Below are 111378 nucleotides of genomic sequence, written 5' to 3' on the forward strand. Positions count from 1 at the left end.
GCAGCACCGCGAGCAGGACGAACCGCGCCAACCGTGGTGACTCGATCCGCGCCGGGGGCTCGGCGATCGTGGTGGCGCGGTAGGCGCCGGCGGTCTCCCGCACCTCCGCCAAGGTCCGCCGGGCGAGGCCGATGCCCTCGCGGATGTCCTGCCGGGCCTCCACCGGCTCTTCCCGGCCCGCTTTCCGCATCCGGAACGCGATCGCCCGCAGCTTCCCGCCCAGGATGTTCCGCAGCTCGCCGTCCAGCCGCAGGCGTTCCCTGACCAGCGCCAGCCGGGCCAGTTCGCCCCGGGTGTCGTGCAGCCGCCGCGCCGTCCCGACGAGCGCGGCCAGGCTGAACACGATGAGACCGTCGTCCGCCGTGACGATCATGAACCAGACCGTGTCGTAGACCCCATACCCGAGCAGGGCGGCGGTCGCGCCGGTGGCGGTCAGGACAAGGGCGAACAGCGGCCAGGCCAGCCGCGCCGGGAGCACGCACAGCACACCGGCCGCCACCGTCCACGGCATCCAATCCCACCCCGCCCCGACCACGAGGAAGGGCAGCAGGTAGAGCAGCACCAACGCCGACAGAAGCCCATACCGGACGGCCGGCCGCCAGCCTCGCGCCACGATCGCGATCAGCGGCGGATAGGACGCCATCGTCAGCAGAAACGCGAGCGGGGCGGCGTCGCGCCCCACCCCGCTCATCGTGCGGATGTAGAACAGGATGCCGAACGACGCCCACAGCATGCCGCCGGCGAGCCGCAGCGGGAGGTCGTCAGCGGTCCGCGCCACTCAGCTCTCCCGATGAACCGTGCAAAATGCATGCCCGCCTGGTTACAGGGACACTATCGGCGCTTTCCCGGCCACTGCCACCCTTTACCTGGGAAATCACCCACGTGATCGTCACGACCTCCGTTCACCGGTGTCGTGGCCGTACAAGAGTAGGAAATCCGAGCTGATGGAACCCACCGAGATTCTGCCGATCATCGCGATCGTGTCGCTGGTCACGGTCGAGTTCGGCGGGCACGCGCTGCTGCGCTTCGTCACCACCGATCACCAGAAGCTGGGCGAGTTTCGCGAGCGGTTCTTCCGAGCCGGCCACGCGCACGCCGGGGTGTTGCTGCTGCTGTCCCTGGTCTACCTGCTCTACCTGCCCCGTGCCGGCTTCTCCGCCGGCCTGGAATGGCTGGCCGGCGGGGCGCTGCTGGCGGGGGTGCTGGCGCAATCGGGTGGGTTCTTCCTGCACCTGGCCGTCGGCGAGCAGGGTGCCCGCTCGTCCGGCACGATGCTCACGCGAGTCGGGGGCCTGCTCCTCGCCGTCGCGCTGATCACCCTGGCCGTCGGCCTCATCGGTGCCGCATAAACCTCGCAAGTTGATGACCTTGATGGGAGACATGATGATCTTAGTGACGGGCGCCACCGGAAATATCGGCTCGCAACTGGTGACCGCTCTGACCCAGGCCGGGCAGCAGGTGCGCGCGCTGGTACGCGACCCGAAGGCGGTCACAATGCCCCCGGGCGTCCAGCTCGTCACCGGCGATCTGAACCAGCCCGACAGCCTGGCCGATGCCCTGGTCGGCGTGCGGGGCGTGTTCCTGCTGCCGGGATATGCGGACATGCCCGGATTACTGGCCCGCATACGCCAAGCCGGGGTGCAACGGGTCGTGCTGCTGACGAGCGGCTCGGCCGCGCAAGCGGACATGAACAATGCGGTCTCCCGCTTCATGGCGCTCTCCGAGCGCGCCGCGCGGGAGGCGGATGTGCCCTGGACGTTCCTGCGGCCCAGGGCGTTCATGTCCAACGCGCTGCGCTGGCTGCCACAGCTTCGGACCGGCGACCTGGTGCGCGTACCGTTCGCCGGGGTGGCGGCCGCCGCCATCGACCCCGCCGACATCGCGGCCGTCGCGGCCCTGGCGCTGACGAGTGATGGATATGAGGGCCGGATCTACGAGCTGACCGGCCCGGACTCGCTGCTGCCCGCCGACCAGATCGCCGTGCTGGCCAAGGTACTGGGCAGGGACCTGCGCTGCGAGGGGCTCCCGAACGAGGAGGCTCGGGCTCAGATGGAGGCGAGCATGCCGGTCGAGTACGTCGACGCCTTCTTCAGCTTCTACGTCGACGGCACGCTCGACGAGTCGCAGGTCCTGCCGACCGTGCAAGAGGTGACCGGACACCCGCCCCGCACCTTCGAACAGTGGGCGGAGACACACGCCGACGCCTTCCGCTGACCTCGGCCGGGACTCGAAAGGAGCGGTCATGGAGCCGGACAGCCGTGACGCGGGACCGTCGGCACCGCTCATGTCGGCGATCGTGACGGAGCATTTCGTGCTGCAATCGGCGGCCAGCACGACGGTCAGCGAGGCGCTCGGGCGTTCGTCGCTGTACCTGTCGGCGTTGTCCAGCAGTCTGATCGCGTTGGGGTTCGCCTCGCAGACGCCCGGCCTGTTGCTGCCGTTCGCCGCCGCCGCGTTGCCGACGGTCTTTGTGCTGGGCGTGTTCACCACGGCACGGCTCGTCGACACAGGGGTGCAGAACGTGGCGTACCTGAGCAGCATCGCGCGCATCCGCGGCTACTACCGCCAGCTCGACCCTGAGGCGGCGCGCTACTTCGCCAGTTGGGGCGCGGGTGAAGGGGAGACCGACGATGCGCTCGGGTCGCTGGCGGTCAAAGCGGGCCCGATGGCCGGGCTCTTCACCGCCGCCAGCATGATCGCCATCATCAACGGCGTCCTGGCCGGCGTCTGCCTCGCCCTGCTGACCTACTACCTAATGACAGACCATCACCTGCCGGCCGCCCTGGCCGTCGGGCTCCTCACCGCCGCCGCCGGCCTGACCGTGTTCTTCCGGTATCAGCACCAGCGCTACCTGAGGGTTCAGCACTGAGCGACGCGCCGGTGGTCAGTCCCGTTCGGGCACGGCCATCTCGCCGAGGAGGGACCAGTCGTCCTGCGGCACGGTCGCGTTCACGATGCGCGGCGTCTCGGCGAGATACGGCGGCAGGGTCTGCTGGGCCTTCCTGAAGTGCTCCGACTGGACGTGCGCCGCCCCGGCCTCGCCGTCGCGGAACGCCTCGACCAGCACGTACTCGGTCGGATCCGCCAGACTGCGCGACCAGTCGAACCACAGGCAGCCAGGCTCGTCGCGGGTCGCCTGGGTGAATTCGCCCGCGATCTCAGGGAACCGGTCGGCGTGGTCGGGCAGAACGCGGAACTTCGCGGTGATGAAGATCATAAGGCCATTCTCTCGTGCGGTCGGCTGACGTCAAAGCAGGCATTGACGTCAGCCGGCGGCACGAGCTCTAGCTAAACGTCACTTCACCAGGCGAACCGTCAGGGGATAGCGGAACGGGTTCTCCGACAGCGCCGAAATGCCACCGGCGATGGACAGAACGACCGCCGCCACCCAGATGACCGGGATGAGCACCACCCCGATCACGGTGAACGGCAACAGGAACGTCGCCCCCACCACGGTGAGCTGGAAGTTCAGCGCCTCCAACGCGTGCCGTCGGATGTACGGCGAGGTCTTGCCGCCCGTCAGCAGCAGGATCAACGGCCCGACGATCGGGAACCCGACCAGCGTCAGCAGATGAGCCGCCGAAGCCCCGAGCCGTTCATTACTCTCCGTCGGCGCCTCACGCCGAACCGGCGCGGGCATCGGCCGGATCCTGGGGACGGCGCTCGCGCCGTACAGCTCCGCCATGATGGGCATCAGATCACCGTGCGTACGCGCGGTCATCGCCCGATCCAACCGGTCATCGAACTCGATCTTGTCGAATCGGCCCTCCGCGTAAGCGGCCTGAACGTGCTCGACCACGTGCTCACGGTCCTGGTTGGTGACGCGCAGATGAGCGGGCGGCACCTGTCCCGGGCCCGGGGGTGTGGGTACCCCAGCCATAACAGCCATGCCTCTCCTTAGAATCGGGCAGTCACCATCCATACTGACCGCCGCACGTCATCGTGGCCATCCGGAGAATCCCCGAGGTGTCCCCTAGATCACCCCGACGCGCGCGGCCGTTTGACGGTATAAAAAGGACTCATGAGATGGCGAGACCGCTACGGCATTCGGCGGCTGCGCGGTTCCAAAATCGCGAAGTTCGACCGGGAAGCCACTGACGCCGATATCGAAGCTCTCATCGCCTTCGCCAAATCACGGCGAGGCGTCGAGTTCTTCGTCGAACCCGAAACCTTCGCGACGGACACCACGGCCGTCGCCGTGGCCGACGACGGCGAGTGGACCCGCCGCCGGGTCGGCTCCCCCGCCGTGATCCACAAGGTCGCCCGAGACCTCGCCCTGCCGGTGTACGACGTCCAGATCATGGGCTATCCACCACGGATGCGCGCGTACAACGAACGGCGGCGACGCGAGGAGAATCTGTAGCCGTCGGTGCTACGCCGACCATCGCGGCGCGCGGCTCCGTCATCGCGTCTCCACCCGGTTGGCGCCGGCCAGCACGTCCCGCACCGAGGACCATCCGGCGAGCGTGTTCCGTACGTCCGCCCGGGTCTCCTCCCCTAGCGCCTGCGCGTGGGCCCGCTCGAGCACGTCGTCCAGGCGCTCGGGCCGGCCGCTCGTCGCCGACCGCACCGCCGCCTCCACCATCGCCAGGCTCATCACGTTCTCGTGCACCTCGCCGGACGGCGGCTCCCCGGTCCGGAGCGCCCGCACGAACACCTGCAGAGCGCCGGCGATCCCGGAGTACGGCGAGCCGGCCGGTTCACCGGCCGCCACCTCGGCGTCGAGGACCGGCTCGTGGTCGCCGTCCCAGAGCGCGGTGCCCTTCTCGCCGCTGACCCGCCAGCTCCCGTTCCACGACGTGATGTCGCCGGGACTGCACCAGCTTCCGTTGTAGACGTAGCGGGTGCCGCCCTCCATCTCGAACACCACGGCCGCGTTGGCGTCCCCGGCGAACCAACTCCACGGCGGGTTGTACGACTGGCAGTACGCCGTCACCGGCTCGGCCCGGAGCAGGAAACGCGCCGAGTCGAAGGCGTGGATCGCCATGTCGACGAGCAGCGGGTAGGCCATCAGATCGCGAAACCCGCCGAACCGCTCGGACCGGAAGAACTCCGTGCTCACCGTCCCGATCGCGCCGAGCCGCGCGATCATCCCCCGCAGCACGGCGAGCTGCGGGTTCCAGCGGCGGGACTGGCTGACCATGAACAGTTCGCCGGTGACCTCCGCCGCGGCGGCCATGGACAGCGCCCGGCTGACGTTCTCCGCGACCGGTTTCTCACCGAGCACCGGCAGGCCGGCGAACAACGCTGCGGTGGTCACCGGGTGGTGCGCCTCGGGGACGGTCACGTTGATCAGCGCCTGGGCGCCGGTCTGCCGGGCGAGCGCGACGGCGTCCGTGCCGACCGGAAGGTCCGGCAGGCCGGCGCCGTCGGCCGACGCGCGGGCCAGCGCCACGTCCAGGTCGGCGATGCCGGTGAGCGTCACCTCGGGCGAGTCGGCAACAGTGGCCAGCCAGGCCCGGCCCATGCTGCCGGCGCCGACGATGACCACCCGGAGCGGATCCGCCGGGCTGGAGGGGATCGTCCGGAAGCTCACTGGAGCGGTCCGGTGTAGTCCTGGCCCTGGAAGAACTCCCCGGTCGCGTACCGCAGGAGCACGGGATGGCTCCGTTCCGGCCGATCGGTGCGGGCCCAGGCGACGCCGTTCGCGATGACCCGGCGTACGTCCTTGTGGTGGTAGGTGGGGTACGCCTGGTCCCCCGGCCGGAAGTAGAAGATCTTGCCGTGGCCGCGGCGGAACGTGCAGCCGCTGCGGAACACCTCCCCGCCGCTGAACGAGCTGACGAACACGAGCTCGTCCGGTGCCGGGATGTCGAAGAACTCCCCGTACATCTCGTCCTCTTCGATGATCAGCGGGTGCGGCACGCCCTTGGCGATGGGATGCGTGGGGTCGACCGTCCAGATGAGCTCACGGTCGTGCTCGTCGCGCCAGCGCAGTGTGCAACTCGTCCCCATCAGCTTGGTGAAGATCTTCGACCAGTGCCCGGAGTGCAGCACGACGAGTCCCATCCCGGACAGCACATGCCGGTGGACGCGCTCGACGACCTCGTCGCTGACCTCGTCGTGCGCCGCGTGCCCCCACCAGGTGAGCACGTCGGTGCCGGCCAGCACCTCCTCGGTCAGGCCGTGCTCCGGGTCGTCGAGGGTCGCCGTGCGGACGACGCAGCCGTCGCCGAGGTTCTCCTCGATGCCCTCCGCGATCGTCGTGTGCATGCCCTTCGGATAGATCTTCGCCACGTGCTCCTCGATCTGCTCGTGGCGGTTCTCGCCCCACACCGTCACACGCAGCGGGCCGGCCGTTCCGTTTGTCATGTCGAACCTTTTCTGCTGGGGGTTGCTGGATTCACTTGACGGCGCCGGCCGTCGTTCCCGCGGCGACGTAGCGCTGGGCGACGACGAGCAGGACGATGGCCGGGATGGAGGCGAGCACGGCGGTGGCCATGACCGAGCTCCAGTCGTTTACATATGTCCCGATGTAGGTGTAGAGCCCGAGCGTCACCGGGCGCACGTCCTCGGTCGTGGTGAGGGTGAGGGCGAACAGGAAGTCCGCCCAGGAGAAGAGGAAGGTGAACAGGGCCGCGGTGATGAGCGCGTTGCGGCTCATCGGCAGCACGATGGAGATGAACGTCCGGACGTGGCCGGCCCCGTCGACCCGGCCGGCCTCCAGGACCGCCCGCGGGATGTTGGTCATGAACGCGCGGACGATCAGGATCGCGAACGGGATGCCCGCGGTCGAGTCGGCGAGGATCAGGCCCGGGATCGAGTTGAGCAGTCCCAGGTCGTTGTAGGCGGTGTAGAGCGCGTTCGCGATGACGATCCCCGGGATCATCTGCGAGATCAGGATCCCGAAGAGGAACGCGCCCACGAAGCGGACCTTGAACTGCGCCAGCGCGTACGCCGCCGGCATCGCGATCAGCAGGCTGAACACGACCGAGCCGAGGGCGACGACCAGGCTCGTGACCAGGTTGCGGCCCTGCTGGCCGAGCGCGGTGGCGTAGCCGTTGAAGCTGAGGTCGAACGGCAGCCACGGGGTGCCGACCGCCGAGCCGCTCGGCTGCAGCGAGACGTTGACCATCCAATAGATCGGGAACAGCAGAACGGCGAGGATGACGATCCCGGCGACGGTGCTGCCCCAACCGGCCCGAGTGTGCCTTGTGATGGTGGTCATGACGGCCTCACTCGTCCACGGCACGCCGGTTGGCGCGCAGGTAGAAGATGGCGAACACCAGGGAGATCGCGATCAGGATGTTGCCGAGCGCGGCGCCCTGACCGAAGTCGAACTGCTGGAACGACAGGTGGTACGACTGCGTCGCGATGGTCTGGCTGGCGTTGGCCGGGCCGCCGCCGGTCAGCGCCAGGATCACGTCCAGCACCTTGATCGTGTAGACCACCCCGAGCACCAGCACGACGCTCACCACCGGGCGCAGCAACGGCCAGGTCACATACCGGAACCGGTGCCAGCTGCTCGCCCCGTCCAGCGCGGCCGCCTCGTACAGGTCCTCCGGGATGTCCTGGAGCCCTCCGTAGAGGATGGTCAGGTTGAACGGGATGCCGATCCAGATGTTCACCAGGATCACCGCCACCAGGGCCAGTGAGGTGCTGGTCAGCCAGCCGGGGTGGTCGGTCGCCACCCCGATGGCGGCCAGGAACCGGTTGAGCGCGCCGTTGTCCTTGTCGAGGATCCACCGCCAGACCGCGCCGGAGACGATCAGCGGGATCAGCCACGGCAGCAGCATCAACGACCGGAGCACACCGTTGAGCGGAAAGCGGCGCCGGAAGAACATCGCCAGGGCCAGACCGATGACGAACTGCGCGGCGATCGAGCCCGCGGTGAACAGGACGGTGTTCAGCATGGCCTTGCCGAACACCGGGGAGGACACCACCGCGGAGTAGTTGGCGAACCCGACCCACGGCGCCTCGCCGGTGTAGAAGGTGCTCGTCGAGTACTCCTGGAAGGCCATCACGAAGTTCTTGACGATCGGGTAGCCGAAGAAGGCCACCATGTAGATCACGGCCGGGGCCAGGAACAGCACCTGCGCGGCGCGGTTCTGGAAGTGGTGCGACTGCCAGAAGCGGGGTCCGGCAACGGTCCCGTCGCCCGCCACGGTCGCCGGCGGTGGTGGATCTGTCTGACGTTCCCTTGTGGACTGTTGTGGGTGCTCAACCATTCTGGGCCGTTTCCAGGGCCTTGGCCGGTGTGGCCTGGCCGGTCAGCGCGGACTGGAACGCGGTGTAGATCTTCGTGGCCGCCTTCGGCCAGTCCGCGCCGAGTTCACCGGTGCGGGCCCGTGCGGTCGGGATCTGGTCGACGAAACCGGCCATGTTCGGGTTGCTCGAGCTGAACTTCGCCAGCAGCGCCGTCTTGGTGGGGATGGTCTGGGTGTCCTTGGCGAGGCTGAGCTGGTTGTCGTCCGAGTTGAGACAGGCGATGACCTTGGCGGCCTTGGCCTGCTTGTCCTTGTTCCCGGTCTGCGGCACGGCCCACGTCTCACCGCCGAGCGGCGCGACGACCGGTTTGCCCGCGACCGGTGCCGGGATCTGCGCCACCTCGTACTTGACGCTCTTGTCCTCGTCCAACGCGGGGAACTGCCACGGCCCGTTGATCGCCATCGCGGCCTTACCCGCCCGGAACTGGTCGTTGACGTCCGCCTGGGTCCAGTTGAGAGCGGACTTCGACACCGAGCCGTCGTTCATCAGGTCGACCCACAACTGCACTGCCTGCGCGGTCTGCGGCGTCGCGATGTTCTTCTCGTCGCCACCGTTGGACCACATGAACGGCAGGAACTGCCAGGTGCCCTCGTAGTTCGCCGGTGCCGAGAACGCCAGCCCGTACGTGCCGCCCGAGGTCAGCTTCTTGGCCGCCGTCTTCAGCTCCGCCCAGGTCGTCGGCGGGGTCACGCCCGCCTTGGCGAGCAAATCCTTGTTGTAGAACAGCCCGATGGTGTTGGTGATCGGCTGCAGGCCGTAGAGCTTGCCCTTGTACGTCGAGGCGTTGACCACGCCTTCCACGTACCCGTCGGCCTTGAGCCCGAGGTCGTTCAGCGGGGTGAGGGCGCCGCTCTGGGCGATCTGCTGCAGATCGGGGTTGTCCAGCATCAGGACGTCCGGGAGGGTCCGCGAGGACGCCTGCTGGAGCACCTTCTGGATCAGGGTCGCGCCGGGCACCGCCTCGCGCTGGATGGTGACACCGGCCTGCTTGCCGCAGGCATCGATGGCCTTCTGCCAGACCGTCTTGCTCGGCTCGTTGTTGTAGTAGTCGAGCACCCGCAGAGTCGAGGAGTCGCCGCCGCTGTTCGAGCCGCCACCGTTCGAGCCGCCACCGCAGGCGGTGAGTGCGAGGGGCAGGGTGAGCATCGAGGCGAGCGCGGCCTGGGCTCGGCGGGATCGGGGGGAGCGGATCATGTCGTGTCCTTTCGGATACGGAAGGTTGTCCGGGGTGGATCGGGTCATCGTCGATACGTATCGACTGCGGTCATGTGCGAGTTCGTCGATACGCATCGACGACGCGCATCGTGGGCCGGTGGCCGAGGCCACCGGCGATCAGTTGGAGGGAGTGGGCATCACGGTCGTACGACGGGTGAGTCGTGGCGCGACCAGGTCGATCGCGGGACGTTCCACCCCGGAAGTTGGATCGAGTAACCAGAACAGCGTCTCCATCGCGCGCCGCGAGACGTCGCGCGGTTCGCCGGAGACATTCGTGTACGGCGGATCGGACTGCTCGGCCTCACGGTCGGTACTGAGTCCGATGAGGGAGATGTCACGGCCAGGCACGACGTCCCGCTTCCGCAGCGCGTTCAGCAGCGGCACGATCGTGTCGCTGTGCGGCACCACCACTCCGAGACGCCCGCCGGTCCGCCGGGCGAGGAGCTGATCGGCCACCTTCGCGATGGCCTCTCGTCCACGCTCGACCGGTTCGATCACCGTCAGCGGAAGGCCGCGCACCTGCCCATGCTCCCGCACCGATCGCAGAACGCGGACGACGAAGTTCAGGCCACGTTCCATCGCCGCGGCCGTATAACCCACCACGACGATCTCGTCGTGCCCGGTGTCGGCCAGCTCGTCGACGGCCATCCGGGCCGCCGCCTCGAAGTCGAGGTCGACGCAGTGCAGCCCGGCCGGGTCGGCCGGCACACCGATGAGCACCACCGGAACGGACAGCGCGGCGGCCACCGGGACCCGTTCGTCCTGCTCCTCGATGTCCATCATGATGATCGCGTCGCACAGGGCCCGTCCGGCGAGGCGCCGCAGACCCGCGGAGCCCTCGTCCGCGGTCACGAGCAGAACGTCGTGATCGTGGGCGCGGGCCGAGCTGGCGATGGTCTCGATGAACGGCAGCAACCCGAAGGTCTCGCCCCCGACCCCGAAGCGCACGACCAGACCGACCACCTGGGTACGACGCCCCGCGAGAGCCCGGGCACCGGAGTGCGGCTCGTAGGTGAGCTGTGCCATCGCGTCAAGGACCCGCCGCCGCGTGGGCTCGGAGATGGGTCGCTTGCCGGTCATCACATAGGACACGGTGCTCTGCGAGACACCGGCGATACGCGCGACGTCCTTGCTGGTGAACGCCGCCATGACACCTCCCTGGAGGAAATCGTCGATACGTATCAATGGCAAGTGCCGACAGGCTACGACGGCGGTCGTCCGACCACAAGACATCTCCCGGAAACATTTCCGCGAGCCCGCCGCGTGATCATGATGATCGGGGAGTCGTGCGCCGGGAGGACCTGTGCCACCTTCGCCGCCTGACCGACGCCGGCCCCGGCGCCAGCCAGGCGGCGCCGTCGGCCCCGGCCCGGCGTCGGCGTCGGCCCCGGCCCGGCGTCGGCGTCGGCGTCGGCGTCGGCCGGGCGGCGCCTTCGCCCACCTGGCAGGCCCTGATCACCGAGCTGGCGCCTCGCCGGGAACTCGCCGCCGCGACCCGAGGCGCTGGAAGGCAACGGACATCAGAGCCATGCCGTGACACTCGCGGGTCTGACCAACGACGTCCGCGACGACCGGCCGGTCACCCTCGACACCCACATCGACCAGCTCGGGTATATCGGCCGTTGGCACAGGGCGCGACGGGAACGCACTTGCATCGGGCACCGCCCGCGTTTACCCATGAATGCAGGAGACCGATCACGCCTTCTATTTCAGTGAACGGGTGACCACTTTCACGGGACAGGCAATGTTACGCGCCATTCGCCCTGGTCGCGCGGCATGTGCGGCCATTTCAGCAATCGCCGGTTGATCTTCATGGCGAACCCGGCACATGCGGACGTAGGACGGCTCATATTATTCGCCGACACAGCTTTCTCCCAGACGACGACCAACATCAGAGGATCCCGACTGTGCCCAGCAGCGTCGCACAAGTACGCCGCCCCCGTGGCTTCGCGGACAGCAAGCGGAAACCATCCCAGGAGTCCTCGCCCCTCGAGACAGGCACGTGCTACACCCGGCCCAGATCCGCCAGATTCGAGTCCATCCCGCCGGACCCGCATCATCTGGCAGTGCAGACATACCCCGGCCTCGCCAAGGCTGCTCCCACCCTCGCTGGCACCACCCGGATGAAGCTGCCCTCAACTCCATTAACCTGCCGCGACCGGCCAGAGGGCAGAGGTCTTTCGCCCCCCTCGAACGCAACATCTCATGGCGCAACCGGTCAAGCTCGAAGGCCCTCCATGGCTCACCCTTCTATGCTTGATAGTGACAGCACAATATAGGTGCCCGACTTTACCGGATCGGCTTGGAACGCCTTTTCCATCCCTGGCTCCAGCTGTGCCCCGAGTGAATCTATATCGTCCACGCGGCTAAGTACTGCGGTCGTTCCACTCCAGCGACTCGACGTCATGATGACAGTGACATCAGTATAGCTACTCACGCTCCATCCCCGTTGCTGCAGACGGCCGCGCGCCACGCTAAGCGCTTTGGTGAAATCGGAAGCGCCAACGTCGAGCACCAAAATCTCTACGACTTGCACAGTTTGTGCATAGATTGGATCCGCAGTGGTCCGCATAACGATGCGGCCAAGACCTCGTACTTCATTGATCACGGCGGGATCTACTTTGATCACCGTCAGATCCCCGGAGAACCATGACGCCTCGCAGCCTGAAACTGCAACTAACATACATAGTATCGCTAATAGGCGCCTGGTCATCTAGATGACATCCCTCTCGCCGCGTGGCGACGGTCTTACCCGCCACCCCATATTTTCCAGTACTCCCTGGAAGCCTCGTAGGCCAATCCACCTTGATACTTAGAATTCACACCGCTTCAGCAACACATTCCCATCCGGGGAGGCTCGGGGAGATACACGGTGCACGAGGCTCCCTAGCCTTCTGAGGCAACAGCCCGATGCAGGGAAGGCTCGGCATCTTATCTGTGCCGAGCCTTCCGGTCTGCCGCACAGCAGAGGTCACATCAGCGACCAACACGGGAAGGCGTCACCCATTCACACCCGCACCACACGTTCAGGTGGAACTGCATGTATAAACTCCCACCGTCAGGACGATCTGGTGCAAGAACCCTTGATAGCAGCATAAGACGATCTAGACCTTTGATCCTGGCGCCTCGTATGGTCACCGTATGACGACTGTGCTCTGCGTACCACAATGGCAAGGCTCGGCATCCAGCAAGGCGCCGCAACTGATGACCGGTGCCCGCCGCGCCGCCGAACTCGTTCCGGCCGACGCGGTGGTGACCGTGCCGGTGCTTGAGACCAGCGGGGACAAGGCGGCCGGGATCCGCGCGTTCGACGCGCTCGTTGAGAACCAACGGCTGACGCACAAGGCATTGGCCGCCATCGACGACCGAGTGATCACCATCGGCGGCGACTGCGCGGTCGACATCCCACCGATCGCCGCTGCCCACGCCCGCTATGGCGACGCCTTGACGGTGCTGTGGATCGACGCGCACCCGGACGTCTACAGCCCGCAGACCCTGCCATCGGGCGCCTTCCACGGAATGGTGGTGCGGGCACTGCTCGGAGACGGGCCGGCCGCCCTCACACCGGAACACCCGCTGACACCACGGCAGGTGATCATCGCCGGAGAGCGGGCAGGCGACGTGTCCGAGCACGAATACCTCGCGAAAACCGGCCTGCGCAGATACGGCGTCGGGGACCTGGAGCGCGCGTTCGACGGCCTGCGCGGCCCCGTGTACGTACACATCGACCTGGACGTCCTGGAACCCACCACCTTCGGCGCAACCTGCTACCCAGAGCCGAACGGCATACAGCCACAGCGACTGATCGACCTCCTCTCCCAGTTGGACGACATCATCGGCGCAGCCATCACCGAACACGCGCCATCCAGCGGCGACGTCAACCCCGACGAGGCCGACGTGATCCGCCGGCTGGGCGCCGCGCTGACACACTGACGGTCGGCATGTCCTCGCCCAGCCGGTGCATACCGTCCAGATCTTGGGCAATCCGCCTCGGATGCGCGCGTACAACCAACGCCGCCTCGGATGCGCGCGTACAACCAACGGCGGCGACGCGAGGAGAACCAGCAGGCCAAGCCGTGCGGCTTAACGAGGAACGACTTGCGCCCTGACGCCGGGGAGGTCGTCGAATGCGGCTGACGAGTCCATCGTGATCACCGTTCTCGCGGTGGTCGCGGCCGTCGCAGCGATCAGCAGATCGTACGCTCCCCGCTTCTTTCCCTCTCGCCGAACATGCGCCATCAGGCGAGCATGAACCCTGGCGATGTCCATCGTGTATTCCTCAACCGGAATCAGCGCAAGAACCTCATCCACAAAAGCCTGTCGATTGGGGCGGCGTGCCGCATCGGCCATCTCCACACCGACGAGCAACCTAGCCACGGTGATGGCGGCGATCGCCACATCGTCGGCGTCTCCGATCACCCTGTCCACAGACGCCTTGCCTCGCTCCGCGGCGATGAGCACACCCGTGTCGAGGATCAGACGTCGGGCCACGTGTTCCTCATCTCGTCGTCGACCGTCTCCCGGGCGGCCGCCACATCGCCCTCGAAGTCGGCGTCCAGCGTCCCCGCACTTCTAGCCAAGAAGGCCTTGACCAACCGCCCTGGCGCAGCGGGCGCGGGACCGATCACCGCAATCCGCTTTCCACCGCGAGTAACCATGATTGTTTCACCTCTTTCTGCTTCGTCCAGAACCATCGCGAAGCTCCGAGACGCCTCGGTAGCAGTCATCACCTTCATGAAGTCAGATTATCTGATTTTCGGGCTGGGGTTGAGGTGGGTCAGGCGGCTGTTTCGTGGTCTTCGTCGAGGATGTTGATCAGGGGGATCAGCCAGCCCGCGTGGACGGGGCCCATTGCGGTGTCCAGTTCGGATGGGGTGGGGAGGCGGTCGAGCAGGGTGGCCGGGGACAGGAGTTGCTGGAGGGCGTGCATGAGGAGGTTGGCCATCGAGTAGCTGGGGTCGGTGGTCAGGGCGCGTTCGAGGGCGATGGTGGCCAGGACGCTGTCGCCGGTGCGCCAGGAGGCCATGGCCAGCAGGGATGCCACCGGTGGGATGAAGCGTGGTTCCAGGCGGCGGGTGAGGTCTTTCCAGAGGGTGGCGTGGGTGTCGCGGGCGAGGGTCCAGGCTTCGTCGCGGATTCTGATCACCGCCAGGTCCAGGCCGAGTCTGGCCGCTTCCGCGTCGTCCAGGCGGCCGCCCGCGGTGTGGGTGGCCAGGGCGGCGCGGACTCTGATGATGCCCCGGGCGACGAACTGCTGGGCGAACGCGTTCACGTCCGTGGCCTCCATCAGCCTGGTGCGTAGGTCGGCGACCGCCTCTGCTGTGGCGCGGCGCATCGCGACCCGGATGGGGCCGGTGATGGGGGCGATGGTGCGTTCCAGGCTCTGGCGGTTGGGGAGGGCTACCAGGCCGTGGACGGTCGCCTCGGCGGCGATCTGACTGGTCGAGGGGTCGTACGGGGTGCCCTCGGGTGGGCAGCAGCGCGGGGTGTCGCAGATGTAGGACCAGTAGCGGCCGTCTTCTGCTCGTAGTGCCTCGTCCACGCCGACGCCTGACCTGGCGGCCAGGTGGCGGGCCTCGTCCACGGCCGGGGTGACCCGGTCTCCGGGGCCGTAGCCGATCACGATGATGTGGGTGATGGCCTCCCGCTCGAACAGCGCGGCCAACGGGTCGAGCGTGCCCGGCGGGAAGGGCAGGGGCCAGCGGGTCGCTACCTTGGCCTGGCCTTGGGCGAGGCCGAGCACGATCAGGCTGTCAACCGGGTGGAAGCCCACGAGGTACGGCACGGCGGCCAGGACGTCGGTGGGGCTGGTCAGGGTCAGGCAGGGCTCGGAGGCGTTGGTCGTCATGAGGCATGAGGGTGCCTGGGCGGAGGGGGTCCGCGAAGCGCCGAACCGCGTTCTGGGGATGACGGGGTGAAGGTGGAGCCAGGTTGTGGACGACCGCGTCGCGTGGTCGTGGTCAAACAGCGGTGCAGGCCGGTGCGGACCGGCGGTCAGTGTCGAGGCTGTGAAGTCAGGGAGCGGTCGTTGGGACCAGGCGGTTGCGGACGAACAGGGCCGCCCCCGCCACCCCCGCCGGCATCGCGATGACCGCCACGAACGGCACCAGGAACAGCAAGAACACCACCACCCCGAACCCCAAAGCCCCCGCCTTGTTCCCCCGCAACAGCGCGAACCGCTCCTTACGCCCCATCCCCCGCCGCTCCAACGCCAGCGTGGTCAGCTCCACCGTCAGAAAGAACCCGGAGACCATAGCCCCCAACACCGGCGCCACCGTCTGCCCGACCACCGGCACGAACCCCAGAAAGAACAGCGGCACGGTGAAAAGCAGCACATACCCCAACGTCACCAGACTGTCCCGCAGAGACCGGGGCAAGGTCCGCCACCACGGCTGCTCCACCGCCCCCGGCAGCGGATCCACCGTGGCGGACAACTTCTCGTAGAACGGCTCCCCGATCGCCAGCGTGAGCGCCGTGAAGGTCAGCACCGCCAGCGCCAACCCGCCGAGGACCAGCGCGATCGCGATCATCGTCCGGAAGAGATCCCGCCACCCCCACGTGTCAGCGAATGGCGTAAGAAATTCCGCCATATCCGTTGCGTTCGTGCCGAGGAAGATCAGCGTCCCCACGTACACCGCGAAAGCGAGCAGAGCCGGGATCAGCCCGAACAGCCACCACCGGCCGTGCTTGGCGACCCAGCCCACACCTTGCAGGAAGAAGCCGACACCCGCCATGAAGTCGCGCACTGATCGCATGCCCGGCAGGCTAACGCCAGAAGGACGTCACCGTGTAGCCCAGTTCGCCGAACAGGTTGCGGAGCAGCGGCAGCGAGATGCCGAGCACGTTGCCGTGGTCGCCCTCGATGCCGTCGACGAACCAGCCGCCCCGACCCTCGATGCTGAACGCCCCGGCCAGGCCGAGCGGCTCGCCGGTGTCGGCGTAGGCGGCGATCTCCTCGTCGGACGGCATGCCGAAGTGGATCACGGTGGTGGACACCTCGGCCACCTGCCGACCGGCGGGTACGTCGATGACGCAGTGGCCGGTCACCAGGCGTCCGGTCCGGCCGCGCATGACCCGCCAGCGCTCGGCCACCTCCTCGGACGTCGCCGGCTTGCCGTACGGCCTGCCGTCGAGCTCGAGGATCGAGTCGCAGCCGATGACCAGTCCCTCCTCGAGCCCGCTCGCGACCGCGGACGCCTTGGCCTTGGCGAGCTCGAGGGCGAGCGCCGCGGGCGAGTAGGCGGAGTATGACTCCTCGTCGACACCGCTGACGATCACCTTGGGGTCGAGTCCGGCGCTGCGGAGCAGGGCCAGCCGGGCGGGGGACGCTGAGGCCAGGACGATCACCGCACCAGCTTACCGTTCACCGATCGAGGTTCGGCTGCCCGGGTGTGTCCATGGCGTCGTTGTCGAAGATGGTGGCAAGCAGGTATCTCAGCTCGTCGGGCAGCCCGGCGTCCTCCTGCTTCAGGGCTTCGGCGACGGCCTCGGTGCCCATTCTCCCGCGGGTCGCCCGTACGGCCAGCAACGACATGATCATGGGCGCGACCAGCGGCAGCAGCCTCATGATCGAGCTGGAGCCGACCCCTGCCAACCGGGACAGTCCCTCGGCCGCCTGCTCGGTGCCCTGCCCACCGAGCACGTGCCCTAGGATGCTCTGCCCGTCACGCGACAGCGACGCCACGTCGCCGTTGAACGGGTCCGCGTCCACATGGTCGTCCAGCGCGCCGCGCAGCGCCTCCGCGCCGTCCAGGTGCGCGGCGTTGCGCGCCAGGCCGCCCACGATCGTTCCGGACACCAACGTGAGCACGCTGTGGGCCGTGGCGATATCGGTACCGAGCAGCCCGGCGACCTCCTCCAGCCCGGCATCGCCGAGCTCTGAGAGAAGCTCGTCGTTGAGTGTCACATCGGAGACGTTCCCAGCGTGGCGTCTAGCTACGTTCCGGCCTTGTCCAAGGTCCCGGAAAGCCCGGCGGCGGCGTAGGCGCTGGCCTCGTCGAGCGTCTCGTGCTCCAGCAGGGCGGCGACGATGGCGTCGAGTTTGTCGCGGTTGTCGCCGAGGACGCGCAGGGCGCGTTCGTAGCACTCGTCGACGATCCGCCGCGCCTCCTCGTCCACGGTGGCGAGCATGGCGGGCGATGCCTGCGGGGGCTGGCCGTCGTTGGGCAGGATGGTCAGCGGTCCGACCTTCTCCGACATGCCCCAGCGCCCGACCATGCCGCGGGCGATCATCGTGACCTGCTCCAGGTCGTTCTCGGCGCCGGTGGTGATGACGCCGAACACGACCTGCTCGGCCGCCATGCCGCCGAGCGCGCCGGTGATGCGCCCGCGCAGATACTGCTCGTCGTACGCGTAACGGTCGGAGTCGGGCGTGGACAGCGTGACGCCGAGCGCCCGCCCGCGCGGGATGATCGAGATCTTCCTGACCGGGTCGGCGCCCGGCTGCAGCATGCCCAGCAGCGCGTGGCCGGCCTCGTGGAAGGCGGTCCTGGTGCGCTCCTCCTCCGGCATCACGATGCTGCGCGCCGCGCCGAGCTGCAGCTTCTCCAGCGCGTCGGCGAAGTCGGCGATGCCGACCTTCTCCTTGCCGCGCTTGGCGGCGAGCAGCGCGGCCTCGTTGACGAGGTTCGCCAGGTCGGCGCCGGTCATGCCGGGCGTGGTCTTGGCGATCTGGTCGAGGCTGACCTCGCCGTCGAGCGGCACGCTCCTGCTGTGTACGGCCAGGATCGCGGTACGGCCGGCGGCGTCGGGCAGCCCTACCTGGACCGTGCGGTCGAATCGGCCCGGCCGCAGCAGGGCCTGGTCGAGGATCTCGGGCCGGTTCGTGGCCCCGATGACGATGACGCCCTCGACTCCGGAGAAGCCGTCCATCTCGGTGAGGATCTGGTTGAGCGTCTGCTCACGCTCGTCGTGCCCGCCGATGCCACCGGCGCCGCCCCTGGACCGGCCGACGGCGTCGATCTCGTCGATGAACACGATCGAGGGGGCGACCTTGCGCGCCTCCTCGAACAGGTCGCGCACCCGTGACGCGCCCACGCCGACGATCATCTCGATGAACTCCGACGCGCTGGCCGAGAAGAACGGCACGTTCGCCTCACCGGCCACGGCGCGGGCCAGCAGCGTCTTGCCGGTGCCGGGAGGGCCAGCGAGGAGGACGCCCTTGGGCAGCTTGGCGCCGAGCCTGCGGTATTTGTCGGGGTCCTTCAGGTAGTCGACGATCTCGACGAGCTCGTTCTCGACCTCGTCGATGCCCGCCACATCCTCGAACGTGGCCCGCACCTGGCCCGCCTCGACCGGTTTGGCCGCCTTGGACTTGCCGAGGCCGCCCAGCCCGCCGCCGCCCATCATGCTGGCGCCGCGGCGCATGATCCAGATCCAGAGCCCGGCCAGCAGCAGCACGGGGAGCAGGGAGAGCAGCAGGTTGACGAAGAAACCGCGCCCGCCGTTGATCGGGTCGGCCTTGATGTTGACCCCGGAGCTCTCCAACTGCTGGTAGAGCTGGTCGTTGTTGGCGAAGGCGGGGATCTCGGTCTTGAACTTCGTGTACGACTTGTTGCCGCTGTCGGGGTCCTTGGCCGCGGCCCGCAGATCGCCCTCGACCGAGAGGCCGGTCGCGTAGATGTCCTTGACGTTCTTCGACGTCACCTGCTTGGTGAACTCGGTGTAGGACACGGTCTCGACAGAGCCGGTGTCGAAGAAGGACGAGACCAGGAAGAACGCCGCGTAGACGACGAGCAGCGTGATGACGAAGCGCCACCAGTTGATCTTCGGGCGACCGCCGTTCGAGCCGGGTAGCCCTTCCGCCCGCCAGGGCGGCTTGGGCTTCTCCCTGTCAGGCGCCTGCGGCTTACCCGAGCGCTTGTCAGGTGCCTGTGGCTGACCTGAACGTTCCACGGCGTCACTCCCCCATATCGCCGCACCATGATCTTCTAGCCTAGAACACGCACCCCGGAAACCACGCGCGTGATGTCACGCCACCTGTTCCGCTGTGAGTCCGGCACTGTCACGAACGCCAGCCCCGGCTTGGCCATTCCCCCGTCGAGCACGACCACGGCCGCCCGGGAGACGTGCTTGCCGTACCGCACCTGATAGACGAGCAGCCAGCCGCCGCCCTTGGCCCGCTGGGAGGCCAGCCAGCGGATCCGCGCGCCCTTGGGGTGGTGGTTGAGCGTCCAGCGGGCGGCGAGCAGCGCGGTGTCGCGCACCGACTTCTGCGCCTCGATCGGGAGCGGGCAGGTGACGAGCATGCCCCGCTGGTTCGAGCCACGCCGCAGCGGGAGCACCTGCTTGCTGGTGAACGGCGCCGCCCGGTGTGCCTTCCACGGCTTGGCGAGCCTGGGTACGGCCAGTCCGGTGCGCCGGTCCTGGAACACCCGCTTGCCGGGCTTGGCCATCGCCACCCGCCCGGGCTTCTTCGGCAGCTTGGGGAGCCTGGGGTCGGCGTACAGGGCCTCCATGGCCGTGTACCCGGGCGCCAGCGACGAGCCGGGAGAGGGCGTCGTCCGGGGAGCGGGCACCGCGGTCGCGGAATCAGCCGTCGAAGGCGACGCCGACGGCTCGGCCGAGGCGGAAGGGGCGGGTCCGGACGAGGCCGGCACGGTCGATGGCGCGGCAACCGGCCGTGCGGCGACCTCGTCCGGCCGCGGCGGGAGCAGCATGACCAGCGTGACAGCGACGACCGCCACCGCGGTCGCCACTGCGAGCCCCCGGTATACATCCCGCATCCGCATATCGCCGATGCGAGAGCGCCTGGGCGGAGAAACAGGGGTTCCCGGTCTGGCAGCAGTTCTCACACGGGAACCTTCGGTCCCATCATCCCCATCGAGCACGATCGGGAGCGTACGACAAATCCCAGCATTCCGCTTATGAAGCTACCGAAGTGTCATCATGGCTTCGTGGAACAGGTGGAGCTCCGATTTGACCCGGCCTCGCGGGCCTCCGAAACGCACACGAACCTCTCCGCATTACGGCACGACGGCACCGGCCTGTGGGTGGCCGGAGACGAGACCGCCACCATCGAACATCTGGCCTGGTCAGGGACGCGCTACGCGGGCCAGCGCACCTTCCGCCTGGCCGACTACGTACCGCTCCCCGCGGGCCCCGAGGACGAGGCGGACATCGAGGGCCTGGCCAGGGCCGACGGCCACCTGTGGGCCGTCGGCTCACACAGCCTCAAGCGCCGCCGCGTCAAGTCGAAGGACCCGGCCAAGGCCGCCAAACGGCTGGCGACCGTGATCCGCGAGGAGAACCGCTTCATCCTGGTACGCCTGCCGCTGGACCCCGCCACCAACGCCCCGCTGCCGGGAGCGATCCTGTCGGGCCGGCAGAACCTGGCCGCCCACCTGGAAGACGACCCGCATCTCGCGCCGTTCCTCGCGCTGCCGGGCAAGGACAACGGCCTCGACATCGAGGGCATCGCGGTGCTGGACGAGCGGGTCTACCTGGGCCTGCGCGGCCCGGTGCTGCGCGGCTGGGCGGTGGTCCTGGAGATCAGGCCGGTCGAGAGCGAGCCCGGCAGGCTGCGGCTGAGCGAGCCGTACCGCAAGCACTTCCTGGACCTGGGCGGGCTGGGCGTGCGGGACCTGTGCCCGTACGGCCGCGACGTGCTGCTGCTCGCCGGGCCGACCATGGACCTCGACGGGCCGGTACGCGTGGTGCGCTGGCGGGTCTACCGGGCCGGCGACGTGGTCCCGGCGGAGGAGCTGGAGACGGTCGCCGAGCTGCCGTACGGCATCGGCTGCGACCATCCCGAGGGGCTGGCCCTGCTGCCGGACGGCAGACTGATGATCGTCTACGACAGCCCGTCGCCCGCGCGGATCACCCCGGCGGGCGGCGTCCTGGCCGACGTGATCACGATCTAGCGACCCGCCCGTACAGCCACGGCGCGTCGGCGACGAACGTACACGAACCCGGCTCGATCTCGGTGAACCCGGCGTCGCGCACCACAGGCAGCCCCGCCGCCACCTTCGACGCGAAGTCGGCCGCCGCCGCGGTGCGCACGGCCACGCCCAGCCCGGCCGCCCGCCAGGCGGCACGCTCGGCCTGGTCGCTGGCCCACCAGGCGAGCTGGGCGGCGTGCCCGGCCTGGGCCATGGCCTTGCCCGCCGACATGGCGAGCCCGGGGTTGGCCCACAGGACCGGCGGCTCCGCGGGCGTGAGTTCGCCGCTGTCGGTCAGCTCGGTGCCCGAAACCTGCAGCCTGGCGAGGTCTCTCGGCCAGTCGTCGAGCGGCACGGGCGGGTGCACGCGCACCTCGGCCGTGCGGTGCTCGATGGTACGGCCGGGCAGCGCGAGCGCCCTGCGCCACTCGGCGCCCCTGGCCCTGCGCACGACCTTGCGGATCTTGCCGGTGGACTGCCAGGCATGCAGCTCCTCGCCCCACTCGCCGGGGTCGTCGAGCAGGCTCAGCACCGCCATCGCGGCCGCCTCCAGCGCGTCGGTACGCTCGGGCGGCGTCGCTCTCTCGATCCTGACCACCAGCGGCAGGACCATCAGTTCAGACTCGTTCATCGCCCTTTAGCATGCCCGATCGCCAGGGACATGCCGGCGGCCAGGAGGCAGAGCGCGCCCGAGGCGTACCAGGCCAGGTCGTAAGCGCCCAGGTGGTCGCGGGTGAGCCCGGCGCCCACGGCGGCGAACGCGGCGCCGATCTGGTGCGAGCCGAACACCCAGCCGAACACCACCGCCCCGTCCGCCCCGTAGATCCGGCGGCACAGCGCCACGGTCGGCGGCACGGTCGCCACCCAGTCCAGCCCGTAGAACACGATGAAGATCAGCATGCTGGGCTCGGCGGTCGCCGCGAACAGGCCAGGCAGCACCATCAGCGACAGGCCGCGCAGCCCGTAGTAGACACCGAGCAGGATCTTCGGGTTCACCTTGTCGCTGAGCCAGCCGGAGGCGATCGTGCCCGCGACGTCGAAGATCCCGATGACCGCGAGCAGTCCCGCCGCGACCGGCTCGGCCATGCCATGGTCGTGCGCGGCGGGGATGAAGTGGGTGCCGACCAGGCCGTTCGTGCTGGCTCCGCAGATGGCGAAGCCGCCCGCCAGGAACCAGAACGCCCGGGTCCGCGCCGCCGACCTGAGCACCGTGATCGCTCTCACGGCCGCGTTCACCCGGACGGGCGGAGTACGGACCGTGCCGGGCTCCGCCCCCAGCGCCGTGGTGCCCACGTCCTCCGGATGGTCGCGCAGCAGCCACCACACGAACGGCACCACGGCCAGCGCGGCCCCCGCCACGGTCAGCGAGGCCACCCGCCAGCCCGGCCCTTCGGCCAACTGGGCGAGCAGCGGCAGGAAGATCAGCTGCCCGGTGGCGCCCGCCGCGGTGAGCACGCCGGTGACGAGCCCGCGGTGCCTGACGAACCAGCGGTCGGTCACCGTCGCCACGAACACCAGCGCCATGGAACCCGTGCCGAGCCCGACGAACACGCCCCAGAACAGCAGCAACTGCCAGCTCGCCGTCATCAGCACCGTGAGCCCGCTGCCGGCGGCCACCAGCAGCAGCGCGAGGGCCACCACCCGGCGCATCCCGAACCGGTCCATCAGCGCGGCCGCGAAGGGCGCGGTCAGCCCGTAGAGCACCAGGTTCACCGACACCGCGAGCGAGATCGTGCCCTTGGTCCAGCCGAACTCCTCCTGGAGCGGGGTGATCAGCACGCCGGGGGTGGCGCGGAACCCGGCGGCGCCGAGGATGGCCACGAACGCGACGGCCGCGACGAACCAGGCCCGATGCAGCCGCCTGGTACGGGTGGTGGTGCTTATGGTCATCCACTAATCCTGATTTATCTGCTCTTGGTGCCGCGAGTGGCCGGAAAGCCAATATATGCAAGAATCCGGCCATGACCCAGCGCGTCGCGGTCCTCGTCCTGAACCACTTCGCCCCGCTCGACCTGGGCGTCCCCGGTCAGGTCTTCTGGTCGGCGGAGTCACCGGCGGGCGAGAAGCTCTACGAGGTCGTCACCTGCTCCCCCGGCCGCGAGCCGGTCCGCTGCTCGGCCGGATACAGCGTCCTGCCCGACCACGACCTGGACGTCCTGGACACGGCCGACACGGTTCTGGTCCCCGGCATCCACGCGGGACGCGCGATGAAGGACGGCACGATCCCGCCCCACCTGCGCGACGCGTTGCACGGCCACGAGCGGATCATGTCGATCTGCACGGGCGCGTTCGTCCTGGCCGCGGCGGGCCTGCTGGACGGCCGCCCCGCCACCACGCACTGGCGCGAGGCCGAGCACTTCGCCGAGCTGTTCCCCCGGGTCAAGCTGGACCCCTCGGTCCTGTTCATCGACGACGGCGACGTCCTCACCTCGGCGGGCGTGGCGGCCGGCCTGGACCTCTGCCTCCACGTGATCAGGCGCGACCACGGCACCGAGGTGGCCAACCGGGCCGCCCGCCGCTGCGTCATGCCTCCCTGGCGGGAGGGCGGCCAGGCCCAGTACATCGACCGCCCCTTCCCCGGCCCGACGGGCACCAGTACGGCGCCGACCCGCACGTGGATGCTCGCCCACCTGGACCAGCCGCTCGACCTGGACGCGCTGGCCGAGCACGCGAGGATGAGCGTCCGCACCTTCACCAGACGCTTCCGCGAGGAGACCGGCATGAGCCCGTCGCGATGGCTGACCAAACAACGCGTCGACCACGCCAGGCACCTCTTGGAGACCACGGACGCGGGCGTGGAGGAAGTGGCCCGCAGAGCCGGTTTCACCACCACGGTCTCGCTCCGGCAGCACCTCCACGCGGCGGTCGGGGTCGCCCCGCTGACCTATCGGCACACCTTCCGGCGCTAGGGAAGCCACGGCTCCGCGCTGGGGAAGCCATGGTCAAGTGGACGCACGTAACGGCGCCCGGCCACGTGCGGGTTCAGCGGCCGTTTTCCTGGAGGCCCTCAGCCACGTGCGGTGGGGGGCGGTGGGGGCGGCTGTGCCGTAATGGAGGCAAAAGGTGCTCTGAAGGAGGCCTCGGCCACGTGCGGCGAGTGGGGGCGGCCCGGATCACTCGAAGAGATCTGGCTGTTCGCGGGTGATCTGGTCGTGCAGGGGCTGGTAGTTGATCCAGCCGACCAGGTCGTTGCCGATCTGCTGGTGGGTGAGCGCCGCGTTGTCCGGCTCGATGAGCACCACCTGCCCCGCCGCCTGGGCGACGAGCTGCACCTGCGCCGAGCGTTCCATCGTGATGAACCACCACGCCGCCGCGTCCACGCTGTCGCCCACGGTCAGCAGCCCGTGGTTACGCAGGACGACGGCCTTGTTGCCACCCAGCGCGGCGGCGATGCGCTTACCCTCCTCCAGGTCCGTCACCACGCCCGTGTAGTCGTCGAAGAGCGCGACATCGCCATAGAAGGCACAGGCATCCTGCGTGATCGGCTCGATGATCCGCCCGAGCGCCGACAACGCGCGCCCGTACACGGAGTGACTGTGCGCGGCGGCCACGACACCGGGCCTGGCCTGATGCACCTGCGAGTGGATGGCGAAGGCCGCCTCGTTGACGTGGTAGCGGCCCTCGACGACCTTGCCCTCGTGGTTGACGAGGATCAGATCGCTCACCCGGACGTGCTTGAACGACATGCCGAACGGGTTCACCCAGAAGTGGTCGGTCAGCTCGGGGTCGCGGGCGGTGATGTGCCCCGCGACGCCCTCCTCGAAGCCGAGCTTGCCGAAGACCCGCAGGGCGGCGGCGAGGCGTTCCTTGCGATGCCGCCGCTCCTCCTCAACCGTCTCGAACGTCGGCGGCAGGCGAAAGATCAGGTTCTCTGGCATGGGCCCTCCTAGAGTCCGGATCAGGTTAACCGAACCAGGTTCTGACGGCCTCGTCCAGCGAGTCGTCCGGGGCGCCCGCCCAGGCCACGTACCCGTCCGGGCGGATCAGCAGCGCGTCGGCGGGCGGCGCCACGCACGTGGCCGTGACCACGTCGATCCGGTCGCCCCACTTGTCCGCCCGACCAGCCTTCTGAAGGCCGCCGGCGAGGTCGAGCAGAAGCGGCCGGCCCGTCCGCATGAGCGTGGCCAGAGACACCGGCTCCAGCTCCAGGTCCGGGACGAAATGGCCGGTCAGCGGGTGTGCGGGGGCGTCCGTGGGATAGGCGACATCCGCACCCGACATGAGCGCAGATATCCGACTACGGGCGCTCTCGTCCTGAAGGAGCTCGCCGAACACCACGCGCAACGCCGTCACCTCCGGCCCCGGCGACATGAGCGCGAGCTGGGCCTTGCTGTGCATGGTCACCCGTTCGGCGGCCAGGTGACGCTCCCGCTCGTAGCTGTCGAGCAGGCCGGGCGGCGCCGTGCCGCGTACCGTGGCCGCCAGCTTCCAGCCGAGATTGGCCGCGTCCTGGAGGCCCAGGTTCAGCCCCGGCGCACCGATCGCCGCGTGCACGTGGGCGGCGTCCCCGACCAGCAGCACCCTGCCCGCGCGGAAGCGGTCGGCCACCCGGGTGTTGCGCCCAGCCTGCCGGCGGAGCAGATGCGGCCCCGGGCCCGGCGGGGCGGCCATCGGGACGTCGGCCCCCACCACCCTGGCCAGGCTCTCGCGCAGCTCGCCGAGCGTCATCTCGACGTCCTCCCCGGGATCGTCGCCGCCCCACTCGACGGAACTGATCGTCAGAACCTCGGAGCTCATGGGCAGCAGGGCGTACGCGCCGCGCTCGGTGCGATGCCAGGCGTAGAGGCCGACCGTGCCCACGCCGGGCAGTTCGAGCTCGGCACGGTCCAGCCGGATCGTCGCATCCGGTAAGCCGACGTGGGCGGTGCGGGAGATGACAGAGACCGAGTTCACCCCGGGGAAGCCGATGCCCGCCTGCTTCCTGACCGTGCTGTGGGCGCCGTCGCAGCCGACCAGGTAGCGGGTGCGCAGCCGGTCGCCGCCGTCCAGTTCGAGCGTCACGCCCTCCTCGTCCTGGGTGAACGCGGTCAGCTCCCGCCCACGCCTGATCTCGACGCCCAGCTCGCGGGCCCGATCCTCGAACAGCTCCTCCAGGCGGGCCTGCTTGACGCCCATGGCGTACATCGTGTTGCCCTCGATCGCGGCCAGGTCGAGCGGCAGCGCGCCGAACAGGAACATCGGGATCGGCCGCGGCGGCTCGGTGACACCCAGGAAGCGCCGGTAGAGGCCGCGCTGATCAAGCAGCCTGACGACCTGCCCGACGATGCCGTTGGCCTTGGGCGCCTGACTCCGCTCCGGCAGGCGTTCCAGCACGATCGGCCGAACTCCGGCCAGGGCCAGCTCACAGGCCAGCATCAACCCGTTGGGGCCGCCACCGGCGATGACAACGTCCGTGGTCATTGGGGCTCTCCTTGCGTCGTTGGATCGGGCTGTGGACAGGGCAAGCTAGATGGACGGGTCGGGGAAGCCGGCGCCGAGCTGGCGCAGCGCCTCTTCGATCAGGGGTAGGAGCGGCACGGCGGGCTCGGCCTGCAGCCAGTGGCGGACGGCGGCCTGCGTGGCCACGATCACCGCCGTGGCGACAAGCTGCGGGTAGAAGTCGCGTTCGGAGTCGGTGCCGGTGCGCTCGGCGACGGCCGCGGCCAGCTCGCCGTCGGCGGAGAAGAGCACCCGCAGGGACTCCCCCTCCATGGCGGGCGCGCTGGTCAGCAACCGCAGGGCGGCCCGCGCCTCGGGGCCGGGAGGCAGCGTGGTCTGCTCCGCGCCCTCCCACGGCGCCAGCATGGCCCGCGTCACCGCCTCCCACAGCGGCTCACCCGGCGGCCTGTCGCGCAGCACCTGTGCCGAATGCCTGGTCCGGTCGGTGTGGCGGGCGGCGATCGCCTCGTACTTGCTGGAGAAGTAGTTGTTGAACGTCCGCGGCGACACCCCCGCCGCCTCGGCGATGTCCTCGACCCGCACGGTGTCGAGACCACGCTCCAGAGCGAGCTGGAGCGCCGCCGTCATCAGAGCGTCGCGGGTCGCCTGCTTCTTCCGTTCGCGTAGCCCGGTCATGCTTCCTAGGCTACAGAATTTTGCGGACTAGGCAAGTTTTCGCACCCAGCAATTTTTTCGGACCCTCAAGGAGCCAGGTAGCCGCGCGCCCTCAGCCCCCACGTCCGCCTCGCCCGTACGGCCGGCGGCTGAGACTAATAGCCAATCTTCGAGCACAAAGAAGCGGGAAAGGGCATTCCCAAACACCAACGTGAATAAAGATCACCCTCACCGCTCACGTCACACCTGGCACCCCTGAGGACATAACCACCCAGCCGACCCCCTCTCCCACAAACGCGAAGAGATTACGCGATACATATGCGATCATCGGCTAGGATCAAGCGTCACTTCATTAAACCGTGAAGAATGACGCTTTATAAGCACATGGGCGAACTATGCATACATTGCCTTGATGTCCATTTTGTTCACATATGCAGATGATCAACAGAATCCCATTCTGGGAGCTGGACACACACCTCACCAAGGGATGGATTTCCACAAACGGGACAGGCGCGCTAACCAACTCGGCCGCTTCGGAGTCTGCGCCTGGGGGGCCTGAACAGCCAGTCAGTACCACTACGAAGATCGAAAGGCAGCCTAGTGGCTATCACCTCCCGATACCTTGGCACACCAAGGAAAGAGCATCTCGGGCCGACAAAGATCTACCGCGAGCAACTGGAACAGCTCGCCAAGATATTCGAGCAGACCGGGGTCTATTCGAGCATCTGGACCGACTCCAACTACGTCGTGTACCAATCCACCTCTTCGGCGGACATCGCCGACCTCGGCGCGATGATGACCCCGAGGCTGAAAGTGGTGAGGATGATCCGGCGCGACCCCGTGACCGACAAGAAGATCATGGAGTTGACGCTCGCCCCGGGGACGGCTCTGCTGGTCTGCTATCGAGCGGAAGAGACGGCGAGTGACGCGGCCCGGATCAAGGAGATCTGCAAAGAGAGAAAGCGAACCTGGGCACAGGTCGCCCATATCCCCGGTCTGCTCGTCGGAACGATCGCGGCGATCATCGGCGCGGCGATCGCGAGCCGCTTCCTCGGCTCGTCCTCGAGCCCGGTCTGGCTGAGCCTGCTCCCGGTCACGATGGCTCTGCTGGCCCTCGGGCTGGGAATCAAGTACCTGTGGAAGCGACTCGGGGCCGGCCTCACACAGGCGGTCATCATCAACCTTCCGGAGGGCTCGCAGGGCGGCCTGCTGTCGCGCAAGCGCGATGACTTGATCGTCGCGGGGATCATGTTCGTGCCCAGCACGGCCACCAACGTGTTATTCACCCTGCTGCTACAGCGCAGGTAGGGTTCGCGGCGAAGGCCACGGGCTTTGCGCTGATCGCAGTTAGGCGGAACCCCCCGCCCAGGCCCGAGCCTGGGCGGCACCCTTTCGACGACTTCCCGAGAGGACTATTCACCTGCCGCTCAGGTGGCGGGGGAAATCGTGGCAGTGGAAACTATTAACCCGGCTCGGACCACCCCCACTGCGGAACCTCCCGAAGCGGGTGGAGCTGGTCATCGGTTTCGGCATGAGAGTTCTGCATCGCCACCTTCGACCCGAACTCCACATGCGACCGTAGCGCCTCCCGAAAAAGCGCGTCGTCGGGCATCCCCGCCTGATCAGCAGCCGCCATATACAGCTCGACGAACCTCTGACGCTGCGCCTCGGTGATCCCCAGACCCCGATGCGCGTCGATCAGCATGGAAAACCCACCCATTTCCCGAGAGAAAGTGTCGGGCCCTCCGAAGGTCTCGGCGGTGAAGGCCGTCAGATGTGCCACGTGTTGCGGAAGCCCCTCGCCGAACAAGGGCTGGAGCAGTGGGTCGGATAAGAGGCTTCCGTAGAAAATGTCGATGAACCTGTGGAGCCCTTCTTGGCCGCCTGCGTGCTCAAAGAGAGTTTCCATGATTACATCATTACACGATCTCTCACCCAAGCGCTAGATTGATCCCGGCCGCGCGGCAATGGCGCTTCCGCGCGAGGTCCGCGTACAGGGGCGAGGCGGCGAGCAGTTTCGCATGGGAGCAGGAGCCGGCGGGATGCGAGGTCGTACGGCAGGCTGGGTGCGCTGTCGTCGACGGGAGAGGCATCTGGTGGCGGGCCATGTGGTACCAGCCTTTGACACCATCGTTAGGTACCATAGAGTCATGGACCTTCGACTCCGACTGCCCGACGAGATTCACAGCAGGCTACGCATCGTCGCGGAAGAAGACGGCAAGAGTCTCAACGCGGAGATCGTGATCGCCATCGAGGAATACCTGCAGCGAAAGCAGACCAGCACGGTGCGAGCAATCGCCCGCAAAGTGGCCCAGCGTGACGCCGAGTTGCTCGACAGGCTGTCCAAGTGACGGTCTACCTCACGACGGCCGACGTGCTGGCCATCGCGGAGGAGATCCTCCCGACCGTCGGCCTACGAGACGGGGGGCAGCTACACGCTGCGGTGCTGCGTCCACAGACCAGCGTGTTCGGCGACGACGCCTATCCCGATCTCTGGACCAAGGCGGCGGCCTTGATGCAGAGCCTGATCATCGGCCATCCACTCATCGACGGCAACAAGCGACTCGGATGGACGGCGGCCGTGGTCTTCCTCGAATTGAACGGCGAGACGCTGGACGCCACCGACACGGACGCTGCCGAAGCTCTCGTGATCTCCGTGACAACCGGAGAATTGGACGAAATCCCGGAAATCGCCAAACGGCTCCACGACCTGACCTGACCTGACCCGAAGACCTTACCTACGCACGAATCGTGCGTCCCGCATAGCTGCGGATCACTGTCCCCGCCCGGAGAACGGTGAGTCGCTTTCCGGTCCAGCTCGGACAGTTCATCTGGCAAGGAGCCAGAACATCCCGGCTCTTGGCAAGAGCCGAGCGTGATCCATCTCGGATTATCAAACGGCCCTTCCACCGGCCATGCCAAACAGTCACGCCGCCGGGCAACAAGCAAGCCATTCGACAAGGGCCATACCAGTACGCGCAGGCAGAGCCTGCGCCCAGATGAGGGCGCCCGAGCGAAGCGAGGCCCTTTGGCCCGGCGCTGGAGCACTCGGGCACTGGGCTACTGGTCGGGGACCGATCCGCGCACCGACCGCACCCTGATCTCGCCGAGCGTGGCGTGGCTGGCTCGGATGTCGGAGATCAGTACGTACGCGACCAGCAATAGCCCAAGGCAGAGGGCGTCGGCCGCCCACCAGGGGATCTCGGCGAGCAGCAGATAACCGTCACTGTCACTCAGCGACCTGATCACCACCGTGACCGCGGCCACCACCACGGTGACCATCAGCCAGCTCCGCAGCCGCGGCAGATTCCCCTGGTTCCACAGCCGGATCCGCCAGCTCATGAACACGGTGAGCACACCGAGCAGAGCACAGAACCCGATCAGCCACCAAGGCAGGGCGAAGGCGGTCTGCTCGGCGATCTGTGCCTGCGTGGTGCGGAGCTCGGCCTCGGCCTTCTGCTTGGCCGCCACGGCAGCGTCGAGCTGCTTCTTCAGCTGAGTCACGCTCTTCTCCTGGCGCACGGGCGGCGAGGAGACGTCCGTCGGCAGCATCCGCGCCACGACGGTCAGCATGATCGCCACGAAGGACAGCGCCAGGACGATGGCCATGAACAGGTCGATGAAGCGCAGGTCGAGCGGCGGCGCGAACGACCTGACGGGTCGCTTCCTCACTGGTCCCTCACCAGGGTGTACTTCTGCGGCCGGCTCTCGGCGGCGCTCAGCCGCTCCACCGCGGTGCGCAGCGCGTCCAGGCCCTTGACCAGCTCTTCGGTCCTGCCTCTGGACTGGGCCAGCTCCTGGGTGAGCCCGTGCATGGCGGGCGCCGCCTGCTTCGCGGGCAGGCGCGCGATATAGATGAGGAACACCTCGTCGGCGGCCACCACGCTGGCCCGTTCCGCCCGCTCGGTCAGGGCCATCGCACCGAACGCGAGCACGCTCAGGAACAGCGCGATCAGCGTGACGCCGAACGCGGACGCCAGCTCGGGCAGTACGTGCTGCTTGAGCGCGGTGATCAGCACGCCGGGGTCGCCCTGGCTGTCCAGGGCGTTCGAGAACGCGCTGACCATCGCGGCCATCGTCAGCGCGGTGCCGATGAATCCGAACACCGGCAATGCCCAGATGAGCGCGTGGTCAAGGTGGTGCTTGTTGGCCATCTCGCTGTCGTCCAGCGCGGACCGGGCGCTCAGCACCGCTTCGCAGTCGTTCCCGGCCTCGGCCGCTTCCTTGAACAGCTTGAGCCGCCGCCCCACCAGCGTGTCCTCGGTCGGCTTCACCGCCTGGACGTTCGCCACGGCCCGCGCCGTCGCGGCGCTCTCCCGCCGGATGTCCGGTACGGCCCTGACGATCCTGAGCACGGTGGTCAGGAACACCGCGAAAATGAGCGTGACCACGAGCTCCGCGGCCGCCGGGGCCGTGGTCGCGCCCACGGACTCCAGCAGCGCTCCCACCACTCCGGCCACCAGCAGCAACGCGGAGAGCACCAAGCCCACCACAGGCGCGAACACCGTGTGACGCCAACCGTACCTTGACACCCTTTAACCCCACTCCGGCACACAAACTGTCAAAGGTCCACCTAAGCACACGTAGAGCAATTATTGGTTACGGTGAGGTCAGGTTGGCTTCCTGAGCTTCGACCGCAGTGACGGCACTTCTCCGGGTGTCGGCGGGCTGTCTGGCGTGCAGCGGCGAGTACGGATAAACGTCAGAGCCTTGCGTTGGTCGTGGACCGGCGGTTTGGGGCAACGGGTCGGCGTCTCGGAGGAGGCCACCCCTCGGGCAGGTCTTCGAGGTGGTCGTTGTGGATCATCCGGGGGCGGCGGCCGTGCCGCCAGCGGGGCTTGGGGTCGTGTGGGCTGGCTGGTAGCTGGTGCCAGTGAGCTGAGCACGCTGCACCACGCTTCGGTCCGCGGCGCGGGCACGCCCGGGGGTCAACCAGCGGGCAACCACTGGAAGTCGTCAGCGGGAGTCCGGGCCGGGGCGAGCCAGCGCAGGTAGGGGTCGGCCATGGCGATCAGGCTGTCATCGTGCCGGCCCGCGTCGCGCAGGCTGGCCCCAACCAGGTAGAGGCCATTGCGTCCGGCCAGCGGCCCCCGCAGGGCGGGCATGACCGGAGAGGCCGCTGCCGAGACTGTCTCCTGGCCCCCGATGCGGTAGTGGTGGCGGTCGAAGAGCAGGTTGAGCCCGGCGCTGGCACCGACCTCGGCCAGGGCGAGCGGTCCGGGCCGGTGCTGGTGGACGTGGCTGAGCCCGAGGCGGAGAGCCGCGCATCGGCGGATCTCGTTGGTCTGGGTGGACTTGGTGTGCAGCAGCCGGCTGAGTTCGTCGTCGTGCTCGGCGCAGAAAGCGGCGAACGCCGCCACGAGATGCTCGTCCACCGGCCGCCGGCCCCCGTGCACCGGGTAATAGGACGCGAGCGCCGCATCAGGATGCGCGGCCAGGATGAGGTTCGCCGCTGCGAACAGCAGGCTGGGCCGCCGCTGCTCGCTGGGCGTGCGCATGAGCATGTCGAGCAGGGCGTCATTGCCGGCTACGCCTTTGCTCAGCGTCTCGTAGACCAGGGAGCGGCCCCGGCACTGCGTGTCGGCGAAGAACTGAAACAGGCGGCGGAGCCGTCCGGCCTCATCAGTGCTCTGCACCTCGGGCAACGAGTTCACCAACCTTGCTCGTGAGGACTTCAGCCCACGGGGTCGTCTGCGGCATCAGCATCCGCTTCCGCCAGCGAATCGGCCTCCAGCACCACCACGACCCCGCACCGAGATGATCAAGACCACCTGGCAGAGTCCACGATCAACCCTACGACCGTCACGCTGATCGCCTCTGCACGGGCGAGCAGCGCTGACCAGCTATGGGTGACGACACTCGTCCGCGCACGGACGTGAGCGGTGCGACGATGTGCGGATGCGGGAGCTCAGTGAACTGAACGACGGGGACGATCCGGCGTGGCCGGGGTTGCAGGAGGAATTCGCAACCACATCCGTACCGCTGAAGGTGCTTCCCGGCGACCCTGAGCAAGGTCGTTCCTGCTTGTCGCAGCTCCAGGTCAGTGTGGAGTCGTATCTCGGTGCGCTGGCTCTGCACTCCGGTGGGCTGATCTTGGACGGAGGATGGCTGCGGGTGTTCGGCGGTTCGACGATGACTGGTGCTGATGCGCTGCCTAGCCTGGCCCAGGTGAATTGCTTTCCCGCCGCCTTTGACCCGGGATGGCGCCCCGCCGACGGACTGATCGTGGCACAGGACATCCTCGGCGGGGTCTTCGCGCTGAACGGGCACGATGCAGCGAAAGCCGGGCGGCCGGGTACTCCTGGGCAAGTGATCTACTTCGCTCCGGACTCCCTGGAGTGGCAGGCACTGGAGATGGGATATGGCACGTGGCTGACCTGGCTGTTGACTGGTCGCCTGGAGCAGTTCTATGGCGGCCTGCGCTGGCCTGGGTGGCGAGCCGAGGTTCGCGTGCTGTCCCCGGCTCAAGGGATCGCCTTCTACCCTTTCCTGTGGTCCGACGAGGCCCATGCCAACCTGGCAGCCACCACTAGAAGGCCGGTCCCAGTGATGGAACTGCTGCGCATGAACGCTGACTTCTGCCAGCAGCTTGGGGTTAATAGTCCGGGTTTTCTCGGCAGTGTCTAACCCCAATGGTTGAGCGGATTCGAAGCCGCGTCCAAGTGGGTCCCTGATGGAGATCACGAGTAGAAGACCAGTCAGGGGCCACTCCGTCCAAGCCATCGACCAGGCAATCTCTCAAAGAGTCAGATTATCCTGGCTTTTTGACAACACAAACTGAGCGTGATCAGCCTGTCACGCATGCCTCTGCCGAAGGAAGCCGCCGTCTTCGGCTCGTGGGCGGCACGCATGCGCGGAGAGCCCGGTCCCGCCCCGGTCGACATCGACCTCCTCATTATCGGCCGCCCCGATCGCGACGATCTCCATGAGGCCACCGCCCGCGCAAGGTCCGGACTCGCACGCGAGGTCAACACGGTGGTCGTCACTCGTGCCCGGTGGGAAGCCAACGAGGACGGATTCATCCGCGAGCTGCACAGCCGCCCGCGGGTGCCCGTACCGATCCCCTTGGGGACGACGCATGACGAGTTGGGCACGCGGGAGAGACGAGATCATCGGCATGCTCCAACGACGCGAACTCACCCAGGTCGTCGTGGATGCCGAACTCGCCAAGCGGATGCTCTCGACCGCCCGGCAGCCGATCCTCCGCCCGGTTGATCGCATCCGTACGACCCGGACATCACCCGTCCCCGTTCGTCCTGTGAAACCGTTCGCTGAGCTGTCAATGATCCTCGGTGGTTCATCCGTTGCCGGGCGAAGGAGCCCTTGCTGACCAAGAGGCCTTTCCACTGAGCACCGGGATCCTGGGCGGCGACGTGGTTACCCACGTTTGGAACCCCTTGCGGGCATCCGGATAAGTACAGTCGTGACATCCATTCCCCACGAGGAGCCGGCATTCCCGGGCCTGACCCTCAACATGACCGCATCAGCACAGCCGCGAATACGCGACCATACGCCTGACGCGGACGCGGCGGTCATCAAGGCGTCGCTGCGTGACCCGGAGCGGTTCGCCGAAGTTTTCGACCGGCACGCCGCCGTGCTGCACCGCTACGTCGTACGGCGCCTCGGCCCTGACCACGCGGAGGACGTGGTCGCCGAGGCGTTCACCAGGGCGTTCGAGAAGCGGCACAAGTACGCCTTCGACCGCACCGATGCCCTGCCCTGGCTGTACGGGATCGCCACCAACATCATCGGCAGCCACCGCAGGGCGGAGGTCCGTGGATACCGGGCGCTCGCCCGCACCGGGGAGGACCCCGTAGCTGCGGCCTTCGACGATCAGGTGGTTGCCCAGGTCACGGCATCGGCCACTCGCGAACGGCTGGCCGCCGCTCTCGCGAAGCTCGGCCGGGGCGAGCGCGACGTACTGCTGCTGATCGCCTGGGGCGATCTCACCTATGAGGAGACGGCACAGGCGCTGGACGTGCCCGTCGGCACCGTGCGCTCCCGGCTGTCCCGCAGCCGCCGCAAGATCGTCCAAGCCTTGGGCGGCAGCAACCCCACCGACGTGATCGAGGAGGCCCGATGAACGACCTGGACATCGTCCGCGACCTGCGCTCACAGGTACGGCAGACAGAAGAACGCGATCTGCGCGAAGCACGCCGCCGGCTTCTTGTCTCGATGACCCGCGTACCCCGTACCCGCAAGCTCCCCCGCACGGTGTTCCGCGTGGCAGCCACCGGCGCCCTCGCACTCGCGATCGCCGCCGGTGTCACCGTCGTCCAGAACCTCGGCACGGACGGCCCCGGGACAGGCCCCGCCAGTCCCCCGGCGTGGGTCCCGGTGGCGAACGCGGAGACCCTCGCGAAGCGAGCGACCGCGGCAGCGGCGGGTACGACCGATGTCTACCCCCGTGCCGACCAGTGGATCTACGTCAAGAGGGAATCCTTCAGCTCCCCTAAGGTGATGGACACCTCCGATGTGCCGTCGACCGGCGGAGGGAAGACCGAGTCCCGGCATGTCGAGGAAGTATGGATCCGGGGTGACGGCAAGGAACGAGCGCGACGGAAGGAAGGCAGCAAGACGGTCACGAGGATCCACGGAGGAGAGGACTCACGTCGTCGGTTCGACCCCGACTATCTGCGCTCGCTCCCGTTGGAACCGTCCGCCCTGCGGCAACGCTTGCAAAAGGATATGGAAGACGTCACTCCTCTGCGTGGCGAGCGGGCGGTGTTCTCGCAGGTCTCGTTCATCCTCCAGGAAGGCGCTCCGCCGGCTCGCCTGCGTGCCGCCCTCTATACCGTCATCTCGCAGCTGGACGGCGTGGGTGTGGAGCAGAAGGTGCGCGATGTGGTGGGCAGGGAAGGCGTGGGACTGTACATGGACGCCGACGTGGGGCGGCGTGAAGTCATCATCGACCCAAAAAGCTACGATTTGCTCGGCGGACGTCTCATCTACCTCGGTGGTGCGGAGAAGTCGTCCCCGTTCGCCCGCCTCACACCGGGCGAGGTTGTTTCCTCGATAGCCCAGGTGGCCTACGGAATCGTCGACCACGCGGGAGACATCTCATAACGACGCCGGCCGATGCCCCGCCGGCCGCAGCAGAGCATGACGAGGGCGAGGCAGCTTGCGCAGCGTCGCGGACTGCTCATCGGTGAGGAGTAGGCCCAGCAGCACGCTGAACGCGGTGGTCACGCGCACGGGGGCGAGCGGTCTGCTGGGCTAGGCCGGTTGCGGTGAGGTGATGCGCCGAGTCGTGAACGCGGCCGTCCCGAGGGCGTGGGTGAGTGTGCCGGTCGGGTCGGTGGGGGTGCTGCGGGCGCGCCAGGCGAGGTAGCCGTCCGGGCGGACGAGCGTGGCGCCGCCGTCGGTGAGGCCGAACACGTCCCGGAGCTGGTCCGCGTGGTCGGCCAGCGGGGCGGTGCCGATCAGACGGCACTCTACGGTGATGCCGGTGCGCTCGGCGGCCTCGCGGGCGGCCTCGGCCCAGCGGTGGCCGTCGGCGAGCAGCACCCAGCCGCGCCCGAACAGGTCCAGCGTGGAGAGCCGCTGGTCGCCGGTGGTCAGCCAGATGTGGGGGGCGCGGGTTCCCGGCTGACCGGCCCACTGCTCGGGCCGGAGCGCGGGCGGCAGGTCGTCGCCTGCGCCGAGCACGGCACCGGAGCGGTAGAGGTGGCCGAAGGCCATCGCCTGGTCGTCGATGATCGACGCGCTCTCCTCTGATGTACGGCGGTCCTGGCCGTCGTTGTGGGCGAAGATCTGGTCGTGGCACAGCCACGCTATGGGCCGTCGTTCGGCTTGGTAGGTCTCCAGCAGTGCCGGTGTCGACTCGCCTGCGAGCACGGCGGCGAGTTTCCAGGCCAGGTTGTGGGCATCCTCGATGCCGGTGTTCGCGCTGTAGCCACCCCGGTTCGGCGGCAGGGTGTGCGCGGCATCGCCGGCGAGGAACACCCGGCCCTCGGCGTATCGCTCGGCGATCGAGGCGCTGACCTCCCACCGCCCGGTGGTGATGATCTCGACATCGATATCCCGGCGGCCGATGGCGCGTAGCACCATCTCCCGCAGATTCTCCTCGTCGCGCTCGGTGTCGTCGCCGGTCAGGAACAGCGCCCAGCGGCCGTCGCCATAGGTGGTGAGCCCGCCGCGGAGTCCGGGTTGGTCGATCGCGAACTGGCCGAACCCCGATTCCCGGTACTGCTCAAGCGGTGCTCGGAACAGCACGCTGCGGCTGGTGTGCAGGTATCCGCGTCCCTCCTTGCCGATGCCCAAGGCCTCGCGTACCGGGCTGCGGTGCCCATCGGCGGCGAGGAGGTACTCCGCCCGCACCGCGTACGTCTCCCCGTCGGCGCTGCGTAGCATGGCGTGCACGCCGTCCCGGTCCTGGGTGAAGGAGAGTAGTTCGGTACTGAACCGGACATCAGCGCCTAGCTCGGTGGCTTTCTGGCGCAGGATCGGCTCTAACCGGTCCTGGGCCAGTCCGATGCCACCGCAGGGCGAGTACTCGATCACCGGCTCGCGCGGCTGGTCCGATCGGGGCTGCGGTGACCAGTGCAGCTCCTCGAACCACTCGCCGGCGAGGCTCTCGACGCGCACCCGGCGCACTCCCGCGCCAAGCCGCCCGGGGGTCGGCGGGAGCACCGGCTCCAGCCCGACGGCACGGTAGAGCTCCCTCGTCCGGGACGTGTACCCGAGCGCCCGGGGATGCGGCGAGCTGCCCGCGTGGCGCTCCACGAGCACTGTGGGAACCCCGCGCCAGGACAAGAACACGGCCGCGGACAGTCCGACCAGCCCGCCCCCGACCACCAGCACCGACGTCTGCTCCGTTCGCATGACCACTCCTTCTATACGGCGTATTGATCAATACACTGTATCATCGAGGGGCGGTGTATTGTCGTACTCGGTCGGAGGGCTTGACGCGACAAGGGGTGCGATGGCGGCACGACGAAACACCACCGAGGACGAACCAGCGCTCATCTGGGAACGACCGGAACCACCCCACCGGCCCGTACCGAGCCCGCTGAGCAGGGCCCGCATCGTCCGCGCCGCCATCGACCTCGCCGACACCGGCGGCCTCGATGAGGTCTCCCTACGCAAGGTCGCCGCCACGCTCGACGCCGGGCCCATGCGGCTCTACGGCTACGTCGCCACCAAGGACGAGCTCCTCGACCTCATGGTCGACGCGGTCTACGCGGAGATCACCCCGCCCGAGCCGACCGGCGAGGACTGGCGCACCGCCCTACGGTCGCTGGCGCACCGCACACGGCAGGCCGCCCTCCGGCACGAATGGTTGGCCGACCTCCTCGGAGGCAGACCCCACATCGGCCCCAACGCACTGGCCCACCTGGAAGCCACGATGTCCGCCCTGGACGCCGCACCAGGCTTCAACGACATCGACACCGTCATGCGGGCCGCCGGCACCGTGCACGCCTACACCCTCGGCGCGCTCCGAACCGAGATCACCGGACGACGCGCCGAACGCGCCAGCGGCATGACCGAACAACAATGGCAAACCGCATCGAGCCCCTACTTCGCCCGCATGCTCGCCACCGGCCGCTACCCCACCCTCGCCAAGATCATGCACGAGGCCGCCCACCCCGACACCGACACCACCTTCGACACCGGCCTCGACTGCGTCCTCGACGGCATCGCCACCCGACTCGGCAGCGAATGCCGATAACAGGTACCGCGACACGAACCATACGGACCTCGACGAATGTTGATCACGTCAAAGGTGGGCGGCGCGGTCGAGCACCTCGTGGATCAGGGTGGCCACTTCTTCGGGGGTGAAGTCCATGGCGTTGTCGCCGACGCTGATTTCGAAGCTGCTGCGGGCGGGGTCCGGGTTGGTGCGTACGCGGCCCCACAGTTGGAGGCCGTGTTCGGCCAGGATGTCCGCGCCGGCCTGCTCGACGGCTCGTCTCGGGGCCGGCAGGTGGACGTGGAACAGGGGCGTCTGCGGGGGATCGGGGTGGGCGCGGGCGGCGCCGTCGGCGTTGATCGCGGCGGCGATGGCGATGGCGTGCTCGCGATAGGCGGGCATGCGCTCGGCCAGGGTGTCGAGGCCGGTCAGGGCGGCCAGGGCGAGCGGCCAGGCGTCGCGGATGCCGCCGCCGAGCCGCTGGCGCCACACGCGGGCGGCGTCGATCGTGGCGGCGTCGGAGGCGAGCACCGCGCCACGCACACCCTGCAGGCTCTTGTAAAGGGAGACGTAGACGGTGTCGAAGAGGGCGGCGATCTCGTCGAGCGGCCGCTGGTAGTAGGTCTGGGCCTCCCAGATGCGGGCGCCGTCCAGGTGGGCAGCGGCGCCGGTCGTGCGTACCAGCGCGATCTGCTCGCGCAGGTCGTCCCATCCGGGCAGCAGGCCGCCGAGGTCGCGCTGCGGCAGTTCCCAGACGGCCGCGGCGAGCGGCTCGCCGATCGCCGCGAGGTCGCGGGCGGTGAGGAGTTCGTGTGGGTCCCCGGTACGGCGCAGCCACAGGCCGTGGACGGCGTTGTAGCCCTGCTCCTCCCACACCTCCAGATGCGATTGCGGGTGGGCGGCGAAGGCGCGGCGCCCGCGCCGGTCGGCGTGCAGGCGCAACGCCACCTGCTGGGCCATCGTGCCGCTGGGGAAGAACAGCGCGCTGTCCTTGCCGAGCAGCCCGGCCAGCCGGCGTTCCAGCACCGCCACCGGGCCGTCGGGGCCGTCCGGCGGGGTGTCGTCATCCACCAGCGCCAGCATCCGCTCCAGCATCAGGCGGGGTGTGCGCCGGATCGGCGCGTGCAGGAACAGCGACCGGCGCACGGGCGAGCTGATGCCACTCAATGAGGACCTCCTGGTAGTTGCGACTAATTCGCAATAATATTAAACACTACGGGGGTTGGGTATATGTGGAGGCTGCTGAACGGCAGGTTGTGGGTTTCGCGAAGATTCCGGCTGTCGGACGGGTGAGGGTGGGGTCAGCCGAACTCCTTGCCGAAGTCGAACGTGCGCCACCGTTGCGGCCGGATGTGGAGGGTGATCCACGATGACAACGCGTCCTTGATCGATGCGAAGAACCGCTCGTCGGCGATGGTCATAGTCGCTCCTTCACACCAGGCGGACCAGCATCTTGCCGGTATTGGCACCGCGCAGCACACCGAGGAAGGCGCCCGGCGCCTGGTCGAGGCCCTCCACCACGGTCTCCTCGGTACGCAGGCTGCCGTCGGTGAGCCAGGACGCGGCCTTGGCGAGGTACTCGGGCAAGACGTCCTGGTGGTCGGTCACCAGCACGCCCCTCAGGGTCAGCCGTTTGGTGACCACGTCGTACAGGTTGCTCGGGCCGGGAACCGGCTCCGTGGCGTTGTACTGGCTGATCATCCCGATCAGCGCGGCCTTGCCGTGGACCTTCAGCGCGCCGATGGCGGTCCGCAGGTGGTCGCCGCCGACGTTGTCGACGTACACGTCGATGCCCTCGGGGGCGAGCTCGGCGAGCCGCTCGGCCAGTGAGCCGGCGCGGTAGTCGATGGCGGCGTCGAATCCGAAACCCTCGACGATCCTCTTGGTCTTCTCGGGTCCTCCGGCCGAGCCGATCACCTTGGCCGCGCCCAGCTTGCGGGCGAGCTGCCCGGCGACGCTGCCGACCGCCCCAGCGGCGCCGGAGACGAAGACCACGTCGCCGGGCCCGACCGGCGCGATCCGGGTGACGGCGAGGTAGGCGGTCAGCCCGGTCGGGCCGAGCGCGCCCAGGTAGTCCTGGGGGCGGGCGACCCCTGTGTCGACGACGGCCGCGGCGTCGGCGTCCAGGACGGCGTACTCCCGCCATCCCAGGAAGTGCGAGACCGTCGCCCCGACCGGGATCCCCGCGGCCCGGGAGGCGACCACCTCACCGATCGCGCTGCCGTCCAGCGCGGCGCCGACCTCGAACGGCGCTATATAGGACGCGCGATCGTCCATCCGGCCGCGCATGTACGGGTCGACCGACATCCAGGTGTTGCGGACCAGGATCTGGCCCGTGCCGGGCTCCGGCACCGTCACCTCGGCCAGCTCGAAGTTCTCCGGTCCCGGCTCGCCGAAGGGGCGACGGGCAAGGCGGATCTCACGATGGACACTCATCGTCGGTCCTTTCATCGAGGTGATGTGCTTCAGCCTGCCCCGTGGCACTTTGGGTTTTCTGCGGGGTCGCTTTAGGTCCGTCCGAAGTCGTCTAGCCTGACGGTTGTGCGTTTCGGGGTGCTCGGCCCGCTGGCCGTCTGGACGGCCGACGGCACGCCGGTACGCGTCGGCGAGGCGAAGGTACGCGCGTTGCTGGCCGCTCTGCTCGCAGCCGAGGGCGATCCCGTCTCGGCCGACCGGTTGATCGACGACCTGTGGGGCGGGCGGCTGCCGCGCAACCCGACCGGCACTTTGCAGACTCGGGTATCCCAGCTACGCCGCGCCTTGGAGGACGCCGAACCGGGCGGACGCGGCCTCGTGGTGTCGCAGCCGCCGGGGTACCTGCTGCGGGCGGACCCCGGGCAGGTGGACGCGGACCGGTTCGCGTCTCTGGTCGCGCGAGCCCGCAGGACGAGTGACGTACGGGAGCGGGCGGGCCTGCTGGCCGGCGCGCTGGCGTTGTGGCGGGGACCCGCGTACGCCGACTTCGCCGACGAGCACTTCGCCAGGCCGGTCGCGGCGCGGCTGGAGGAGGAGCGCCTGGCCGCGCTGGAGGATCACGCGCAGGCGCGGCTGGAGCTCGGCGAGCATGCCGGGCTGGCGGGCGAACTGGGCGAGCTGGTGGGCCGTCACCCGCTGCGTGAACGGCTGCGCGTCCTGCACATGCGTGTTCTCTACCGGGCTGGGCGGCAGGGCGAGGCACTGGAGGGCTACGCCGGGCTGCGCGCGCGGCTGGCCGACGAACTCGGCCTTGACCCCGGCCCCGAACTCGTGGCCCTGCACCAGGCCATCCTGCGGCACGATCCAGCGCTGGACGGGCCGGCGCCGGACGAGGTCGCCGTCCCGGCACGTCCCCGCACCAATCTGCCCGCGGCCCTGACCGAGCTCATCGGCCGAGGGGAAGCGGTCGCCCAGGTGCGTACGCTGCTGCGGTCGGGCCGGCTGGTCACGCTCACGGGAGCGGGCGGGGTGGGCAAGACCCGGCTCGCGCTCACGGTCGCCCGCGAGTCGGCGGACGGTTTCGCCGACGGCGCCTGGCTGGTGGAGCTGGCCGGCCTGGACCGCACCTCCGGCGATTCCCCGACGTCGGTGGCCGGACTCGCCGCCACCGCCCTCGGGATCCGCGACGACGAGGCAACCCGCGGTGATCCGCCGGCGCGGCTGGCCGACGCGCTGCGCGGCAGGAGCCTGCTGCTCGTGCTGGACAACTGCGAGCACATCGTCGAGTCCGTCGCCGTACTGGCCGAGACGCTGCTGCGGGCGGCGCCCGGCCTGCGCATCCTCGCCACCAGCCAGGAACCCCTCGCCATCCCCGGCGAGGTGCTCTGGACCGTACCTCCCCTGGAACTGCCCGGACCCGCCGCCGAACCCGCCGGTCTGCGCCGTTTCGCCGCCATCGACCTCTTCGTGACCCGGGCCGCCGCCGCGGCGCCCGGCTTCACGCTCGACGCCGGCAACATGGCGGCGGTGGCAGCGATCTGCCGGCGCCTGGACGGGATCCCGCTCGCGCTGGAGCTGGCCGCCGCCCGCGTGCGCGCGCTCGGAGTGCACGAACTCGCCGCCCGCCTCGACGACCGGTTCAACGTGCTCGTCGCGGGCCGCCGCGGCGCCCCCGCCCGGCAGCGCACGCTCCGCGCGATGATCGACTGGAGCTGGGAACTGCTGTCCGAGCCCGAACGCGAGGCCCTGCGCAGGCTCAGCGTCCACCCCGACGGCTGCACGCTGGCCGCCGCCGAGGACGTCGCATCACTGAACGGGATAGACGTGCTGGCCCGCTTGGTGGACCGCTCGCTGGTGGTCATGACCGACAGCCCGGACGGCCCCCGCTACCAACTGCTGGAGTCCGTACGCGAATACGGCCTCCAGCGTCTGCGGGAAGCCGGTGAGCAGGACGAAATCGCCGGCCGCCATCTGCGCCATTACACCGAGCTGGCCGAACGCGCGGCGCCGCACCTGTACGGCCGCGACCAGCGGCCGTGGCTGGAACGCCTCGACCGCGAATGGGCCAACCTGCGCGCCGCCCTCGACACCGCGGTCCGCCTCGCCGACGGCGCGGCCGTCCGGCTCGTCAACGCGCTCACCTGGTACTGGCTCCTGCGAGGCCGCATGGCCGAGGCCCGCCGCGCGCTCGACCTGGCGCTGGACGTACGCGACGACGCCCAAGCCGCCGCCTGGCGGGCCGGTGTGGCACTCCTGATGAGCGGCGGCGCCGACCGCTCGGAGGTTCCCGCGTACGAGACGATCGCCGACCCCGGCGAACGGGCGCGGGCCCGATGGTTCCTCAGCTACGCCCACCGCGGCTTCACCGACCTGACCGTCACCTCCACCCTGCTCGAACAGGCCCTCGACGGGTTCCTCGAACTAGACGACCGGTGGGGCCTGGCCGCCGCGCTGAGCCTGCGCGCCACGATCGCCCGAGCGCGGGGCGACCTCGCCGCCGCCCGCCACGACGCCGCGGCGAGCAACGCCCTGTTCCGGGCGCTCGGCGATCGCTGGGGCCAGGTGAAAGCCACCAACACGCTCGCCGAACTGGCCGAGATCGCCGGCGACTATCCCGGGGCGGCCCGGCTGCATCGCGAGGGCCTGCGCATGGCCGAGGAACTGTCCCTGTGGAGCGAGGCGTCGTTCCGGCGCTCCGGGCTCGGCCGGATCGCCCTTCTGACCGGCGACTTCGCCGCCGCCGACACCCACCACGAGCAGGCGATGCGCCTGGCCGCGGAGCAGTCGAACAAGGTCGCCGAGCACTTCGCCGAGATGGGACTGGCACTGAGCGCGCGCCGCCGGGGCGAACCGGAACTGGCCGCGACGCACCTGACCAAGTGGGTCGATTGGCTGCGCGGAGTGGAAGGAGAGCCAGGCCTGGCCCTGGTCCTGGCCGAGCTGGGCTTCGCCGCCGAACAGCGCGGCGATCCCGAAACCGCTCTGAAGCTACACCTGGACAGCCTGGCCTCGGCCCGCGCGGTCGGCGACCCCAGGGCGGTGGCCCTCGCCTTCGAAGGACTGGCCGGGGCACTCACCCCCTCAGCCGCGCCACGCGCCGCCCGCCTGCTGGGCGCCGCCGCGACACTGCGCACCTCGGTCGACGCGCCCCTGCCACCCGCCGAACAAGGCGATGTCAACCGCATCACCGCGACCTTGCGCGACGCGCTGGAAGATACGGCGTTCACCGCCGAGTTCGAACAGGGCACGCGCCTGAGCACGGACGAGGTGATCCAGACCTTCGCCTGCCAACTCGCTCTCGTCCGCGAGAAGGTCGGCATGACCGAGGAAGACCGGGGTGAGGAACCCGAGCCCCCTACAACGAAGCCACCGCATGGTCACACCACACCCAAGACCTCACGGCTTGACACTTAACTAGCCAGTTACCGAGCCCTCAACGTCCCCACATGAGGTGGCGCAGTGCCATTCTGCTTGTCGCCGGGGACAAGATCCGTGAGCAGCCCGCTGCCCCCGACTGCTGGTCCGGCAAGCTGAAGAGCTGTCCCAGACCTACCTGATCGAACGCACCGAGGAGGAAACCCGATGACCAGCTTCAAGAAGTGGATCGATGTCCGCGAGGAGCATGTCGTGCGCGCCGGAGGAGAGGAGGAACTGGCCAAGACCCGGCGCATGATCGAGGCGTACGTGCATGCCTGGCATCTGGCCGAACGGCGCAGGAACGGCGGACTCACGCAGTCCGACGTGGCCGAGAAAATGGGCGTGACCAAGATGCGCGTGTCCCAGATAGAGAACGGCGATGTCACCTCGGTAGAGGGTGCTGGCCCGCTACATTGAGGCCATCGGCGGACGACTGGAACTGACCGCCACCTTCGAGGTCCATGGAAGTTGGAGACCCTTGGGTCGGTGCCGTCTTCGGGGAGAGGGAGAACGGAGACCCGGCGAATGTTCGTGGTCATCCCATTAGTCGCATCGCGCCGGAAGGGCTGGGGTCGCCCTGGGAACGCTGGTGCAGGGGTTGAAGGGTTCTGCGGGGATAAGGCGAAAACGTCGCCAGGATCCTGGCGGTAGCTCACGGAGACGATTGCGCTCCGCTGTCACCGCGAGTCGTTCACTCGCTCCCTCCTTGGTGGGACCATAGCGTTTTTCCATCACCTACAGGAGCGCCATGCCTGTCCAAAGCGCGTTCGTCACCATGTGCACCCTCGACGGCCTCCACCTCGCCGGAACACTGGTAACGCCAGGCGAATCGACCGATTCTGCGGTCGTCCTCGTCCATGGCGGCGGCGTCACCCGCGAGGAGGGCGGCTTCTTCACCCGCCTGGCGGCCGGGCTCGCTCAAGCTGGGCTGGCCTCGCTCCGCTTCGACCTGCGCGGCCACGGTGAGAGTGAGGGCCGCCAGGAGGAGCTGACCCTGGCCACGATCCTCAACGACATTCGGGTGGCGCTGCGCCATGTGTGCGATACGACCGGGGCGAACCGGATCAGCCTGCTCGGCGCCAGTTTCGGCGGCGGCATCTGCGGTTACTACGCCGCCCACCGGCCCGCGGAAGTCCAGCGGCTAGTACTGCTCAACCCACAATTCGACTACAAGAAACGCACCATCGACAGCAGGCCGTACTGGCACGACGACTACCTGGACAAGGAAACCGCCCAGCAGCTCACCGAGCAGGGATATATCGCCTTCACTCCCAGCTTGAAGCACGGCCGTCCGCTGCTCAACGAGGTCTTCTGGCTGCAACCGCACACGGTTCTGGCAGAGATCAAGGCGCCGACGCTCATCGTCCACGGCACTGGGGACACGCTGGTGCCCATCGAGTCCTCACGCGCGGCGGTGCCCCAGTTCACCGTCCCCTGCACCCTGGTGGAAATCGATGGGTCACAGCACGGTTTCGCCGTCCACGACGACCCGCAGTACCTCAATCCCCAGAGCCAGGTCTGGCAGGCGTCGGTGATTCAGACGGTGGCCCAGTGGGTGCGGGCTGAGGATTAGGCAGTTCGGCCCTCGCGGAGCGCCTCCCGCAGTTCCCGAACATGCGGCCGCGCACCCCAGCGGCTCAGGGTCTGCAGCATCTCCGTCAGCACGATGGTCGTCCGCCTGGAGCGTGTGGCCTGGGCGACCCGCGCCGCCTCCAGACCCAAGATGGCCGCCTCGTCCGGCTCCCCGATCAGGGCCAGCGCGGCTGACCACCTGGCCTGGAAATAGCCGGCATCGCGTGCGGAAAGACTGTCGCCAGCGATGATGTCGCCCAGTATCTCGGCCGCCTCGCCAGGCTTGCCCGCCTCGGTGTAGCACGCAGTGCTGCGCAGCCGGAGCGTGCTGTCGGCGAAGGTGCCACCGAGCATGTCAGCCTCATCGCTCGTCGGGCGTGCGAGCAACTGCCGGGCATCGTCCAATTTCTGCTCGACCATGCGCAGCGGTTCACCGAGCATGGCCAGGCCCAAGGCCTCTTGCTGCGCAGCCTCGGCGCGGACTTTGCGCGGAAGCCGAGTGGTGCTCCGCTGCGCCGCTTCGGCCAGGGTGAGCACCCGCAGCGCATCGCGTCGGTCATAGGCCAGCTGGGATTTCCGAAGCAGCACATAGCCTTGCATGGCGCTGTCGTCGGCTTCCTGCGCCCACTCGATCGCCCGGTCATACCAGTACGTGGCCGTACGCAGGTCACGGAGGTCGCGGTACAGCCAGCCCACGAACTCGGCACCGTCCGCTCCCATCGCCAGCAACGCCCGCCGGACATCGGGCTTCGCCTCCCGGACAGCGCGCTGCACAGCGCCGAGCATCCTGAGTACCTGCGGCAGGACAGCGGCTGGACCAAGCCTGCCGTCGTCGGTCTTGCTCGCATCGAGCTGCTGGCGCAGGACATCCACGACAGGCCCGTCGACGTAGCGGCGGGCACCGGTCAGGACAGCTTCAGCCGGTGGTCGCTCATCGGCGCTGACGGCTGTGCAGACAGCATGGACGATGTTCGAGCGGACGTGCCCTGTTGCTCCTGGGAAGGACTGCGGGGCGGTCGTCTCCGTCTTCTCCGGCAGCTGGAACCACAAGCGAGCAGGCGGCATGCCCAGTAGCCGTGCCCAGGTGATCAGACGCGTGAGGTCCTGGACGGGCGCTCCGGATTCGACGCGGCTGAGCTGGGCCTGACTGAGACGCAACCACCCGGCCACGCGTTCCTGGGAGAGCGGCCTCCCGTGCGAGGGATGGTGACGGTACGCCCGGATAACCCGCCCGATGTGCCGGGTGGCGAACGCTTGCTGCAAGGCGTTGTCGGCCCAGAAGTCCGGCGGCACGGCTGGCGGCTGCGCGCGAGGTTGATCCCGTCGGCCACAACCCGCAATCTCGGGGCCTTTGCTGATCAAACGGCTACCCCGAACACTCACGCCGCCGGGTGACAAGCAAGCCATTCAGGAAGGGCTATAGCAGCATGCGCAGGCGAAGCCTGCGCCCAGATAAGGACGTCCGAGCGAAGCGAGGCCCTCCCAGGGGTCGGGACCGGGCCCGACTGGAAGCAACGACTGAGCGTCCATAAGCGCGAAGCGCCCGAGGCGAAGGCCTTTGTGGCCGGGGTGGGCGGCAACTCGCCAACCACCGAATCGGGTAACGGGCGGGCCTGAAAAAGAACGTCCGGAGCGGAGCGGAGGGCCTTCAGGGGTCGGGGTCAGGCCCGACTGGAAATAGTGTCTGAGGTCCTTGAGCGCGAAGCGCCCCGATGAAGCCCTTTGGGGGGTGTGAGTGGAGCTATGGGGATTCGAACCCCAGACCTCCTCCATGCCATGGAGGCGCGCTACCAACTGCGCTATAGCCCCTCGAACCGTCCACAAGTGTATCCGACTCCAGCCCCACCACGTCCCAGCCCGCCACCCACAGGCAACGGGCCGCTTCCGAAGAAGCGACCCAGCCTGCGGAAAGCGACCCAGCCGGAAGAGCCCGGAAGTACGCCGACAGCGGCTACCCGACCGAGCGGGCCTTGTCGATGAGTCCCGCCAGTTCCGTCACCATCGGGTCCTCCGCCGCGCCCGCCAGCCGCCTGGCCTGGTCCCCCAGTGTCGGCAGGTCCAGCCCGAACGCCTCCCGGTCCCGCATGTACACCGCGAAGGCCGCCGCCACCACATCCACCTGCAGCCGCATCGGTGCCTTCCCCCACACCGACTCGTTCAGGGCGCCCACGTCCACCGACTTGCTCGTCTCGGAGGGGTTCCTGGTGTCGGGGTCCTGCCAGCGTACGGTCGCCTGGGCCAGTTGCCCCGTCGCGCCGGACTTGAGGCGTACCGCGTAGAGAGCCGTGACCGAGTGGCCGGGGCCGACCTCGCCGCCGTCGCGGCTGTCGTCGCGGAACTCCTCGGTGGTCAGGGCCCGGTTCTCGTACCCGATGAGCTGGTAGCCCTCCACGACCGACGGGTTGAACACGACCTGCGCCTTGGCGTCGCGCGCCCGCAGCTCGATCGTGGCCGGGAGCTGGGTGGCGAAGACCTTGTCCGCGTCCTCCTGTGTGCTGACGTAGACGGCGGCGCCGTCGCCGTTGTCGGCCAGCTGTTCCATCAGTTCGTCGCCGTAGTCCCGGCCGACGCCCACGGTCAGCAGGGTGACCTGCCGGCCCGCGTACTCCTTGACCCGGTCCAGGATGGAACGCCACTCGGTGCTGCCCTGGTTGGCCAGGCCGTCGGAGAGCAGGATGACCCGGTTGGTGGCCGCGGGGCGGAACGCCTTGGCCGCCTCCTCATAGCCGGTGACCAGCCCGGACTCCAGGTTGGTACTGCCGGCCACGGCCAGTTGGTCGACCGCCGCGTGCAGCTCGGAACGTGCGGCCAGCGGCGTCATCGAGGCCAGTACCTTGGCCTCGTCGCTGAAGGAGACGATCGACACCTGGTCGCCCGGCGCGAGCTGGTCGATCAGCGTGTGCAGGGCCTGCTTCACCAGGTCGAGCCGGCCGGGCTCGGCCATCGAGCCCGACACGTCGACCACGAACGTGAGGTTGGCGGGCCGCCGCGCCGCCGCGTCGGAGCCGCGCGTCTGCAGCCCGACGCGCAGGACGGCCTGGTTGCGTGACGGCATCCTGGCGCCGTCGACGTGAACGGTGAACCCGTCGTCGGCCGGCTGCGCGTAGTCCTGCCGGAACGCGTTGACGAACTCCTCCGGCCGGATCTGCCCCGGTTCGGGCCAGCGGCCTTCCTGGAGGGTGCGGCGGGCATAAGTGTACGAAGCGGTGTCCACGTCCAGGGCGAACGTCGAGATCTGCGCCGCGGACGTGTCCTCCTGAGTCTCCGGAGAGGCACTCGCCTGAGACTGAGGCTGAGACTGAGGCTTGGCATCCTGGGGCGACTTGGCCCCGGACTTGGCCGACGCTCTTGGTGCTGCGGGACCGGTAGCGGGCGCCCGCGCGGTGGAGCCTTCGTGGGATCCCCCCGAGCCGCCACAGGCGGCCAGTGTCAGGAGCCCAACGACCCCGACACTGGCGACTAAAGGACGAAATTTCATCGCAACCACCTCCGGCCCTATGACGGCTCCCGGAAATGGCCTGGCCGGGCCGGTGACGCAAGCGAGCGCAAACCGCGATCAACACGTGATCCGCTCAGCCGGCCAGCGCCGCCTCCTCCACCCGGACCCGGACCGCGAGCAACACCCCGTTCACCAGCGTGAACACCAGCGCCGTAAGCCAAGCGGTATGTACGAGCGGCAGTGCCACCCCTTCCGCCACCACGGCCACGTAATTCGGATGACGCAGCCATCTGTACGGCCCGGCGCTGACCAGCGGCATCCCCGGCACCACCACGACACGCGTGTTCCACTGCCGCCCCAGGGCGGCGATGCACGACCAGCGCAACCCCTGAGCCAGCAGGACGATCGCGAGCATCGGCCAGCCGAGCGCCGGGATGAAGAGCCGGTCGAACAGCCACACCTCGGCCGGACAGGCCAGCAACAGACCGGTATGGGCCAGGACGATCCAGCGATAGTGCCGCCTGCCGTACTCGATGCCGCCCTTCGACCTGGCCCAGGCCAGGTTGCGGCGAGCCACGGCGAGCTCGGCCAGCCGTTCGGCGGCGACCAGCCCGATCAGGATCGTGTAGGGACTCACCAGTGCAGCAGGAGCAGTTCGGCCGAGAAACCGGGCCCGAGGGCGAGGAGCACGGCCGGCTGGCCCGGACGGCCGCGCGTCTCCTGCAGGACGTGCAGGACGGAGACCGACGACATGTTCCCGTGCTCACGAAGTGACCGCCGCGTGACCTCCAGAGCCGAGGGATCCAGGCCCAGCGGCTCCACGATCTTGTCGATCACCTTCGGGCCGCCCGGGTGGCAGATCCAGGTGCCGACCTGTTCCGGGGTGAGCCCGTTGTCGGCGAGGAAGCTCCTGATGTCGCCCGCGAGCACCTTCTCCACGAAGCCGGTGAGCTCGGCGTCCAGGATGAGGTGGAAGCCTCTCTCGCTCACCTGCCAGCCCATGAGGTGCTCGGTGCCCGAGTACAGCCTGCTGCGCGTGGCCACCACCTCCGGGCCCTGGCCGCGTCCCACCGCGACGACGGCCGCCGCGCCGTCGCCGAACAGGCCGCTGGCGACCAGGTTCGCGATCGAGGTGTCGTCGCGCTGGATGGTCAGCGAGCACAGTTCCACGCAGACCAGCGCCGCGACCTGTTCGGGCCAGCCGCGCAGGTAGTCGTTCAGCCGCGACAGACCCGACGCCCCCGCCGCGCAGCCCAGCCCGAACATCGGCACCCGTTTGACGTCCGGCCGCAGCCCCACACGTTGCACCAGCCGCGCGTCCATGGACGGCGTGGCCAGGCCGGTGGTCGAGCAGAACACCAGGTGATCCACCCGCCGCGGGGATACGCCCGCCTTGTCCAGCGCGCCGCGGAGCGCCCGTTCGCCCAGATCGAGCGCGATCTCAAGATAGATGTCATTGGCGCGACCGAACGAGTCGAGCTTGGCGTAGTCGGCCAGCGGGAGCGCCAGGTTCCGGCTCTGGACGCCGGTGGCCTCGTGGAAGCGTTCGAGCTGGTCGTGGTCGGCCTCGGTCAAGCGGGAGAATGCCTCGGTGATCTCCGCCTGCTCGTAGCGGTAATCGGGCAAAACGGTCTGTACCCCCGAAATGTGCATATATCTCTTCTTCCGCTGAGAGGGGCGGGCTAACATGCGGCCATGCTCATGCCCGTACGCGCTGGACTGCCGAGTGTCGCCGTGCTCGCGTTCGATGGGATGTCGCCGTTCGAGCTGGGGTGTGCGGTGGAGATCTTCGGGCTCCCCCGGCCCGAACTCGGTGTGCCCTGGTACGACCTCAAGGTCTGCGCCGAGACGTCCCAGCCGCTCCGGGCGGTCGGCGGGTTCACGCTGCAGGCGGCGCACGGGCTCGACGTGCTGGCCGCGGCCGACACCGTGATCGTCCCCGGCGTGGCCGACGTACGCGGGCAGGTCTCCGGCGAGCTCGTCGCGGCGCTGCGGCTGGCGCACGATCGGGGCGCGCGCATGGTGTCGATCTGTTCGGGGGCGTTCGCGCTGGCCGCCGCCGGGCTGCTCGACGGGCGCGAGGCGACCACCCACTGGAAGTACGCCGAGCTGCTCCAGGAGCGCTTCCCCAAGGTGTCCGTCAACGCCTCGGTGCTGTACGTGGACGACGGCGACGTGCTGACCAGCGCGGGCAGCGCGGCCGGGCTCGACCTGCTGATCCACCTGATCCGCGGCGACCACGGCCCGAACGTCGCCAACGCGGTGGCCCGCCGCCTGGTCATCGCGCCGCATCGGGAGGGCGGGCAGGCGCAGTTCATCCAGGCCGCGGTGACGCCGGTCGAGGACGACGACGCGGTGGCCAGGGCGATGGCCTGGGCCATGGACCACCTGGCACAGCCGATCAGCGTCGGCGACCTGGCCAGGGTGGCGCACATGTCCGAACGCTCGTTCATCAGGCACTTCAAACGGCAGACGGGCACGAGCCCGCTGCGCTGGGTGATCTCCCAGCGGGTGGCGGCCAGCCTGCCGATGCTGGAGGGCACGGCCGCGCCGGTGGAGGAGATCGGGGCCGCCGTGGGGTTCGAGAGCCCCGTGACGTTCCGGCACCACTTCACCCGCGCGATGCGTACGTCGCCTTCGGCCTACCGGCGCGCCTTCAGCGACACGTGACAGGCTTCACCCCACCGCGAGCCGCCACAGGGACGTCACCTCGGCGGCCCGCGCGGCGCTGAGCGGATCGGTGTCATCCGACGCGCGCCGATGGCGCGGCCGGGTGTCGAGCCGGTCGGTGACCCGCAGCCCCGCCGCGTCGAACGCGGCCATCAGGTCGGCGCGGGAGCGCAGCCCCAGGTGCTCGGCCAGATCCGACAGCACCAGCCAGCCCTCGCCGCCCGGCTCCAGGTGATCGGCCAGGCCGTCGAGAAAACCTTGGAGCATACGCCCGCCGGGGTCGTACACGGCCTGGTCGAGCAGCGACGACGGCTTGGCGGGCAGCCAGGGCGGGTTGCACACGACGAGCGGCGCGCGCCCCGGCGGGAACAGGTCGGCGGCCACCACCTCGACCCGGTCGGCCAGGTCCAGCCGGGCCAGGTTGTCGCGGGCGCAAGCCACGGCGCGCGGGTCGAGATCGGTGGCCACGACCCGCTCGACGCCCCGCTTGGCCAGCACCGCCGCCAGCACGCCGGTGCCCGTGCCGAGGTCGAAGGCCAGCCGCTTGTCGGCCAGGGGCGCCTGGGCCACCAGATCAACGTATTCGCCGCGAATCGGGGAGAAAACTCCGTAGTGCGGATGGATCCGGGCATCCAGCGCCGGGACCTCGACGCCCTTCTTCCGCCATTCGTGCGCCCCGATCAGGCCGAGCAGCTCGCGTAGCTGGCCCACCACCGGGCCCGCCGCCGGGCCGTAGACCTCTTCGCACGCCTGCCGTACGTCGGGAGCGCGGGCGAGCGAGATGAGGTGGCCTTCGTCGTACGGGATCAGCAGCATGCCGAGCGTGCGCGCCCGCTGACCCTGGGCCTGGCGGTATTGGTAGAACGTGGCGCCGGGATCGGCCGGCTTGCACCGGCGCCCCATCGCCTGGAGCAGTTGGCGGGCGTTCTGGAAGTCGCCGCGCCACAGCAGGGCGGTGCCCTCGCAGGCCAGGCGGTAGGCGACGTCGGCCTTCATCCGGTCGTCGGCGATCACCACGCGCTTCGGCGGCGGCGCGCCCAGCGCGGAGCGCCATGGCGCCGAACGTTCCTCGCCCGCCTCAGTCCATCGGATCATCATCAGACCCCGACCGTTTCATGGACGGCCCGCCCATGGCGAATCGGTTCGCCAGGAGCCCCACGACGAGCGCACGCAGCCCCTCGCCATAGGTGTCGCGCGCGGTGAGCTCCTCCCACCGATCCCCCACCGCCGCGAGGCGCGGCAACGCCTCGGCGTCGAGCTCGGCGAACACCCGCCGCCGATAGGTCGGCCCGCCCTCCTCCCGCCTGCGCCGCGCGGCCGCCCGCGCGGTGATCTCCCCCGCCGTGTAGTGCCAGATGATCCGGTACGCGTCCACGGCCCGTTCCAGGGTCAGCCCGGCGCGTACGGCCGCGTCGATGATCGTCTCCGGGTACCACAGCGCGTTGACCGAGAGCAGGTCGTCCGCCCTGAGGACATCCACGATCCACGGGCGGCCCGCCAGCGCGTCGTGCAGGGCGACGGCCGCCGCCGCCATCCGCTCGGCCGATTCGTCCGGGAGCTCGGGCCGGGGCATCTCCGCCGCGTAGTCGTCGAGCAGGAGCAGGAGGAGTTCTTCCTTGTCGTGTACGTGGTGGTAGAGGGCCATGGGCGTGGTGCCGACCTCGCGGGCCAGCCTGCGCATCGTCAGACCCTCCGTCCCTTCGGCCTCGATGATCCGGTGAGCGGCGGACACGATGTCCGCTCTGGAGATCTTGGGTGGCCGTCCTGTGCGCGCGGGCATGATGCCATGCTACTTTCTATACGCGTATAGAAACTCGCTTGGAGGTAGCCGACATGAGCGCCGAACGACTCATCGCCATGGGTGACGAGCTGGTGAAGCTGCACGACGGGTTCCGGCGGGAGCTCGCGGAGCTGCGGCGGGCGCCCGGCTCGCGGCCCCAGCTACGGGAGCACTGCCTGACGTTCTGCGACGCGCTGCACGCCCATCACACCGGCGAGGACGGCGTCCTGTTCCCGCACCTGGAGGGCGCGCATCCCGAGCTGGCGGAGGTGCTGGCACGGCTGCGCGCCGAGCACCAGGTGGTGGCGCGGCTGCTCGCCCGGATCCGCGAGCTGCCGGATGGGGGCGACACCGACGACGTCGGCGCCGAGCTCGATCGGCTCTCCCGCGAGCTGGAGGCGCACCTCGACTACGAGGAGGAGCAGTTGGTGCCGCTGCTCAACGCGATGACCGATTTTCCCGAGGGGCTCTAGCCCCAACGCCGTTCAGTGCGGTGCTGCCCGGGATGCTCGAACGCGGCTCCGGCACGCTGCTGTTCACCTCGGGCATCTCGGCCGTGCACCCGATCGACTTCCTGGGCAACATCGGCATCGCCGTGGCGGGGCTGCGCAACTATGTCCTCGCCCTGGCGCAGGCGGTGTCGGACCGTGGCGTCCATGTGGGCCACGTCCCCATCGGCGCCGCCATCGCCCCGGGCTCTCCGGCCGCCCCCGAGGCGGTGGCCGAAACCCACTGGCGCCTGCACACCGACCGGGACCGCAACGAAGTGATCCTGGGCGACCTGGCGACGGTCCAGGCCGCGATCAACGGGCTGAACACCACCCCGGCCTCATAGCTCAGAGCCGGTAGTCGAAGACGTACGAGTGCGAGCCGTCGGGGGCGATGAGGATGTCCATCTCGCCCCTGAGGCCGCTCAGCTCGCCGGTCCCGGAGTCCGGTACGACCGCGACCCGCAGCGACTGCTCGCCCCGGTCGCCCACCGCGAAGTGCTGGAACACGAAGCTGCCCGTCCGCCCGTCCAGGCTGCCCACGACCCGTTCCATCGCCACATACGCCCGCGAGTTCTCCACCGGGGTCCCCGCCACGATCAGATGGACCACGCTGGTGCCGGTCAGGTCGCCGTGGAAGGTCTTGCCCAGGGTGACGTGGCCGAGCGAGACGCCGTCGGCCTCCTCGTACGGGGGCTGGGCGTTCCAGTCGGCGGTGTCGAAGGTTCCCTTTGCTGTCATGCGTCCCATGGTGACGGGGATACCTGTCAGGAACGGTCAGGTACCGCTGAGCATGGCCACAACGGGAGCGAAAGAGTCCATGGACTCCACGTTCACTGTCACGTACGAGATGCCGAGTTTGTCCCTGCGCTCGCGCAAGGTGGTGGCCATCTGGTCCGGGGTTCTGGTCAGCACCCCCGTGCCCTCGGTAGCCAGGCCCATGCTGAGCTCCAGGTGGTCGTAGCGGTCACCGGCCAGCTCGTAGAGCTCGTCCAGCATCGCGGCCACCTGCGCCTCGGCGCACCACGGCGGCAGCCACAGAGCCACCGTGTCGGCCTTCTCGGCGGCCACCTTGAGCAGCCCGCTGCAGGACGCGGCGATCAGGATCGGCACGTCGCGTACTGCGGCGGCCGTCCTCGCCAGTCGCCTGACCTGCTCGGCGGGCGTGTCGCCCGTCACCGGCGGGGCCGCGCCCAGGCCCAGCTCGAACCGGCCGCCGCTGAACGCGCGTAACCCGGCCGTCTCCCGCGCCACGCTCTCCGGCGTCCAGGAAGGAACGTCCACGACGTACGTCCCGACGCGCAGGGTGGTCGTCGCGGCGGCGACGACGGCCGCGGCGGCGAACGGAGACCGCACGCCCGACACATGGTCGGGCACCAGCAGTGTGGTGAAGCCGAGGCCCTCCGCGCGGCGGCCCAGCTCGCCCCAGCCGTCGGGATGGAGATCGTGACCGGCGACGGCGCCGAATCTGAACGGGTGCGTGGTCATGCTCCCACGATCGGCCACCGGCCCCCGCGAGACATCGTCCCCGAGACCGGTGATCCGCTACCCCGCCGGGCGCAAGCCCGGCCGGCCCGCCTACTCCCCCAGCAGTATCCGCACGAAGTCGTTGCGGAACTTGCCCGCCGGGTCATAGCGCCCCACCAGGTCACGGAAGCGCTCCGGGCACGACGGCCACCGGGTGAACAGCTTGCCCCAGTGCGGCCGGGGATCGAACGGCGCCAGCCGCTCCTCGACCAGCTCGATCACCGGCAGCACCGCCGCCGTGTCCTTGACCCAGGTGAAGTGCAGGCCCACCGTGTCGCGGCCGTTGTAGGGGCTGAGCCACAGGTCGTCGGCGGCGATCGTGCGTACCTCGGAGATCTGCAGCACCGGCCTGATGCGGTCGCCGATGGCCCGCAGCTCGCCCAGCGCCTCGGCCGCGCGCGCCCTGGGGAGCAGGAACTCCGACTGCAGCTCGTCGCCCGCGCTGCTCGGCGGCGAGTCGGCCCGGAAGTGCGGCAGCCGCTCGTGCCACGGCCCGGGCACGCCGAGCTGCTCGGTGCAGCTCCCGGCCGGCATGCCCGGCACCGGATGGCGGGGGCCGTCGGCCGCGCGGGTGCCGTGCCAGTCGCCGGCGGGCAGCTCGGTGCGGCGCTTGAGCCACACGCGGGTCGACAGCCAGTCGGTGAACAGGCTGACGCTGTATCCGGCCGACATGACGGCCTCGAAGTCGAAGTCGTCGGGCAGGTCCTCCCGGACGTACTGGCGCAGTTCGAAGGCGGGTACGAGGTCGAGCGTGACCGAGGTGACGACGCCGAGCGCGCCGAGCGCCACGACCGCGCCGGGGAAGTCGGCCGCACCCCGCCGAAGGGTGATCAGGGAGCCGTCGGCGGTGACGAGGTCCAGCGCCGCCACGGCCGCCGACAGGCTCTGGTTGCCGCCACCGGAGCCGTGCGTGCCGGTCGCGCACGAGCCCGCCACCGAGATGTGCGGGAGCGAGGCCAGGTTGCCGAGCGCGAACCCGTTCGCGTGCAGGACGGGCGCGAGCTCCGCGTACGTCGTCCGCGCGCCGACCCGCACGCGCGCCGCGGCGCTGTCGATCTCCACCTCGGACGGCAGGCGGTCCAGGGTGACGAGGTCGCCCGTCGTGTCGGCGACGTCGTTGAAGGAGTGGCCGCTGCCTAATGCCCGGATGTTGGCCGTGTCGGCGACCAGGTTCTGAAGCTCGTCGAGAGTGGAGGGATGGTGGACGGTTTTCCCCTGAAAGGCGATATTTCCCGCCCAATTCTTCAGCGTCACCGCTTTACCCTTCCATACCTCTTGTCGGCGCCGCGAGCGGGCGCTATTTTCGAGTGCCGCGACGAAAGCGCCGACGACAAAGGCGCTCCTGACGAGGGCGTCGCCAAGGAGAATTCCGTGCTCTACCTGTCCGAGGCTCTCGGCCTGGCCACGATGGTGCTCTGGCTGTACTGCCTGTTCGATGCGATCACCACGCCGGAAGAGGCGTGCCGTAACCTGCCGAAGATCCTCTGGGTGCTCGTCGTGCTGCTGTTCCCGCTGGTCGGCTCCGTGATCTGGCTGGTGGCCGGGCGGCCGCAGGCGGTCCAGGCGGCGCGGCCGACCGGGTTCCCCGAGTACGACCGGCCGGGGCCCGCGACCGCGACCAACCCCGACGACGACGAGGAGTTCCTGCGCCGCCTCCGCGAGCGAGCGGAGGAACAACGCAAGAACGCCCCGAAACCACCCGACGAAGACGCTTAGAAGCCCTGCGCCAGCCGGTAGTACGCCTGGTTCCAGCGCAGTTCCTTGGCGAAGCTGCGGGCCGTCGTGTCCGCGTCGATGATCAGCAGTTCGACGCCGAGCATGTCGGCCAGGTCGCTCAGCTCCTCGGCGCCCACCGCCGTCGAGAGCACCGTGTGGTGCGGCGCGCCCGCGGTCAGCCAGGACTCGGCGGAGGTACGCAGGTTCGGGCGGGGCCGCCAGACCGCGCGCGCCACCGGCAGGTTGGGCAGCGGGTGCGGCGGCGCGACGATGTCGATCTCGTTGGCCACCAGCCGGAACCGGTCCCCCATGTCGGCGAGCCCGATGACGATGCCGGGCCCGGGCTCGGCGTCGAACACCAGCCGCACCGGGTCCTCCCGGCCGCCGATGCCCAGGGGGTGGATCTCACACGTCGGGGTGCCCGAGGCGATCGACGGGCAGACCTCCAGCATGTGCGCGCCGAGGATGAGCTCCTCGCCCGGCGTCAGGTTGTAGGTGTAGTCCTCCATGAACGAGGTGCCGCCCGGCGCCATGGCCTTGAGCGTGCGCAGCAGCACCGAGGTCTTCCAGTCGCCCTCGCCGCCGAAGCCGTATCCGTCGGCCATCAGCCGCTGCACGGCCAGGCCGGGGAGCTGGCGCAGCCCGCCGAGGTCCTCGAAGTTCGTGGTGAACGCGCGGAACCCGCCCGCCTCCAGGAAGCCGCGCAGGCCCAGCTCGATCCGGGCGGCGTAGCGCAGCGACTCGTGCCGCTCGCCCAGCAGCTCCGGCGCCACCCGGTAGAGCTCCGCGTACTCCTTGACCAGCGCCGTCACGTCCGCGTCGGAGGCGGCGTCCACGACCTCGACCAGCTCGTTGACACCGTAGGTGTTGACCGAGACGCCGAAGCGGAGCTGCGCCTCGACCTTGTCGCCCTCGGTGACGGCGACGTCGCGCATGTTGTCGCCGAACCTGGCGAGCTTGAGCGTGCGTACCTCCGCCAGGCCCGTCGCCGCCCGCGACCAGGCGAGCACGCGGTCGGCCACGAACGGATCGCTGACGTGCCCGGCCACGGTCTTGCGCGGCACGCCCAGCCGGGTCTGGATGTGGCCGAACTCACGGTCGCCGTGCGCGGCCTGGTTGAGGTTCATGAAGTCCATGTCGATGGAGCTCCACGGCAACTCGACGTTGGCCTGCGTGTGCAGGTGCAGCAGCGGCTTGCGCAGCGCGTCGAGCCCGGCGATCCACATCTTGGCCGGGGAGAAGGTGTGCATCCAGGCGATCACGCCGGCGCACGAGTCGTCCGCGTTGGCCTCCAGCATCACGCGCCTGATCGCGGCCGCGTCGGTGAGCACGGGCTTCCACTCGACGGTCACCGGGAGGGCGGCGGCGATCCGCTGCGACTGCTCGGCGACCTGGCGCAGCGTGTCCTCGCCGTACAGCCCCTGGCTGCCGGTCAGAAACCAGATGTTCAACGCGGGCTCCTCTGTCCGTAGACGTTCTGATAGCGGTCGTACAGGCGGTCGATGTCGTCCTGGGGGATGGTCAGCGGCTGGCCGAGCTGCCGGGCCACGTGCACGGTGCGGGCGACGTCCTCGCACATCACCGCCGCCTTCACCGCCGCCTTGGGGGTGGGGCCGATGGTGAAGACGCCGTGGTTCCGCATCAGTACGGCCCGCGAGCGGTGTCCCTTGAGCGTCTCCACGATGCCGTGGCCGATGGAGTCGTCGCCGATCAGCGCGAACGGCCCGACCGGGATCTCGCCGCCGAACTCGTCGGCCATGGCGGTCAGCACGCACGGGATGGCTTCACCGCGCGCCGCCCAAGCGGTGGCGTAGGTGGAGTGGGTGTGCACCACCCCGCCCACCTCCGGCATGACGCGGTAGACGTAGGCGTGCGCGGCGGTGTCGCTGGACGGCGCGTGCTCACCCTCGACCAGGTTGCCGTCGAGGTCGCAGACGACCATGTTCTCCGGGGTCAGCTCGTCGTAGGAGACCCCGGACGGCTTGATGACGAACAGGTCCTCACCGGGGATCCGCCCGGAGACGTTCCCGGCGGTCCAGGCGACGAGGTTGTTGCGCACCAGTTCGGCGTGCAGGTCGCAGACTGTCTTTCTCATCTGCTCGCCTCGTTCCTGATCGCGCGTAGCGTGTGCAGCATCCGTCCGTCCCCGAAGTAGTCGTGCAGTGTGCGGTATTCGGCGTAGAGCCGGTCGTAGGCGTCGGCCCGCTCCGCGTCGGGCACGTAGGCGTTCTCCTGCCGCGCGCCCATCGCGGCCGCGGCCTGCTCGATGTCGTCGTACGCGCCCGCCGCGACGGCCGCGTGGATCGCCGAGCCGAGCGCGGGGCCCTGCTCGGAGACGATGACCGACAGCGGCCTGCGCAGTACGTCGGCGTAGACCTGCATGAGGAAGCGGTTCTTCAGCAGGCCACCGGCGACCACGAACTCCGCCACCGGCACGCCCGACGCCTCGAACGTCTCGACGATCACCCGGGCGCCGAACGCGGTGGCCTCGATGAGCGCGCGGTAGACGTCCTCGGGCCTGGTGGCCAGGGTCTGGCCGACGACCACGCCGGACAGGTCGTGGTCGACCAGCACCGAGCGGTTGCCGTTGTGCCAGTCGAGCGCGACCAGGCCGTGCTGCCCGACCCGCTGCGCGGCGGCCAGCTCGGTCAGGTAGTCGTGCACCGACCGGCCCTGCTCGGCCGCGAGCCCTGCGTACGAGGCGGGCACGGCGTTGTCGACGAACCAGGCGAAGATGTCGCCCACGCCCGACTGTCCCGCCTCATATCCCCACAGCCCTGGGACGATCCCGTCGCGGACCACCCCGCACATGCCGGGCACCTCGGCGAGCTGGTCGGACGGCATCACGTGGCAGGTGGAGGTGCCCATGATCGCGACCATCTGGCCGGGCCGGACCGCGTCGGCCGCGGCGGAGGTGACGTGCGCGTCGACGTTGCCGACCGCGATCGCGATGCCCTCGGGCAGCTTGGTCCACTCGGCGGCCTGCGCGGTCAGCCGCCCGGCGAGCCCGCCCAGCGGCGACAGCTCCTGCCCCAATTTGCCGACAAATCCGGAGAAATCGGGGTTGAGTGCGGCCAGGAAGTCTTCTGAGGGGTAGCTCCCGTCCTGAAATATGCCTTTATATCCGGCGGTGCAGACGTTGCGCGTCTCGACCCCGGTGAGCTGCCAGATGATCCAGTCGGCCGCCTCGACCCATCGCTCGGTCCGGCCGTACGTCTCCGGGTCCTCCTCGAGCAGTTGCAGGCCCTTGGCGAACTCCCACTCCGAGGAGATCTTGCCGCCGTAGCGCGGCAGCCAGCTCTCCCCGCGCCGGGCGGCCAGCTCGTTGATGCGGTCGGCGTGCGCCTGCGCCGCGTGGTGCTTCCACAGCTTGGGCCAGGCATGCGGCCGCTCGGGCGTCTGGAAGCAGAGCGGCGTGCCGTCGCGCGTGGTCGGCAGCACCGTGCACGCGGTGAAGTCGGTGCCGAGGCCGACGACCTGCGCCGGGTCGATCCCCGCGGCGGCCACCGCCTCCGGCACGGCGGTGCGCAGGACGTCCAGCCAGTCCTGCGGGGACTGCAGCGCCCAGTCGGGTCCCAGCCGGATCTCGGAGCCGGGCAATCGCTCCTCGATGACGCGGTGCGTGTACTCGTGCACGGCGCTGCCGACCTCGGCGCCATCGCCCACCCGCACCACCACGGCGCGGCCGGACAGCGTGCCGAAGTCGACACCGATCACGTAGGTGTTGTTAGCGTTCACATAATCTCCCTTGAATCCGCCACGACAGGGACGCCCCGGAGGTCAGGTTCGGCGTGCCGAGAATAGGCGCTGAAGCAGGATGAAGACGAACAGCAGAAGGCCGATGAAGATCTTGGTCCACCAGGAGCTCAGCGTGCCCTCGAAGCTGATGACCGTCTGAATCAGGCCCAGCACCAGCACGCCCAGCACGGTACCAAGCAGGAATCCCGAGCCGCCGGTCAGGAGGGTACCTCCGATGACGACCGCCGCGATCGCGTCGAGCTCCATGCCGACGGCGTGCAGACCGTACCCGGAGAGCATGTAGAACGACAAAAGCACCCCGCCGAGCGCCGAGCAGAACCCGCTGATCGTGTAGACCGTGATCTTCGTCCGGGCCACCGGCAGGCCCATCAGCAACGCGGACTGCTCGCTGCCCCCGGTGGCGTAGACGGAGCGGCCCAGGCGCGTGTAGTGCAGCACGTACGCCGCCACCAGCACCACCACCGCGGCGATGATCACGCTCGGCGAGATCCACAGGTCGGCGAACAGGTCGATCCTGGTCTGCGCGAACGCCGTGAACGTCGGGTCCTCGATGGGGATCGAGTCGGTGCCGATCGTGTAGCACAGCCCCCTGGCCAGGAACATCCCGGCCAGCGTGACGATGAACGGCTGGATCTCGAAGGCGTGGATGATGTACCCCATCACCATCCCCAGCGCGGAGCCGATGAGCAGCACCAGCGGGATCACCAGGTACGGCGGCCACCCGGGCCCCTTCATCAGGCTCGCCGAGATCATCGTGGACAGCGCGACCACCGAGCCGACCGACAGGTCGATCCCCCCGGTGAGGATCACGAACGTCATGCCGACGGCCACGACCAGCAGGAAGGCGTTGTCGATGAAGACGTTGAGTATCACCTGCCCGCTGGCGAAGCCCTCATAACGGATGCCGCCCGCGACGAACATCGCCACGAACAGGCAGGCGGTCACCAGGACGGGCACGTACTTGGCCGGGATCGTCCTGAGGCCGTTGAGCGTCACGGTCGTCATGCCGTCACCCGGACCTTCTCCTCCGCCGCCGGGCTGGGCGGCACGGCTCGGCGGCGCCGGCCGAACACCTTCTCGCGGAACGACTTCGACTGGATGAGGCAGACCGCGGTCACCACGAGCGCCTTGAACAGCAGCGTGGTCTCCGGCGGCACGCCGATCGAGTAGATGGTGGTGGTCAGCGTCTGGATGATCAGCGCGCCCAGCACGGTGCCGCCGAGCGAGAAGCGCCCGCCCGACAGCGAGGTGCCGCCGATGACCACGGCCAGGATGGCGTCGAGCTCGACCCAGAGGCCGGCGTTGTTGCCGTCGGCGCTGGACACGTTCGAGCTGATCATCAGCCCGGCAACGCCGGCGCAGAGCGCGGCGAACGCGTAGACCATGATGATGATGCCGCGCGAGCGGATGCCGGCCAGCCTGCTGGCCTCGGCGTTGCCGCCGACCGACTCGATCAGCATCCCGAGGGCCAGCCTGCGGGTGAGGAACACGGTGATCGCCAGGACCACCGCGACCAGGAGGATGCCGAAGGGCACGGTCAGCCAGTAGCCGCCACCGATGATCTTGTACGAGGGACTGTTGATGGTGATGATCTGCCCGCCGGTGATCAACTGGGCCAGGCCGCGCCCGGCGACCATGAGGATCAGCGTGGCGATGATCGGCTGAATGCCGACGACCGCGACGAGCAGGCCGTTCCACGCCCCGAGCAGCACCGACAGGCCGAGCGCCAGCACCACGGCGGTGAAGACGCCGGCGTCCTGGCTGATCTGCAGACAGGCCAGCGCCCCCGAGATCGCCACCACCGAGCCGACCGACAGGTCGATGCCGCCGGTCGCGATGACCAGCGTCATCCCGAGCGACACCAGGATCAGCGGGGCGCCGAACCGCAGGATGTCGATCAGGCTGCCGTAGAGGTGGCCGTCGCGCATCTGGATCGAGAAGAAGTTCGCGGTGAAGAACACGTTGACGAGGAGCAGCACGGCCAGGATGACGGCCGGCCAGAGCAGGCGTCTCATTCCGCTCGGCCTCCGCTCGCGCCGCCACTTGCAATGGTCTCCATGAGCACGTCCATGGTGAGGTCGTCGTCGTTGGGCAGCTCGGCGACCAGCCTGCGGTCACGCAGGACGCCGACCTTGTGGCTGAGCCGCAGCACCTCCTCCAGCTCGGCGGAGATGAACAGCACCGCCATGCCGCCGTCGGAGAGCTGGGCGACCAGGCGCTGGATCTCGGTCTTCGCACCGATGTCGATGCCGCGGGTGGGCTCGTCGAGGATGAGCAGCCGCGGCTCCAGGATCAGCCATCTGGCCAGCAGGACCTTCTGCTGGTTGCCGCCGCTGAGGTCGCGTACGAGGTGCTCCGGGTTGGGCGGGCTGATCTTCAGCGCGGTGATGTACTTACCGACCAGCTCGTCCTGCTGCTCGCGCGGGACCGGCCTGGTCCAGCCCCTGGTGGCTTGCAGGGCCAGGATGATGTTCTCCCGGAGCGTGAGGTCGGGGATCAGCCCGTCCGACTTGCGGTTCTCCGAGCAGAACGCGATCCGGTGGTTCATCGCGACACGCGGCGTGCGCAACGAGACGGCCGTGCCGTCCATGGTCACGTCGCCGGCGCTCGCGTGGTCGGCGCCGAACAGCAGCCGCGCGATCTCGGTACGGCCCGAGCCCAGCAGCCCGGCCAGCCCCACGACCTCGCCCTCGTGGACGGTCAGCGTGAACGGCTCGATCGCCCCGGCCCGGCCGAGCCCGCGCGCCTCGAGGAGCGAGCGGTCGAACACCTTGGCCTCGCCGTGCAGCTTCTCCAGCGCGGCGAGCTCCTGGCCGATCATCTTGGCGACCAGCTCGACCTGGCTGAGCTCCTTGGTGAGGTATTCACCCACCAGCCGCCCGTTGCGCAGGATCGTCATCCGGTCGGAGATCTCGTAGACCTGGTCGAGGAAGTGCGACACGAACAGGATCGCGATGCCCTCCTCCTTGAGGCTGCGCATCACCTTGAAGAGCTGCTCGACCTCGACCGCGTCGAGGCTGGACGTCGGCTCGTCGAGGATCAGCACCCGGGCCTCGATGTCGATGGCCCGCGCGATGGCGACCATCTGCTGGATGGCCGGCGAGTAGGTCGACAGGGGCGCCGAGACGTCGAGGTCGAGCTCCAGCCGGGCCAGCAGCTCCGCGGCCCGGGCCCGCATCCGGGGCCAGTCGATCCGGCCCCAGCGGCGCGGCTCGCGGCCGACGAAGATGTTCTCGGCGACCGAGAGGTTCGCGCAGAGGTTGACCTCCTGGTAGACCGTGCTGATGCCGGCCCCCTGCGCCGCCAGCGGGCTGCCGAACGCGACGGGCTCGCCGAGCAGTTCGATGGTGCCGGCGTCGATGGGGTGGACGCCGGTGAGCACCTTGATCAGGGTGGACTTGCCCGCGCCGTTCTCGCCCATGAGCGCGTGCACCTCGCCCGGCAGCAGTCGCAGGTCCACGCCGTCGAGAGCCTTCACGCCGGGGAACTGTTTGCCGATTCCGCTCATCTGCAGGATCGGCGCGGGTACGGCCATCTCGGCGCCCCTCTCCTCCTCTTGAGAGTGGGCCGGCCGCGCGGGCCGGCCCCGTCAACGGTCAGTACTGGCGGTTGGGCAGCGCGGCCTTGGCCTGCTCCTGGTTGAACGCCGTCTCCTCCGTGATCACACGGGTCGGTACGGTCTCGTTCTTGACGACCTTCTTGGCCAGGTCCATCAGCTGCGGGCCGAGGAGCGGGGAGCACTCGACGATGTAGTTGATCTTTCCGTCGGAGAGCGCCTGCATGCCGTCCTTGACGGCGTCGACCGTGATGATCTTGATGTCCTTGCCGGGCACCTTGCCCGCGCCCTCGATGGCCTCGATCGCACCCAGCCCCATGTCGTCATTGTGCGCGTAAAGGACGTCGATGTCCGGAGTGGACTTCAGGAAGGCCTCCATGACCTCCTTGCCCTTGGCCCTGGTGAAGTCGCCGGTCTGCGAGGCGACGATCTTGAACTTGGGATCCGCCCCGATGACCTCCTGGAAGCCCGACTTGCGGTCGTTGGCGGGGGCCGAGCCGGTGGTGCCCTGCAGCTCGACGATGTTCACCGGGTCCTTGCTGTCCTTGTACTCATCCACCAGCCACTTGCCGGCCTTCTTGCCCTCCTCCACGAAGTCCGAGCCGAGGAAGGTCTTGTAGAGCGTGGTGTCCTTGGAGTCCACGGCCCGGTCGGTGAGGATCACCGGGATCTTCGCGTTCTTGGCCTCTTTGAGCACCGTGTCCCAGCCCGACTCCACCACCGGCGAGAAGGCGATGACGTCCACCTTCTGCTGGATGTAGGAGCGGATCGCCTTGATCTGGTTCTCCTGCTTCTGCTGGGCGTCCGAGAACTTCAGGGTGATGCCCGCGGATTTGGCCGAGTCCTGCACGGACTTGGTGTTCGCGGTGCGCCAGCCACTCTCCGCGCCGACCTGCGAGAAGCCCATAGTGATCGCGCCACCGCCCGACGCGGCACCGCCCCCGCCACTGCCACCGCAGCCGCCCACCGCCATCGCGGTGAGCCCGGCGAGCATCAACGCCGAGATCCTCTTCAACACGTGGGGTCCCTTCTGGTGTGAGCGCTAACATCGAACCGCGTCGTGTCAGCGCCGCCCTGTCTCTGGTGTACGGGCTACCGCCGGGCCGTACTGGCCCGGGGAATGAGCGAGGGCGGGACCACGAGGCGTTCGCGCTCGTGGGAGCCTTGGCCCTCGATCTGCCGAAGGAGCACCTCGATGCTGTGCCTGCCCACCGCGCCGAAGTCCTGCCTGATGGTGGTGAGCGGCGGCGAGAAGAACTCCGATTCGGGGATGTCGTCGAAACCGACGACGCTCACCTGATCGGGCACTCTCACCCCCTGCTCGGTGAACGCCCGCAGCACGCCCAGCGCCATCTGATCGTTGGCGACGAACACCGCTGTGACGTCCTTCATGCTCGCCAGACTGCGCCCCGCCTCGTATCCCGAGCGCGGGCTCCAGTCTCCGGTGAGCGGCTCCGGGGCCGGACGGCCCGCCTGCTTGAGCGCGGCCCGCCACCCGGCCACGCGTCCCTCGGCCTCCAGCCAGTCGGAGGGGCCGCGGATCTGCCAGACCGTCTCGTGTCCCAGGGAGAGCAGGTGCTCGGTGGCCAGCCTGCCCCCCTCGACCTGGTCGACGCAGACGACCGAGGCCTCGCCGGCCTCGCCGCCCTCGACGGCGACCGTCGGCACCCCGAACGGGAGCTCGGCCAGCGCCTGGGCGGCCGACCGCTGCGGCGCGACCACGACGATGCCGTCGACGCCCTGGTCCGTCAGGTAGTCGAGGGCGTCGTTGACGCCGAGCTTGTCGATGGACTTGAGGCTCACGATGCTGACGAAGTAGCCGGCCGCCCGGGCCGCCTGCTCGATGCCGTAGACCGTGCTGGCCGGGCCGTACAGCGTGGTGTCGAAGCTGACCACGCCGAGCGTCCTGGAGTGCTTGGTGACCAGAGCGCGGGCGACGAGGTTGCGGCGGTAGCCGAGCTTGTCGATCGCCTCCTGCACCCTCGCGCGGGTCTCGCTGCGCACGTTGGGATGCTCGTTGAGCACGCGTGAGACCGTCTGGTGCGATACCCCGGCCTCTTTGGCCACGTCGGCCATGACCGGCGGGCGACGCCCCTGGGTCGATCCCACTGCGTGCTCCCTTCCTGGCTTGGCATGACTGTGAACGTTAACAACAGGTCTCGTCAAGGGGTCGTCCGATTACGGTCGCGTCACACGATGTCTCTTGACGTCGCGGCGCGCTCCTCTTAACTTGGCCTTCACCTGGTGGTGAACGCTCACCCAGAATGTTAACGCTAACAGAGCCGAGGAGTCCCTGACCATGCCGCGAACGGTCTTATCCGCGCTGATCAGGGGCCTGCGAGCCGTGTGACCTTACTCCGGCTCGGAAAGACCCGTGCCCGGGCGGGGACCTGCCCTCCCCGCCCGGGCACGTTCACGACGACGACGCCGTGGAGTCGCGGATCACCAGTTGGCAGGGCATGCGGTGGACGCCCGGCGTCGCCCGCCCGTCGATGGCCGCGAACAGGTGCTGGGCGGCCGTCCTGCCGAGGAGCTCCAGGTTCATGTCCACGGTCGTCAGGGCCGGGCGCGTCTCGGTGGACAGCACCTCCCAGTTGTCGTAGCCGATCACCGCGATGTCGTCGGGCACCCGCCGCCCCCGCTCGCGGGCGCCCTCGACGAACCCGGCCGCGATCTGGTCGCTGCCGCAGAACACCGCGTCGATCTCCGGCTGTGACATCAGCAGCATCTCCGCCGCGTGCCGTCCCCACCGCTGCGACCACGCCCCCCAGAGTGTCTCCCCCGCCTGCGTGAGGCCCGCCTCGGTCAGCGCCAGCTCCACCCCTTCGACGCGGTCGCGCGCCGCCTTGTAGTGGGCGGGCCCGGTGACGTGCGCGATCCTGCGCCGGCCCAGCGCCACCAGATGCTGTACGGCCATCGCCGCCCCGCCCACGTCGTCCGGCACGAACGACACGTCCTCGGGATCTTCGGAGGGCCCGTAGGCGTACACCACGGGAACCGGCAGATCCCTGCTGACGGAGGACCGCGGGTTGGTGCTCTCGCCCACCACGATCAGCCCGTCGACGCGGCGCGACAGCAGCGCGCGCAGGTGGTGCTGCTCCCTGATGGCGTCGCCGCGGGCGTCGCAGAGCAGCACCGCCATCTCCCCGGCGCCGAAGGCGTCCTCCGCCCCGAGCAGCACCGGTATGCCGAACCGGCCCGCGCTGTCGGAGGTGAGCAGCCCGACCGTGCGCGTCTGCCCGGACAGCAGCCCCCTGGCCAGCGCGTTCGGCTGGAAGGAGAGCTCCTCCGCCGCGGCGAGCACGCGCTGCCGGGTCGAGGCCCGCACGTCCTGCCGTCCGTTGAGCGCCTTGGAGGCCGTGGCGATCGACACCCCCGCCAGGGAGGCCACGTCGTTGATGGTCGCGCGCCTACCCGCCATATTTACGAAACCCTTTTCAGTCACCGATATCTGGGTCAAACCCTAACACCCATTGACAGGCCCGGATGTTTCTTCTACGTTTCCGAAAACCTTTCAGTTCACGGGGGTCCCGAAGGAGACAACCATGAGACTACGGCTGGCTGGGATCGCCTTCCTCGGATTGTTAGCGCTCACAGCCGCCGCCTGCGGCAGCGGTGGGAGCGATAAGCAGCCACAGGCGGCAGGCCCGGTCACGATCACCATGTGGACCCGCGCGGCGACGCAGGCCCAGAGCGAGCGGTTGGTGAAGGCCTACAACAGCAATCACAAGAACCAGGTGAAGCTGACCGTCATCCCGACGGACAACTACCAGCCGCGCATCGCGGCCGCGGCGGGGGCGAAGCAGCTCCCTGACGTGTTCGCCGCCGACGTGATCTTCGTCCCGAACTACACCTCGCAGGGCCTGTTCATGGACATCACCGACAGGGTCGGCGCCCTGCCGTACAAGGACGGTCTCGCGCCCTCCCACATGAAGCTCGGCACGCTGGACGGCAAGCTCTACACCCTCCCCCACACGCTGGACCTGTCGGTCTGGTTCTGGAACAAGGACCTGTACAGCAAGGCCGGGCTCGACCCGGAGAAGGGGCCCAAGACGCTGAAGGAGTTCGCCGAGCAGGCCACCACGATCCAGCAGAAGCTGGGCAAGGACGGCAAGGTGCACGGCACGTTCTTCGGCGGCAACTGCGGCGGCTGCTACGTCTTCACCTTCTGGCCCTCGGTCTGGGCGGCCGGCGCCCAGGTCATGAACCCCGAGGGCACCACCTCGCTCAACGACCAGCCCGCGATGACCGAGGTGTTCAAGACCTACCGCGACCTGTACGAGAAGAAGGTCACCGGCCCGACGGCCAAGGAGGAGCAGGGCCCGACCTGGACCGGCTTCTTCCCCAAGGGTGAGATCGGCGTCATGCCCATGCCGTCGACCACGCTCGGCACGATGCCCGCGGACATGAAGATCGGCGTCACGCCCATCGCCGGTCCCGACGGCGGCGAGTCGACGTTCGTGGGTGGCGACTCGATCGGCATCTCCTCGACCTCCAAGAACGCCGACGCGGCCTGGGAGTTCCTGTCCTGGACCGTGTCCGACGAGGCGCAGGTCGAGGTCATGGCGAAGAACAAGGACGTGCTCGCGCGTACCGACCTGTCCAACAACAAGTACTCGGCGGAGGACCCGCGGGTGGTCCTGATCAACTCGCTGGTCGCCAAGGGGCAGACGCCGTTCGCGCTGCGCTTCGGCCAGACGTTCAACGACCCGCAGGGACCCTGGCTGCGACTGGCCCGTGAAGCGGTGTTCGGCGACGCCTCGAAGGTGCCCCAGTTGAACGCAGAGATTACGAAATCTCTCCAGCAATGACTCTGACCCTCGGCAAGCCCAAGCGACGGGCGGCACACACCGTGCCGTCCGCCCGCTGGCGGGGAAGACAGGCTCAGGGCTGGCTGTACGCCGCACCGACCGCCGTAATCGTCGGCGTCCTGTTCCTCGCGCCACTGGTGCTGGTCGTCTGGATGTCGCTGAACCGCTGGCCGCTGCTGGGGCAGGCGGTGTTCAACGCCCCCGACAACTACACCAAGATCCCGAACAACCCGCTGTTCTTCGACGCGGTGCTCTTCACGCTGAAGTACACCGCCATCACCACCGTCCTGCTGTCGACGGTGGCGCTCGGCCTGGCCCTGCTGGTGCAGGAGCGGCGGCCCGGCGTCGCCTTCTTCCGCACCGCGTTCTTCCTGCCCGGAGCCGTCGGCTTCGCCGCCGCCGCGCTGCTGTTCTACGGCATGCTGAACAACGACTTCGGCCCGATCGGCCCGCTGCTCCAGAACCTCGGCATCACCAAGGAGCCGGTGAAGTGGATCGGCACCCCGAACATGGCGCTGTTCTCCACGATCGCGCTGGTGCTGTGGCGTTTCGCCGGGTTCAACATGCTCATCCTGCTGACCGGCCTGCAGTCGATCCCCGTCGAGGTGTACGAGGCGGCCAGGAGCGACGGCGCGAACCGCTGGCAGATCTTCACCAAGATCACGCTGCCGCTGCTCCGCCCGACGCTGGCCCTGATGCTGATCCTCAGCGTGACGGGCTCACTGCTGGCCTTCGACCAGTTCTTCATCTTCACCAACGGCGGCCCGGACAACAGCACGACCTCGATCGTCATGGTCGTCTACCGCGACGCGTTCTTCCGCTTCGACCTCGGCGGGGCGGCGGCGCTGTCCGTCGTGCTGCTGATCGCCCTGGTCGGGCTCAACACGCTGCTGATGCGGAGGCTCAGGTGAGGTATTACTCCACGGTCACGGCGCTGGCCATCCTGTTCCTGTTCCCGCTGCTGTGGAGCGGCTGGGCGTCACTGGAGAAGCCGCAGAACTACCTGAACATGGCCGCGTACGGCGAGGGCGTCGGCACCTACGCCACCAACAGCGTGCTGGTGTCGTCGATGACCGTCGCCGGGACGCTGATCGTCTCCGCGCTGGGCGGCTACGCGTTCGCCCGGTTCGACTTCCCCGGCAAGAACCTGCTGTTCCTGGCCACGCTGGCGATCCTCATGGTGCCCTACGCGACGATCCTCATCCCGCTCTACGTGCTGCTCGGCTACCTCGGCCTGCAGAACTCGCTGCTGGGGCTGTCGCTGGTGTTCGTGATGTTCCAGTTGCCGTTCGCGCTGTTCATGATGCGCAACGCGTTCGAGGCGATCCCGCGCGAGCTGGAGGAGGCGGCGCTGGTCGACGGCTGCGGCACCTTCCGGGCCTTCTCCCGGATCCTGCTGCACGCCGTACGGCCGGCTCTGGTCACGGTCGGCCTGTTCGCCTTCCTGGCCTCGTGGAACGACTTCTTCGCGCCGCTCATCCTGCTCAACGACGGCTCGTCGTTCACCCTGCCGGTGGCCGTGGTCAGCATGACCCAGGGCACGTTCGGCGCCATCGACTACGGCATGCTCCAGGCCGGTGTCATGGTCATGGCCCTGCCCTGTCTCATCCTGTTCGTCATTCTGCAGCGCCACTACGTGCGCGGATTCATGTCGGGAGCTCTGCGTGGCTAATCCTGTCCTGCCCTCATCGGGCGTGCTGTCCCCCCTCGGCCTGGACGCGGTACGCCTGGCGCCCGGCTTCTGGGGCGACCGCATCGCCCTCAACCGGGACGTCACCATCGCCCACTGCCAGGAATGGGAGGAACGCGAAGGCTGGATCGGCAACTTCCGCGGCCGTCTCCCCCGCAAGGGCAGGGAGTTCAGCGACTCGGAGACCTACAAGCTGCTGGAGGCGATGGCGTGGGCCGACCACCCCGCGCTGCCCGAGCTGGCCGAGACCGTGGCCAGAGCCCAGGAGGGCGACGGCTACCTCAACACCCGCTGGACCGGCAACCGCTACACCGACTTCGAGTGGGGCCACGAGCTGTACTGCTACGGCCACCTCATCCAGGCCGGGGTCGCCAGGCTCCGCATGCACGGCGAGGACCGGCTGACCGAGGTGGTCACGCGGGCGGCGGACCACATCTGCCGCCGCTTCATGGACACCTCGGAGACCTGCGGCCATCCCGTGGTGGAGATGGCGCTGGTCGAGCTGTACCGGGCCACCTGCACCGACCGCTACCTGGAGATGGCCCGCCGCTTCGTCGAACGCCGCGGCCTGCCCGCGCTGGGCGAGATCCCGTTCGGCCGCGCATACTTCCAGGACGACGTCCCGGTACGGCGGGCGCAGTCGTTGCGCGGGCATGCCGTACGGGCGCTCTACCTGGCCGGCGGCGTCGTGGACGTGGCCGTGGAGACCGGCGACGTGGAGCTGCTCAAGGCCGTCGAGGCGCAGTGGGAGCGCGCGGTCGCCAGGCGCACCCACCTGACGGGCGGCATGGGCTCGCGGCACGCCGACGAGTCCTTCGGCGACGACTACGAGCTGCCGCCGGACCGCGCCTACTCCGAGACCTGTGCGGGCATCGCGTCGATCATGCTGGCGCACCGGCTGCTGCTGGCCACCGGCGACGCCCGGTACGCCGACCTGGCCGAGCGGACGCTGTACAACGTGCTGGCCACCGGGGTGGCGCTGGACGGAAAGTCGTTCTTCTACGCCAACCCGCTGCGCGTGCGGGTGCCGGCCGAGCCCTTGGAGGGGGTCAACCACGCCGCCGAGGGCGGGCTGCGGTCGCCGTGGTTCGACGTGTCGTGCTGCCCGCACAACATCGCCCGCACGCTCGCCTCGCTGGCCGCCTACGTGGCGACCTCCGATGCGGGCGGGTTGCAGATCCACCACTTCACGCCCGGCGAGATCACCCACGGGTCGCTCGGGGTGCGGGTGGAGACCGGGTATCCGTGGTCGGGCGGGGTGCGCGTGCGGGTGCTGTCGGGCGGCAGCGGGCGGATCTCACTGCGGGTCCCCGCCTGGGCGAAGGGCGCGACGCTCTCGTACGGGCCGGCCGCGCCGTCCGGCGCGAGCGGACCGGGCGGGGGGCCGGTCGCGGGGCCCGGCTCGCGCCTGGGCGCCGGGCTGGGCGCCGGGCTGGGCGCGGCTACGTCCGACATTTCGCATATGTCGGGTGCTCGCGAGGTCGAGCCCGGGTACGCGGTCGTCGAGGGTGACTGGCGGCCCGGTGACGAGATCCGTCTCGAGCTGCCCATGGCTCCCCGGTGGACCTTCCCCGACCGGCGCGTGGACGCGCTGCGCGGGAGCGTCGCGGTGGAGCGCGGGCCGCTCGTCTACTGCGCGGAGTCCGTCGCCGACGAGCCCCCACTCGCCGACGTGGCCGCCCGCGTCTCCTCCCCACCCACCGACCACCTGACCGACCATCTGGCCGACCACCCCAATGACCACCCCACCGGCCACCCGGCCGACTCTCCGGCGAGGGCGTCCGCAGCCGCCCCCACGCCGGAGGCGGCCGGTTCCGAGACGGGCGCGCCCGTTCCCGTCGCGGGCGCGCCCGTCGAGCCCGCGGATCCCGTCACGGGCACGCCCGGCGGATCCGTCGAGCCCGCGGATCCCGTCGTCGAGGTGGAGGTCGCCGTTGTGCTCGGCGCTCCGGAGGCCAATGGCTGGCCGTACGGGCCGGTGGCCGATGCGGTGGAGGGCGTGGACACCGTGCTGCGGCTGGTGCCGTACCACCGGTGGGGCAACCGCGGCCCCGCCACCATGCGCGTCTGGCTGCCCGTCGCCGAGTAACACCCCCCATGGAGGACTTTGTGCGCAGAACCCTGCCGGGCCTGGTCGCGTTAGCCGTCGCGGGCAGCCTGCTCGGCGCCGCGTCCCCGGCCACGGCCGTCCAGGACGACCTCGGCATGCCGGTCTTCACCGGCGAAGATCCCGTCCCGGCCGAGCCCGTCCGCTACGAGCCGCGCAAGATGATGGCGGAGATCTACAAGAAGGAGAAGGGCGGCGACTCGTACTGGATCGACCGCATGCTGGCCCGCCCCGGCGACGACCCGGCGGGGACGTGGCTGATGTCGCGTGGCCGGGCGGTGTTCATGAAGGAGCACGACCCCTCGGTCATCGGCTTCGGCGGCAGCGTGGCGTACTGGGAGAGCATCGACAATCGCGACGCCTACACCGTCTCGCTCGGCACGGACCTCAAGGAGGACGTGAGCAAGCGGTTGCAGATGCCCAGCCACTGGACCGGCCAGTACGCGGGCGGCGGGCTGGCCGTGACCGTCAAGAAGTTCATCACGCAGGAGAACGTGGCGGTCACCACGCTGGCGGTCACCAACACGGGCACCGCGAAGGTGGACGTACCGGTCACGGTGACGTCGCCGTACACGAAGACCGCGGACGGCGACCGCGAGCTGACCGGCGTCGTGGCGGCGAAGAACCGGCTGACCACGATCTTCCCCCGGCTCAGCGGCGACGGCCTGAAGGTCGCGGACGGCACGCTGAAGGGGACGCTCGCCGTCGAACCGGGCAAGACCGTGCGGACCAAGGTGCAGCTGGGGTTCGTCACCGAGGAGCTGGCCGGGTCGCGGTCGGAGTACGACGGCTACAAGGGGCGCTCGCCGGAGAAGGCGCTGCGCCGGCAGCTCCAGGACTACAACGCCTGGTGGGCGGAGAACCTGCCGTACATCGACGTGCCGGACGAGAACATCAAGAAGTTCGTCTACTACCGCTGGTGGTTGATGAGGTTCAACTTCCTCGACGCCGACATTCCGGGGAACGACTTCCAGTTCCCGACGTCGGTGGAGGGGGCGCTCGGCTACAACAACGCGATCGTGCTGACCGTGCCGATGTTCCTGCAGGACCTGAAGTACCTGCGGGATCCGATCTACTCGTACGGCCCCTGGGTCTCAGCCGGGGAAGTATCGCGTAACTCGAAATATACGGATAATCCGGGTGACCCGGAGAACTGGTCGAACAGCTACACCCAGTACATCTCGGCTTCGGCGCTGGAGAGCTACCAGCTCCACGGCGGGCAGCCCGCGATCCTGCGCAACCTCGCCCGCTACGCGGAGAAGGACGTCTACGGGCAGCTCAACGCGTACGACTCCAACAAGAACGGGGTCATCGAGTACGACTGGGAGGCGATGACCGGCAACGACGCCGACGCGGTGTCGTTCCACTACTACGACCGGGCGAACGAGCGGCTCGAAGGCGCCTACGTCTACGCCAACGCGATGGCGGCGGCGCAGGCGTACACGCTGATCGGCGACTCGGCGAAGGCCACCGAAATGCGCGGCGTGGCGGACAAGGTGAAGAACGGCATCCTCACCCTGCTCTGGGACGACCAGAACAAGCTGTTCAAGCACCGCGACCTGCAGACCGGCAACCTGATTCCGTGGAAGGAATCCAACAACTACATCCCGTACGCGACCGGCCTGGTCCCGACGGACGACCCGAAATATCGGGAAGCACTCCGCCTATGGGCCGACCCTGCTGAATATCCGATTTTCCCGGCCTATACGGCTAATCAGAAGGACAAAGCGGAGGCCGCCGCGCAGGGCCAGCCGGGGTCGAACAATTTCTCGCAGATCAACTCGACCCGGAACTTCTCGCTGTTCTCCAAGGCGCTGCGCGACTACGCCTCGCCGTACATCACCGCCGAGCAGTACAAGCAGTTGCTGTACTGGAACGCCTGGTCGCAGTTCGTCGGCGGCGACACCCGTTACCCGGACGCCAACGAGTTCTGGTCGAACTGGAACCCGAGCACCAAGTCCATCGACTACCGCTCGTGGATCCACCACACGATCCTCGGCAGCAGCAACTGGACGGTCATCGAGGACGTCATGGGGCTGCGCCCGCGCTCCGACGGCAAGGTGGAGCTGTGGCCGGTCGACATCGGCTGGGACCACTTCACCGTCAACGGCATCAACTACCGCGGCAGCGACCTGAGCATCGTCTGGGACAAACCCGGCGACGGCGCCACGCACTACGCGGGCGTGCCCGAGGGCTACTCGATCCTCATCGACGGCAAGCGCAAGGTCACGCTGTCCGGGCTCGCGCACGCCGTCTGGGACCCGGCGACCGGCAGGGTCGAGGGTGGCACGGTGCTGCACTCCGAGGCGGCCCGGTCGATGAAGGCTCCGGCCGAGGTGAAGCTGTCGGGCGACCGGGTCGAGGACCTGTTCCAGAAGGCCGGGGTCGATCTCGGCTCCACCCGGCCGAACCTGGTCAAGTCCGCCACCGCCTCGCACGGTGACCCGGCGGGCGCGGTCGACGGGTTCACGATCAACGAGCCGTACTGGGGCAGCAAGGGCTCCGGCAAGACGCAGGACTGGCTGGAGGTGGACCTGGGCGCGGCCCGGCCCGTCGACCTGCTGCGGCTGTACTTCTCCAACGACCGCAAGGTCGGCGGCTACAGCGAGCCCGCCCTGTACTCGGTGCAGTACCTCGACGGCGCCACCTGGAAGGACGTCCCCGGGCAGGCCAAGGAGCCGGTCTATCCACGGGCCAACCTCAACGACGTCCGCTTCAGGTCGGTCGTCGCCCAGAAGCTGCGCGTGCTGGTCACTCACCGGCCCGGCTACTCGACGGGCTTGAAGGAGGTGCAGGCGTACGCGACCGGCTCGGCGCCGCCGTCGGCGGGCAACCGGGCTCCGTACGTGCTGGCCGTACCGGATGCCACCTTCAACCGCCCCGGGCAGGCCAAGCTGGACGCGATCGTCAAGGACGACGGGCTGCCGTCGGGGACGCTCAGCATGCAATGGAGCGTCGTCGACGGGCCCGGAGAGGCGTTCTTCACCGATCCGGCGAGCCCGGCCACGGTCGCCTCGTTCACCGAGGCGGGCACGTACCACCTGCGGCTGACCGCCACCGACGGCGCCAAGTCGGCGTCCGGCACCGTCGCCGTCACGGTGAGCGCCCTCGGCACGCAGGTGAACGTGGCGCCGTACGCGACGCCGACCGCCTCCTACACCTCACCGTGGGAGAAGGTGACGGCGATCAACGACGGCATCGACCCGCCGCGCTCCAACGACGGCGCCAACCCGCGCTGGGGCACCTGGCCGCAGCAGGGCACGCAGTGGGTGCAGCTCGACTGGCCCTCGCCGGTACGGGTGAACAAGGCGGAGGTGTACTTCTTCGACGACGACGGCGGCGTCCGCGTCCCGGCGTCGTGGAAGATCCAAGCGTGGGACGGCGACTCGTTCGAGGACGTGACCGGCGCCGCCTCCTACCCGGCCGCGGTCGACGCCTACAACTCGGTCTCGTTCGACACGGTGACGACGACCAAGCTCCGCGTCGAGCTGGTGTCCGGGCAGGCGTCCGTCGGGCTGCTGGAGTGGAAGGCGTACGCGGTGCCGCCGGACTCGGTGCGGCCCGTGCACGTCCCCACGGTGGCGGGCACGCTGCCGCGGCTTCCCGGCACGGTCGAGACGCTGTACGCGGACGGCGGCCGGGGCCAGGCCGCGGTGACCTGGCAGCAGGTGACCGCCGACCAGGTCAAGACCGGTGGCACCAGCTTCAAGGTCGCCGGGCTCGCCGAGGGCCTGCGCTCGCCCGTCGAGGCGACGGTGTACGTCCGGACGAGTCCGGCGGTGACCATCACCTCGATCGCCGAGGAGGCGGTACGGACCCGGGCGGGCACCGCGCCGTCGCTGCCCGCGACCGTCGTGGCCACGTACAACGACGGGTCCAAGGACAGCTCGGTCGCGGTCACGTGGGCGGCGATCGATCCCGCCTCGTACGGCTCCCCCGGGACGTTCTCGGTGACCGGGCAGGTGGCGGGCACCACGGTTCCCGCGAAGGCGACGGTGACAGTGGAGTGATCCGGTAAATATTTCGCCAGTTTTCGGGTAGCTGATGGCCCTCGCGATCTCATGGAGGTAACTCGATGGGCTGGAGCTACCGAAAGTCGGTCAAGCTGGGGCCGTTCCGGCTGAACCTGTCACGCGGCGGCGTCGGGCACAGCTGGGGCAACCGGTTGTTCCGGGTCACCCGCACGGCGGACGGCCGCCGTACGGTGTCCGTCAACCTGCCCGGCGGTTTTCACTGGCGCAAGACGACAAGCCGGCGCGATTAGCGCAATATCCCAAAGGGCCGGAGGCGATCGCCTCCGGCCCTTTGGCTTGGGCTCACTCCGAGATCGCATTGACCAGCCGCGTCCAGAACTGCGTGAGCTCCGGGCCGGTGTAACGGCGGAAATGAATGCGCTCGTGTCCCCGGTAGACGGCCACCTCAGTCATCGGTGTGCCGTCCTCCTCGAAATTGGTGTAGAGGCTCGTCCAGTCGTCCGGACCGGCTTGCCAGTCCGCGAAGGCCAGGTGGGCCGCATGCTCTTGGAGCGCTTCAACCCAGCGTTCCTCCCCCGAGGAGTGCATGAATTTCACCTTGCCAGGAGAGACCCCATGAGCAGGCAAAACACGCTATTTGCTGACCTGAGCGTCTTAAGCGCTGGAAAACACAAGACTGCCTCTTTCTCGTGAATCCCCCTAGATTCCTCGGCACCGCTACCCCGAGGAGAACGTCGTGGCTGAACTATGGGAACTGGCCGCCGGAGAGCTGGCGCGGATGATCGGCGTCCGGGAGGTGTCGAGCCGTGAGGTGGTCCAGGCGCATCTGGCCCGGATCTCCGAGGTGAACCCGCACGTCAACGCCATCACGGTGGTGCTGGACGAGCAGGCGCTCGAAGCCGCGGACACGGCCGACCGCGCGCTGCGCGACGGCACGGCGCCGGGCCCGCTCTGCGGCGTCCCCATGACGGTCAAGGAGAACGTCGACGTGGCCGGCTCGGCGACGACACTCGGCATCGTCGCCCTCCGTGACGCCCTCGCACCGCGCGACGCCCCGCACATCGCCCAGTTGCGCGCGGCGGGCGCGATCCCGATCGGCCGGACGAACATGCCGGAGTTCGGCATGCGCTGGCACACCGACAACGCCCTGCGCGGCGCGACCCGCAACCCCTGGTCGGCCGGCCACACGCCGGGCGGCTCCAGCGGCGGCGACGCGGCCGCGGTGGCGACCGGCCTGACCCCGCTCGGCATCGGTAACGACGGGGCGGGCTCGCTGCGCTGGCCCGCCCAGTGCTGCGGTGTCGCCGCGCTGAAGCCGTCGCTGGGCCGGGTCGCCCATGGAGGACAGGCGTCGCCGTTCGGGTTCCAGCTATTGGCCGTGCACGGTCCGATCGCACGGCGCGTGGCCGACCTGCGCCTGGCCTTCGACCACATGTGCGGCCACACGCCGGGCGACCCCTGGTACGCCCCTGTGCCCCTGCGGGGCCCCGCCCCGGGGGCGCCGACAGGCGTGGCCGCGGTCACCGGACTCGACGCCGACCCCCAGGTCACCGCCGCCGTACGGCAGGCGGCCAAGCTGCTCACCGACGCCGGATACCAGGTGACGGAGAGCCTGCCGCCGGCCCTGGACCGAGCCGCCGAGATCTACACCCAGATCATGTCCTCGTACGGCCGCGTCCACGAGGAGCAGCCGCCCGTCGAGTCGATCGCCTCCGAGGGGTTCGTCCGGTTCTGGACCGCCTTCGAGGAGCCCTGGGCGCGAGCGGCCGGCCGGGCGGCCTTCGACCCGATGATGGAACGCGCCGCCATCGCGCGGGCGTGGGACGCATGGACGGCCTCGACCCCGCTGGTCCTCGCGCCGATCTGCACGATCCCCGCGTTCCCGGTCGGCGCCGATCTCGATCCCGAGTGGGTGGCCGGGTGGCCGGCGGCTCTGCGCATGAGCGTGGTGGCCAACCTGCTGGGGCTGCCGTCGGTCGCCGTGCCCACCGGTCAGGCGGACGGGCTGCCGCAGGCCGTACAGATCATCGGGCCGCGCTTCCGCGAGGACCTGTGCCTGGACGCGGCCGCCGCCATCGAGGCCGGGACCCCGCGCCTGACGCCGATCCACCCCCGATAATCGTTGGACGTGTGTTCCATGCTGGACTCATGGAACACACTCCCGACGCCCGGGTGCTCATCGTGAACAACGACGACAAACAGGCCTGGTCGCAGCCCGGCCGATCGAGCTAGGGGCGACGGATCTATGCGGCGCATCCTCGTGGTCGGCATCAGCGGAGCCGGCAAGTCCACCATGGCACGGGCCCTGAGCACCCGCTTCGCGGTGCCGTACCACGAGATGGACGCCCTGCACTTCGCCGGCCCCGGCTGGGCCGTGAACGACGAGTTCGCCGCGCAGGTGGCGCGGATCGCCTCTGCACCGGCCTGGATCTTCGACTCCTACGGCTATCCCGAGGTCCGCGACCTGCTCTGGGAGCGTGCCGACACCGTGGTCTGGCTGGACTTTCCCCGGCGGGTCATCATGCCCCGGGTGCTCAGGCGTTCGCTCCGCAGGACCTTCCTGCGTGAGCGGATCTTCGGCGGTAATCGCGAGACCCTGACCGGCTGGTTCCGCCGCGATCACCCCGCCTGGTGGGCGTGGTCACAGCACGGGGTTCGGCGGGCGGACATCCAGCGGCGCGTCCACGATCCACGCTTCGCCCCTCTGCAGGTGATGCGCTTCGGCACCCCGGAGGAAGCCGCCGGCTGGCTGCGGAGTCAGTGACCCTGGCTCAGCGAAGGGCTCTGGCCAAAGGCGTGTCCCCGGCCGGGTCCAGCGGCGCCGCCAGCATGAACGGCATCTGCGCCATGAACCTGGGCCGCTCACCGAGGTGCTCCTGCGCGGCGTGCACGGTCAGCGGATGCACCAGATAGGCGTCTCCCGGTGAGCCGGTCGCCGACGCCACCGGCCGGTCCCGGCTGGCCGCGTCCAACAGCGCGCCCGCGCTGACATGGTCGTACACCTGATCACCCAGCGCCCCGAGGCTGTCACGCTGCGATCCCGCCCTGACCCGGGTCGGCGCGTCCAACTCACCGACCTCCGAGAACAGCATCAGCACCAGGAGGTTGTGCGCGCGGACGGTCACCCCCCAGGTGCCGTCGGGCCGCGGCAGGTTGAGGTCGACGTGCCAGCCGCGGTCGTCGGCCGGGGGCTGCCGTGGGAACCGGATCGGGATGTTGCCCGCCGCGCCGCGTGGCTGCCAGCCGCCCTTCCCGCACACCGCGTCCAACCCGGCCGCCAGCACGGGCGACCTGACCAGCTCACCGAACGGCCCCCGCCCGGTCATGTCCGCGGCCCACACCACCGGCTCGCGCCAGCCCTCGGGCTCGTCGGGCGACAGGCCGATCTGCTTCCACAGCAGCTCCTGCGCCGCTTCTCCCTGCTCACGCGTGCCGATCGTCAGCTTCACGAAGCCGTCCCGCACGAACGACTCCACCAGATCATCCATGGCGACCACGCTATTTCGGGCCGCAACCGATTTTCGTGCGGGCGATTTCGTAAGGCGGCTTGCACTATATCGGTAAGGTGCCTTACGTTTCTCGGATGCCCGACACTCCGTACAACGAACTCGTCGCCCGGCTCGGCCCCCCGCTCGGCGTCGAGGAGGCTCGCGCCCAATGGGGCCGGTTGGTGCGCGCCGCCCAGGACGGCAAGACCACGCCGATCACCCGCGAACGCTGGGAGTGGGCCGCCCTGATCCCGCTCTCCGAAGTGTCCGGGCCGCTGACCGGCCTGCCCGCCCTGCCGCTGTCAACGGTCCGCCGCAAGCTCGGCGACCTCGTACGGCAGGCCGCCCAGCCGTACGAGAGCGGCCCCGTGCTGCTCACCCGCCACCGCACCCCCGTGGCCGCCCTGGTCGGAGCCCGCCACCTGGTCGGCAGACCTCGCCTGGCACCGGAGGACCTGCTCCGCGACGGCCACACCATCCTGCTGACCCACCTGCCGGAACCGGCCTACTCCGCCGTCGCCCGCGACCCCGACGGCAACCCGATCGCCAGCGGCCAGGGCGACAGCGTCGACGAGGCCCTGCGACGCCTGCGCCCACCGGCCTGAGCGGGGCGGTGGATCACTTGCCGTCCTTGTCGGAGTCGGCCGCGAAGACGATCACCCCCAGGTAGCCGTCGTCCTCCTCGGTGACCTTCAGCAGCATGCTGTCCTTGTAGATGCTGTCACCGTCGTTGAAGGTGTCCCGCCCGGTGTGCGTCGCGTACGGCGACTGCGTGAAGACCTTGGTGTTGAGCGCCTCGTCGAACATCACCTGGGTCGTGAGCACGCGCGCGTTGCTGAAGTGCACCATCGCGTGGATGTGCACCGTCCGCCCTCGATACCACCCCGGCCAGACGGTGGTGAACTCCACGATCCCATCGCTGTTGGTGACCTGTGCCCCGCGCAGGTAGCGCTTGTCGTCCGTCGGGGTCAGGTCCATCGCACTGGTCTCACCCGTCGGGGCGCCTGTGGGCGGGCCACCGTTCGGCGGGGCGCCGGTCGGCGGATTGCCGCTGGGCCGGCCGCCGCCCCCGGTCGACAGCGACTCCGCTCCGGAGTAGAGCCCGGCCGCGTCGCAGTGCCAGATCTCCACCACGGCGTTCCCCAGCGGTTTGCAGCTCTCGCTGTCCTGGACCTTGAACATCAGGCGCAGCCGCGTGCCCTTCCGATCCTCGCGGATGTCGCTGCGGACCTTGTCCGCGTCGAAGTAGTAGGGACCCTGAGTGGTGGTGGCGGTCAACGTGCACGTGTTGGCTTCGGCGAACAGAGCGGTGACGTCCTTGGCCGTGGTGGTCGTCGTCGCAGTCGGAGACACGGTCGCCCCTGTGGAGGTGGTCGCCGCCGGCGCGTCCTGGCCGCAGGCGGCGAGCAGGCTACCGAGCCCGAGCGAACTGACACCGGCGATCAACCGCCGCCGGCTGACCCGCTGACCCTCATGATCGTGTCCCACGTGACTGCCTTCCGGAAGAGTGTTCTTGCTGACGGAGTAAAGGTACGATCCATGCCTTGGCACCCCATTTGCGGCAGATGAACTTTTCATGAGCCACAGCCCGTACAAAATAGGACAAGGCTCCATGGATGGTCATGGGGTTGCTACTGTCCTCATAACCGCGTGGGGGACGAGGAGACGACGAATGAGTGACGCACCCCAACGGCCAGGTGTGTCGGCCGGTGTTCCCAGCGTTGCCCGTATGAACGACTACTTCCTGGGCGGTAAGGACAACTTCGCCGCCGATCGCGAGGCCGCCGCGAAGGTGCTGGCCCTGATCCCGGACGCCAAGGTGATGGGCGAGTACGTCCAGGAATTCCGGGAACGGGTCGTGCGCTACCTCGTCGAACAGGGCGTCCGGCAGTTCATCCACGTCGGCTCCGGGCTCCCCACCAAGCAGAACGTCCACGAGGTGGCCCAGTCGCTGGACCCCGGCGCCCACGTCGTCTACGTCGCCGACGATCCGGTCGCGCTCAACCACGCGCGGGCGCTGCTCGCCACCAACGAGCGAACCGGAGCGATCGAAGGCGACATCCTCCACCCCGACGCCATGCTGGACGATCCCGCCCTGGGCCAGCTGATCGACTTCGACCAGCCCGTCGCTGTGCTGATCATTGGCGCGCTCCAGTACATTCCCGATGAGAACGACCCGTTCGAGAACGTGGCCCGGCTGTGCGAGCGGCTGGCGCCCGGCAGCTTCCTCTGCCTCACCCACGCCGTCTTCGACGGCCGCCCCGAGATAGCCGAGCAGATCGCCGACGTCTTCCGGGAGGCCCTCAACCGGCCCAAGGGCGGCCCGCGCAACCGCGACCAGGCGCTGCGCTTCTTCGACGGGCTGGACCTCGTCGAGCCCGGCTTCATCTACGTCCGCCAGTGGCGCTCCGACGCCCCGGTCTCCAAGCAGGAGGAGAAGAGGGCCTGGGTCCTGGCCGGAGTCGCCCAGAAGCCACCCCAGGACTGAAGAGCCGGGTCCCCTTCGATCGCCTCGTGCTCTGCCCGTGATCCGCTTCCGGCATGATCACGCTCCATGAAGAAGATGATCACGGCCCTGGTGGCCTGCGGCGCTCTGCTGGTGCCCGCCACTCCCGCGCAGGCCGCCACCCCCAAGGATCCCGTCCGAGCCCTGAAGACCAAGCTGATCTCCGGGCACGGTGTGCGGTTCACCGAGACCACCACCCTCTCGGGCGACGACAAGGTCAAACTGCAGGACCGTAAGGGAACCTTCCAGTTCAACGCCAAGGGCATCGCGGCCTCCGACATCAAGACCAACGCCACCAATTCCGAGCCCGAGCGGAGTATCAGTGTCGGCAAGGTCAGCTACACCTCGGGCGGGCTGTTCAACGACCGCCTCCCGGAGGGCAAGACCTGGCTCAAGAGCGGCGGCATGTACGGCGGCGCCGGCGGCTTCTTCGGGCAGGTCATCAACCCCGCCGAGCCGAAGACCATAGCCGCGCTGATCAAGAAGGGCCGGCTGACCAGGAGCACCATCACGGGGAAGATCACCTTCGATGAGCTCGAGAAGGTGTCGCCCTGGTTCGGCGCGTCGATCCCGCTGCGCATGCACAACGAGAAGGTCACCTACACCCTCACGCTCACCTCCGCCGGGCTGGTGAGCAGAGTGAAGAGCTCGTACGCGGCGACGGGGGTGTTCGACAAGAGCGAATTCGACGGCAAGACCATCACGATCGACAGCCGCTTCACCGGGTGGGGTACCAAGGTGTCGATCAAGGCGCCGGACCCCGAAACGGTGACCAGCAAGATGAACAACTAACCGTTCCGGCGTCATCGCCGCGCTCACCGCCTCCTACATGATCGAACCCGGCAGCGTGCCGGCACTTCTCAGCCGACGTTAATGGTCACATCACGCCTGCTCAATGGGGGCCCGACATCGTCATAGTCGTGAGCACGATGACGAGGACGGCCCTTCGGGACGAGACGGCGGAAAGCCAACCGGCCGAAGGGCCGGTTGGCGGGTATGACGAGCAGCGAGTACGGGTTTCCAACCGGGCGTACTCTTTCGCCGCCTGGGTCCGGCAGGCCCTGATGCCCACCGGGATGGCCCGCCAACTGCCGACGTACATGATCATCGGGTTCGTCAGCACGCTCGCCTACCTGCTGCTGTTCGCGATCCTGAGCATGATCGTGTCCTCCGTCACCGCCAACGCGACCGCCATGGTCCTCACCACGATCGCCAGCACGGCGGCCAACCGCAGGTTCACCTTCGAGAGGACCAGCCGGGCGGGCGCGGTACGCACCCACCTGGAGAGCATGCTCGTCCTCTGCATCGCCCTCGCGATCACCACCGTGAGCCTGGACCTGCTGCCCTCGGCCACGTCGCCCCTCACCGAGCTCGTCACCGTCATCCTGTCCAACGGCCTGGCCGGCATCGTCCGGTTCGTACTGTTGCGGACCTGGGTGTTCAACCCCCGAAGGGCATCGTGAGCGGCACCCGGCTTCAGTGGGCCAGGAGTACCAGCGCCAGCGCGGCCAGGGCCGGGACGGTCTGGACAAAGAGGATCTTGCGCGACGCCGTCGCGGCACCGTACAGCCCGGCGACGATGACGCAGGCAAGGAAGAAGATCCTCACCTGGAAACCGACCGGATCAGGAGCGAAGGCGCCCCACAGCAGCCCGGCCGCGAGAAACCCGTTGTACAGACCCTGGTTGCCGGCGAGCACCTTGGTCGAGGCGGCGAACTCCTCCGTCGTACCGAAGGCGGCCCTCGCCCGGGAACCGGTCCACAGGAACATCTCCAGGACCAGGATGTAGACATGCAGCAGGGCGATCAGAACTACCGCGACTATGGCGATGACGGACATCCCGCACACATTACGTCACGCTCGACTCGTACACGGAAGTGGGCGGGTTCACACCACCCGTGCAGGTGCGCATCGGCAAGTCCGGCGACCGGCTCACCAGCTCATGCAGCAACGACGGCAAGAACTGGTCGCTGACCGATCCCGTGTCGACCCCGTCGACCGCACGCGACGGCGCGCAGGACACGCTGCAGAGCCTCCGCAAACCGGTCACCGCGCTGAGCTAGGAGCCGAGCCGGGGCCCGGAACACGCGAACGACAGCAACCGCGCCAACTCACCGTACTTCGCCAGCCAGCTGACCTGGGACACCACCTGGTGGCAGGTCGACCTGGGTACGGTCAACGACATCTCACGCGTCAACGTGCGCACCTATGTCGGGGGCGGGCGCTCCTACGAGTACCGGCTGGAGGGGAGCCTCGACGGCACCACCTGGTACACCCTCGGCGGCCGCCGCGGCACCCGGGCCGTGACCGACGCCGGAGACACCATGACCACTGAGGCGAAGGCCCGGTACGTCCGGGTGGTCGGCACCCACAACAGCGCCAACCTGTCGTTCCATCTCACGGAGGTCAGCGTGTACGGCACTCCGGAGCAATGACGACGTGACCCCGCTTGACCTTGACACGGTGACAAGGGCTTCACTGTTGCCAAGGAGGTGGTCCCGATGGCCATGCCACAACAGGACACGGATACGATCCGAGCTTTCCAGGGGTTGGAGGACAGCAACTCGTCAGTACGGCTGCGGGCGGCGCTGGCGGTCGGCACGACCCCTGACCCGCGGTTCATCGACAAGCTCATCGAACGATGCGCGATCGAACCCGAATTTCACGTGCGCGACATGCTTACCTGGGCGCTCACCCGCCACGCAGTATCAACGACGCTCTCCAAGCTTCTCCAGGAAGTCCGCTCGGAGCGTGCGCAGGCACGAAGCCAGGCGTTGCACACGCTGTCCAAGATCGGGGATCGGCAAGCGTGGCCGGTGATCACCCGGGAGCTGCTGTCCGACGCCGACGATGAGGTGGCGCGGAGCGCTTGGCGGGCAGCGGTCGTGCTCGTGCCCGCAGGTGAGGAGCCCGAGTTGGCCGCAGTGTTGTCGACACAGCTCGGGCGCGGCGAACGTGAGATGCAGCGGAGCCTCAGCCGGGCGCTGATCGCGCTCGGTGAGGTGATTGAGCCAACGCTGCGCGCCGCGATGACGGACCTCGACCCGCGCGTACGCGAGCACGCGATCGCCACGGAACGGCTGTTGCGCGACCCGGATGCCGGGTTCGGGTTCGCGATCGAGGAGGCGAAGCGCGTCGTGGCCCTCGGCACGACCGGCCAGGAGGGGTGATGGGCAGTGTTGATCGGTGATGTGGCACGACGGTCCGGGGTCAGCGCCCGCATGCTCCGGCATTACGACTCGCTCGGCCTGGTGCGGCCGACGGGTCGTAGCGATGCCGGCTATCGCGAGTACTCCAGCGAGGACATCCGGCGGATCTTCCATATCGAGAGCCTGCGGTCCTTGGGGCTGTCGCTGCGTGAAGTCGGGCGCGCGCTCGATGATCCCGACTTCACCCCCTCAGAGCTCGTCGACGACCTCACCCGCCAGACGCGAGAACGCATCGCGGCTGAGACGGAGCTGCTCACGCGACTGCGTCGGGTCGGAGCCGCGGAACCCGCGGGCTGGGAGGACGTCCTCCAGATCGTCGCGCTCCTCCAGGCGTTGGGGTCGAAGAGCGCCGGCAAGCGCCAGCGCGCGGCCTTGTCCTCGGTCGAAGAGGTTGCGGTGCCGGTGGAAGCACTGGTCGAGGCAGCGCTGAGCGAGACGGACCCGAACGTCGCCGGAGCCCTTCGATGGGCTTTGGCGCAATCGGGCGATGAGGGATTGGCGCTGCTGGCGGAGGGCCTCGGCTCACCCGTAGCCGAGGTGCGCAAACGTGCCGTCCAGTCTGTTGCCGAGATCCCGAGCGGCGCGGCGACCGCACTGCTGCAGGACGCCTTCACGAACCCCGACATCGTGGTCCGCAGGTATGCGGCTCTGGCACTCGGGGCACGTGGAGTGGCCGACGCGGTCCCGACCCTCATTGACATGGTCGTCGAGGGGACGAATGACGTCGATGCCGCCGATGCGCTGAGCGCGCTGTCGAGTCGTCCCGCGTTGGCGGATCAGATCGCCGCCAGGCTAGTTGATCGCCTTGCCCCCGGCACCGTCGAACCGTCCGCACGTCGACGGCTGACACAGGCGCTCGCGGACATCCCGGGAACCACAGCGTCACAAGCCCTCGCAGATCTGTCACATGACGAGGACCGTGCCGTCGCGCTTACCGCGGCATACATTCTCGGGATACGCGACGCACGATAACGGCCTCGAGACCCTGGAAAACGCGGAATCCCGTCCGATCCAGATGATCGAACGGGATCCCGTCAAACGGTCCAGCGTGGAGCTATGGGGATTCGAACCCCAGACCCCCTCCATGCCATGGAGGTGCGCTACCAGCTGCGCTATAGCCCCTTGTTGCGCACCCAGTGTATCGGAATCCCAGCGCGCCCGTGTCACACACGATCCACCGTGATACGTCTTAAGTCCTATGTCGACTTTCGAGGACCACCGAAGCCTGCTGACCGGCGTCGCGTACCGGATCCTGGGCAGCATGGCCGACGCCGAGGACGTGGTGCAGGAGGCGTGGCTGCGCTGGTCCGGCGTGGACGAGACGACCGTCGCCGAGCCCAAGGCGTACCTGGTCAGGATCACGTCGCGGCTGGCCATCGACCGGCTGCGGTGGGTGAAGTCGCGGCGGGAGTCGTACGTCGGCCCGTGGCTGCCCGAGCCCATCAGCACCGCGCCCGACGTCGCGGAGCACGCGGAGCTGGCCGACTCCGTCGAGCTGGCGCTCCTTGTGGTGCTCGAAACGCTCTCGCCGCTGGAGCGGGCGGTGTTCGTGTTGCGGGAGGCGTTCGACCTGCCGTTCTCCGAGATCGCCGAGGTCATCGGCCGGGCCGAGCCCGCCACCCGGCAGCTGGCCAAGCGGGCCCGCGAGCACGTACAGGAGAAGCGGCCCCGTTTCGACGTGGACCTCGGCGAGCGACGGCGCATCACCGAACGCTTCATCCGCGCCTCCACCAGCGGCGATCTGGACGGGCTGATCGGCCTGCTGTCCAGTGAAGTGACGCTGGTCAGCGACGGCGGCGGCAAGGCCCGCGCCCCGCTGCGCGCCCTCACCGGTGCCGAGAACGTGACGCGCTTCCTGGCGTCCATCACCACCCCCGAGGGCATCGCCAAGTTCATGGCCTCGATCGGTGTGGGGGACTTCACCACCATGTCGTACGGCCTGGCGAACGTGAACGGCGCCCCCGCCATGGTCGTCTCGGTCGCGGGCCGGGTCGTCACCGTCATCTCCCTGCTCATCACGGACGGCAAGATCGACACCATCTACCTCCTCGCCAACCCGGAGAAGATCGCCCACCTCGACGCCCTTTCCTGACCCGCGACCACTGTCAAAGGCCCGCCCAGCACCGTGCCGTGGAAGCGGGTGCCGGCCTTCCTCCAGAACGTCAGAGAGAAGTAGTGGTGCGCATGGTCAGCGCGGCATCCTCCAGGGACAGCGCGACCGTGACGGCCCCCAGCTCCCCCGTACGCCGGACGTGGGTGCCACCACACGGGATCGACGTCTCGCCTTCCGGCAGCGCGCAGTGCCACGTACGGCGGGCCGTCAGCCCGGGCCCCGGCACGTCGAGCCGGACCGCCGCGTCGGCCATGACCCACGCTTTGAGCCGGTCGTTCACCTCTGCGGCGACCTGCGAGAGCTCCAGCCCGTCGGCGGAGAACCCCTTCTTACGCAGGGACTTGCCGAGGCGGTAGACATCCTCGCTGCCGAAGGGGGAGATCCGCGACGAGGTGATCGCGCTCTGGTCGAAGTCCGGGTGGCCGAGTCCGTCCGGCGCCACCGGCTTGCGCCAGTGCCCGGCCAGGGCGGCGTTGAGCGCGAGGGCGGCCAGATGGCAGGCGGTGTGCCCGGCCGACAGCGCCGCCCGGTGGCCGGGGTCCACCTCCAGCGCCACCTCGGTCCCCACGGGCAGCGGGGTGTCGGTCACGTGGACGACCAGCCAAGCCCAGCCCTCGGTGCCCCGGCGTACCGGGATGTCGGGGCCGAGGAAGATCTCGCCGGTGCCCGACTGGGCCCCCGTGACGCAGTCGGCCACCGGCAGCCCGCCGATCGTGCCCTGGTCGGCCGGTTGGTCCGGCCAGGTGTGATCAAGCGGGTGGAAGGGGGTTTCGGCGACGACGAGGCCGTGCCGGCCCCCCGCCGGCACGACCCCGACGATCTCCGACCGGCCACTGACATGACCGTCGGGGAAGGTGACGACTGTCGAATTCATCCGCCTATTCTGGCAGGCACGGGCTCGTCGTCCAGCGGCGCGGACTCGTCCTCGAGGTAGCGGTTCCGGCCCGCGTACAGGCCGGTGAAGAGCTGCACGACCAGCACCGCGAAGATCAGCGCGTACGGCAGCGTCCACCCACCGGTCATCTGGTGCAGCACCCCCACGAGCAGCGGCCCCGCACCCGCGATCAGGTACCCGGCGCTCTGCCCGAACGCCGACAGCGCGGCGGTGGACTCCGGCGTACGGGTGCGCAGGGCGAGCATCATCAGCGCCAGCGGGAACGACCCCATGCCGATCGCCACGAACGTCACCCAGACCGCCGCCGTCGAGATCGGCGCGAACCACAGCCCGGCGAAGCCGACGGCGTAGCAGGCGACGAGCCCGACGACGACCGGCCGCTGGTCGGAGAAGCGCGAGGCGATGACGGGCACCAGGATCGAGACCGGGATGCTCAACGCGGTGAACACACCGAGCAGCAACCCGGCCTGGCCGGTGGTGTAGCCGCCTTCGGTGAGCATGGTGGCGAGCCAGCCGAACATGATGTACGCGATCATGGACTGGCTGCCGAAGTAGAGCGCGACCATCCAGGCCAGCTTGCTCCGGGCAAGCCGGCGAATGCCCGCGTCCCCCCGGCCGGTGTGCCGCTCCGGCTCACTGCGCAGGAGCACAAGCCACGGAATGGCGGCCACGGCGGCCAGGGCCGCCCACACGCCGAGCGCGATGTGCCAGTCACCCGACGCGCGCTCGATCGGCACGGTGGCCGCGGCGGCGAGCATGGTGCCGACGGCGAGTGCGACGGTGTAGACGGTGGTCATGATCCCGGTTCTGGCCGGGAAGTGGCGCTTGATCAGCGTCGGGATGAGGACGTTGCCGACGGCCCCGCCCGACAGCGCGACCGCGCTGCTCAGCAGGAACACCGGCGCGGAGCCGACCAGCGACCGCACGAGCATGCCGGTGCCGAGCGTGACGAGCGCGAGCAGCAGCAGCCGGTGCTCGCCCACGCGGCGGGCCAGCGTGGGTGTGATCGCGCCGACCGTGGCGAAGGCCAGTACCGGCAGCGTGGTGAGCAGGCCGGTGCCGACGCTCGACATGCCGAGCGCGCCGGCGAGCTGATCAAGTAGGGGGCCCACGCTGGTCACGGCGGTGCGCAGGTTGAGCGCCGCGAGGACGATTCCCAGCACGAGGAGCCAGACGAGGGATCTGCCTTTGGTCTCTTGGGCGGCGAGCACGCTCATGCGGGGACGGTTCCTCCACTCATCAAGTCATGGGATGAATCGCCATCTTAACAGGGCCGAAACACGCATTTATTCCTGACCACGACAAAACCCCCCGAGACACTCGGGGGGTTTGACGTCAAACCATCACAGAACGGGCGGCCGACCCTGCGGCGGCTCATTACGCGAGGGCGGCGGGCCAGGCACCGGGCCGGGCGGGGGGCCGGGCACCGGGCCGGGCGGCGGGAGCGTGGAGCCCCCGGGGAACTCGCCGCCACCGCCGATGGTGCCGGGCGGCATCCGGTCCCCGGTCCCGGGCGGCACCGGCTGGTCGCCGGGCTCGTAGCGGGAGCCGCTCTGGTGCGGTCCGGGCACCTCGCCGCGCCAGCCGCCGGTCTCGCCGCCGCGCGACTCGATGAACGACTTGAAGCGTTCCATGTCGTTCCTGATGCGCAGGCGGACGATCTGCAGCCAGTCGGCGGCCGTCTCGAGGAACCCCTCGGGGTCGTACTCCATCTGGAGCGTGACCCTGGTCGTGTTCGGGTCGAGGTGGTGGAAGGTCACCACACCCGCCTGGTGCGGACGGTCGGTCGATCGCCAGGCGATCCGCTCGTCCGGATGCTGCTCGGTGATCTCGGCCTCGAACTCGCGCTTCACTCCCGCGATCTCGGTCACCCACGCCGTACGCGTGTCACCGAGCTGCTTGACGGATTCGACACCCTCCATGAACTCGGGGAAGCTCTCGAACTGCGTCCATTGGTTGTATGCCACCCTGACGGGGACCTGGACATCTACTGAGTGCTCGATCGTGCTCATGGGGGTGGCCCCTGCCCAGCCCCGCGAGCGGTTAACGCCTGCGCAACAGCCAGTAGAGGCCGACGAACGGCAGGACCAGCGGGATGAACAGGTAACCCTTCCCATAAACCGACCAGACGGTCGCCTCGGGAAAGGCGGCCGGATCGAGAACGCTGGCCGTGCCGATGAGCAACACGCCGGCCAGCTCGACGCCCAGCGCCGCCAGCGCGAGGGTGCGCGCCCCACGGATCAGCGCGACGGTGAGCAGGATGTAGACCAGCGCGGCGAACGCCGACAGCGTGTACGCCAGCGGCGCCTCCCCGAACCGGGTGACGATCTGCACCGTGGCCCGCGAGCCCGCGGCGAGCGCGAAGAGCCCGTAGACGGCGACGAGCGCCCGCCCTGGCCCGCTGCCGAGGGACGGCGCGGTCACGGGAGACCCTGCCAGATCTGCAGCAGCCGGCCCGTCATCACCGCGATCGCGAACCCGGCCACGACCAGGATCGCCGGCCCCCACCGGCTCCGCTCGGCCAGCGCGAGGAAGACGCCCGCCGGCGGGATGACCGCCTGGCCGCCGAGGTAGCCGTAGAGCGTGGCCTTCGCGGCCGGCCCCTGGCCACCGACCACCGCGGCGATCACGATGCCCGCCTGGACCAGCACCGCCACCTCCAGCACGGCGAACCCGATGAGCAGGACCATGCCCATGGGCCGGTTGCGGATCGCGGTGATCAGGCTCGCCAGGGCGAGCAGCAGCGAGCCGACGATCACGATCGTGGCGACGGTGGTGTTCATCGGGAAAAGGCTATCGCCCGGGTAGGTCGCCCTCGATTCCGTCCAGCAGCCAGTTGAGCCCTCGCTCGTAGGTGTCGTCGGCGCCCGCCACGCCACCCTCGATCAGCGGCGCGAGTCGCGGGAACGCACCGCTCGCGACCAGCTCCCGCATGTACGGCTCGGCGATGGCGGCTCGTTCGGCGTCGTTGACCCCCATCGTGCGGGGTGCGGCGCGCTCCAGCGACTCACGGATGATGTAGCCCAGCGAGTAGTCGTCGACCGTGGCCAGGATCCGCCACTTGGTCAACTGGTCCACCTCCAGCCCGTCGAGCGCGGCCAGCGACTGCTCGACATGGCGCAGCCCGTTCGGCCCGACGGAGACGCGCTGGGCGACCAGGTCGACCCGCCACGGATGCCGGCGTACGACTTCCCGCTCGCGCCGGGCGATGGTCAGGATCGCCGCGCGCCAGTCTTCCGGCAGCGGCTCGTCCACCAGCACCTCGGCGGCGACCTCGTCGGCCATCAGGTCGAGCAGGTCTTCCTTGCGCTCGATGTAGGAGTAGAGCGTCATCGCGCGGGCGCCCAGCTCGGTGGCCACCCGCCGGATGGAGACCGCCCCCAGCCCTTCGGCGTCGGCGATCGCGATCGCGGCGGCCACGATCGCCTCCCGGGTCAGCGCGGGACGTCGCTGCGGCGCGGGCCGCGACCAGACGGAACTCACGGGCTCAGTCTAAGCGAGCCGATACACCGTACGAATAATGTTACGCTGTACGGCATGCGATACAGCGTACGAGATCCCCTCAAGACAACCGGTCTAGTGGTCCTGCTGGGTGTGATCATGACGATCCTCGACACGACGATCATGAACGTGGCGGTCAACGCCCTGGCCCGCGACTTCCACACGACGCTGTCCACCATGCAGTGGGTGATCACCGGCTACCTGCTGGCCCTGTCCATGTCGATCCCGGTCACCGGCTGGGCGGTCGGCCGGTTCGGCACGAAGGCGGTCTGGCTGACCTCGCTGGTGCTGTTCGCCGGCGGCTCCGCCCTGAGCGCCGCGGCCTGGTCGGTGAGCGCCCTGATCGCCTTCCGCGCGGTCCAGGGACTGGGCGGCGGCCTGCTCATGCCGGCCGGCCAGGCGATGATCGCCCAGGCCGCGGGCCAGGACCGGATGGGCCGGGGAATGGCCATGATCTCGGTGCCCGCGATGCTGGCCCCGGTGCTCGGCCCCCTGCTCGGCGGCGTGATCGTGGAGAACCTCGACTGGCGCTGGCTGTTCCTGGTGAACCTGCCCGTCTGCGTCATCGCCCTGCTCGCCGCGATCAAGCTGCTGCCCGGTGGGCGGCCGAGCGCTGGCAGCCGCCTCGACGTGCTCGGTCTGGCGCTGCTCTCCCCCGGCCTGGCCGCGCTGGTCTTCGGCCTGTCGGAGGTGGGCAACGGCGCCTCGCTCGCCCATCCGGCGCTGTGGGGCGGGCTCGCGCTGGTGGCGGTGTTCGCGGTGCGGGCGGTGCGGACTCCGGGCGGGCTGCTCGACCTGCGGCTGTTCGGCGACCGGACGTTCGCGGCCGCGGTGGTCGCGCTGATCTGCTACTCGGCCGCGCTGTTCGGCGTGACCGTGCTCGTCCCCCTCTACAGCCAGCTCGCTCAGGGCGGCGACGCGCTGGACGCCGGGCTACTGCTGGCGCCGATGGGCGCCGGCGCCGCCCTGACCATGCCGATCGCCGGCAAGCTCACCGACCGGAGCGGGCCGCGCGGGGTCGGGGCGGCGGGTGTGGTGCTGGCGACGCTCGGCGTGCTGGGGTTCGTGCTGTTCGGCGGGCTCGTGCCGATGTTCGTGCTGGGTCTCGGGCACGGGCTGGTCGCGCCGTCCGTGGCGGCCGCCGCGTTCAAGACGCTCGACCGGGCCGCCATGCCCGCCGCCTCGACGCTGAGCACCATCTCGGTACGCCTGGCGTCGTCGTTCGGCGTGGCACTGCTGGCCGTACTCCTTCAGGTCTTCACCAGGGCAGGCGTCGCCGAGCCGTTCACCTACGCGTTCGGCTGCGCGATCGCGCTGGCCGCCGTCTCGCTGGTGCCGATCGCGCTCATAGGATCGGCAGTATGGAAAGAGTCCTCGTCAGCGCCTGCCTGATGGGCCGGCGGGTGCGCTATGACGGCGGCGCCAAGACCAGCGCCGACGCGCTGCTCGCCGCCTGGCACGAGGAGGGCCGCCTGGTGCCGTTCTGCCCCGAGGTGGAGGGCGGGCTGCCGATCCCCCGCCCGGCCGCCGAGATCGAGGGCGGGGTGAGCGGCGCGGCCGTGCTGTCGGGGGCGGCCCGCGTGCTCACCACCGACGGATCCGACGTCACGGCCGAGTTCCTGTCGGGCGCGCAGTCGGCGCTCGCCGTCGCCCGGTCCTTCGGCGTACGGCTGGCGGTGCTGAAGGAGGGCAGCCCCTCGTGCGGCGCGCTGACCATCTATGACGGCACGTTCCAGGGCCGCCGCACGCCCGGCCAGGGCGTCACCACGGCACTGCTGGAGCTCAACGGGATCCGCGTCTTCACCGAGGACCACATCGCCGAGGCCGCCGCCTACCTACGCAGCCTCGACGTGTAGAGCGCGCCGGCCAGGCCCGCGATGAGCAGCATCGCCATCGTGCGGTGATACCAGGTGTTCAGCGTGGTCGTCTCGGCCGCGCCGAACGCCAGCGCGAGTACCCCCATCAGCACCCCGGCCAGCGCCCCCGCGTGCGTGTAGATCAGCCCGTCCCACGCCCACGGCCGGCCGGTCAGCGCACCGCGGGCACCGATGAGCAGGACCGCGCCGCAGAACGTCTCCACGATCGTCGCCGGTACGATCACGGGCTGGTGCAGCGGGCCGAGCGCGAGCCCGGTGTGCAGCAGCGCCGCGCAGAAGAAGATCAGCGCATAGGCCACCGAGAGGGCTCCCAGCGCTTTCCGCAGTGCGTCCATGCCCTTACGCTGGCACCTCGCGCGATGATCGGAATCGGCCCCAAGTCGATGGCTCGGCTACGCCGTCCGCAGTAGTGAGCGTCCCGTCATCAGTACTCCCAGGTGTCGGTGCGCTGCTCGCCGCTGATGCACCACACGCCCGAGCCGTGCTCGCCCTTGACCAGGTCCACCCTGATCCAGCCGGTGTTCCTGGCGACCTTGGCGGTGTAGCCGCCTCTGGGGGTGGCCGACACCAGGCGGCAGCCCTCGGGGCCCAGCGTGAACGCCACCTCACCGCCCTTCACCGACACCACCCGCAGATTCTTCGGGGTCCTCGTGGGTGCGGGCGCCGGCGTCTTCCGCACCGCGGGCTTGGTACGAGTCCGAGTGCGGGTGGGCGTGGGCGTGACCGTTGGGGAGGGCGTGAGCGTGGGCGTAGGGGTGGGGGTGGGCGTTTTAGTGGGAGTACGGTCGCCGTCCGAGACCGCCTGCGCCACGAACGGCTCAACTTGGACATCGTCCACGAACTCGGTACGCAAGACGCCGCGCACACCGAACCACGACACTGAGATCGCGACCACGGTGGCACCACACCAGATCACGACGTATCTAAAGGCTCGGCGCATGACACGAATTATGTACGGGTGGGGTGAATGGCGACGGTTCTTGTAGTCGAAGATGATGAATTCGTCCGATCGGCGATCATCCGCGAGCTGGCCGGCCGGCAGCACGCGGTACGTAGCGCGGGCTGCGCCCTGGACGCGCTGCGGGAGATCTCGCAGCACCCGCCGGACGCCGTCATCCTCGACCTCGGCCTGCCCGACCTCGACGGCTCGGAGGCGCTGAAGATGGTGCGCGGCATCTCCGACGTACCGGTCATCGTGGCCACGGCCCGCGACGACGAGACCGAGATCGTCCGGCTACTGGCGGCGGGCGCCGACGACTACCTGGTCAAGCCGTTCTCCGGCGAGCACCTGGGCGCCCGGTTGGACGCCGTGCTGCGCCGGGCCAGATCCGCGCCGCCGCCGCAGGTGCTGCGGGTGGGCGGGCTGGTCGTCGACACCAACCGGCGGGCGGCGGCGCTGGACGGCGGGCCGCTCACGCTGACCAGGCGCGAGTTCGACCTGCTCGCCTACCTCGCCACGCGGGCCGACCGGGTCGTCACCCGCAAGGAGCTGCTGACCGAGGTCTGGCACCAGGCGTACGGGGACGACCAGACCATCGACGTGCACCTGTCATGGTTGCGCCGCAAGCTTGGCGAAAGCGCCTCCAACCCCCGCTACCTGCATACCGTCCGAGGCGTCGGCGTCATGCTGTCCGCACCCCGATGAGGCGAGCCCTGGCCGTGTTGATGGTCGCCGTCACCTCGATGGTGGCGCTGGCCTTCCTGGTGCCGCTCGCCCTGATCGTCAAGGAGACCGCGCGGAGCAGGGCGGTGGCCGGCGCGGAACGCCAGGCGTCGGCGCTGGTCCCCGTGCTGGCCCTGACGACCAGGACGGAGGACCTGGCCCACGCGATGGCCCGCACCGACGCGGGCCGGCGCGGCCTGCTCGCCATCCACGTCAAGGGCGGCCCGACCGCGGGCACGTCCCGCGCCCCGGCCGCCGACGTGGCGCGGGCGGCGGCACAGACCAGGGCCGGCACCGTCGAGCTGCCGGCCGGCCAGGTGCTGCTCCGGCCGGTCGCGCTGGACGGTGACCGGGGCGCGGTGATCGAGGTGTTCGTGCCGGCCGACGACCTGAACCGGGGGGTCGGCACGTCCTGGGCGGTGCTGACCGGCGTGGCCGTGGTGCTCGTGCTCGGCTCGGTGCTGGTCGGCGACCGGCTGGGCGCCCGCGTGGTCCGCTCGGCCCGCCGGCTCGGCTCGGCGGCCACCGCGCTGGGCGCGGGCGACCTGAGCGAGCGCATCCATCCCGAGGGACCGCCGGAGCTGGTCGCGGCGGCCACGGCGTTCAACGCGATGGCCAACCGGGTCACGCACCTGCTCGCCGCCGAGCGCGAACTGGCCGCCGATCTGTCCCACCGGTTGCGTACGCCGCTCACCGCGCTCCGGCTCAGCCTCGACCAGCTCGGCACGCAGGCCGAGCCGAGCAGGCAGGCGCTGGCCCGGCTGGAGGGCGAGGTGGACACGATCATCTCCGCGGCCAGGCGGCCGTCACGCGCCGACCGGGCCTGCGACGCGGCGGAGGTGCTGCGTGACCGGCTGACGTTCTGGTCGGCGCTGGCGGAGGACCAGCAGCGACCGTGGCAGCTCATCGGCGCGACGCTGCCGGTACGGGTGCCGGTGCCCGCGGCCGAGCTGACGGCGACGGTGGACGCGCTGCTCGGCAACGTGTTCCGGCACACGGCCGAAGGCACCGCGTTCAGCGTGTCCCTGCATGAGGGCAAGGACACGGTCGGCATCCTGATCTCCGACGCCGGTCCCGGCATCGCCGACCCGGAGGCGGCGCTGGAGCGGGGCACCAGCGGCGCGGGCTCGACCGGGCTCGGCCTGGACATCGCCCGCCGGCTGGCGGAGTCGTCCGGCGGATCGCTTCGGCTGGACCGCTCGTCACTGGGCGGGGCCCAGGTACAGGTCTGGATCCGCCGTACTGAAAAGCCGCCTAAGCCAACCTTAAGAGCGGTTTAAAGAGCATTTTTCACCCCTTTTCATGCTTCAACGTGATCTACATGCAGATCACCCGCAAGGCCATCGCCGCCGCCGCCCTGACCGCGCCCACGCTGCTCGTCCTGATCGTCGCGCCCGGCGCCGCCAACGCCCACGGCACCATGAACAACCCGCCCAGCCGGACCATGGTCTGCTTCAGCGAGGGCCCGGAGAACCCCAAGTCCGCCGCCTGCAAGAAGGCCGTGGAACTCGGCGGCACCCAGCCCCTCTACGACTGGAACGAGGTCAACCTGGCGAACGCCGCAGGCAGGCACCGCGAGCTCATCCCGGACGGCAAGCTGTGCAGCGCGGGCCGCGACAAGTACCGCGCCTTCGACCAGGCACGCGCCGACTGGCCCGCCACCGGCATGGCGAGCGGCGCGTCGTTCACCTTCCGCTATCGAGCCACCGCTCCGCACAAAGGCTCCTTCGACCTGTACGTCACGAAGGACGGCTATGACCCCTCGAAGCCGCTCAAGTGGTCGGACCTGGAATCGAAGCCGTTCCTCACCCAGCGGGACCCCGCGCTGACGGACGGCGCCTACACCCTCCAGGGCAAGCTCCCCGCCAAGCAGGGCCGCCACCTGATCTACGCCATCTGGCAGCGCAGCGACAGCCCCGAGGCGTTCTACTCCTGCTCGGACGTGGCCTTCGGCGGCGGCACGACCACCCCGACCACCCCGGCCACAACGCCCCCGACCGCAGCGCCCACGACCGCAGCGCCCACGACCAAGCCGACCACCACCGCGTCGCCCACGACCAAGCCCACGGCCGCCCCGACCGGCGCTCCTCCGGCGCAGCAGCCCGGCGGCGTCGCCCTGTCGGCGATCAACGCGGGCGCCGGAGTCAGCCCCGCCTCGGTCAAGGTGGGCCGGCAGGTGACGGTCACGGCGGTGTGCGGCGGCTCCACGGTCCGCGGCGTGGCCTCCAACGCCTTCAGCCCGCGCAGAGCGGTCGCCCCGGCGTCCACCGTCGCCTGGACGCCGTCGCTCAAGGCCGTCCGAGCAGGCACGTACCCGGTGGTCGTCTACTGCCAGAACGGCGGCCAGGCCCGCGCCGTCCTCACCGTACGGGCCTGAAAGCCACCCAAGAACTTCTAAGTTAGGTAAGGCTAAGCTAATATCCCAAGCAGAGCGAGGCCCCCTAACAAGGAGAAGAGCATGCTCTGTGTCCCCCGTCGCGGCCTGTTCGTCATCGGCGCCGCCGCACTTCTGGCCGCCTCAGGCTGCGGCGGCACAGAACGGCCACCGGCCGCGCAGGCGGGCGAGACGGCGACGGCGGAGCAAGGCCCGTGGGAATGGATCGACGACCGGGGCAAGAAGATCTCCCTGCCGCGACGGCCGCAGCGGATCGTGGCGCAGTCCAATGCCGCGGCCGCGCTGTGGGACTTCGGGGTGCGGCCGATCGCGGTGTTCGGGCCATACAAGCTGAAGGACGGCTCCCGCGACCCCGAGGTGGGCGAGGTCGACGTCGACAAGATCGAGGGCCTCGGCAATGTGTGGGGCGAGTTCAACATCGAGAGGTACGCCGCGCTCCAGCCGGACCTGCTGGTGGCGGGCATGTACGCGCCCAACGCGCTCTGGTACGTCCCCGAGAAGTCCGCGGCCGCGATCGACCAGATCGCCCCGTCGGCCGGCGTGCGGATGGGCGGCAAGGGCCTGATCGAGGTGATCGAGACGTTCGGCAGGCTCGCCGGCGCGCTGGGAGCCGATCTCGACGCCGCGCCGGTGAAGGCGGCCAAGGCCCGCTTCGAGACGGCCGCGGCCGAACTGAAGTCGATCGCCGCCACGAAGCCGGACCTCAAGGTCATGGTCGTCACCGGCACCCCCGAAACCCTGTACGTCACCTACACCCCCGACCATCCGGACATCTCCTACTTCCAGGAGCAGGGCCTGAAGGTCGTGTCGCCGCCCAAACCCGCGAAAGGCGGCTTCTGGGAGGTGCTGAGCTGGGAGAACGCCGACAAGTACCAGGCCGACGTCATCCTCGTCGACGCCCGGAGCCAGTCGATGAAGCCCGCGGAGATGGCGGCCAAGCCGACCTGGACCGAGCTGCCGGCGGTCAAGGCCGGGCAGGTCTACCCGTGGCACGCGGCCGAGCGCTACAGCCATCTCGGCTACGCGAAGGTGCTGGAGGAGCTCAACAGCCACCTCAAGACCGCCCGGACCGATCTCGTCAACTAGGCCGCTCGGAATGGACAGCTGTGACAAATGGGTCTTCTCAGGATGAGGTCCGCTGGTTACGTTCAGGCAGCGCGGCTGTTTACGGGGCTGTCCGCGCCTGCCCAACGTCCCAGACCGGGATCTGCCGAGCGATCTCCCCTCTGTCCACCCCCCACGGAGGCCCCAGATGAAGCTCCTCGCGGCGTTAGGCGCCCTCGCGCTGGCCGTACCCCTGGCACTCAGCGCGCCCGCGTCAGCGGCCGTCGCGGCCGCCCCGCCGAACATCTCCCTCGCCAACGTCAAGGCCCACCTGGCACAGCTGCAGACGATCGCCACCAACAACGGCGGCACCCGCGCGCACGGCCGGCCCGGCTACCTGGCCTCGGCCAACTACGTCAAGGGCCAGCTCGACGCCGCCGGCTACACCACGACGCTGCAATCCTTCACCTACAACGGCGCCACCGGCTACAACGTGATCGCCGACTGGCCGGGCGGCGACCCCAACGACATCCTCATGACCGGCTCCCACCTCGACAGCGTCACCGCCGGCCCCGGCATCAACGACAACGGCTCGGGCTCGGCGTCGATCCTGGAGGTCGCGCTGGAGGTCTCGCGCCAGGCAGTGCAGCCCACGAAGCATCTGCGCTTCGCCTGGTGGGGCGCCGAGGAGCTGGGCCTGCGCGGCTCACAGTTCTACGTGAACAACCTGCCCGCCACCGAACGCGCCAAGATCAAGGCGTACCTGAACTTCGACATGGTCGGCTCCCCCAACCCCGGCTACTTCCTCTACGACGGCGACAACTCCGACGGTGTCGGCTCCGGGCCGGGCCCGGCCGGGTCGGCGGAGCTGGAGCAGACCCTGGCGGCGTACTTCTCCTCCATCGGCGTCCCGACCCGCGGCACCGACTTCGACGGCCGCTCCGACTACGGCCCGTTCATCGCCGTCGGCATCGCGGCGGGCGGCACGTTCACGGGCGCGGAGGGGATCAAGTCGAGCGCGCAGGCGCAGCTCTGGGGCGGTACGGCGGGCCAGGCGTTCGACGTCTGCTACCACCGTTCCTGCGACACGACCGCCAACATCAACGACACCGCGCTCGACCGCAACGCCGACGCCATCGCGTACTCCGTCTGGACGATCGCCACCGCCGTACCGCCCGCGACCGTCTGGTCGGACACGTTCGAGAGCGCCACCGGCTGGGTCACCAACGCCGGCGGCACCGACACCGCGACCATCGGCCAGTGGGAGCGCGGCGACCCGGAGGCGACGACCTCCAGCGGCACCAAGCAGCTCGGCACCACGGTGAGCGGCACGAACGACCTGGTCACCGGCAGGCTGGCCGGGGCCAGCGCGGGCGCGAACGATCTGGACGGCGGCACCACCTCGATCCAGTCGCCGCCGATCACCCTGCCGGCCGGCGGGACGCTCAGGCTGTCGCTGTCGTGGTATCTCGCGCACGGCAGCAACGCCTCCACCGCCGACTTCTTCCGCGTCAAGGTGGTGGGGAGCACTACCAGCACGGTGTTCCAGCAGTTGGGGGCCGCGAGCAATCGCGACGCAGCCTGGAGCACGGCCGGCGCTGACGTCTCCGCCTTCGCCGGGCAGAGCGTCCGTGTCCTGATCGAGGCCGCCGACGCGTCAGGGGCGAGCCTGGTCGAGGCGGGCGTGGACGACGTCAAGATCACCCGGCAATGACCCAATGAGCCCGGGCCGCGCGGGGCCCGGGCTCATTGCTGTCCACCCTCATCGCCGCCAGCGCTCCTTGTGGCCCGCGCGCTCGTTGCGGGCCCACCCATTGCGGCGTGCACCCATCGCCGTCCCCGCTCACTGCCTTCCGGAGGTGTGGAGGACCGCGGCCGTGCCGTCGATGAGTGCGCGTAGCCCGTGTTCGAAGGCTTCTTCACCGAGCGGGTTGCCGCCCTCCAGCAGGGCCGCGATCAGCGGGGCCGACATGCCGTCGTCGAGCTGACCGGCCAGGGCGGCGAGCAGGTCCTCCGGCGGAGCCGAAGGCTCCCGCCGCTCGCCCTGCACCTGGAGGACGAAGCCGTTGACGTAGTGGGCGACGCTGGTGATCGTCCGCAGCGCCAGCGCCGGAGTGAATCCGCGGCCCACCATGGCGGCCAACTCCTGGTCGAACATCCCCACCGTCGCCGGGCTGAGCTGCGCCGCGGTGCAGACGATCCGGGCGCCGTCGCGGTGGGCGAGCAGCGAGTCGCGGTAGGCGCGGGCGCGGCGGCCGAGCCACTCCTGCCAGGACTCGCCGTCGCGGGGCGGCCCCATCCCGGCGCCCAGGATGATCGCGTCGGCCATCCCGTCGAGTAGCTGCTGCTTGGTGCGGATATGCCAATAGAGCGCCGGCGACTGTACGCCGAGCTCGGCGGCGAGCCGGCGCACCGTCAGCCCTTCCAGCCCGACCTCGTCGAGCAGTCGCAGCGCCGTCTCGATCATCGTCTCGCGGCTCAACCGGGGCCGCTTGTCACTGTCCATCGATTGACAGCTTAGCAGCGCTAAGCCATCCTTAGCATTGCTAAATTGGCCGTACGAGAAAGGGAGGCCATGCCATCGACCAGAGGTTTGCTGGCGTGCGGCGCCATGGCCGGGCCGCTGTTCATCCTTGTGGTCCTGGTCCAGGACTACACCCGAGCGGGCTTCGACCCCCGCCGGCACCCGCTCAGCATGCTGGGGCTGGGAGATCTGGGCTGGATCCAGATCGCCAACTTCACGATCACCGGACTGTTGTTCATCGCCGCCGCCGCGGGCCTGTGGCGGTCGCTGCACCCCGGTCCCGGCGGGACCTGGGGGCCGATCCTGATCGGCGCCTACGGGGTCGGCCTGGTCATCGCCGGGATCTTCGTGACCGAGCCCGCGTGGGGCTACCCGCCCGGGGCGCCCGCCGACCCACCCCACGTCTTCGGCCTGAGCTCCGTTCTGCACAACGTCGGGGCCCTTGTGGTGTTCGGCTCGCTGACCGCCGCCTGCTTCGTCTTCACCAGCCGCTTCGCCGCGTACGGAGATCGTCGTTGGGCGCTCTACTGCGCGGCCACCGGCGTGGCGCTCCCCGCCCTGCTGGTGGGCGGGGAGTTGGCGAGCGGCGACGCCGCGGACTCGGGACCCGTGAGCCTGAGCCTGCGCGCCGCAGCGCTTCTGGGCTGGGGCTGGGCCTCGCTGATCGCGGCCCGAGTACGTGCCGCGAGCACCCCGCCTGATCAGGCGTCACCGTGAGAGTGGCAAACAACCGGTTTCGAGCGGTACAGGAGGGCAGCGAGCCTCGGATGCGGCAGTCGTCCGGTTTACTCCCGTTTTAGATCGGCAGGGATTGAATCGGAACAACTCAGCTGGAGGACATAGTGACGCCAACGAGTTCTGACCAACCAAACGAGGAACTTTCGATCAGACCGAACGAGCCACGCAGGCGCGTCCCACGATCGCTGATCGTCACCGCGACCATCGCGCTGGCGGCGACGGGCGGGATCGGAGTGTCCGCGGCGGCGGCGTCGGGAACGGCGACGACACCGACAGAGTCGCCGACTCCCACGGCGACGGTCAGCGAGACCCCCACCGAGACACCGACCGAGACGCCCACGGAGACGCTGACGCCGTCACCCGCCGCGCCCGCATTACCACCGATCAACCCTTGGGGCTTCGTCGGCGCGATGCACGGCGAGTTCGCGGTGGCGACCAAGGACGGCTGCGGCGTCATCACGCTGCTCGCCCAGACCGGGCAGGCGACCGCGGTCGCTGAGGACTCGATCACCGTGAAGAGCCAGGACGGCTTCGAGAAGGTGTACGCGATCGGCGAGTCCACTCGGACGATCGCGGGCCGCCGCGGCACCAGCGCGATCAAGGAAGGCGACTGGGTGTCGGTGACCGCCACCACAACGGCCGCCACAACCGCCACTGCCACCGCGACCCCCACCGTCACGGAAACCCCCACCCCTACCCCCACCGAAACTCCCACCTCTACCCCAACGGAAAGCGCCACCCCCACCCCCACGGAAACCCTCACCCCCACCGTCACGCCCACCGCCGGCGGCGAGACGACGGCCACGGCCGCTTACGTCTTCGACCTGTCGCGGCCCACCAAAGTCTCCATGCGCAACCGCGACTGGTGGCTGCCGAAGCAGTGGTGGACCGGCCAGCCGAAGTGGCGAACCCCGGCCGCCTGCCCCACTCCCAGAGAGACCGTGACCCCGACAGAGACGCCAACAGACACCCCGACCCCCGACCCGACATCATCGGTCGCGGAAACCCCGACCCCGACCCCCACACCCACCCCGAATTCATGAGCATCCGGTAGCGGCGCGATCCCGTCCCGAGCAGCCCCTCTCCGGAAGCGCTCGAACCAACGGCTCGCCGCTCCACCGCCTGAAGCGCGGTGGAGCGGCGGAGGCAGGGGCCATCAGCGGTCCTGTTTGTACCGGTAGCGCCCCAGGTCGGCCATGGAGCCTATGATCGGGCTTCGGGGGTCAGACCATGTTGCGGGCGTTCTTCAAGACCGAGACGGGCAGCACCAGCGTGCTGCTGGGGGCAACCCTGCTGGCCCTGCTGTGGGCCAACTCGCCCTGGGGCGCCACCTACGAATCCTTCTGGCACACCACCATGGGCCTGTCGTTCGGCAGCGCCGCCTTCGACCTCGACCTGCGCCACTGGGTCAACGACGGCCTCATGACCGTCTTCTTCTTCGTCATCGGCCTGGAGATCTCGTACGAGGTCCGGCTCGGGCAGCTGCGGGATCGGAGGCTGATCGGGGTGCCGGCCGTGGCGGCGCTGGGCGGGATGATGGTGCCCGCCGGCGTCTACCTGGCCCTGAACACGGGTGGGCCCGGGGCCGGTGGGTGGGGGGTGCCGATCGCCACCGACACCGCGTTCGTGCTGGGCATGCTCGCCATCGTGGGGGCGCGCTGCCCGGAGCCGTTGCGGGTGTTCCTGCTGACACTGGCGATCGTCGACGACGTGCTGGCGATCATCATCATCGCGATCTTCTATACCGAGAGCCTGGACGTCGTCTCGCTGGTGGTCGCGGCGGCGCTGCTCGCGGCGATCATGACGTTGCGGCGGCTGAAGATCTGGCGACCGCCCGCGTACATCGTGCTCGGGTTCGCGCTGTGGGTGGCCACGCTGGAGAGCGGCGTGCATCCGACGCTGATCGGCATCGCGCTGGGCATCCTGGTGTTCGTGTACGCGCCCAGCGACCACAAGTTGTTGCGTGCCGATGAGGCCGTGCACGAGTTCACCAGCGACCCGAGCCCGGAGACGGCCAGGGAGGCGACGCGCACGCTGCGGCGGGCCGTGTCCGTGAACGAGCGGCTGCAGCTCCTGCTCCACCCGTGGTCCGGCTACGTGATCGTGCCGATCTTCGCGCTGGCCAACGCGGGTGTCAGGTTCGACAGTGAAGCGCTGCGCACGGCCATGACGTCGCCCATCACGCTCGGCGTGGCGGCCGGGCTGCTGCTGGGGAAGTTCGTCGGCATCTCGCTGGGCACCTGGCTGCCGCTGAAGTTCGGCTGGGGGATCCTGCCTGGAAACCTCGTGTGGGGGCAGTTGCTGGGCGGGGCCGCCGTGTCCGGCATCGGGTTCACGGTGGCGCTGTTCATCGTGGACCTGGCTTTCGAAGACCCGGCCGTGCAGAGCCAGGCGAAGATCGGCATCCTGGCCGGATCGCTGCTGGCGGCGCTGCTGGGTGGGGCGATCTTCCGGATGGCCTGGGACCGGGGCGGGGTGTGCGCGCCGCCCGACGCGGAGCCTGAGGAGGAGCTGCCCGTGCTGCTGGCCGAGCCCGTGGGGCCGGACGACCACGTACGGGGACCGGCGGACGCGCCGGTGACGATCGTGGAGTACGGCGACTTCGAGTGTCCCTACTGCGGACGTCTCCATCCGATCCTGGACGAGCTGCTGGAGAAGAACAGCGACGTGCGGCTGGTCTTCAGGCACTTCCCGCTCCGCACCATCCACCCGCGGGCGTTTCCCGCCGCGCTGGTCGCCGAGGCCGCGGCGAGGGAGGGCCGGTTCTGGGAGATGCACGACGCCCTCTACGACAACCAGCGCTTCCTGACCGATACCGACCTGGCCCGCTACGCCGACGAACTGGACGTCGAGCCGTGGCCCGACATATCCGAACAGGCGGCGCCGATCACGCGGGACGAGGAGTCGGGCCGGGCGAGCGGCGTCCGCGGAACGCCCACGCTGTTCCTGAACGGCGTCCGCTACCAAGGCGACATGGACCTGCGCTCGATTACCAAGGCAGTGGAAAGCGCGCGCCAATCCACGTAACGTCGCGTCTCGAACATATTGCGCGAAAGCGGAAGACGTGCGCGACAGAGCTGAAAGACGGGAACATGACATTCTCGAACGTGCTGTACGCCATCCTCTCGCTGGGGATGATCGCCCTGCTGCTCGTGGGCGTCGTGCTGATGACCAAGGCGAAGGCGGAGCACGGCCGGGCGGCCACCTTGGGGATGTTCGGCTGCATCGTGCTCCTGCTCGGCGAGGGCTACAGCCTCGTGCGCAACTTCACGCTGTCGAGCCTGGTGGAGGCGGTCGGCGTGAGCAACATCACCCCGATGTTGTTCGTGATAGACCTGATCGGCATGCTCTTCACCGCTGGCGGGGTGGGGTTGCTGATCTGGGCCGTGGTCGCCCGCCGCACCCCGGCGCAGGCACCGAGCTGGCAGCAACCCCAGCAGCAGTACGGCTGGCAGCAGCCGCAACCACAGGCACCGCCCGAGTGGCAGCCGCAGTCCCCGCCTCAGCCGTCCCCGCCCCCGCAGCCGGGCTGGCAGGACCCTGACCGGCCCGGCTGGCAGAATCCGCAGGGCTGATCATGAATCCAGAGCAGCCGGACCAACCCGGCCCCGACCCCAACCGGACCATCAGGCACCGCTGGCCACACCCTGAGTCACCCCAGGAGCCCGGCCACGACCCCGGCCAGTCCCCCTACACCCAGCACCTGCCGTACACGCCCGACATGCTCCCCGACGTCCCCCAGTACGAGACCAAGCCGCCGAAGTCGAGCTGGTGGTGGGTGATCGTGGTCGGTGGGATCGCGATCCTGGTGGCCGCGGTGGCCGTGGTCGCCCTCCTGTGGGGCAGGAGCACCGTCGAGCCGACCGTCAAGCCGGGCTCGCAGGCCCCCGCGCGGGTCACCGACACCAAGGCCCAGGTGTCCTACCTGATCCCGGCGGGCTGGAAGAAGGCCGACCGGCCGTCGTACACCTCGGGCATCTCGGCGGGCGGCGCGGTCGTGGTCGCCTTCCCGCAGCAGCAGGGCGGCATCGGCGGCGCCGCCACCTCCGAGCAGTTGCAGGCCAGGGCCGACGCCGTGGCGCTGGACACGGCCCGGCGGCTCCTGCCCGACGTGGGCGGCCGGGACGGGCTGCGTACCCGGGCGCTGGAGGTCGGCGGCCGGCCGGCGGCCACGGCGTCGTTCCGGGTGGTGTTCAAGAGCGCCACCAAGGATCCGGCTTATGTCCGCATCATGGCGGTGCACACCGATGATGGCGGCCTCTCGTACGTGTACGGCAGTACGGTGCCCGACGGCGACACCGCCCGCCGCGCCCTCGACGACGTCCTGGACAGCGTCACGCCCGTGTGAAGTCCATGGTCCAGTTCGTCTCCCAGGTCTGCTCGCCGTCCACCGAGAAGGCCTGCTCCCACCGGCAGGAATCCGCGCCGAAGACGCTCCAGATGAACCGGCAGCGCACCGGCGCGCCCTCGTGCTCGTCGTCGGCGTAGAACTCGCCCCTGTCACCGGTGAAGGCGCCGACCAGAGGCGTCGTGTCGAGCACTCCCCTGGAGCTGCTGGACCAGTAGATCGACCACAGCTCCGTCGCAGGGTTGAAGATCCGCAGGGTCAAGCCGGAGAAGCCCCTGGTCGGGAACTTGATCTCGTCGAAGCTCACCGCGCCGTCGAAATGGCGGCTGGCCACGGAGGTGGCGGGGAACTCGTCCCACTCGTCGCTGCCGGTCAGCGGCTTGACGAGCCTGCGGTTGACGACGTTCCAGGAGCCGATGAAGAAGTCGAAGTCGTTCATGTGGACGAACGTAGACCGGGGTCACTGACAGGTAGTGTCAGTGAAATGCGCGCTTCCCGGCTGGTCTCCCTCCTCCTGCTGCTGCAGACGCGGGGGCGCATGACGGCCCAGGAGCTGGCCGACCGGCTCGAGGTCTCGGTGCGGACGATCTACCGCGACGTCGAGTCGCTGCACACCGCGGGCATCCCGCTGTACGGCGACGCCGGGCCGAGGGGCGGCTACCAGCTCCTCGACGGCTACCGCACCAGGCTCACCGGGCTGACCACGGACGAGGCCGAGTCGCTGTTCCTCGCCGGGCTGCCGGGCCCCGCGGCCGAGCTGGGGCTGGGCGCCGTGGTGACGGCCACGCAGCTCAAGCTGATGGCCGCGCTACCGGTTGAGCTGCGCGACCGGGCCGGGCGGATCCAGGAGCGCTTCCATCTCGACGCCCCGACCTGGTACCGCGACCCGCAGCCGGTGACGCATCTGTCCGCCGTGGCCGACGCCGTGTGGAACGAGCGTGTCCTGGAGGTCAGATACCGCCGCTGGAAGGCGCCCCAGGAGGTCGATCGGCGGCTGGAGCCGTACGGGCTGGTGGTCAAGGCCGGGCTCTGGTACCTGGTGGCGCGGTCCGGTGACCAGGTACGCACCTACCGGGTGTCGCAGATCCTCAGCCTGCACCCGCTGCCCGAGCGCTTCACCCGGCCCGGCGACTTCGACCTGGCCGCCTATTGGCAGGCGTATCTGGCCGAGTTCGAGGCCCGGCTGCGGTGGGGCGAGGCGGTGGTCCGGCTGTCGCCGCAGGGGATGCGGCTGCTGGCCAACCTGATGACGCCCGGCGTGGTGGCGGCGGCGAAGGAGACCGCGCAGCCGCCCGACGGCGAGGGCTGGACTCAGGTGACGGTCCCGATCGAGTCGATCGAGCACGCGACGGGCGAGTTCCTCCGGCTCGGCACGGACGTCGAGGTCCTCGCCCCCGGCGAGCTCCGCGAGCGCATCGCCGGCACGGCCGCGGAACTGACCCGCCGCTACCACTGAGCGCGCGCCGCGACGACGCACCTGCCCGCGCACGACGCCATCTCCGGCACGTGGGTCACGCCGACCGCCTCATCACGTGGAAGCGCCTGGTGACCTGGTAGCCGGCCCTGCTGTAGAGGTGGCCGGCCGGGCCGGTCTCGCCGGTCCACAGGAACCAGGAGCTGTGCAGGGCTTCGGCCCGCATCATGGTCATGGTCAGGTGGAGGAGGATCTTGCCGAGCCCGGTGCCCCGCTCCCCCGGATCAACCCCGAACGGCCCGAACCGCTCAGGAATCCCCCGGTAGGCCCCGTATAACGCGAACCCAACTATCCCCTTATTTTTCGCGATAATCATGCGTTTGGTGTCGCGGTGCTGCCGGATCGCCTCGCCCCAGTCCGGGTTGAAGACGTCGGCCGCGAACCGGATGAGCTCCGGCAATTCCCCGTCGTAGGGGCTGCGGAACTCGTACCCCTCGCTCTCGCGCTTGTCCCGCAGCACGCGCACCTCGTCCGGCGTCGCGTAACCGACCAGGGTGCGGTCCATCGCGGCCGGCGAGTAGAGCGTCTCGAACCCCAGCCCGCCCAGCAGCCGGAACCCGTCGGGGTAGAGCTCGGCGTCGGCTCCCGGCAGCACGTAATTGGGCGTGTAGGAGGAGAAGTCGATCCTGGTCCTGCCCTGGGCTTCGAGGAAGGCGATGGCCTCGCCGAGCAACCGCCGCCCGAGCCCGGTCCGCCGATGCTCGGGCGTGACGAAGAAGAACGGGATCCAGCCCGTCTCCGGCTCCAGATCGGTGCCCGGGGCGAGCGGGGTCAGCCTGCGCACGGCGTACGCGCAGCCGGCCACCCGCCCGTCGATCACCGCGACCCGCAGTCCCTCGGGATCGAAGTTCGGGTCGAGCAGTACGCAGTCGCGGAACCACCCGGAGGTCGTCGGGTCGCCTGGCATGCTCCGGTTCCAGGCGTCGATCAGGGAGGTCTCATCCCCCGAGGCGAACGCGCGGACAGTGACCATCGGGGGTCCTTTCACCCTGGGCTCTCCCGTACCAGGGTTGCCAGTGATTACGGACCAGGTCAATATGCGTCAGGAATCTTTCGTTTGCGGTAAGTACGCGCGTCAGCGGGCGCCACCTCGGACGTTGCCCGCCGTGACCAGACTCACCGGGCCCAGGGCGGTGCCGGTGGCCGTCGTGACCGCGAGCGCGAGCGTGTTGTCGCCCTGGTGATCCAGTACGCCCTCGGGAAGGGAGAAGTCCCGCTGCGGGCCGATATCGCCGGAGTACTGGCCGAGGTTCCAACCGTTCAGGAACACCACCACCCGGGCACCGACCGGAAGCTCACCACCGAACCGCAGGGCGATGGGCGTGTCCTGGTCGCCGGGCAGGTTCAGCCCGAACGTGGTGCGATACCACCGCACACCGGGAGTCTGGGCCGACGGCGTGGACGTCTCCTGCCACGAGCCGTCCCGGTATCCAGGCAGGTGCCAGCCGGCCCGCTCGCCGTACAGGCCGCCAGTGTTGAGCGGACCGCGTACGGGATCGACCAGTTCACGGCCGCCCCGGGCGCCCTGGATCTTCCACGAGATCGCCGCCGAAGACCCGCTGACGGCCGCGCCGAACAGGCCGCGCGGCTGCTTGAACCGGATGTCGTCGGCGGTCCAGTCGTCGTTGTGGCCCATGTTCTGCACGAGGACCGCCAGGACGGCCGGCTCGCCCGGTTTGAGGAGCCCGGCGGGGATGGCGAAGTTCCCGGGGCCG

116 protein-coding genes and 2 tRNA genes (1 of these 118 only partly in view) are annotated in these 111378 nt (G+C 69.2%); 51 read left to right on the top strand and 67 right to left on the bottom strand.

The window, feature by feature from the left end; genetic code table 11:
* The coding region (locus KLK06_RS49460; protein WP_214642762.1) for a hypothetical protein at nt 1–778 on the bottom strand (778 nt) is incomplete at its 3' end.
* A gap of 166 nt (nt 779–944) precedes the next feature.
* Between KLK06_RS49460 and KLK06_RS49465 the strand changes: the two genes are divergently transcribed.
* From KLK06_RS49465 to KLK06_RS49475, 3 genes are read left to right on the top strand one after another with little or no spacing between them, the layout of a single operon-like run.
* Nucleotides 945–1349 (top strand): hypothetical protein, encoded by a 405-nt coding sequence (locus KLK06_RS49465; RefSeq protein WP_214642764.1) that lies wholly within the window; start codon nt 945–947, stop codon nt 1347–1349.
* Between the two features lie 31 nt (nt 1350–1380).
* Nucleotides 1381–2214 carry an NmrA family NAD(P)-binding protein gene (locus tag KLK06_RS49470; RefSeq protein WP_214642768.1) on the top strand — a complete coding sequence of 278 codons (834 nt, stop codon included), beginning with the start codon at nt 1381–1383 and terminating at the stop codon, nt 2212–2214.
* Nucleotides 2215–2242: 28 nt separating this feature from the next.
* Nucleotides 2243–2869 carry a hypothetical protein gene (locus tag KLK06_RS49475; protein WP_214642770.1) on the top strand — a complete coding sequence of 209 codons (627 nt, stop codon included), beginning with the start codon at nt 2243–2245 and terminating at the stop codon, nt 2867–2869.
* Between the two features lie 15 nt (nt 2870–2884).
* Here the strand turns inward: KLK06_RS49475 and KLK06_RS49480 are convergent, their stop codons facing one another.
* Both KLK06_RS49480 and KLK06_RS49485 read right to left on the bottom strand, forming a co-directional pair.
* The gene (locus tag KLK06_RS49480) at nt 2885–3217 is read right to left on the bottom strand and encodes a putative quinol monooxygenase (protein WP_214642772.1); all 333 of its coding nucleotides are present in this window, start codon (nt 3215–3217) and stop codon (nt 2885–2887) included.
* A gap of 78 nt (nt 3218–3295) precedes the next feature.
* On the bottom strand, nt 3296–3889 hold the full coding sequence (locus KLK06_RS49485; RefSeq protein WP_250907266.1) for a DUF1707 and DUF4870 domain-containing protein: 594 nt from the start codon (nt 3887–3889) through the stop codon (nt 3296–3298).
* Nucleotides 3890–4021: 132 nt separating this feature from the next.
* Here KLK06_RS49485 and KLK06_RS49490 point away from each other — a divergent pair, with 132 nt between their 5' ends.
* Nucleotides 4022–4363, top strand: a complete 342-nt coding sequence (locus tag KLK06_RS49490) for a hypothetical protein (RefSeq protein WP_214642774.1) — start codon at nt 4022–4024, stop codon at nt 4361–4363.
* Between the two features lie 39 nt (nt 4364–4402).
* Here the strand turns inward: KLK06_RS49490 and KLK06_RS49495 are convergent, their stop codons facing one another.
* From KLK06_RS49495 to KLK06_RS49525, 7 genes are all read right to left on the bottom strand, one after another.
* Nucleotides 4403–5536, bottom strand: coding sequence for a Gfo/Idh/MocA family protein (locus KLK06_RS49495; protein WP_214642776.1), 1134 nt, complete (start codon nt 5534–5536; stop codon nt 4403–4405).
* Nucleotides 5533–6312: a ThuA domain-containing protein gene (locus tag KLK06_RS49500; RefSeq protein ID WP_214642777.1), complete on the bottom strand. Its 780-nt coding sequence runs from the start codon at nt 6310–6312 to the stop codon at nt 5533–5535. The genes KLK06_RS49495 and KLK06_RS49500 overlap by 4 nt, the downstream gene beginning before the upstream one ends.
* A 31-nt stretch (nt 6313–6343) precedes the next feature.
* Nucleotides 6344–7168 (bottom strand): carbohydrate ABC transporter permease, encoded by an 825-nt coding sequence (locus KLK06_RS49505; protein ID WP_214642779.1) that lies wholly within the window; start codon nt 7166–7168, stop codon nt 6344–6346.
* Nucleotides 7169–7175: 7 nt separating this feature from the next.
* Nucleotides 7176–8105, bottom strand: a complete 930-nt coding sequence (locus KLK06_RS49510) for a sugar ABC transporter permease (RefSeq protein WP_308168793.1) — start codon at nt 8103–8105, stop codon at nt 7176–7178.
* Between the two features lie 55 nt (nt 8106–8160).
* On the bottom strand, nt 8161–9402 hold the full coding sequence (locus KLK06_RS49515) for a sugar ABC transporter substrate-binding protein (protein WP_214642783.1): 1242 nt from the start codon (nt 9400–9402) through the stop codon (nt 8161–8163).
* A gap of 138 nt (nt 9403–9540) precedes the next feature.
* Entirely contained in the window at nt 9541–10572 is a 1032-nt protein-coding gene (locus KLK06_RS49520) for a LacI family DNA-binding transcriptional regulator (protein WP_214642784.1), read from the bottom strand.
* A 1093-nt stretch (nt 10573–11665) separates the two neighbouring features.
* Nucleotides 11666–12052, bottom strand: a complete 387-nt coding sequence (locus KLK06_RS49525) for a hypothetical protein (protein WP_214642786.1) — start codon at nt 12050–12052, stop codon at nt 11666–11668.
* A gap of 512 nt (nt 12053–12564) precedes the next feature.
* Between KLK06_RS49525 and KLK06_RS49530 the strand changes: the two genes are divergently transcribed.
* The gene (locus tag KLK06_RS49530; protein ID WP_214642789.1) at nt 12565–13356 is read left to right on the top strand and encodes an arginase family protein; all 792 of its coding nucleotides are present in this window, start codon (nt 12565–12567) and stop codon (nt 13354–13356) included.
* Nucleotides 13357–13506: 150 nt separating this feature from the next.
* Here KLK06_RS49530 and KLK06_RS49535 read toward each other — a convergent pair whose 3' ends face one another.
* From KLK06_RS49535 to KLK06_RS49570, 8 genes are all read right to left on the bottom strand, one after another.
* Nucleotides 13507–13914 (bottom strand): PIN domain-containing protein, encoded by a 408-nt coding sequence (locus KLK06_RS49535; protein ID WP_214642791.1) that lies wholly within the window; start codon nt 13912–13914, stop codon nt 13507–13509.
* Nucleotides 13899–14159 (bottom strand): type II toxin-antitoxin system Phd/YefM family antitoxin, encoded by a 261-nt coding sequence (locus tag KLK06_RS49540; RefSeq protein WP_214642793.1) that lies wholly within the window; start codon nt 14157–14159, stop codon nt 13899–13901. The genes KLK06_RS49535 and KLK06_RS49540 overlap by 16 nt, the downstream gene beginning before the upstream one ends.
* Before the next feature lie 41 nt (nt 14160–14200).
* Nucleotides 14201–15271 carry a DUF4192 domain-containing protein gene (locus KLK06_RS49545; protein WP_214642795.1) on the bottom strand — a complete coding sequence of 357 codons (1071 nt, stop codon included), beginning with the start codon at nt 15269–15271 and terminating at the stop codon, nt 14201–14203.
* Between the two features lie 166 nt (nt 15272–15437).
* Nucleotides 15438–16178 carry an EI24 domain-containing protein gene (locus KLK06_RS49550; protein WP_214642797.1) on the bottom strand — a complete coding sequence of 247 codons (741 nt, stop codon included), beginning with the start codon at nt 16176–16178 and terminating at the stop codon, nt 15438–15440.
* Between the two features lie 10 nt (nt 16179–16188).
* Nucleotides 16189–16770, bottom strand: a complete 582-nt coding sequence (locus KLK06_RS49555) for a nucleoside triphosphate pyrophosphatase (RefSeq protein ID WP_214642799.1) — start codon at nt 16768–16770, stop codon at nt 16189–16191.
* 16 nt (nt 16771–16786) lie between these two features.
* On the bottom strand, nt 16787–17329 hold the full coding sequence (locus KLK06_RS49560; protein WP_214642801.1) for a DUF937 domain-containing protein: 543 nt from the start codon (nt 17327–17329) through the stop codon (nt 16787–16789).
* A 29-nt stretch (nt 17330–17358) separates the two neighbouring features.
* The gene (ftsH, locus tag KLK06_RS49565; RefSeq protein WP_214642803.1) at nt 17359–19317 is read right to left on the bottom strand and encodes an ATP-dependent zinc metalloprotease FtsH; all 1959 of its coding nucleotides are present in this window, start codon (nt 19315–19317) and stop codon (nt 17359–17361) included.
* Nucleotides 19318–19352: 35 nt separating this feature from the next.
* Nucleotides 19353–20147 carry a hypothetical protein gene (locus tag KLK06_RS49570; protein ID WP_214642805.1) on the bottom strand — a complete coding sequence of 265 codons (795 nt, stop codon included), beginning with the start codon at nt 20145–20147 and terminating at the stop codon, nt 19353–19355.
* A 171-nt stretch (nt 20148–20318) separates the two neighbouring features.
* Here KLK06_RS49570 and KLK06_RS49575 point away from each other — a divergent pair, with 171 nt between their 5' ends.
* Nucleotides 20319–21284 carry a DUF3616 domain-containing protein gene (locus KLK06_RS49575; RefSeq protein ID WP_308168794.1) on the top strand — a complete coding sequence of 322 codons (966 nt, stop codon included), beginning with the start codon at nt 20319–20321 and terminating at the stop codon, nt 21282–21284.
* Here KLK06_RS49575 and KLK06_RS49580 read toward each other — a convergent pair.
* Nucleotides 21274–21933, bottom strand: coding sequence for a peptidyl-tRNA hydrolase (locus tag KLK06_RS49580; RefSeq protein WP_250907267.1), 660 nt, complete (start codon nt 21931–21933; stop codon nt 21274–21276). The genes KLK06_RS49575 and KLK06_RS49580 overlap by 11 nt on opposite strands.
* Nucleotides 21930–23192, bottom strand: a complete 1263-nt coding sequence (locus KLK06_RS49585; protein ID WP_214642809.1) for an MFS transporter — start codon at nt 23190–23192, stop codon at nt 21930–21932. The genes KLK06_RS49580 and KLK06_RS49585 overlap by 4 nt, the downstream gene beginning before the upstream one ends.
* A gap of 71 nt (nt 23193–23263) precedes the next feature.
* Here KLK06_RS49585 and KLK06_RS49590 point away from each other — a divergent pair, with 71 nt between their 5' ends.
* Entirely contained in the window at nt 23264–24211 is a 948-nt protein-coding gene (locus KLK06_RS49590; RefSeq protein ID WP_214642811.1) for a GlxA family transcriptional regulator, read from the top strand.
* A gap of 204 nt (nt 24212–24415) precedes the next feature.
* On the opposite strand, the gene KLK06_RS49595 is transcribed toward KLK06_RS49590, so the two are convergent.
* From KLK06_RS49595 to KLK06_RS49605, 3 genes are read right to left on the bottom strand one after another with little or no spacing between them, the layout of a single operon-like run.
* Nucleotides 24416–25180 carry a class II aldolase/adducin family protein gene (locus KLK06_RS49595; protein WP_214642813.1) on the bottom strand — a complete coding sequence of 255 codons (765 nt, stop codon included), beginning with the start codon at nt 25178–25180 and terminating at the stop codon, nt 24416–24418.
* A 25-nt stretch (nt 25181–25205) separates the two neighbouring features.
* Complete coding sequence (locus tag KLK06_RS49600; RefSeq protein ID WP_214642815.1) at nt 25206–26702, bottom strand: FAD-dependent monooxygenase; 1497 nt, start codon at nt 26700–26702, stop codon at nt 25206–25208.
* A gap of 45 nt (nt 26703–26747) precedes the next feature.
* Nucleotides 26748–27356 (bottom strand): TetR family transcriptional regulator, encoded by a 609-nt coding sequence (locus tag KLK06_RS49605; protein WP_214642817.1) that lies wholly within the window; start codon nt 27354–27356, stop codon nt 26748–26750.
* A gap of 579 nt (nt 27357–27935) precedes the next feature.
* Between KLK06_RS49605 and KLK06_RS49610 the strand changes: the two genes are divergently transcribed.
* Nucleotides 27936–28643, top strand: coding sequence for a hypothetical protein (locus KLK06_RS49610; RefSeq protein WP_214642819.1), 708 nt, complete (start codon nt 27936–27938; stop codon nt 28641–28643).
* A gap of 154 nt (nt 28644–28797) precedes the next feature.
* On the opposite strand, the gene KLK06_RS49615 is transcribed toward KLK06_RS49610, so the two are convergent.
* Nucleotides 28798–29244 (bottom strand): group II truncated hemoglobin, encoded by a 447-nt coding sequence (locus KLK06_RS49615; protein ID WP_214642820.1) that lies wholly within the window; start codon nt 29242–29244, stop codon nt 28798–28800.
* Between the two features lie 241 nt (nt 29245–29485).
* On the opposite strand from KLK06_RS49615, the gene KLK06_RS49620 reads away from it, so the two are divergent.
* Nucleotides 29486–29686, top strand: coding sequence for an Arc family DNA-binding protein (locus KLK06_RS49620; protein ID WP_214642822.1), 201 nt, complete (start codon nt 29486–29488; stop codon nt 29684–29686).
* Nucleotides 29683–30054 carry a type II toxin-antitoxin system death-on-curing family toxin gene (locus KLK06_RS49625; RefSeq protein WP_214642824.1) on the top strand — a complete coding sequence of 124 codons (372 nt, stop codon included), beginning with the start codon at nt 29683–29685 and terminating at the stop codon, nt 30052–30054. The genes KLK06_RS49620 and KLK06_RS49625 overlap by 4 nt, the downstream gene beginning before the upstream one ends.
* Nucleotides 30055–30395: 341 nt before the next feature.
* Here the strand turns inward: KLK06_RS49625 and KLK06_RS49630 are convergent, their stop codons facing one another.
* From KLK06_RS49630 to KLK06_RS49640, 3 genes are all read right to left on the bottom strand, one after another.
* On the bottom strand, nt 30396–31007 hold the full coding sequence (locus KLK06_RS49630; protein ID WP_214642826.1) for a hypothetical protein: 612 nt from the start codon (nt 31005–31007) through the stop codon (nt 30396–30398).
* Nucleotides 31004–31840: a hypothetical protein gene (locus KLK06_RS49635; RefSeq protein ID WP_214642828.1), complete on the bottom strand. Its 837-nt coding sequence runs from the start codon at nt 31838–31840 to the stop codon at nt 31004–31006. Before KLK06_RS49635 ends, KLK06_RS49630 begins: the two co-directional genes overlap by 4 nt.
* A 423-nt stretch (nt 31841–32263) precedes the next feature.
* Nucleotides 32264–32989, bottom strand: coding sequence for a DUF2332 family protein (locus KLK06_RS49640; protein WP_214642834.1), 726 nt, complete (start codon nt 32987–32989; stop codon nt 32264–32266).
* A gap of 244 nt (nt 32990–33233) precedes the next feature.
* Here KLK06_RS49640 and KLK06_RS49645 point away from each other — a divergent pair, with 244 nt between their 5' ends.
* From KLK06_RS49645 to KLK06_RS49655, 3 genes are all read left to right on the top strand, one after another.
* Nucleotides 33234–33962: a DUF2625 family protein gene (locus KLK06_RS49645; RefSeq protein ID WP_214642836.1), complete on the top strand. Its 729-nt coding sequence runs from the start codon at nt 33234–33236 to the stop codon at nt 33960–33962.
* Nucleotides 33963–34758: 796 nt separating this feature from the next.
* The gene (locus tag KLK06_RS49650) at nt 34759–35418 is read left to right on the top strand and encodes an RNA polymerase sigma factor (protein WP_308168796.1); all 660 of its coding nucleotides are present in this window, start codon (nt 34759–34761) and stop codon (nt 35416–35418) included.
* Nucleotides 35415–36401 (top strand): CU044_5270 family protein, encoded by a 987-nt coding sequence (locus KLK06_RS49655; RefSeq protein ID WP_214642838.1) that lies wholly within the window; start codon nt 35415–35417, stop codon nt 36399–36401. Before KLK06_RS49650 ends, KLK06_RS49655 begins: the two co-directional genes overlap by 4 nt.
* A gap of 150 nt (nt 36402–36551) precedes the next feature.
* Here the strand turns inward: KLK06_RS49655 and KLK06_RS49660 are convergent, their stop codons facing one another.
* Nucleotides 36552–38159: an FAD-dependent monooxygenase gene (locus tag KLK06_RS49660; protein WP_214642843.1), complete on the bottom strand. Its 1608-nt coding sequence runs from the start codon at nt 38157–38159 to the stop codon at nt 36552–36554.
* Between the two features lie 100 nt (nt 38160–38259).
* On the opposite strand from KLK06_RS49660, the gene KLK06_RS49665 reads away from it, so the two are divergent.
* Nucleotides 38260–39006, top strand: a complete 747-nt coding sequence (locus KLK06_RS49665; RefSeq protein WP_214642844.1) for a TetR/AcrR family transcriptional regulator C-terminal domain-containing protein — start codon at nt 38260–38262, stop codon at nt 39004–39006.
* Between the two features lie 48 nt (nt 39007–39054).
* On the opposite strand, the gene KLK06_RS49670 is transcribed toward KLK06_RS49665, so the two are convergent.
* On the bottom strand, nt 39055–40134 hold the full coding sequence (locus tag KLK06_RS49670; protein ID WP_214642845.1) for a low specificity L-threonine aldolase: 1080 nt from the start codon (nt 40132–40134) through the stop codon (nt 39055–39057).
* A gap of 264 nt (nt 40135–40398) precedes the next feature.
* On the bottom strand, nt 40399–41403 hold the full coding sequence (locus tag KLK06_RS49675) for an NADP-dependent oxidoreductase (RefSeq protein WP_214642846.1): 1005 nt from the start codon (nt 41401–41403) through the stop codon (nt 40399–40401).
* Between the two features lie 105 nt (nt 41404–41508).
* Here KLK06_RS49675 and KLK06_RS49680 point away from each other — a divergent pair, with 105 nt between their 5' ends.
* The 3 genes from KLK06_RS49680 to KLK06_RS49690 all read left to right on the top strand — a co-directional run bounded on the left by KLK06_RS49680 (nt 41509) and on the right by KLK06_RS49690 (nt 46372).
* Nucleotides 41509–44796 (top strand): BTAD domain-containing putative transcriptional regulator, encoded by a 3288-nt coding sequence (locus KLK06_RS49680; protein ID WP_214642847.1) that lies wholly within the window; start codon nt 41509–41511, stop codon nt 44794–44796.
* Between the two features lie 168 nt (nt 44797–44964).
* Nucleotides 44965–45216 carry a helix-turn-helix transcriptional regulator gene (locus tag KLK06_RS49685; RefSeq protein WP_250907268.1) on the top strand — a complete coding sequence of 84 codons (252 nt, stop codon included), beginning with the start codon at nt 44965–44967 and terminating at the stop codon, nt 45214–45216.
* A 331-nt stretch (nt 45217–45547) separates the two neighbouring features.
* Nucleotides 45548–46372, top strand: coding sequence for an alpha/beta hydrolase (locus tag KLK06_RS49690; RefSeq protein ID WP_214642848.1), 825 nt, complete (start codon nt 45548–45550; stop codon nt 46370–46372).
* Here KLK06_RS49690 and KLK06_RS49695 read toward each other — a convergent pair.
* The 5 genes from KLK06_RS49695 to KLK06_RS49715 all read right to left on the bottom strand — a co-directional run bounded on the left by KLK06_RS49695 (nt 46369) and on the right by KLK06_RS49715 (nt 51499).
* Complete coding sequence (locus tag KLK06_RS49695) at nt 46369–47664, bottom strand: helix-turn-helix domain-containing protein (RefSeq protein WP_214642849.1); 1296 nt, start codon at nt 47662–47664, stop codon at nt 46369–46371. The genes KLK06_RS49690 and KLK06_RS49695 overlap by 4 nt on opposite strands.
* Before the next feature lie 443 nt (nt 47665–48107).
* A tRNA-Ala gene (locus tag KLK06_RS49700) sits at nt 48108–48180 on the bottom strand.
* Between the two features lie 142 nt (nt 48181–48322).
* Nucleotides 48323–49849 (bottom strand): von Willebrand factor type A domain-containing protein, encoded by a 1527-nt coding sequence (locus KLK06_RS49705; RefSeq protein ID WP_214642850.1) that lies wholly within the window; start codon nt 49847–49849, stop codon nt 48323–48325.
* 94 nt (nt 49850–49943) lie between these two features.
* Complete coding sequence (locus KLK06_RS49710; RefSeq protein WP_214642851.1) at nt 49944–50447, bottom strand: isoprenylcysteine carboxyl methyltransferase family protein; 504 nt, start codon at nt 50445–50447, stop codon at nt 49944–49946.
* Nucleotides 50444–51499 carry a type III polyketide synthase gene (locus KLK06_RS49715; protein WP_214642852.1) on the bottom strand — a complete coding sequence of 352 codons (1056 nt, stop codon included), beginning with the start codon at nt 51497–51499 and terminating at the stop codon, nt 50444–50446. The genes KLK06_RS49710 and KLK06_RS49715 overlap by 4 nt, the downstream gene beginning before the upstream one ends.
* Before the next feature lie 6 nt (nt 51500–51505).
* On the opposite strand from KLK06_RS49715, the gene KLK06_RS49720 reads away from it, so the two are divergent.
* Nucleotides 51506–52480: a helix-turn-helix domain-containing protein gene (locus KLK06_RS49720; RefSeq protein ID WP_214642853.1), complete on the top strand. Its 975-nt coding sequence runs from the start codon at nt 51506–51508 to the stop codon at nt 52478–52480.
* Between the two features lie 6 nt (nt 52481–52486).
* Here KLK06_RS49720 and KLK06_RS49725 read toward each other — a convergent pair whose 3' ends face one another.
* A complete protein-coding gene (locus KLK06_RS49725) occupies nt 52487–53578 on the bottom strand; it encodes a methyltransferase (protein WP_250907271.1) in 1092 nt (363 codons plus the stop codon).
* On the bottom strand, nt 53559–54260 hold the full coding sequence (locus KLK06_RS49730; protein WP_214642854.1) for a TetR/AcrR family transcriptional regulator: 702 nt from the start codon (nt 54258–54260) through the stop codon (nt 53559–53561). The genes KLK06_RS49725 and KLK06_RS49730 overlap by 20 nt, the downstream gene beginning before the upstream one ends.
* A 53-nt stretch (nt 54261–54313) precedes the next feature.
* Here KLK06_RS49730 and KLK06_RS49735 point away from each other — a divergent pair, with 53 nt between their 5' ends.
* Both KLK06_RS49735 and KLK06_RS49740 read left to right on the top strand, forming a co-directional pair.
* Nucleotides 54314–54733 carry a hemerythrin domain-containing protein gene (locus KLK06_RS49735; RefSeq protein WP_214642855.1) on the top strand — a complete coding sequence of 140 codons (420 nt, stop codon included), beginning with the start codon at nt 54314–54316 and terminating at the stop codon, nt 54731–54733.
* Nucleotides 54734–54753: 20 nt separating this feature from the next.
* Entirely contained in the window at nt 54754–55095 is a 342-nt protein-coding gene (locus KLK06_RS49740) for a hypothetical protein (RefSeq protein ID WP_214642856.1), read from the top strand.
* A gap of 1 nt (nt 55096) precedes the next feature.
* Here the strand turns inward: KLK06_RS49740 and KLK06_RS49745 are convergent, their stop codons facing one another.
* The 3 genes from KLK06_RS49745 to KLK06_RS49755 all read right to left on the bottom strand — a co-directional run bounded on the left by KLK06_RS49745 (nt 55097) and on the right by KLK06_RS49755 (nt 57529).
* Nucleotides 55097–55489, bottom strand: coding sequence for a DUF3224 domain-containing protein (locus tag KLK06_RS49745; protein WP_250907272.1), 393 nt, complete (start codon nt 55487–55489; stop codon nt 55097–55099).
* Nucleotides 55490–55525: 36 nt separating this feature from the next.
* The gene (locus KLK06_RS49750) at nt 55526–56236 is read right to left on the bottom strand and encodes an LLM class flavin-dependent oxidoreductase (protein WP_214642858.1); all 711 of its coding nucleotides are present in this window, start codon (nt 56234–56236) and stop codon (nt 55526–55528) included.
* A 90-nt stretch (nt 56237–56326) separates the two neighbouring features.
* The gene (locus KLK06_RS49755) at nt 56327–57529 is read right to left on the bottom strand and encodes an FAD-binding protein (RefSeq protein WP_214642859.1); all 1203 of its coding nucleotides are present in this window, start codon (nt 57527–57529) and stop codon (nt 56327–56329) included.
* A gap of 21 nt (nt 57530–57550) precedes the next feature.
* Between KLK06_RS49755 and KLK06_RS49760 the strand changes: the two genes are divergently transcribed.
* Nucleotides 57551–57991 (top strand): PLDc N-terminal domain-containing protein, encoded by a 441-nt coding sequence (locus KLK06_RS49760; RefSeq protein ID WP_250907273.1) that lies wholly within the window; start codon nt 57551–57553, stop codon nt 57989–57991.
* Here the strand turns inward: KLK06_RS49760 and araA are convergent.
* The 9 genes from araA to KLK06_RS49805 form a co-directional block, all read right to left on the bottom strand.
* On the bottom strand, nt 57988–59442 hold the full coding sequence (gene araA / locus KLK06_RS49765; RefSeq protein WP_214642860.1) for an L-arabinose isomerase: 1455 nt from the start codon (nt 59440–59442) through the stop codon (nt 57988–57990). The two genes, KLK06_RS49760 and araA, sit on opposite strands and share 4 nt — an antisense overlap.
* Nucleotides 59439–60086, bottom strand: coding sequence for an L-ribulose-5-phosphate 4-epimerase (locus tag KLK06_RS49770; RefSeq protein WP_214642861.1), 648 nt, complete (start codon nt 60084–60086; stop codon nt 59439–59441). Before KLK06_RS49770 ends, araA begins: the two co-directional genes overlap by 4 nt.
* Entirely contained in the window at nt 60083–61729 is a 1647-nt protein-coding gene (gene araB / locus KLK06_RS49775) for a ribulokinase (protein WP_308168798.1), read from the bottom strand. Before araB ends, KLK06_RS49770 begins: the two co-directional genes overlap by 4 nt.
* 42 nt (nt 61730–61771) lie before the next feature.
* Nucleotides 61772–62755, bottom strand: coding sequence for a galactofuranose ABC transporter, permease protein YjfF (gene yjfF, locus KLK06_RS49780; protein WP_214642862.1), 984 nt, complete (start codon nt 62753–62755; stop codon nt 61772–61774).
* Nucleotides 62752–63765: an ABC transporter permease gene (locus KLK06_RS49785; RefSeq protein ID WP_214642863.1), complete on the bottom strand. Its 1014-nt coding sequence runs from the start codon at nt 63763–63765 to the stop codon at nt 62752–62754. The genes yjfF and KLK06_RS49785 overlap by 4 nt, the downstream gene beginning before the upstream one ends.
* Nucleotides 63762–65285 (bottom strand): sugar ABC transporter ATP-binding protein, encoded by a 1524-nt coding sequence (locus KLK06_RS49790; RefSeq protein WP_250907274.1) that lies wholly within the window; start codon nt 65283–65285, stop codon nt 63762–63764. Before KLK06_RS49790 ends, KLK06_RS49785 begins: the two co-directional genes overlap by 4 nt.
* Before the next feature lie 61 nt (nt 65286–65346).
* Nucleotides 65347–66324, bottom strand: coding sequence for an ABC transporter substrate-binding protein (locus KLK06_RS49795; protein ID WP_308168799.1), 978 nt, complete (start codon nt 66322–66324; stop codon nt 65347–65349).
* Between the two features lie 74 nt (nt 66325–66398).
* Complete coding sequence (locus tag KLK06_RS49800) at nt 66399–67382, bottom strand: LacI family DNA-binding transcriptional regulator (protein WP_214642939.1); 984 nt, start codon at nt 67380–67382, stop codon at nt 66399–66401.
* Between the two features lie 337 nt (nt 67383–67719).
* Nucleotides 67720–68727, bottom strand: coding sequence for a LacI family DNA-binding transcriptional regulator (locus KLK06_RS49805; protein ID WP_214642864.1), 1008 nt, complete (start codon nt 68725–68727; stop codon nt 67720–67722).
* Nucleotides 68728–68851: 124 nt separating this feature from the next.
* On the opposite strand from KLK06_RS49805, the gene KLK06_RS49810 reads away from it, so the two are divergent.
* From KLK06_RS49810 to KLK06_RS49835, 6 genes are all read left to right on the top strand, one after another.
* Nucleotides 68852–70117 (top strand): ABC transporter substrate-binding protein, encoded by a 1266-nt coding sequence (locus tag KLK06_RS49810; RefSeq protein ID WP_214642865.1) that lies wholly within the window; start codon nt 68852–68854, stop codon nt 70115–70117.
* Complete coding sequence (locus KLK06_RS49815; RefSeq protein ID WP_214642866.1) at nt 70114–71028, top strand: carbohydrate ABC transporter permease; 915 nt, start codon at nt 70114–70116, stop codon at nt 71026–71028. The genes KLK06_RS49810 and KLK06_RS49815 overlap by 4 nt, the downstream gene beginning before the upstream one ends.
* Nucleotides 71025–71789, top strand: a complete 765-nt coding sequence (locus KLK06_RS49820) for a carbohydrate ABC transporter permease (RefSeq protein WP_214642867.1) — start codon at nt 71025–71027, stop codon at nt 71787–71789. The genes KLK06_RS49815 and KLK06_RS49820 overlap by 4 nt, the downstream gene beginning before the upstream one ends.
* Nucleotides 71782–73896, top strand: a complete 2115-nt coding sequence (locus KLK06_RS49825) for a beta-L-arabinofuranosidase domain-containing protein (protein WP_214642868.1) — start codon at nt 71782–71784, stop codon at nt 73894–73896. Before KLK06_RS49820 ends, KLK06_RS49825 begins: the two co-directional genes overlap by 8 nt.
* Nucleotides 73897–73916: 20 nt before the next feature.
* The gene (locus KLK06_RS62745; protein ID WP_214642869.1) at nt 73917–77924 is read left to right on the top strand and encodes an Ig-like domain-containing protein; all 4008 of its coding nucleotides are present in this window, start codon (nt 73917–73919) and stop codon (nt 77922–77924) included.
* A gap of 65 nt (nt 77925–77989) precedes the next feature.
* Entirely contained in the window at nt 77990–78178 is a 189-nt protein-coding gene (locus KLK06_RS49835) for a DUF4236 domain-containing protein (RefSeq protein WP_214642870.1), read from the top strand.
* A 52-nt stretch (nt 78179–78230) separates the two neighbouring features.
* Here KLK06_RS49835 and KLK06_RS49840 read toward each other — a convergent pair whose 3' ends face one another.
* Nucleotides 78231–78476, bottom strand: a complete 246-nt coding sequence (locus tag KLK06_RS49840) for a hypothetical protein (RefSeq protein WP_214642871.1) — start codon at nt 78474–78476, stop codon at nt 78231–78233.
* A 148-nt stretch (nt 78477–78624) separates the two neighbouring features.
* Between KLK06_RS49840 and KLK06_RS49845 the strand changes: the two genes are divergently transcribed.
* Together KLK06_RS49845 and KLK06_RS49850 are read left to right on the top strand one after the other, a co-directional pair.
* Nucleotides 78625–80007, top strand: a complete 1383-nt coding sequence (locus KLK06_RS49845) for an amidase (RefSeq protein ID WP_214642872.1) — start codon at nt 78625–78627, stop codon at nt 80005–80007.
* 126 nt (nt 80008–80133) lie between these two features.
* A complete protein-coding gene (locus KLK06_RS49850; protein WP_214642873.1) occupies nt 80134–80652 on the top strand; it encodes a hypothetical protein in 519 nt (172 codons plus the stop codon).
* Nucleotides 80653–80659: 7 nt separating this feature from the next.
* Here the strand turns inward: KLK06_RS49850 and KLK06_RS49855 are convergent, their stop codons facing one another.
* Nucleotides 80660–81376: a phytanoyl-CoA dioxygenase family protein gene (locus KLK06_RS49855; protein ID WP_214642874.1), complete on the bottom strand. Its 717-nt coding sequence runs from the start codon at nt 81374–81376 to the stop codon at nt 80660–80662.
* 95 nt (nt 81377–81471) lie between these two features.
* Here KLK06_RS49855 and KLK06_RS49860 point away from each other — a divergent pair, with 95 nt between their 5' ends.
* Nucleotides 81472–81981: a type II toxin-antitoxin system prevent-host-death family antitoxin gene (locus KLK06_RS49860; RefSeq protein ID WP_214642875.1), complete on the top strand. Its 510-nt coding sequence runs from the start codon at nt 81472–81474 to the stop codon at nt 81979–81981.
* Nucleotides 81982–81994: 13 nt separating this feature from the next.
* Here KLK06_RS49860 and KLK06_RS49865 read toward each other — a convergent pair whose 3' ends face one another.
* Nucleotides 81995–82864: an intradiol ring-cleavage dioxygenase gene (locus KLK06_RS49865; RefSeq protein WP_214642876.1), complete on the bottom strand. Its 870-nt coding sequence runs from the start codon at nt 82862–82864 to the stop codon at nt 81995–81997.
* A gap of 184 nt (nt 82865–83048) precedes the next feature.
* Between KLK06_RS49865 and KLK06_RS49870 the strand changes: the two genes are divergently transcribed.
* From KLK06_RS49870 to KLK06_RS49880, 3 genes are all read left to right on the top strand, one after another.
* Nucleotides 83049–83864, top strand: coding sequence for an SAM-dependent methyltransferase (locus KLK06_RS49870; RefSeq protein WP_214642877.1), 816 nt, complete (start codon nt 83049–83051; stop codon nt 83862–83864).
* A gap of 66 nt (nt 83865–83930) precedes the next feature.
* Nucleotides 83931–84674 carry a hypothetical protein gene (locus KLK06_RS49875; RefSeq protein WP_214642878.1) on the top strand — a complete coding sequence of 248 codons (744 nt, stop codon included), beginning with the start codon at nt 83931–83933 and terminating at the stop codon, nt 84672–84674.
* Between the two features lie 137 nt (nt 84675–84811).
* On the top strand, nt 84812–85345 hold the full coding sequence (locus KLK06_RS49880) for a GtrA family protein (RefSeq protein WP_250907298.1): 534 nt from the start codon (nt 84812–84814) through the stop codon (nt 85343–85345).
* A gap of 13 nt (nt 85346–85358) precedes the next feature.
* Here KLK06_RS49880 and KLK06_RS49885 read toward each other — a convergent pair whose 3' ends face one another.
* The gene (locus KLK06_RS49885; protein WP_214642880.1) at nt 85359–85721 is read right to left on the bottom strand and encodes a DUF1304 domain-containing protein; all 363 of its coding nucleotides are present in this window, start codon (nt 85719–85721) and stop codon (nt 85359–85361) included.
* Between the two features lie 59 nt (nt 85722–85780).
* On the opposite strand from KLK06_RS49885, the gene KLK06_RS49890 reads away from it, so the two are divergent.
* Nucleotides 85781–85945 (top strand): hypothetical protein, encoded by a 165-nt coding sequence (locus KLK06_RS49890; RefSeq protein WP_214642881.1) that lies wholly within the window; start codon nt 85781–85783, stop codon nt 85943–85945.
* Here KLK06_RS49890 and KLK06_RS60890 read toward each other — a convergent pair.
* On the bottom strand, nt 85942–86079 hold the full coding sequence (locus KLK06_RS60890) for a hypothetical protein (RefSeq protein WP_250907277.1): 138 nt from the start codon (nt 86077–86079) through the stop codon (nt 85942–85944). The two genes, KLK06_RS49890 and KLK06_RS60890, sit on opposite strands and share 4 nt — an antisense overlap.
* Between KLK06_RS60890 and KLK06_RS49895 the strand changes: the two genes are divergently transcribed.
* The 3 genes from KLK06_RS49895 (at nt 86015) to KLK06_RS49905 (ending at nt 88063) form a co-directional block, all read left to right on the top strand.
* Nucleotides 86015–86317 (top strand): discoidin domain-containing protein, encoded by a 303-nt coding sequence (locus tag KLK06_RS49895; protein WP_250907299.1) that lies wholly within the window; start codon nt 86015–86017, stop codon nt 86315–86317. The two genes, KLK06_RS60890 and KLK06_RS49895, sit on opposite strands and share 65 nt — an antisense overlap.
* A 66-nt stretch (nt 86318–86383) precedes the next feature.
* Nucleotides 86384–87052, top strand: a complete 669-nt coding sequence (locus KLK06_RS49900) for a HEAT repeat domain-containing protein (RefSeq protein WP_214642940.1) — start codon at nt 86384–86386, stop codon at nt 87050–87052.
* Between the two features lie 6 nt (nt 87053–87058).
* A complete protein-coding gene (locus tag KLK06_RS49905; protein WP_214642882.1) occupies nt 87059–88063 on the top strand; it encodes a HEAT repeat domain-containing protein in 1005 nt (334 codons plus the stop codon).
* Nucleotides 88064–88140: 77 nt separating this feature from the next.
* Here the strand turns inward: KLK06_RS49905 and KLK06_RS49910 are convergent.
* A tRNA-Ala gene (locus tag KLK06_RS49910) sits at nt 88141–88213 on the bottom strand.
* Between the two features lie 76 nt (nt 88214–88289).
* On the opposite strand from KLK06_RS49910, the gene KLK06_RS49915 reads away from it, so the two are divergent.
* Nucleotides 88290–89183: an RNA polymerase sigma-70 factor gene (locus tag KLK06_RS49915; RefSeq protein WP_214642883.1), complete on the top strand. Its 894-nt coding sequence runs from the start codon at nt 88290–88292 to the stop codon at nt 89181–89183.
* Nucleotides 89184–89253: 70 nt separating this feature from the next.
* Here KLK06_RS49915 and KLK06_RS49920 read toward each other — a convergent pair whose 3' ends face one another.
* From KLK06_RS49920 to KLK06_RS49945, 6 genes are all read right to left on the bottom strand, one after another.
* Nucleotides 89254–90078 carry a metal-dependent hydrolase gene (locus tag KLK06_RS49920; protein ID WP_214642884.1) on the bottom strand — a complete coding sequence of 275 codons (825 nt, stop codon included), beginning with the start codon at nt 90076–90078 and terminating at the stop codon, nt 89254–89256.
* Nucleotides 90075–91316, bottom strand: coding sequence for an MFS transporter (locus KLK06_RS49925; RefSeq protein WP_214642885.1), 1242 nt, complete (start codon nt 91314–91316; stop codon nt 90075–90077). Before KLK06_RS49925 ends, KLK06_RS49920 begins: the two co-directional genes overlap by 4 nt.
* A gap of 126 nt (nt 91317–91442) precedes the next feature.
* On the bottom strand, nt 91443–92111 hold the full coding sequence (locus KLK06_RS49930; protein WP_214642886.1) for an SRPBCC family protein: 669 nt from the start codon (nt 92109–92111) through the stop codon (nt 91443–91445).
* Between the two features lie 31 nt (nt 92112–92142).
* The gene (locus KLK06_RS49935) at nt 92143–92523 is read right to left on the bottom strand and encodes a hypothetical protein (protein ID WP_214642887.1); all 381 of its coding nucleotides are present in this window, start codon (nt 92521–92523) and stop codon (nt 92143–92145) included.
* Entirely contained in the window at nt 92520–92882 is a 363-nt protein-coding gene (locus tag KLK06_RS49940; RefSeq protein ID WP_214642888.1) for a hypothetical protein, read from the bottom strand. The genes KLK06_RS49935 and KLK06_RS49940 overlap by 4 nt, the downstream gene beginning before the upstream one ends.
* A 10-nt stretch (nt 92883–92892) precedes the next feature.
* Entirely contained in the window at nt 92893–93582 is a 690-nt protein-coding gene (locus tag KLK06_RS49945) for a TetR/AcrR family transcriptional regulator (protein WP_214642889.1), read from the bottom strand.
* A gap of 54 nt (nt 93583–93636) precedes the next feature.
* Here KLK06_RS49945 and KLK06_RS49950 point away from each other — a divergent pair, with 54 nt between their 5' ends.
* Together KLK06_RS49950 and KLK06_RS49955 are read left to right on the top strand one after the other, a co-directional pair.
* Nucleotides 93637–94992, top strand: a complete 1356-nt coding sequence (locus KLK06_RS49950; protein WP_214642890.1) for a DHA2 family efflux MFS transporter permease subunit — start codon at nt 93637–93639, stop codon at nt 94990–94992.
* On the top strand, nt 94962–95456 hold the full coding sequence (locus KLK06_RS49955; protein ID WP_214642891.1) for a DUF523 domain-containing protein: 495 nt from the start codon (nt 94962–94964) through the stop codon (nt 95454–95456). Before KLK06_RS49950 ends, KLK06_RS49955 begins: the two co-directional genes overlap by 31 nt.
* Here the strand turns inward: KLK06_RS49955 and KLK06_RS49960 are convergent.
* Nucleotides 95432–95812: a hypothetical protein gene (locus KLK06_RS49960; protein WP_214642892.1), complete on the bottom strand. Its 381-nt coding sequence runs from the start codon at nt 95810–95812 to the stop codon at nt 95432–95434. The two genes, KLK06_RS49955 and KLK06_RS49960, sit on opposite strands and share 25 nt — an antisense overlap.
* A gap of 89 nt (nt 95813–95901) precedes the next feature.
* Complete coding sequence (locus KLK06_RS49965; protein ID WP_214642893.1) at nt 95902–96372, bottom strand: hypothetical protein; 471 nt, start codon at nt 96370–96372, stop codon at nt 95902–95904.
* Between the two features lie 72 nt (nt 96373–96444).
* Here KLK06_RS49965 and KLK06_RS49970 point away from each other — a divergent pair, with 72 nt between their 5' ends.
* From KLK06_RS49970 to KLK06_RS49990, 5 genes are all read left to right on the top strand, one after another.
* Entirely contained in the window at nt 96445–97122 is a 678-nt protein-coding gene (locus tag KLK06_RS49970; RefSeq protein WP_214642894.1) for a response regulator transcription factor, read from the top strand.
* On the top strand, nt 97119–98420 hold the full coding sequence (locus KLK06_RS49975) for a HAMP domain-containing sensor histidine kinase (RefSeq protein WP_214642895.1): 1302 nt from the start codon (nt 97119–97121) through the stop codon (nt 98418–98420). Before KLK06_RS49970 ends, KLK06_RS49975 begins: the two co-directional genes overlap by 4 nt.
* Nucleotides 98421–98461: 41 nt before the next feature.
* On the top strand, nt 98462–99517 hold the full coding sequence (locus KLK06_RS62030) for a lytic polysaccharide monooxygenase (protein WP_214642896.1): 1056 nt from the start codon (nt 98462–98464) through the stop codon (nt 99515–99517).
* Between the two features lie 81 nt (nt 99518–99598).
* The gene (locus KLK06_RS49985) at nt 99599–100621 is read left to right on the top strand and encodes an ABC transporter substrate-binding protein (RefSeq protein WP_214642897.1); all 1023 of its coding nucleotides are present in this window, start codon (nt 99599–99601) and stop codon (nt 100619–100621) included.
* Nucleotides 100622–100787: 166 nt separating this feature from the next.
* Nucleotides 100788–102293, top strand: a complete 1506-nt coding sequence (locus tag KLK06_RS49990; RefSeq protein ID WP_214642898.1) for a M28 family metallopeptidase — start codon at nt 100788–100790, stop codon at nt 102291–102293.
* 129 nt (nt 102294–102422) lie between these two features.
* On the opposite strand, the gene KLK06_RS49995 is transcribed toward KLK06_RS49990, so the two are convergent.
* Nucleotides 102423–103085 carry a TetR/AcrR family transcriptional regulator C-terminal domain-containing protein gene (locus KLK06_RS49995; protein ID WP_214642899.1) on the bottom strand — a complete coding sequence of 221 codons (663 nt, stop codon included), beginning with the start codon at nt 103083–103085 and terminating at the stop codon, nt 102423–102425.
* 69 nt (nt 103086–103154) lie between these two features.
* Between KLK06_RS49995 and KLK06_RS50000 the strand changes: the two genes are divergently transcribed.
* The 5 genes from KLK06_RS50000 to KLK06_RS50020 all read left to right on the top strand — a co-directional run bounded on the left by KLK06_RS50000 (nt 103155) and on the right by KLK06_RS50020 (nt 108189).
* Entirely contained in the window at nt 103155–103820 is a 666-nt protein-coding gene (locus KLK06_RS50000) for a DUF998 domain-containing protein (protein WP_214642900.1), read from the top strand.
* 125 nt (nt 103821–103945) lie between these two features.
* On the top strand, nt 103946–104884 hold the full coding sequence (locus KLK06_RS50005; RefSeq protein WP_214642901.1) for a hypothetical protein: 939 nt from the start codon (nt 103946–103948) through the stop codon (nt 104882–104884).
* Between the two features lie 187 nt (nt 104885–105071).
* Nucleotides 105072–106868, top strand: a complete 1797-nt coding sequence (gene nhaA, locus KLK06_RS50010) for a Na+/H+ antiporter NhaA (protein ID WP_214642902.1) — start codon at nt 105072–105074, stop codon at nt 106866–106868.
* A gap of 65 nt (nt 106869–106933) precedes the next feature.
* The gene (locus tag KLK06_RS50015) at nt 106934–107416 is read left to right on the top strand and encodes a hypothetical protein (protein WP_214642903.1); all 483 of its coding nucleotides are present in this window, start codon (nt 106934–106936) and stop codon (nt 107414–107416) included.
* 2 nt (nt 107417–107418) lie between these two features.
* Nucleotides 107419–108189, top strand: a complete 771-nt coding sequence (locus tag KLK06_RS50020) for a hypothetical protein (RefSeq protein ID WP_214642904.1) — start codon at nt 107419–107421, stop codon at nt 108187–108189.
* On the opposite strand, the gene KLK06_RS50025 is transcribed toward KLK06_RS50020, so the two are convergent.
* Nucleotides 108176–108628, bottom strand: a complete 453-nt coding sequence (locus KLK06_RS50025) for a hypothetical protein (RefSeq protein ID WP_214642905.1) — start codon at nt 108626–108628, stop codon at nt 108176–108178. The genes KLK06_RS50020 and KLK06_RS50025 overlap by 14 nt on opposite strands.
* A gap of 45 nt (nt 108629–108673) precedes the next feature.
* Between KLK06_RS50025 and KLK06_RS50030 the strand changes: the two genes are divergently transcribed.
* Nucleotides 108674–109645: a YafY family protein gene (locus tag KLK06_RS50030; protein ID WP_214642906.1), complete on the top strand. Its 972-nt coding sequence runs from the start codon at nt 108674–108676 to the stop codon at nt 109643–109645.
* Nucleotides 109646–109700: 55 nt separating this feature from the next.
* Here KLK06_RS50030 and KLK06_RS50035 read toward each other — a convergent pair whose 3' ends face one another.
* A complete protein-coding gene (locus tag KLK06_RS50035) occupies nt 109701–110636 on the bottom strand; it encodes a GNAT family N-acetyltransferase (protein WP_214642907.1) in 936 nt (311 codons plus the stop codon).
* Between the two features lie 102 nt (nt 110637–110738).
* Nucleotides 110739–111378 carry the 3' portion of a beta-galactosidase gene (locus tag KLK06_RS50040; protein ID WP_214642908.1) on the bottom strand. The gene runs 2201 nt beyond the window's last position, so 640 of the gene's 2841 nt are visible here — the last part of the coding sequence; the start codon falls outside the window, past its right edge; it ends in the stop codon at nt 110739–110741.

Source organism: Nonomuraea sp. NEAU-A123 (assembly GCF_018603905.1).
Classification (GTDB): domain Bacteria; phylum Actinomycetota; class Actinomycetes; order Streptosporangiales; family Streptosporangiaceae; genus Nonomuraea.

Excerpts from the sequence above, each read along its gene's own strand:
- KLK06_RS49465 (WP_214642764.1), top strand. The coding sequence starts at position 945 with ATGGAACCCACCGAGATTCTGCCGATCATCGCGATCGTGTCGCTGGTC.
- KLK06_RS49470 (WP_214642768.1), top strand. The coding sequence starts at position 1,381 with ATGATGATCTTAGTGACGGGCGCCACCGGAAATATCGGCTCGCAACTG.
- KLK06_RS49475 (WP_214642770.1), top strand. The coding sequence starts at position 2,243 with ATGGAGCCGGACAGCCGTGACGCGGGACCGTCGGCACCGCTCATGTCG.
- KLK06_RS49480 (WP_214642772.1), bottom strand. The coding sequence starts at position 3,217 with ATGATCTTCATCACCGCGAAGTTCCGCGTTCTGCCCGACCACGCCGAC.
- KLK06_RS49485 (WP_250907266.1), bottom strand. The coding sequence starts at position 3,889 with ATGGCTGTTATGGCTGGGGTACCCACACCCCCGGGCCCGGGACAGGTG.
- KLK06_RS49490 (WP_214642774.1), top strand. The coding sequence starts at position 4,022 with ATGAGATGGCGAGACCGCTACGGCATTCGGCGGCTGCGCGGTTCCAAA.
- KLK06_RS49500 (WP_214642777.1), bottom strand. The coding sequence starts at position 6,312 with ATGACAAACGGAACGGCCGGCCCGCTGCGTGTGACGGTGTGGGGCGAG.
- KLK06_RS49505 (WP_214642779.1), bottom strand. The coding sequence starts at position 7,168 with ATGACCACCATCACAAGGCACACTCGGGCCGGTTGGGGCAGCACCGTC.
- KLK06_RS49515 (WP_214642783.1), bottom strand. The coding sequence starts at position 9,402 with ATGATCCGCTCCCCCCGATCCCGCCGAGCCCAGGCCGCGCTCGCCTCG.
- KLK06_RS49520 (WP_214642784.1), bottom strand. The coding sequence starts at position 10,572 with ATGGCGGCGTTCACCAGCAAGGACGTCGCGCGTATCGCCGGTGTCTCG.
- KLK06_RS49530 (WP_214642789.1), top strand. The coding sequence starts at position 12,565 with ATGACGACTGTGCTCTGCGTACCACAATGGCAAGGCTCGGCATCCAGC.
- KLK06_RS49540 (WP_214642793.1), bottom strand. The coding sequence starts at position 14,159 with ATGAAGGTGATGACTGCTACCGAGGCGTCTCGGAGCTTCGCGATGGTT.
- KLK06_RS49545 (WP_214642795.1), bottom strand. The coding sequence starts at position 15,271 with ATGACGACCAACGCCTCCGAGCCCTGCCTGACCCTGACCAGCCCCACC.
- KLK06_RS49550 (WP_214642797.1), bottom strand. The coding sequence starts at position 16,178 with ATGCGATCAGTGCGCGACTTCATGGCGGGTGTCGGCTTCTTCCTGCAA.
- KLK06_RS49570 (WP_214642805.1), bottom strand. The coding sequence starts at position 20,147 with ATGCGGGATGTATACCGGGGGCTCGCAGTGGCGACCGCGGTGGCGGTC.
- KLK06_RS49580 (WP_250907267.1), bottom strand. The coding sequence starts at position 21,933 with ATGAACGAGTCTGAACTGATGGTCCTGCCGCTGGTGGTCAGGATCGAG.
- KLK06_RS49585 (WP_214642809.1), bottom strand. The coding sequence starts at position 23,192 with ATGACCATAAGCACCACCACCCGTACCAGGCGGCTGCATCGGGCCTGG.
- KLK06_RS49590 (WP_214642811.1), top strand. The coding sequence starts at position 23,264 with ATGACCCAGCGCGTCGCGGTCCTCGTCCTGAACCACTTCGCCCCGCTC.
- KLK06_RS49595 (WP_214642813.1), bottom strand. The coding sequence starts at position 25,180 with ATGCCAGAGAACCTGATCTTTCGCCTGCCGCCGACGTTCGAGACGGTT.
- KLK06_RS49600 (WP_214642815.1), bottom strand. The coding sequence starts at position 26,702 with ATGACCACGGACGTTGTCATCGCCGGTGGCGGCCCCAACGGGTTGATG.
- KLK06_RS49605 (WP_214642817.1), bottom strand. The coding sequence starts at position 27,356 with ATGACCGGGCTACGCGAACGGAAGAAGCAGGCGACCCGCGACGCTCTG.
- KLK06_RS49615 (WP_214642820.1), bottom strand. The coding sequence starts at position 29,244 with ATGGAAACTCTCTTTGAGCACGCAGGCGGCCAAGAAGGGCTCCACAGG.
- KLK06_RS49620 (WP_214642822.1), top strand. The coding sequence starts at position 29,486 with ATGGACCTTCGACTCCGACTGCCCGACGAGATTCACAGCAGGCTACGC.
- KLK06_RS49645 (WP_214642836.1), top strand. The coding sequence starts at position 33,234 with ATGCGGGAGCTCAGTGAACTGAACGACGGGGACGATCCGGCGTGGCCG.
- KLK06_RS49655 (WP_214642838.1), top strand. The coding sequence starts at position 35,415 with ATGAACGACCTGGACATCGTCCGCGACCTGCGCTCACAGGTACGGCAG.
- KLK06_RS49660 (WP_214642843.1), bottom strand. The coding sequence starts at position 38,159 with ATGCGAACGGAGCAGACGTCGGTGCTGGTGGTCGGGGGCGGGCTGGTC.
- KLK06_RS49665 (WP_214642844.1), top strand. The coding sequence starts at position 38,260 with ATGGCGGCACGACGAAACACCACCGAGGACGAACCAGCGCTCATCTGG.
- KLK06_RS49675 (WP_214642846.1), bottom strand. The coding sequence starts at position 41,403 with ATGAGTGTCCATCGTGAGATCCGCCTTGCCCGTCGCCCCTTCGGCGAG.
- KLK06_RS49685 (WP_250907268.1), top strand. The coding sequence starts at position 44,965 with ATGACCAGCTTCAAGAAGTGGATCGATGTCCGCGAGGAGCATGTCGTG.
- KLK06_RS49690 (WP_214642848.1), top strand. The coding sequence starts at position 45,548 with ATGCCTGTCCAAAGCGCGTTCGTCACCATGTGCACCCTCGACGGCCTC.
- KLK06_RS49705 (WP_214642850.1), bottom strand. The coding sequence starts at position 49,849 with ATGAAATTTCGTCCTTTAGTCGCCAGTGTCGGGGTCGTTGGGCTCCTG.
- KLK06_RS49715 (WP_214642852.1), bottom strand. The coding sequence starts at position 51,499 with ATGTTAGCCCGCCCCTCTCAGCGGAAGAAGAGATATATGCACATTTCG.
- KLK06_RS49720 (WP_214642853.1), top strand. The coding sequence starts at position 51,506 with ATGCTCATGCCCGTACGCGCTGGACTGCCGAGTGTCGCCGTGCTCGCG.
- KLK06_RS49725 (WP_250907271.1), bottom strand. The coding sequence starts at position 53,578 with ATGATGATCCGATGGACTGAGGCGGGCGAGGAACGTTCGGCGCCATGG.
- KLK06_RS49730 (WP_214642854.1), bottom strand. The coding sequence starts at position 54,260 with ATGCCCGCGCGCACAGGACGGCCACCCAAGATCTCCAGAGCGGACATC.
- KLK06_RS49735 (WP_214642855.1), top strand. The coding sequence starts at position 54,314 with ATGAGCGCCGAACGACTCATCGCCATGGGTGACGAGCTGGTGAAGCTG.
- KLK06_RS49745 (WP_250907272.1), bottom strand. The coding sequence starts at position 55,489 with ATGACAGCAAAGGGAACCTTCGACACCGCCGACTGGAACGCCCAGCCC.
- KLK06_RS49750 (WP_214642858.1), bottom strand. The coding sequence starts at position 56,236 with ATGACCACGCACCCGTTCAGATTCGGCGCCGTCGCCGGTCACGATCTC.
- KLK06_RS49770 (WP_214642861.1), bottom strand. The coding sequence starts at position 60,086 with ATGAGAAAGACAGTCTGCGACCTGCACGCCGAACTGGTGCGCAACAAC.
- yjfF (WP_214642862.1), bottom strand. The coding sequence starts at position 62,755 with ATGACGACCGTGACGCTCAACGGCCTCAGGACGATCCCGGCCAAGTAC.
- KLK06_RS49785 (WP_214642863.1), bottom strand. The coding sequence starts at position 63,765 with ATGAGACGCCTGCTCTGGCCGGCCGTCATCCTGGCCGTGCTGCTCCTC.
- KLK06_RS49790 (WP_250907274.1), bottom strand. The coding sequence starts at position 65,285 with ATGGCCGTACCCGCGCCGATCCTGCAGATGAGCGGAATCGGCAAACAG.
- KLK06_RS49800 (WP_214642939.1), bottom strand. The coding sequence starts at position 67,382 with ATGGCCGACGTGGCCAAAGAGGCCGGGGTATCGCACCAGACGGTCTCA.
- KLK06_RS49805 (WP_214642864.1), bottom strand. The coding sequence starts at position 68,727 with ATGGCGGGTAGGCGCGCGACCATCAACGACGTGGCCTCCCTGGCGGGG.
- KLK06_RS49810 (WP_214642865.1), top strand. The coding sequence starts at position 68,852 with ATGAGACTACGGCTGGCTGGGATCGCCTTCCTCGGATTGTTAGCGCTC.
- KLK06_RS49815 (WP_214642866.1), top strand. The coding sequence starts at position 70,114 with ATGACTCTGACCCTCGGCAAGCCCAAGCGACGGGCGGCACACACCGTG.
- KLK06_RS49835 (WP_214642870.1), top strand. The coding sequence starts at position 77,990 with ATGGGCTGGAGCTACCGAAAGTCGGTCAAGCTGGGGCCGTTCCGGCTG.
- KLK06_RS49840 (WP_214642871.1), bottom strand. The coding sequence starts at position 78,476 with ATGCACTCCTCGGGGGAGGAACGCTGGGTTGAAGCGCTCCAAGAGCAT.
- KLK06_RS49850 (WP_214642873.1), top strand. The coding sequence starts at position 80,134 with ATGCGGCGCATCCTCGTGGTCGGCATCAGCGGAGCCGGCAAGTCCACC.
- KLK06_RS49855 (WP_214642874.1), bottom strand. The coding sequence starts at position 81,376 with ATGGATGATCTGGTGGAGTCGTTCGTGCGGGACGGCTTCGTGAAGCTG.
- KLK06_RS49860 (WP_214642875.1), top strand. The coding sequence starts at position 81,472 with ATGCCCGACACTCCGTACAACGAACTCGTCGCCCGGCTCGGCCCCCCG.
- KLK06_RS49870 (WP_214642877.1), top strand. The coding sequence starts at position 83,049 with ATGAGTGACGCACCCCAACGGCCAGGTGTGTCGGCCGGTGTTCCCAGC.
- KLK06_RS49875 (WP_214642878.1), top strand. The coding sequence starts at position 83,931 with ATGAAGAAGATGATCACGGCCCTGGTGGCCTGCGGCGCTCTGCTGGTG.
- KLK06_RS49880 (WP_250907298.1), top strand. The coding sequence starts at position 84,812 with ATGACGAGGACGGCCCTTCGGGACGAGACGGCGGAAAGCCAACCGGCC.
- KLK06_RS49885 (WP_214642880.1), bottom strand. The coding sequence starts at position 85,721 with ATGTCCGTCATCGCCATAGTCGCGGTAGTTCTGATCGCCCTGCTGCAT.
- KLK06_RS49900 (WP_214642940.1), top strand. The coding sequence starts at position 86,384 with ATGGCCATGCCACAACAGGACACGGATACGATCCGAGCTTTCCAGGGG.
- KLK06_RS49915 (WP_214642883.1), top strand. The coding sequence starts at position 88,290 with ATGTCGACTTTCGAGGACCACCGAAGCCTGCTGACCGGCGTCGCGTAC.
- KLK06_RS49920 (WP_214642884.1), bottom strand. The coding sequence starts at position 90,078 with ATGAATTCGACAGTCGTCACCTTCCCCGACGGTCATGTCAGTGGCCGG.
- KLK06_RS49925 (WP_214642885.1), bottom strand. The coding sequence starts at position 91,316 with ATGAGCGTGCTCGCCGCCCAAGAGACCAAAGGCAGATCCCTCGTCTGG.
- KLK06_RS49930 (WP_214642886.1), bottom strand. The coding sequence starts at position 92,111 with ATGAGCACGATCGAGCACTCAGTAGATGTCCAGGTCCCCGTCAGGGTG.
- KLK06_RS49940 (WP_214642888.1), bottom strand. The coding sequence starts at position 92,882 with ATGAACACCACCGTCGCCACGATCGTGATCGTCGGCTCGCTGCTGCTC.
- KLK06_RS49950 (WP_214642890.1), top strand. The coding sequence starts at position 93,637 with ATGCGATACAGCGTACGAGATCCCCTCAAGACAACCGGTCTAGTGGTC.
- KLK06_RS49955 (WP_214642891.1), top strand. The coding sequence starts at position 94,962 with ATGGAAAGAGTCCTCGTCAGCGCCTGCCTGATGGGCCGGCGGGTGCGC.
- KLK06_RS49960 (WP_214642892.1), bottom strand. The coding sequence starts at position 95,812 with ATGGACGCACTGCGGAAAGCGCTGGGAGCCCTCTCGGTGGCCTATGCG.
- KLK06_RS49970 (WP_214642894.1), top strand. The coding sequence starts at position 96,445 with ATGGCGACGGTTCTTGTAGTCGAAGATGATGAATTCGTCCGATCGGCG.
- KLK06_RS49975 (WP_214642895.1), top strand. The coding sequence starts at position 97,119 with ATGAGGCGAGCCCTGGCCGTGTTGATGGTCGCCGTCACCTCGATGGTG.
- KLK06_RS62030 (WP_214642896.1), top strand. The coding sequence starts at position 98,462 with ATGCAGATCACCCGCAAGGCCATCGCCGCCGCCGCCCTGACCGCGCCC.
- KLK06_RS49985 (WP_214642897.1), top strand. The coding sequence starts at position 99,599 with ATGCTCTGTGTCCCCCGTCGCGGCCTGTTCGTCATCGGCGCCGCCGCA.
- KLK06_RS49990 (WP_214642898.1), top strand. The coding sequence starts at position 100,788 with ATGAAGCTCCTCGCGGCGTTAGGCGCCCTCGCGCTGGCCGTACCCCTG.
- KLK06_RS49995 (WP_214642899.1), bottom strand. The coding sequence starts at position 103,085 with ATGGACAGTGACAAGCGGCCCCGGTTGAGCCGCGAGACGATGATCGAG.
- KLK06_RS50000 (WP_214642900.1), top strand. The coding sequence starts at position 103,155 with ATGCCATCGACCAGAGGTTTGCTGGCGTGCGGCGCCATGGCCGGGCCG.
- nhaA (WP_214642902.1), top strand. The coding sequence starts at position 105,072 with ATGTTGCGGGCGTTCTTCAAGACCGAGACGGGCAGCACCAGCGTGCTG.
- KLK06_RS50015 (WP_214642903.1), top strand. The coding sequence starts at position 106,934 with ATGACATTCTCGAACGTGCTGTACGCCATCCTCTCGCTGGGGATGATC.
- KLK06_RS50020 (WP_214642904.1), top strand. The coding sequence starts at position 107,419 with ATGAATCCAGAGCAGCCGGACCAACCCGGCCCCGACCCCAACCGGACC.
- KLK06_RS50025 (WP_214642905.1), bottom strand. The coding sequence starts at position 108,628 with ATGAACGACTTCGACTTCTTCATCGGCTCCTGGAACGTCGTCAACCGC.
- KLK06_RS50030 (WP_214642906.1), top strand. The coding sequence starts at position 108,674 with ATGCGCGCTTCCCGGCTGGTCTCCCTCCTCCTGCTGCTGCAGACGCGG.
- KLK06_RS50035 (WP_214642907.1), bottom strand. The coding sequence starts at position 110,636 with ATGGTCACTGTCCGCGCGTTCGCCTCGGGGGATGAGACCTCCCTGATC.